Genomic DNA, 115343 nt, shown 5'->3' on the forward strand with positions numbered 1-115343 from the left:
TAATGTTATAAATTTTATATGTTTCCTGAATTTTGCTTAATTGTGACTGCGCTTTATTTACTTCCGATTTTGCCTGTAGAACGTCGCTTTCAGAATTCAATTTTCCATCAAATAATTCTTGTGCTACTTTCAAGTTATTTTTAGCGACAAGCAAGTCGCTTTTAGCATCAATGGATTGTTTTTCAAAATCGGCTACATCGGTACTTTTTATAGTTGCCAAAACTTGTCCTTTTTTTACATAATCACCAAGTTCAACATTTACTTTCATTACGTTTCCACCAACTAATGGATAAACATCAATCATTTTATTATTGTCAGCAGTAATTTTACCGTAAAAACTAAGTTCGTTTTTTAATGGCTGAGTTTTAGCTTCAGCAGTTGTAGTACTTTTAAGCATAGCATCACTCAAAACAAAAGAGCTATTTGTCTCAGGATTTTCAACTTCTTTTTTGCAGCTCGTAAGAGATAAACCTGCTAGTGCGATTCCGATGAATAATATATGTTTCATTTCTGTAGTTTTTTAAAATAAATCTTTGTTGATGGTACTATTTAATTCTTCGCCTGCAATCACTACTTTTTTCTTTAATTCATTTAATTGAATTATTGCCTGATTGTAGCTTTCCATAAAATCGGTAAATTCTAAAAGACTTACGTTTCGTTTTTGAAAATTGGTTAGCATTCCGTTGTAAACCGCTTCAAAATCTGAATTTACGGTTGGTTTGATCACGCTGTAGTTTTGTCTAGACTCGTCCCATTTGGTCCATGCTGACGTGATTTCTGTTTTGAGCTGTAACTCGAAGTTTTGTTTTTCAATTTTAGATTGTTCCAAAATTGTTTTTGCATACTTAATATTTCCTTTGTTTTGATTCCAAAGTGGTAAAGGAATTCCAACAGTTAAATTGGCTTCATTATTAAAAGCACCGCTTCGCTGATCATAATTTGCTCCAAGCGTAATATCTGGAACTGAAAGTGATTTTTGTAATTTTACATTCAGTTCATTAGCATCTATTTCTTTCTGTTTTGCTAAATAATCGGGTCTATTTGCTATGGCTTGTTCCTCAAAATTTTTAAGATCAAAAGCTATAACTTTTAGATATTTATCAGAATCATCTTTGCTAACAACCGGAACTACATTTTCAGTTTCATTCAAAAGCAATTTTAAATTAGCCTGTTCTTCAATGTTGTTATTTATAACCTCTAATCTTTCGTTTTTGAAATTAAGATAGAGTGATTGTAGACGAACAACGTCTTTTAAAGGAATATTTCCTTTTTGAGCTTGCACGGAATAAGAATTAATCAAATTTTCGATATGAGCTAATTGCTTATCGGTATTGTCAAGATTTTTAGTGTTGTAATATACAGTGAAAAAACTTTTACGCAATTGCAGTTTTAAAGTCCTAAGCAAATCGTTAAACTGAAGTTCTGCCAGTTTTTCATTAGTTTGCGCTAATTTAACCTCATTGCGTTTTTTACCGCCAAGATAGATTAGTTGCTCTATTGCAAAAACTTTCTGACCATCTTTGCCAATATCAAAAAATTTGTCTCGTTCAGGATTGTAGGCATTCAACTCTGCTGAGAGCGTGGGATTGTCCCAAATGCGAGCCTGAATGGTGAGTGCTTTTGAGGCATCAAGATTATATTGAGATGCCAGTAAAAATAGATTCTTTTTTAAAAATTGACTTTCACAGTTTTGGAGAGTAAGTGATTTTTGTGCTATTGCAGCTTGATTTAAAAGTGCAAATAACAGCAATGCGAATAACTTTTTCATTGTATCATCTTTAAGTTGTACAAATATGCTATCAACAGGCTTTAAGAGAGCTTAAAATCTACCTTAAAAATAGCTTAAAATTGTTTACAAATTAAAAAATAACTGAAATAAATTCGTGTTAATATTTGAGACAGAGTAAGTTATGTTTGCTTTGTGCAAAATTAGGATGCGTTGCACAATTCTTAAGCCAAGTCCAAAACCAGAAGTTCCTTTCGAATTTCGGCCACGCATAAAAGGCTGAAAAAGATTTTTTTGTTCTTCTTCATTTAAGGTTTCTCCTGTATTGGATACAGAAATGATAAGATGATGGTGATCAGTGCTTATTTTTACTTTTGCCTGCTTATTGTCTGAATAAACACAGGCATTTTTTAAAATATTGGTTAAGGCTATCTCTAAAAGATTTCTATTTCCTTTTACCTCTAAAGCAGTATCAAGATCGTCACTTTCTTCCATTTCGAAAAGAATAACAAAATCAGGGAAAGCTTTGTTTATTTTTTCGATAGAAGAAAATAAAATTTCATCTATTCTTTGTACTTCATGATGATCTGCTTTTCTGTTGTCAATTTTAGAAAGGATAAGTAGAGAATTGATTAATTCGCTTAAATGATTGACATCATCTAAAATCGAATTCAAAAATGACTTGTCTTTCGGCTGAAGTTCTGGTTCTGCCATAGTATTTTCTATCTGAGAAGTCATTCTCGAAAGCGGTGTTCTTAATTCATGCGATGCGTGAGCGGTAAATTCCTTTTGCTTTTGATACGAAAGTTCAATGCGATCCATCATGAAATTAAATTCATCAGCAATTAAATCAATTTCATCTTTAGTGCTTTTAGATTCAATCCTAGTATCTAGATTGTTCTCATTTATATTTTTGATTTTCTGGTGGAAAGCATGAAGAGGATTCATTGCTTTTTTGACCATAAAAGAAGTCAAAATCCAACAAACGCAAGTAAAAAAGATGTATGAAATAATTAAAGTGTACCTCAAGAAAAGTAGTTTCTTCTTGCCGTAATTGTCAGTAGCAGAAATTAAAGCATAAAAATCTTTATCGTTGGTATCGTAGAAAACACCGTATACTTCATAATCTCCTTGCTGTTTAAAAAAGGTCTTATTTTTTTTAAGATATTTTAAATCATCAACAGACCAATTGATTTTGGCATCGTCAATACTGCTATAAATCAGTTTGTAATTTGAATCAAAAACCAAAGTCTTTTCATCATATAATTTATTGATGGAATTCTGATCTATTATTTTTAAAAGCTGATTATCAACCTGTTTTACATTTACTAAGAGCTTAATATTAGATAAAGCTTTGATTTCTAATCGATCTCGAAATTCTTCTTTTCGATAATTGGAATACAAAATGAATATCACCGTAGAAGCCAATCCGAAAAGGATGGTAAACAGCAAGCTTACTAAAAGTGATATTCGATTTTTTAATGTCATTCCTGATCGCTTAAATAATACCCATAGCCGACTTTGGTTCGGAGAAGTTTTATATCGTGATCTTTATCAATTTTTTTCCTTAAAAAGTTAACATAAACCTCGATAGTATTCTGATTGGTTTCAATATGATAATCCCAAAGTTTTTCGGCTATAAATTGTTTAGAAAGCACTTTTCCTTTGGCATGCGCCAAAATTAGAATTAATTTGAATTCTTTCGGAGTAAGTTTAATTTCTTCACCCGCCCTAAAAACTTTCATATCTTCTTCAAAGATTTCTAAATCTTTAATGACGATTTTATTTTCTATTTGCTGGGGAACTTCTTTCCTTCTTAAAAGTGATTGTACGCGCGCATATAATTCTTCAAAATGAAAAGGTTTTACAAGATAATCATCGGCACCATTATCAAAAGAAGACAATTTATCTTCAATTTCACTAAAGGCCGTAAGCATTATAATAGGTGTTTTTTTATCTGTTTCCCGAATGCCTTTGCAAACATCAATTCCATTTATTCCCGGAACGTTTATGTCTAGAACAATTAAATCATATTCGTACGGGAAGTATTTTTTCAAAAGCAAAGAACCATCATAATAAGGAACACACTCGAATTCTTTTGAAGTAAAGAATGCGGAGATTTCTTTTGATAAAGTAAAATCGTCTTCGAGCAGTAATATTTTCATGCTTGGTTTATAATTTGTAAATCCGATTCAATAACTCAAATCGGATTTACATTAAATATATTATTTAAAATAAGAAAAAGTCTCGTTGTTCTCAATTTTCAATAAAGCTTCATAAATAAGTTGAATTACATTTTCAACATCGTCTTTATGAACCATTTCTACAGTCGTGTGCATGTATCGTAACGGAAGAGAAATCAAAGCAGATGGCACACCGCCATTGCTATATGCAAAAGCATCAGTATCTGTACCCGTTGCGCGAGAAGTAGCATGTCTTTGAAATGGGATTTTATTTTCTTCAGCAGTTGCTACAATCAAATCACGTAATTTATTTTGAATAGCAGGAGAGTAGCCAATAACAGGGCCTTTTCCCATTTTTAGATCACCTTCTACCTTCTTATCAATCATTGGAGTAGTGGTGTCGTGACAAACATCAGTTACAATAGCAACATTTGGTTTTATACGGTGTGCAATCATTTCAGCACCTCTAAGACCAATTTCTTCCTGAACAGAATTTACTATATATAAACCAAAAGGAAGTTTCTTTTTATTTTCATGTAATAAACGGGCAACTTCTGCAATCATAAAACCGCCCATTCTATTATCAATAGCACGACAAACAAACTTATTTTCGTTCAAAACCATAAATTCATCAGGATATGTAATCACACATCCCACGTGAACACCTAGCGCTTCGACTTGTTCTTTGTTTTCACAGCCTAAATCAATAAATATGTTACTCAGTTTCGGAATCTCTTCTTTGTCACGCAAACGAGTATGAATAGCAGGCCATCCAAAAACACCTTTTACAATTCCGTTTTTGGTATGAATATTAACTCTCTTTGAAGGGGCAATCTGATGGTCTGAACCTCCATTTCGTATTACATATATTAAGCCATCTTCTGTAATATAGTTTACATACCATGAAATTTCATCTGCATGCCCTTCAATTACCACCTTATAAGGAGCATCGGGATTAATTACACCAACAGCTGTTCCATAAGTATCTGTAATAAATGAATCTACATAAGGTTTTAAATAATTCATCCAAAGTTTTTGCCCTTCACTTTCGTAACCTGTTGGGGAAGCGTTATTTAAGTAGCTTTCAAGAAAAGCTATTGAAGTATCATTTAAGATAGATTTCGTGCTCATAAAAATATTTTTTCGCTAAAATATAAATTTGGTATCAGAGTTGTGTATAAATATATAATTTTACATTTAAATTATGATTCAATGAGACTAACCACCTTTTTATTTTTATTGTTCATTTGTTTTTCTTCTAAAGCACAAGTTACTCCAAAAGAGAACGAACAAATGGGGTATATATTAACCGAGAAAGATTCCATTTTAGGGGATACCATCCAGCTTCCCGAAATAATTATTACAAAAGGACAAAAGATGAGTGCTGAAGAAATGAAACAATTTCAAATTCTTCAAAACAGAGTGTATAAGGTTTATCCTTATGCAAAGTTAGCTTCAGAAAGATTAACCGCTTTAAATAATGGAATGGCTCGTTTAAAAACTAGCCGTGAAAAAAAGAAGTATTTCAAAATTGTAGAAGACTACCTAAATAATGAATTTGAGGAAAGGCTAAAAAAGCTATCCAGAAAACAAGGACAGATTTTAGTGAAATTGATTCATCGTCAAACTGGAATTACAACTTATGAATTGATTAAAACCCTAAAAAGTGGATTTAAGGCGTTTGTTTCTAATACAACCGCGAATTTATTTGATATAAGTTTAAAAGAAGAATACAAACCTTACGACGTAAACGAAGATTATTTAATAGAAACAATTTTAGTGAGAGCTTTTGAATCTGGCCGATTGGTAAATCAAAGACCAGCTAATCCTGTAAATTATGATGATTTATCAGAGAAGTGGCAGCAAAGAGCGAAAGAACTAAACAAGAAATAATTTTATACATTATATAGTATAGTAACCCGACAGGTTTTAAAACCCGTCGGGTTTGTTTTTTGTATGCATATATGTAGAAAACCATGAGATATATTTACGAGTAAGATTTTGTCATGCTTAGCGGATTGAAGCGCATCCAGTTTTGGAATTTGGAATTTGAAAGATTGGGATTTTGTTTTTTTTAGGAGCTGTTTCCCGCTATCCGCTGCAATCTTTTTATGGCGAACCCCGCCATAAAAAGGATTTGCGCTCCTATCGGGGCTATGGATGCGGTTTCAGGAGCGGCATTTCGGGAAATGGAAGATTTTGGAAAGATGAAAAAATGCCTGAAAAAGGCGCCGAAGGCTGAAGATCCACTAAAAGCGGATATCGGAAAACCCGATAAAATGAGAAAATGCCAGCCGAATCAGGAAAAACCTTACGTGCGGTGAAAAATATCCAAAATGTAAAGCGTCTGTTATGAGACAGTTAAGAAATAACTTGAAAAAAGATTGAAAAAAGTCTGGGAAAAGTGTTGGAAAAGCGGAAAAAGGTTCTACTTTTGCACCCGCAACGGCGAAAAACGCTCTTAGACATTCCGGCAGCTTTAAGATATTTGAGAAAAGAGATTTTCGAAAAAAAAAGATTGGAAAAAGCTTGCGGGAAAAGAAAAAGCTTTTTACATTTGCACCCCGCAAAACACGGAAGCTCATTGAAAGATTGGAAGAAAAAGTTGAGAAACTGAAGCGATTAAGAAAGCTTCAAAATTTTTTCAAGTTTTTCTTGCGAGAAACAAAAAGAAGTTTTAGTTTTGCACCCGCTTTGAGAAACAAGCGAAAACAGAAGAATACACGTTCGTAGACATATTGAATTGACAGCCGTTTTGGAAGAGATTTCAAAACAAGAAAGAATAAGAGTAATGGAATCGAGAGATTCGAAGAGAACCGATAGGAAGAGCATCGGCTATATAATATTAAAATATACGATGAAGAGTTTGATCCTGGCTCAGGATGAACGCTAGCGGCAGGCTTAACACATGCAAGTCGAGGGGTAGAGGCTTTTGGGCCTTGAGACCGGCGCACGGGTGCGTAACGCGTATGCAATCTGCCTTCCACAGAGGGATAGCCCAGAGAAATTTGGATTAATACCTCATAGCATCATGACCCGGCATCGGGATATGATTAAAGTCACAACGGTGGAAGATGAGCATGCGTCCCATTAGCTAGTTGGTAAGGTAACGGCTTACCAAGGCTACGATGGGTAGGGGTCCTGAGAGGGAGATCCCCCACACTGGTACTGAGACACGGACCAGACTCCTACGGGAGGCAGCAGTGAGGAATATTGGTCAATGGGCGCAAGCCTGAACCAGCCATGCCGCGTGCAGGATGACGGTCCTATGGATTGTAAACTGCTTTTGTACGGGAAGAAACCCTCCTACGTGTAGGAGCTTGACGGTACCGTAAGAATAAGGATCGGCTAACTCCGTGCCAGCAGCCGCGGTAATACGGAGGATCCAAGCGTTATCCGGAATCATTGGGTTTAAAGGGTCTGTAGGCGGTCTTGTAAGTCAGTGGTGAAAGCCCATCGCTCAACGGTGGAACGGCCATTGATACTGCTGGACTTGAATTATTGGGAAGCAACTAGAATATGTAGTGTAGCGGTGAAATGCTTAGAGATTACATGGAATACCAATTGCGAAGGCAGGTTGCTACCAATGGATTGACGCTGATGGACGAAAGCGTGGGTAGCGAACAGGATTAGATACCCTGGTAGTCCACGCCGTAAACGATGGATACTAGCTGTTGGGCGCAAGTTCAGTGGCTAAGCGAAAGTGATAAGTATCCCACCTGGGGAGTACGAACGCAAGTTTGAAACTCAAAGGAATTGACGGGGGCCCGCACAAGCGGTGGAGCATGTGGTTTAATTCGATGATACGCGAGGAACCTTACCAAGGCTTAAATGCAGACTGACCGGTTTGGAAACAGACCTTTCGCAAGACGGTCTACAAGGTGCTGCATGGTTGTCGTCAGCTCGTGCCGTGAGGTGTCAGGTTAAGTCCTATAACGAGCGCAACCCCTGTTGTTAGTTGCCAGCGAGTCATGTCGGGAACTCTAGCAAGACTGCCAGTGCAAACTGTGAGGAAGGTGGGGATGACGTCAAATCATCACGGCCCTTACGCCTTGGGCTACACACGTGCTACAATGGCCGGTACAGAGAGCAGCCACCCCGCGAGGGGGAGCGAATCTATAAAGCCGGTCACAGTTCGGATCGGAGTCTGCAACTCGACTCCGTGAAGCTGGAATCGCTAGTAATCGGATATCAGCCATGATCCGGTGAATACGTTCCCGGGCCTTGTACACACCGCCCGTCAAGCCATGGAAGCTGGGGGTGCCTGAAGTCGGTGACCGCAAGGAGCTGCCTAGGGTAAAACTGGTAACTAGGGCTAAGTCGTAACAAGGTAGCCGTACCGGAAGGTGCGGCTGGAACACCTCCTTTCTAGAGCCCCATGTGTTAGCCGGAAGGCACGCTGGGGAAATGAGATGCCTGGCTATAGGTTTTGGGTCTTGAAATTGCATTACTCTTGCTGTTAATTTAAAGAAATAAACTTTTAAGTAAAAAAACAGAGTCTCGTAGCTCAGCTGGTTAGAGTACTACACTGATAATGTAGGGGTCGGCAGTTCGAGTCTGCCCGGGACTACTTTTTAAAGCTTGAAGAGAAGGAAATTCTAGAGTTGAAGCGTTATGAATATTAATTCATAATTCATAATTCACAATTCATCATTAGATTTGGGGGATTAGCTCAGCTGGCTAGAGCGCCTGCCTTGCACGCAGGAGGTCAACGGTTCGACTCCGTTATTCTCCACGAAACTATCGTAAAAACGGTAGATAAAAGTTCATTGACATATTGGGATAAGAAAATAATAAGAAAGTAGAAAGCGTTTTTATCAGCAATGATGAAAACAAAACAAAACGGTCTTGTTCTAACGGACAAGATTGGTGCAATAAGCAAAATAAGGGCGCATGGGGGATGCCTAGGCTCTCAGAGGCGATGAAGGACGTGATAAGCTGCGAAAAGCTGCGGGGACGGGCACACACCGGTTGATCCGCAGATATCCGAATGGGGCAACCCGCTATATTGAAGATATAGCACACCGATAGGTGGGCAAACCCGCTGAACTGAAACATCTAAGTAGGCGGAGGAGAAGAAAACAAAAGTGATTCCGTAAGTAGTGGCGAGCGAACGCGGATTAGCCCAAACCAATTATGTTACGGCATAGTTGGGGTTGTAGGACCGCGAGATTCCATGCATGAGGAACCGGAAGCTTCTGGAAAGGAGCGCCATAGAGGGTGACAGCCCCGTACGGGCAACAAATGTAATGGATAGCGGTATCCTGAGTAGGGCGGGGCACGTGAAACCCTGTCTGAATTCGGCGGGACCATCCGCTAAGGCTAAATACTCCTGAGAGACCGATAGTGAACCAGTACCGTGAGGGAAAGGTGAAAAGAACCGTGAATAACGGAGTGAAATAGATCCTGAAACCATGCGCCTACAAGCGGTCGGAGCCCTTTCGTGGGGTGACGGCGTGCCTTTTGCATAATGAGCCTACGAGTTAACGCTGCTGGCAAGGATAAGTGGTTAAGCCATGGATCCGCAGCGAAAGCGAGTCTGAATAGGGCGCTTTAGTCAGTAGTGTTAGACGCGAAACCGTGTGATCTACCCATGGGCAGGTTGAAGCTGTGGTAACACACAGTGGAGGACCGAACCGGTTGACGTTGAAAAGTCTTCGGATGACCTGTGGGTAGGGGTGAAAGGCCAATCAAACTCGGAAATAGCTCGTACTCCCCGAAATGCATTTAGGTGCAGCGCTGGATATAGTTATATAGAGGTAGAGCTACTGATTGGATGCGGGGGCTTCACCGCCTACCAATTCCTGACAAACTCCGAATGCTATATAATGTTTACCAGCAGTGAGGGCTTGGGTGCTAAGGTCCAAGTCCGAGAGGGAAAGAACCCAGACCATCAGCTAAGGTCCCCAAATATATGCTAAGTTGAAAGAACGAGGTTTGTCTGCCCAGACAGCTAGGATGTTGGCTTGGAAGCAGCCATTCATTTAAAGAGTGCGTAACAGCTCACTAGTCGAGCGGACGAGCATGGATAATAATCGGGCATAAGCATATTACCGAAGCTATGGATTTGCATGTATGTGCAAGTGGTAGGGGAGCATTCTGACAGGGCTGAAGGTGTATCGTAAGGTATGCTGGACCGGTCAGAAAAGAAAATGTAGGCATAAGTAACGATAATGCGGGCGAGAAACCCGCACACCGAAAAACTAAGGTTTCCACAGCTATGCTAATCAGCTGTGGGTTAGTCTGGACCTAAGGCGAACCCGAAAGGGGCAGTCGATGGCCAACGGGTTAATATTCCCGTACTTCTTATTGCTGTGATGGGGTGACGGAGTGATGAAAGCGCCGCGGACTGACGGAATAGTCCGTTAAAGCACCTAGCTATATCTTCTATAGGCAAATCCGTAGAAGATGGCGAAATGCGATAGTACTCGGAGTCTTCGGACAAAGAGATAGCGCGCCTAAGGGCTTCCAAGAAAAACCTCTAAACTTCAGGCAGTAAGAACCAGTACCGTAAACCGACACAGGTAGTTGAGGAGAGAATCCTAAGGTGCTCGAGAGATTCATGGCTAAGGAATTAGGCAAAATAGACCTGTAACTTCGGGAGAAAGGTCGCCCCGAGCAATCGGGGCCGCAGTGAAGAGGTCCAGGCGACTGTTTATCAAAAACACAGGGCTCTGCAAAATCGCAAGATGAAGTATAGGGCCTGACACCTGCCCGGTGCTGGAAGGTTAAGAGGAGATGTTATCTTCGGAGAAGCATTGAATTGAAGCCCCAGTAAACGGCGGCCGTAACTATAACGGTCCTAAGGTAGCGAAATTCCTTGTCGGGTAAGTTCCGACCTGCACGAATGGTGTAACGATCTGGACACTGTCTCAGCCATGAGCTCGGTGAAATTGTAGTAACGGTGAAGATGCCGTTTACCCGCAGTGGGACGAAAAGACCCTGTGCACCTTTACTATAGCTTAGTATTGACCTTGGATAAATGATGTGTAGGATAGGTTGGAGACTGTGAAGGGGCGTCGCCAGGCGCTTTGGAGTCATTGTTGAAATACAACCCTTTGTTTATCTGAGGCCTAACCCCGTATTGCGGGGGACAGTGCTTGGTGGGTAGTTTGACTGGGGTGGTCGCCTCCAAAAGAGTAACGGAGGCTTCTAAAGGTTCCCTCAGCACGCTTGGTAACCGTGCGCAGAGTGCAATGGCATAAGGGAGCTTGACTGAGAGACATACAGGTCGATCAGGTACGAAAGTAGAGCATAGTGATCCGGTGGTTCCGCATGGAAGGGCCATCGCTCAAAGGATAAAAGGTACGCCGGGGATAACAGGCTGATCTCCCCCAAGAGCTCATATCGACGGGGGGGTTTGGCACCTCGATGTCGGCTCGTCACATCCTGGGGCTGGAGAAGGTCCCAAGGGTTGGGCTGTTCGCCCATTAAAGTGGCACGCGAGCTGGGTTCAGAACGTCGTGAGACAGTTCGGTCTCTATCTACTGCGGGCGTTAGAAATTTGAGTGGATCTGATTCTAGTACGAGAGGACCGAATTGGACAAACCTCTAGTGTATCTGTTGTCCCGCCAGGGGCACCGCAGAGTAGCTACGTTTGGAAGGGATAAGCGCTGAAAGCATATAAGCGCGAAACCCACCACAAGATGAGATTTCTTTTAAGGATCGTGGAAGATGACCACGTTGATAGGCTGCAGATGTAAAGGCAGTAATGTCACAGTCGAGCAGTACTAATAATCCGTAAGCTTATGCACACCCTTTTCCCCCGATGCAGATCGGGGGAGAGAACTTTCTAAAAAAAACTCTTTGTTTCTTTATCCCAGTATGTTAAGATATTGTCTGATTGATAATTTAGAATTGATAATTAACAGTCGGAAGCTGCTTGCAGCGAATAGCCTTAAGGTGGTTATTGCGGCGGGGCTCACCTCTTCCCATCCCGAACAGAGAAGTTAAGCCCGCCAGCGCAGATGGTACTGCAGTCATGTGGGAGAGTATGTCGTCGCCTTTCTTTTGAAAAACCCTGTTTTACAACGGGGTTTTTTATTCTAATCTTCATTTATAGGAATATAAGTGAAAATGGTACCTTAGCTCAGATGGTAGAGCAATGGACTGAAAATCCATGTGTCCCTGGTTCGATCCCTGGAGGTACCACATATTATTGCTCGGATGGTGAAATTGGTAGACACGCTGGACTTAAAATCCAGTGAACAGCAATGTTCGTGCGGGTTCAAGTCCCGCTCTGAGTACTAAAACTTCAATTAGCTTTGCTAGTTGGAGTTTTTTTTGCATTAAATTGAGTTAACAGGTTAATTTTTATATTTTTACTTTACCAAATTAAATTTGTAAGCTATGCAAAATGTTTTTCTTAAGGATGATTGTGATCAATTTATAAGTAGAGTTAATCTGCTTACGCCTCATACACAGCCACTTTGGGGTAAGATGTCTGTTGATCAAATGTTAGCTCACTGTAATGTTACGTATGAAATGGTTTATGATGATATTCATCCTAGGCCAAATGTTTTTATGAAACTTTTACTAAAACTGTTGGCTAAAAGTAAAGTAGTGAGTGAATCTCCTTATCCAAAAAACCTTAGTACAGCTCCGCAATTTATAATTAAAGGTGATCGTGATTTTGAATTGGAAAAAAGCAGGTTGGTTTCTTATATCCAAAAAACACAAGAATTAGGAGAAAAAGAATTTGAAGGTAAAGAATCTCTTTCTTTTGGAAAATTGTCTTCTAAAGAATGGAACAATATGTTTGCAAAACATTTAGATCATCATTTCTCTCAATTTGGCGTTTAAACTATATTATCGCGATGAAAAGTTACACTATTATCTTTTTTCTTCTTTTAGGGCTATCATGTACTGCTCAGAAACAAGAAGTTCAAAAATGCATTGAATCTTTTTTTGAAGGGTTTCATCAGAGGGATTCATCAAAAATTAAATTAGTTTGTGCTGATAAAATGATATTGCAATCCATCAGCGAAAGCACCACTAAAGGGAATAAACTGTCTAATGAAAGCACAAAAGAATTTTATAAATCTATTGCGGCGATTCCTTTAAACATGAAATTTCATGAAAAAATATTAAGTTACAATATTCAGATTGATGGATCAATGGCTCACGTCTGGGCTCCTTATAAATTTTATTTAAATGAAAAGTTCAGCCATTCTGGAGTAAATACTTTTGCTTTATTTAAAGAAAAAGACGAATGGAAAATTATCTACTTGATTGATACAAGAAGAAGATAATTAGTTTTTGATTACCAGAGTATTATAGTACAAGCAAATATCGGTTAAGACACATTCAGGGCATTTAGGTTTTGGTCTGCAAATTTCTCGGCCATGAAACGAAATTGCCATTCCGATTTCTGACCAAATATTCTTTGGAAGGACTTGCATTAAGTCTTTTTCTACTTTATTTCCGTCTTTGCTTTCCTTTATAATTCCGATTCTGGGAGCAACGCGTATAACATGTAAGTCGGCAATAATGCCTTCCGCAGGTTTATTGGCTTCTCTTAAAATGACATTCGCAGATTTTCTCCCAATTCCTTTTAAAGCAGTAAGATCGGACATATTTAAAGGAATATCGGTATCATTTTTAATGATTTTAGCAATTTCTAAAATCCATTTTGCTTTTGTAGAATGATTACGGACTTTAGTTACATAAGATGTAAAAGTTTCTAGGTCGGTTTGAGATATACTTTTTAATGTTGGATATTTTTCGAATAATTTTGGCGCTATAGTATTTATATTGGCATCAGAATCTTGCGCAGAGAGAATAACCATGACAAGCAATTGATAAATGCTATGATATTCCAGAGGATGTTTCTTTCCTTTATATTTTTTTAAAATGGGCTTTAATTTAATTTCCCAATCTGCATTTTCTCCAAATAAATCCATTTTTGATTCTCTTTAATGTTGAAATTGATATAGTTAATTATAAAGTTAACTGATTTTAATGAATTCAAGAATTTTTTTAATAACATTTTGATTGCCGAGTATTTTTCGATGACCAAGGCCTTCAGTTAAAAATAAAGAACCATTTTCAAGGTTTTCATTGATATGTATTCCAGCTTTCACAGAAACTTCAGGATCATCTTTATCATGTATGACTAGAACAGGAGTCTTTATTTTTTTGGCAGCTTTATATGCTGAAAAATCATCCATTTTAACCTGATACATATTTTCAAAATAATCTCTTAAATGAATGCTGATTTCTTTCTTCAATCCTAATTTAAAGGTAAATTCATCTAAAATATCCTGAACAATATCACCGCTTCCTATAATTATTGCTTTTTCAACTTTAAGCCCATCTTTAATAGAATTAAGAACTGACATACCCCCTAAAGAATGTCCGATTGCAATTTCAAAAGGGCCAAATTGTTTTTCTATTTCTAATATAGAAGCTATAAATTCAGACATTATTGTGGTCTTGCCTTTTGATTTTCCATGTGCTGGTGCGTCAAAACTAACTGTAGAATAGCCATTTGCTAAAAGTTCATCAGCAATCTTAAATAGTTGAGTTCCTCTTCCAGACCAGCCGTGAACCAATAATACTTTGCGCGGACTTTGCCCATAGGTGTACGTAACTACGCTTTTATTGATTTCAGGAATGTAAATTAATTTTTGAATGCTTTTAGCATCCATTTCTAATTCCCGTTTGGGAACTTTATGTTTTATAGGTGTTATAAAGATTTTTGCTGCAAATTTTGTAACTAAATTTGTCGAAATAAATGCGCAAATTTTCGCAGAAATTATAATAATCTTAGGAATTTTTAATGATTTAGTAGGATTAGTTGCCTTTTTTGCCATTTCAATAAAACTTATTTAAACTAAGGGTTTTTGCTTGTTTTTTGCTAAATTTAGAAAACATAAAAGTAGTATTTAAATGATTGCTTCTTATCTATAATCATAAATTAATTTCTTAAATGGAAATATTTCATATTAGTGCAGAATGCTATCCTGTGGCAAAAGTTGGAGGCTTGGGAGATGTAGTTGGTGCATTGCCAAAATATCAGCAGTCTGCTGGACATGAAGTTAGAGTTGTAATTCCTTGTTACGACACAAAGTTTAGGCACGAAAATAATTTTGAATGTGTCCATTGGGGTACAGTTAAATTAGGAGATTTTAATTTTCCGTTCAGCGTTTTAAAGGAAACAACAGATAAATTAGGTTATGAACTGTATTTGATAGAAATTAATGAATTATTCAATCGTTCGAATGTTTATGGTTATGAAGATGATATAGAAAGATTTTTGTCTTTTCAGATTGCTACACTCGATTGGATTATAGCACGAAATAAAATTCCAGATATTATTAATTGTCATGATCATCATACTGGAGTTATTCCGTTTTTGCTGCAATTTGCTTATAAATATGAGAATTTGAAGAATGTAAAAACTGCCATAACAATTCATAATGGTTTGTATCAAGGATGGTTTGGTTTTGATAAGTTATATTATTTGCCAGAATTTGATTTAAAACATGTTGGATTTTTAGAATGGAGTAATTCAATTAACTCTCTAGCTGTAGGAATTAAATGCGCAAATGCTGTGACTACAGTTTCTCCAAGTTATTTAGATGAAATTAATATTTCGGCAAATGGTTTAGAATCATTGTTTAATTCTGTTAGAAACAAATCCAAAGGAATTCTAAACGGAATCGATATTGAAGTTTGGAATCCGATAAAAGATAAAATGATTGCAGAAAATTATTCGATTGAAGATTTTGAAATAGGAAAACAGAAAAATAAAGAAAAACTGTGTGAAGAATTTGATTTAGATCCTTCAAAGCCACTGTTTAGCTTTATTGGAAGATTGTTTGAAGAAAAAGGAGGCGATTTGCTTCCGCATGCTTCCGCTTTGGCTTTGTCAGAACATTTCGAAGAAATTAATATTTTGATTTTGGGGTCAGGAAATGCTTCAATTGAATCCCAGCTGACTCAGTTGCGAAATGATTATAAAGGAAATTATAATGTTTTTATAGGTTATAATGAAGAATTGGCACATTTGATTTATGCAGGTTCAGATTATATTTTAATGCCTTCTAGAGTTGAACCATGCGGGTTAAATCAGATGTATGCGATGCGTTACGGAACAATTCCGATTGTTAGAAGAACTGGAGGATTGAGAGATACGGTTATTGATTTTGGTGATGAAGGAAATGGAGTTTGTCATGATCAAGCTTCTGTGGCTGATATATGCTATTCAATAAATCGTGCTGTTAGGTTGTATGAGGATAAAATAAATTTCAATAAGGTTTTAAAAAGAGGAATGTTAGCAGATCATTCCTGGGAAAGAGTTTGCCAAGAATATATCGAAATATACAACTTAATAATTCAGCAAGATGAAATTTAAAAAGAAAAATGTAGTCGCCATTATTTTAGGAGGTGGACAAGGTTCACGTTTATTTCCATTGACAGAAACAAGATCAAAACCGGCAGTTCCGATTGGAGGAAAATATCGTTTGGTTGATATTCCCATTTCTAATTGTATCAATTCTGATATTTTTAAAATATTCGTTTTAACACAATTCAACTCTGCGTCTTTAAATGCTCACATTAAAAACACTTTTAATTTTAGCATTTTTAGCCAGTCTTTTGTTGATATATTGGCTGCTGAACAAACTCCAGACAATCCAACTTGGTTTCAGGGAACGGCTGATGCTGTTAGACAATGTATGTCGCATTTTTTGAAACACGATTTTGATCACGCTTTAATTCTTTCTGGCGATCAATTATATCAAATGGATTTTAACGAAATGCTCGAAGCTCATATTGCAGCTGATGCTGAAATTTCAATTGCCACTTTACCCGTAAACGCTAAAGATGCTCCTGAATTTGGAATTCTTAAAACCGATCACGAAAACAATATTCATGCGTTTATAGAAAAACCTCATGCTTCTTTATTGCCAGAATGGGAATCTGAAGTGAGCGAGCAAATGCAGGAGAAAGGCAAAAAGTATCTGGCTTCGATGGGGATTTATATTTTCAATAAGTCATTGCTTGTAGAATTAATGGCTGACCAAGAAACAAAAGATTTTGGTAAAGAAATTATTCCGCAGTCGGTTGGTAAACACAAAATCTTAAGTTATCAATATGAAGGATATTGGACTGATATTGGAAATATTGAATCGTTTTTTGAAGCGAATATTGGTCTAACAGCAGATATTCCAGAGTTTAATTTGTTCGATAATGAGAATAAAATCTTTACGAGACCAAGATTACTGCCACCATCTAAATTTAGAAATTCAATTATCAATCAATCTTTAATTTCGGAAGGTTGTATTATTAATGCTAAAGAAATCAAAAGCTCTGTAATTGGAATTCGTTCCAGAATTGGAGAGGGGACCGTTTTGGAGAACTGTTACGTCATGGGAAATGATTTCTATCAAGATCTTGACGAAATGAATCATGAAAGCAGTATTAATAAAATTCACGTTGGAATTGGCGAAAACTGCTTTATTAAAAATGCTTTGATCGACAAAAATGTGCGTATTGGAAACAATGTCCACATTAGCGGAGGAAAACATTTAGACAATTTTACTAATGAATTGTATAGTATAAAAGATGGTATTGTCGTTGTCAAAAAAGGTGTAACGATTTCAGATAACTTTAGAATTGAGTAAAACCTGAATACAATATAAAAATTCCAAATTCCAAATTCAATCGCCATAAAAACCAAACATGACTAAAGTAATAGCACACTCTCTTTTTACCGATTTTGATATAGATTTATTCAAAGCTGGAAAACACTTCAGATTATATGAAAAATTAGGAGCTCATTTAACTGAGGTGAACGGAGTTAAAGGTGTTTACTTTGCAGTTTGGGCCCCAACTGCGCAGTCGGTTTCTGTTGTTGGCGATTTTAATTATTGGATTCAAGGCGAACATAATCTAAATGTGCGTTGGGATTCTTCTGGAATATGGGAAGGATTTATTCCTGATATTTCAAAAGGAACGCTTTATAAATATAAAATCCAATCTAATATAAATGGTGTAATTACCGAAAAAGCAGATCCCTTTGCGCTTTACTGCGAAAAACCGCCTCATACTGCTTCTGTTGTCTGGGATTTGGATTATAAGTGGAAGGATGAAGATTGGATGCAGAAACGTCAGGATTATAATGCATTGGATAAACCCTATTCGGTTTATGAAATGCATTTGGGGTCGTGGAGAAGAGCAGAACATAATCGGTTTTTGACTTATCTCGAACTTGCAGATGATTTAGTAAAATATGTAAAAGAAACAGGCTTTACGCATGTTGAGTTTATGCCAATTATGGAATATCCTTATGACCCTTCTTGGGGCTATCAACTTACAGGATATTTTGCACCGACTTCGCGTTTTGGTAAACCGCAGGATTTTATGGTTTTGGTCGATAGATTGCATCAGGAAGGAATTGGAGTCATTTTAGACTGGGTTCCATCGCACTTTCCTGATGATGCTCATGGTTTAGGCTTTTTTGATGGTTCGCATTTATATGAACATCCAGATCGCAGAAAAGGGTATCATCCAGATTGGAAAAGTTTGGTTTTCAATTATGGAAGAAATGAGGTTCGGGCCTTTCTAATTAGTAACGCTGTTTTTTGGCTTCAAAATTATCACATCGACGGACTTAGAGTTGATGCTGTAGCGTCTATGCTTTATTTGGATTATTCTAGAAAAGATGGAGAATGGGAAGCCAATATTTTTGGAGGAAGAGAAAATCTTGATTCCATTAGCTTTCTTAAAGAATTTAATGAAGTAATCTATTCTAATTTTGATGGAATTCAAACTATTGCAGAAGAAAGCACTTCTTTTCCGATGGTTTCAAGACCCACTTCTATAGGAGGTTTAGGTTTTGGAATGAAATGGATGATGGGCTGGATGCACGATACTTTAAAATATTTTCAAAAAGAAACCATCTACAGAAAATATCATCAGAATGAATTGACTTTTTCGATGACGTATGCTTTTACTGAAAATTTTATACTTCCATTTTCGCATGACGAAGTGGTATACGGTAAAAATTCCCTTATTTATAAAATGCCTGGCGACGAATGGCAACGTTTTGCAAATTTGAGATTGCTATATGGTTATATGTTTACGCACCCTGGCACAAAACTTCTGTTTATGGGAGCTGAATTTGGTCAAACTTCTGAATGGAATTTCGAACAAAGTTTAGACTGGCATTTGCTGCAATATGGTTTTCATTCTGGAATAAAAAAATTGATTACAGATTTGAATCAATTGTATAAATCGCAGCCTGCGTTGTACGAAAAGCAATTTAGTGGCGATGGTTTTGAATGGATTAATTATTCAGATCACCAAAATGCGATTTTATCTTACATCCGAAAAGGGAATAATCCTAATGAGAATTTGATTGTGGTGTGCAATTTTACTGAAGTTGTTCGAGAAAATTATAGAATTGGTATTCCTAAAAAAGGCAAATTGAAAGAGATTTTTAATAGCGATGCCACAATTTACGGTGGAAGCGGTGTTGAAAATTCTAACGCATTAAAAATAGAAACAGTTGCTTATGATGGGAGAGATTTTTCTGTTGCATTAATTTTACCTCCTTTAAGTGTTACTGTATATTCTTTGATTGAATAAAAAATATGGAACTAAGATTTTGTCATTATATCGTTTCAAAATTATCAAATTGCTGTTTTTTTGTTTTGTAATTTGAAACTCATTCAGAAAAAACGTTTTCGTGAATAAACCTTTTATTCATAGGGCATTACGAACTTTTTTTGTATGTTTGAATAGAAGGAAAATGTTAAATTAATTCATTTGAGATATGATTACAAACACATCATTAGAATACAAAGGCGATTTATACCCATCAAAAATTGTCTCTTATGAACATGAAGGAGATTCTATTTTCTTTAATACCGACAACAAAGTAATTTTAAAAGTTACAATTCTTCGCGATAGTTTAATCCGATTTCGTTTTACTACAAAAGGTTATTTCAGTAATGACTTTTCTTATGCTATCGATAAAAGCCAGCTTCACGGCTATAATTTTTTAGAACTTACGGAAGAAGAAACCTATTTCCAGATTAGGACTAGCAAAGTAAAATGTAAAATTCAAAAAGCAGATCTTCGTCTTTCCATTTATGATTTAAACGATTTTCTAATTCTGGAAGATGAACTTGGTTTTCATTGGGAGGAAAGCTATGAATATGGCGGAAACATTGTCAAAATGAGTAAATATTCTAAAGATGGTGAATGTTATTACGGTCTTGGGGATAAAGCGACTCAAATGAATCTTAAAGGCAAAAGAGTAGAAAATTTTGCTACAGATCAATATGCTTACCAAAAAGATCAGGAACCATTATACAAAGTTGTTCCGTTTTACATTGGCTTGCACAACAAACAGTCATACGGAATATTTTTTGATAATACCTTTAGAACTTTCTTCGATTTCTGTCAAGAAAGAAGAAATATTACCAGCTTTTGGGCAGAAGGTGGCGAAATGAACTATTATTTCATTTATGGCCCTCAAATGCAGGACGTTGTAACCACTTACACCGATTTAACGGGTAAACCAGAATTGCCGCCACTTTGGGTGTTAGGCTACCATCAATGTAAGTGGAGTTATTATCCAGAAAGTAAAGTAAAAGAAATCACATCAAAATTTAGGGAACTTCAAATTCCGTGTGATGCCATTTATTTGGACATTGATTATATGGATGGTTTTAGATGTTTTACTTGGAACAAAAACTATTTTCCAGATCCAAAGAAAATGGTCGCTGAATTAGCCGAAGATGGTTTTAAAACTGTTGTAATTATAGATCCCGGAATTAAAATTGACAAAGATTATTGGGTTTATAAAGAAGCTTTAGAAAAGGATTATTTCTGCAAAAGAGCCGACGGTCCTTATATGAAGGGAAAAGTCTGGCCAGGCGAATGTAATTTTCCTGATTATACAAATCCCGCAGTTAGAGAATGGTGGGCAGGTTTATTTAAAGAATTAGTTTCGGAAATAGGCGTAAAGGGAGTTTGGAACGACATGAATGAACCTGCAGTAATGGAAGTTCCAAATAAAACATTTCCGATGGATGTGCGTCATTTTTATGATGGAAATCCGTGCAGTCATAGAAAAGCACATAATATTTATGGAACACAAATGGCAAGAGCAACTTATCATGGAGTTAAACGTTTTGCTTATCCGAAACGTCCATTTGTAATTACAAGATCGGCTTATTCTGGAGCACAGCGATATACTTCTTCTTGGACAGGAGATAATGTAGCTACTTGGGAACATTTATGGATTGCAAATATACAAGTGCAGAGAATGTCCATTTCTGGAATGGGATTCACTGGTTCTGACATTGGAGGATTTGCAGAACAGCCTTCAGGCGAGTTGTATGCCCGTTGGATTCAATTAGGCGTTTTTCATCCGTTTTGTAGAACGCACTCTTCTGGAGATCACGGAAACCAGGAACCGTGGTCATTTGACGAAGAAGTGATTAATATCACTAGAAAATTTGTTAGCCTTCGCTATCAATTGCTTCCTTATTTATACACTATGTTTTGGCAGTATATTGAAGAAGGAGTTCCGATGTTAAAACCGCTAGTTTACTTTGATCAGGACGATACGCAGACGCATTATCGCAATGACGAATTTATCTTTGGAAATCAAATTTTGGTGTGTCCAATACTTGAACCTAACGCTGTAGGTAGACGTATGTATATTCCTAGAGGAGAATGGTATAACTACTGGACAAATGAGCTTTTTATTGGAGGAAGAGAAATCTGGATTGATAGTAAATTTGATGAAATTCCTGTTTTTGTAAAAGCAGGTGCCATTATTCCTAAATATCCAGTTCAGCAATATGTAGGCGAGTTAGAATTTGATGAATTGATACTTGACGTTTATTATAAAAATGGTAAAGAGCAGTCGGCAGTTTATGAAGATGCTCAAGATGGTTATGATTATAAAAAAGGACGTTATAGCTATTTGTCATTTAGAAATATAGGGAAAGAAAAGGAACTTATTATTCAGGTTCACAAAGAAGGGAAATACGAAACACCATACTCGAAATATAAAATCAATTTAATTGGACTTCCATTTAAAGTTACGGAAATTGAAATTGACAATGAAAAAATTGAGTTTGACGAAATTAGTTTCGAGCAGAATAATTTCTTATTGGTTGATAAAGAGTTTAATGAGCTTCACATTATTGGTGAATAGTCAAATTTTGATAATTTTTTGATTTATCGTATAAAACATTTTATCTTTTTTAATCGTATTTTTGCTATAAAAATAGCTCGAATTATGAAAAAATATGTGTTTTTAGGGGTTTTTGGAGCACTTATTATGGGTTGCGCAACAAATCCAATTACGGGAAAACAAAATTTGAATTTTGTTTCGAATAGCGAATTATTTCCATCTTCTTTTCAGCAATACAGCCAGTTTTTAAATGAAAACAAAGTTATTACTGGAACTGCAGATGCAAAACTTGTTGAAACTGTAGGGTTTAAAATAAAGGCAGCTGCGGAGAGATACTTAAATTATTTAGGTCAGACACAATACTTAAAAGATTATCGCTGGGAATATAAATTGGTTGATAATAAAGAAGTAAATGCATGGTGCCTTCCAGGAGGCAAAATTGTGGTTTATTCTGGAATTCTGCCAATTACACAAAACGAATCAGGTTTGGCAACGGTAATGGGGCATGAAGTTTCTCACGCATTAGCAAATCACGGTGCGCAAAGAATGTCTGCGGCACAACTACAGCAAATAGGAGGTGCAGCTTTAGGAGCAGCAACTAGCGGAAAATCTGAAGCGACCCAGCAGATATTTGCACAAGCATACGGAATTGGTTCTGAGGTAGGAGTTATGCTTCCATTTAGCAGAAGCAACGAAAGTGAAGCTGATAAAATTGGTTTGACTTTGATGGCAATTGCAGGCTACAATCCAGATGATGCTGTAGCTTTTTGGAGCAGAATGGCGGCGAAATCAGGTGGTTCAGGAACTCCAGAATTCATGAGCACTCACCCTTCTGATGCTACACGGATTGCAAATATTAAAGCTTTAATTCCCGAAGCAAAAGCAATTGCATTAAAAGTAGGAACTATTAAATAAAATATATTTTTAGGATATTCAGAAAAGCTATTCATTACGAATGGCTTTTTTGTTTATAATTTATTAATGAACGAATTAGATAATTTGTATTTGATTATCATAAAAAATGGATAAATTCGTAGCCTATTTAACAAACCATTTCTATGAAAAACCTACCAAAAGGAGATAAGAAGCTTTTAAATGCTTGGGCATTTTATGATTGGGCAAATTCAGTTTACACACTTACAATCGCTTCGGCAGTGTTTCCAATTTTTTATGAAGCGTTATTCAGCGATCGTGATCATTACATTGATGTTTTCGGTCTTCACCTAAAAAATTCAGCATTAATTAGTTTTATCACAGCGGCAGCCTTTTTGGTTGTATCTTTTATTTCTCCATTATTATCGGGTATTGCAGATTATGTTGGAAATAAAAAATCCTTCATGAAGTTTTTCTGTTATGTGGGAGCTTTGTCATGCATGGGATTGTATTGGTTTGATCTGGATAATATTTATGTCGGATTAGCATTTTATTTCCTTGGATTATTAGGATACTGGGGAAGTTTGGTTTTTTATAATTCATATTTGCCAGATATCGCTTTTGAAGAACAGCAAGATAGAATTAGTGCAAAAGGATATTCTTTAGGTTACATTGGAAGTGTTATTTTGCTAATCATCAATTTAGCCATGATTATGAAGCCAAAGCTTTTTGGAATATCAGGTACTGAAGGAGAAGCTGCAATGAAAGCAATGCGTTATTCTTTTGTAATGGTTGGGGTTTGGTGGATTTTATTTAGCCAATATACATATTATTATTTGCCAAAAGGCAGTAAAGAAACAGGGCAAAAGCTGACAAAATCTGTAATATTTAACGGCTTTAAAGAGCTAAAGAAGGTTTGGAGCTTATTACAAGATAATATTCCGCTAAGACGTTATTTAGGAGGTTTTTTCGTTTCTAGTATGGCCGTTCAGACTGTAATGCTTGTGGCCACTTATTTTGGAGCACAGGAAATTCAGTGGGAAACCAAAGAACAAAGCACAATTGGTTTGATTATTTGTATTTTAATTATCCAATTAGTAGCTGTTTTGGGTGCAGTTTTAACTTCAAGAGCATCTGAAAAATTTGGTAACGTTCCGACTTTAATATTTATAAATGGAATTTGGGCTGTATTTTGTGCATTAGCTTATTTTATCACACTGCCAATACATTTTTATGTAATGGCAACCATTGTTGGATTTGTAATGGGTGGAATTCAAGCTTTATCACGTTCGACATATTCTAAATTATTGCCTGAAACAGAAGATACAGCATCATTCTTTAGTTTTTATGACGTGGCTGAAAAGGTCGGAATTGTAATTGGAATGTGTGTTTACGGAATTATTGATCAGATTACAGGAAGTCCGCGCGCGGCTATTGTGATTTTGGCAATATTCTTTGTAACATCAATTTTCCTTTTAAGAAGAGTACATAAAAAAGACGTTTCAAATTAATTGAAACGTCTTTTGCAACAACCAATATCACGAATTGCAAGAATAGTTTGACTGATGATTTCTTTTGTATTCGTGATATTTATAATAATCAACCTTTTGTAATAGTTCCAGATCCAGAAACTTTTACATCTCTTTTTTCAGGATTTCCAATATATTTTATATTTCCAGAACCAGCAACTCTAGCTGTTATGCTTTCATCACAAGTTACTTTGCTGTTTCCTGAACCAGAAACGTTAGCTTCTACAATTTTAGATTTTAAGCTCGAAGCGTCAATATCACCAGAACCAGAAAGTTTGGTTGTAAGCTTGGTTGCAGTCCCTTTTAAATGAATATTTCCGGAGCCGCTTACATGCAATTCTAAGTTATTAGTATCAACTGGAAGAGTTAAATTTCCTGAACCTGCTAATTTTAGTGCTAGATTATCATTTTTAATGACATCTTTCGACTGAATATCTCCTGAGCCAGCTAAACTCAATTCTGAAATTTTCTCAAATGGAACGGTAACTTGAATTTTATTGCCTGAGCTTGTACGTATTTGAGTTCCTTTTTCAACATAAATTTTTAACGACTTATCTTCAACTTCTACTTTGATTGCAGATAATAAATTTTCTTCTCCTTTTATGGTGATTTTCCCTTCTTTGCCAGACACCAAGTCCACATCAAAGAAACCTGCTATTTTAACTCCATCATAATCTCCTGTGTTTCTAGTTTCAGAAACTACTTTTCCGTTTCCTTGAAGTTTGATTTTGTCTTGCGCATTGACATTGCTAATTGTGCAAAGTATAAATGCTAATAATAAAATTGATTTTTTCATTGTTTTGATTTTTAGATGATTATTTTTTTGTTAGCGAAACATTCCCGTAGTTGGAAGTAATTTTGATTTTGTTCTGGCCTTTTTTCTTGTAGAAGCCTGCAATTCTCTTGCTGTTGCTTTTAATTTCAGTAACAGAAAGTTCTAAAGAATTATCATGTTTGATGTTTGTGTATTTTCCTGATATGTCAAAGTCAAAAGCGTAGTTTGGAACATAGCCAATTGTAACGTCAGTATATCCGGAGTTTATCGTAATATTTCCAGCTTTTTCGGTCACAGTTCCTATGCTGATTTTACTGTAATTGGTATCATAACTAAAATTGCTTGAGATTTCCCCAATAATAAAAGTCAAATAATTTCCAGAACCATTTAAAGAATTGATTTTTTGAAATTTAAGTGTTCCGTAGTTGCAATCTGCTTTAATGTTTTGGCCGTCATTTAAATTGACATCAGTATAGCTTGCATTTAGATTCAGGTTTCCAGAATCATTAATTTTAAGATTTGAGTATCTCGCATCGATATTTCCTGCTTTTATATAGTCTATACTCGAATTTTGGCAGTACTGAATCGATATTTGATTATTAGATCCGCTTAATTTTCCTAAAGTAACTTTCCCGTATTTACAGTCTATATCTGTAGAAGATTCTGCATTCGGAATAGAAATATTACCGTATTTATTTGCTAGTTTAATCGTTCCGTTTTTTGGAATTTTAATAACATAGTTAATTTCAAAACTGTTATTACTTCCTTTGCTTTTAATATTTGAACTTCCAAGCGTAGTTACTGCGGTTACCATACTTTTAAGAGCTGTGATATCCACATCTATGCTGTTTAAGCGCTCGTTTACCCAATTTTCGTTTGGGCCATTTACTTTTATGGTAATATCAAGATCAATTTTATCTTCATCCCAAGTAGTTACAGTAATATTACCATATTTATTGTCTACATCAATTCCTGCATTTGAGTTTACGATATACGTTTTTTTAATTGTTTTTTGTTTGGTGACAAAAGCGTCATCATTTGAAAATCCTAAAAGAGGAATCAAAAGAAATAAGATGAGTAAGTTATAATGTTTTTTCATTAGAGGTGTTTTTTAGTTTTTCGTTGTCTTCAATTCTTTTCAGAACGGTTTGCAAAAAAGAAATACGCGTTTGAAGATTACTAATCATCGCATAAATAATTTGTTTGTTCTCGCCATTTTTTTGTAATTCATTTATGATTTTTTGATAATCAGCGTCAAAAGTTTTCATCTGCTTCATAGCGTCATTAATAATCTGCTGATTTTCTGGCGAATTTTTCTCTTTCAGTTTAACCAGTTCGTTGTCAATCAGAATGTTGAAAATAGAATCGGTGCGTTTAGTCTCTTTAGAAGCAAATTTGAATTCTTTTGGTTTTTCATTTTTATAAAAAATAGATATTCCAAGCATTAATACAATCGAAGCGGCAATAGCAGTCACGAACCAATATCTTTTCTTAGGCTCTTTTTTGTTTAATTTTTGAAGAAAATCCATTTGGTGATCCGGATTTAATTCCTGAATATCCCATTGGTTTTCAAATCTGTTGAATAATTCGTCTAAGTTGTCTTTTTCATTTTTCATAATTCCAATTCATTTTATATCTCTTCCAATTTTTTTCTCAAACTATCTTTTGCTCTGCTCAAGGTTGTTCTGCAATTTGCGTATGTGATGTTTAAAATTTCGCAGATTTCTTCTTGATCATAACCTTCTATATAAAAAAGCGTCAGCACCATTCTGTAATTATCTTTCAGCTGCAGAATTGTATCTAAGACTTGTTTTACTTTCAGAGAGTTTAAGTCAATATTATCAGAAATAATTCCGTCGTTTTCTTCAATTTTATAAAGCTGTTTACTTAAATCTTCTACTTGAAAAGAGTTGTTTTTCTTATAAAAATCGATGCTATAATTGATGATTATTTTTTTTAACCATGCTCCAAAAGCCACTTCTTGTTTATAGTCATTAATTTTTGTAAAAGCTTTTAAGAAACCTTCTTGCATGACGTCTTGTGCAAAATGTTCGTCTTTTACAATACGAAAAGCCACATTATACATCGCCTTACAATAGCGATTGTATATTTCAAACTGCGCTTTTTGGTTATTGTTTTTACAAAGCGCAATTAGTTCTTCGATATTTTGGTTGTTTATATTCAAGTGTGGCTTTTGGTTTTTAATATAGACTTGGCTTTTTTTTGTTTGTTACAGTTTTGATAAAAAAATAAAAAATATTTTTTGATTTTACGTAATGCCGTAAGGTATAATACATTCGTTGCTATAATTTCACATAAAATTTTAATACCAAAAACAAATTCAATTATGAGAAAACTAAACAAATGCTTTGCAATCCTGTTTGTTATGACAGGACTTATGTTCAATTCATGTAGCAGTGATTCTGAAGAAACTGCCGGAGAATCAACAGGAGATTATTGGCCTTCAAAAGTGGGAAATCAATGGGTCTTTGACCAAGATGGATCAGAAAGCACGGTAAAAATTGAAAGTTCATCTAATAAAGACGGCAATACGTATTATAAATTTAATCAGCTATTCGGGGCTACTGAAGAAGTTTCTGGAACCGCTGGTGCTTCACTAAAAAAAGTAAGGGGAGATTACTATGTAAGTATAGATGAAGTTACTTACAATGCAGAGGGAATAACTGGTAAAATGACAGGTTACGAATTTATCATTTTTAAAGATTATTTAGAAGTGAATCAAACTTGGGAAGGTAGCTATTCACAAGAAACAACTTTTAATATACCTAATTTCCCATCTATTAAAATGAATGTAAAATATACAGGAACTATCTTAGAAAAAGGAAGCATAAAAGTGAAAGAGGTAACTTATAATAATGTTGTTAAATTCAAATTTCATTTAGAAGCTTCAACGCAAGGGCAAACTTCTTCATATGATACTTACTATTGGATTGCTAAAGATGTCGGAATTGTAAAATTAGAGTCATCAGGAACTACTTCAGAACTCGTTTCGTACTCTTTGAAATAATAGCAGAAATAATATGTTATAAAACCCGAAAAAAGATTTTCGGGTTTTTTATTTTCTAAACTGTACAATCGATTGTATTTTGAAATTGCGTAATTGGAATTATTTGTACTTTAAGTTTGTTTTGGCATAATGATTGTCTATTTTTATGCCCTATCTTGTAATTGAAAAACGAAACCTGTTTTCAGTAAAAACTTCAATAAGCTATACTCTTTTTACAGATAGTATTAAAAATTTAATGACAAAACGACTTATATTTTATTATGTCAAACCATAAAATACTTACTATTGACAATCTGTCACTTCAAGAATTTGACTCAGAGGCAGAATTAATTCCATTGTTGACGCCAGAAGACGAGGAGGAAATGAATAATGAAGAACTTCCTATTTCGCTTCCAATTTTACCTTTACGAAATACGGTATTGTTTCCTGGGGTTGTTATCCCGATTTCTGCCGGAAGAGATAAGTCTATCAAACTAATTAATGATGCTAACGCAGGCGGAAAAATTATTGGTGTTGTATCTCAAATTAATGAGGAAGATGAAGATCCATCAAAAGATGATATTCATAAAGTAGGAACTGTAGCGCGTATTTTACGTGTACTTAAAATGCCTGACGGGAACGTTACGGTTATTCTTCAAGGGAAAAAACGCTTCGAAATTGACGAAATTGTTTTAGAAGAGCCGTACATGACAGCAACAATCAAAGAAGTTGCAGAAGAACGTCCAGACGAAAATGATACTGAATTTACAGCGATTTTAGACTCTGTAAAAGAATTGGCAATCCAGATTATTAAGGAAAGTCCAAATATTCCTTCTGAAGCTACTTTTGCAATTAAAAATATTGAAAGCCAATCGTTTTTGATAAACTTTGTTTCTTCAAACATGAATTTGTCTGTAAAAGAAAAACAAGGGCTTTTATCAATAAACGGATTAAAAGAACGCGCTTTAGAAACTTTACGTTATATGAATGTTGAGCTTCAAAAGTTAGAATTGAAGAATGATATTCAGTCAAAAGTTCGTTTTGATTTAGACCAGCAGCAAAGAGAATATTTCCTTCACCAGCAAATGAAAACCATTCAAGAAGAATTGGGAGGTGTTTCGCAGGAAGAAGAAATGGACGAAATGGGGCAGAAGGCGAAAACCAAAAAATGGGACGAAAAAACGCAGAAACATTTCGAAAAAGAATTGTCTAAAATGCGCCGTATGAATCCGCAGTCCCCAGATTTCGGAATTCAGCGTAATTATTTAGAGCTGTTTTTAGAATTGCCTTGGGGCGAATATTCTAAAGATAAATTTGATTTAAAACATGCACAGAAAGTTTTAGATAAAGATCATTTTGGTCTTGATGAAGTAAAGAAAAGAATGATTGAGCATTTGGCAGTTTTGAAATTGCGAAATGACATGAAATCGCCAATTATATGTTTAACAGGGCCTCCAGGAGTTGGTAAAACTTCTATCGGGCGTTCTGTGGCAGAAGCTTTGGGAAGAGAATATGTGCGTATTTCTTTAGGCGGTTTACGTGACGAAGCGGAAATTCGCGGTCATAGAAAAACGTATATAGGAGCGATGCCAGGACGTATCATTCAGAGCTTGAAAAAGGCAGGTACATCAAACCCTGTATTTATTTTGGACGAGATTGACAAACTATCAAGCGGCAATAGCGGCGATCCATCTTCAGCTTTATTGGAGGTTTTGGATCCTGAGCAAAACAATGCATTCTATGACAATTTCCTTGAAATGGGATATGATTTGTCTAAAGTCATGTTTATTGCTACTTCAAATAATATGTCTGCTATTCAGCCTGCTTTGCGTGACAGAATGGAAGTAATCAAAATGTCAGGCTACACCATAGAGGAAAAGGTTGAAATTGCTAAGAGACATTTGTTTCCAAAACAATTAGAAGCTCACGGTTTAACTGCAAAAGATTTAACTATTGGCAAAAAACAATTAGAAAAAATCATTGAGGGCTATACTAGAGAATCTGGCGTTCGTAACTTAGAAACTAAAATTGCTCAAGTTATCAGAAATGCGGCAAAATCGGTTGCAATGGAAGAGGAGTACAACAAAAAAGTTACAGATGAAGATATTGTAGCAATTTTGGGAGTGCCAAGATTGGAACGTGATAAATACGAAAATAATGATGTAGCAGGTGTAGTAACAGGTTTAGCTTGGACAAGTGTTGGAGGAGATATTTTGTTTATCGAATCTTTAATTTCTGAGGGGAAAGGTTCATTGAGTATTACAGGAAACCTTGGAACTGTAATGAAAGAATCTGCTACAATTGCATTAGAATACATTAAAGCAAATGCCAAGAAATTAGGTATTAGTACAGAGCTTTTCCAGAAATACAATATTCACTTGCACGTTCCAGAAGGAGCAACTCCAAAAGACGGACCAAGTGCTGGTATTGCAATGCTTACTTCATTAGTTTCTCTTTTAACTCAGAAAAAAGTAAAGAAAAGCTTGGCCATGACAGGTGAAATCACTCTTCGTGGAAAAGTGCTTCCAGTTGGTGGAATTAAAGAGAAAATCTTGGCTGCCAAAAGAGCTGGAATTAAAGAAATCATTCTTTGCCACGAAAACAAAAGCGATATCGATGAAATAAAAGCTGAATACTTAGAGGGATTGACTTTTCATTATGTTAAAGAAATGAGCGAAGTTTTAGCAGTTGCTTTGACTGATCAAAAAGTTAAAAATGCTAAAGAATTAAAGTAAATTTTAAAAACTTTAAATTGTCAAATTCCAAATTCCAATTTTCTTATTGGGATTTGGAATTTTTTTATTTGACTTTATTTTAAGTGTTATATAATTTTATATTTGCAGTTGCGTTATGCCATATAGGTGCGCCAAAAACAAATGCTTAAAAAAGTTGTTTTATTTTTTGTATTCTTAATTTGTTCGCATTCTTTCGGACAAGTTGGAGGCCGTTACACCTATCAATTTTTAAATCTAACCACTTCGCCAAGACAAGCTGCATTAGGAGGAGATGTTATTACGATATATGATGAAGATGTTAATCAAGCCATGTCAAATCCTGCACTTATAAATGCAGACATGGACAATCATTTAGCATTGAATTACGGAAGTTACTACGGCGAAGCTTCATACGGAACAGCATCGTACGCATATACATATGACAGACATGTTCAGACTTTTTATGCTGGCGTTACCTATGTAAACTACGGTACATTTGAAGGTTATGACGAAAATGGCCAGGCTACTTCAAATTTTACAGGAAGTGAAGGTGCTTTATCGCTTGGATATGCATACAATGTCCCTTTTACAGACTTTTATATAGGAGCAAGTGCTAAACTGATAACTTCATCTCTTGAAAGCTATAATTCGATTGGTGGCGCTGTTGATTTGGGGTTTCTCTATGTAAATCAAATGAATGACCTGAATTTTGCTCTTGTGTTTAGAAATATGGGAACACAGTTTACTACTTACTCCGGAATTAAAGAAAATCTTCCATTTGAAATCGTAGCAGGAGTTTCGCAGGAATTAGAACATGTACCAATTCGTTGGCATCTTTCTTTAGAAAATTTGCAGCAATGGAATATCTCTTTTTCGAATCCTAATCGAGGAGAAACCAATATCGACGGATCTACAAGTGCTGAGAAAGTTTCTTTTGTGAATAATGCTTTGAGACACGTAGCTTTTGGTGTGGAACTTTTTCCTAAAAAAGCATTTAATTTTCGTGTAGGATATAATTTTAGAAGAGGAGAAGAGTTGCGAGTTGAAGAACAACGTAATTTTTCGGGTGTCTCATTAGGTTTTGGTTTAAGAATGAATAAGTTGAAATTTAACTATTCATATTCCAGATATACATTGGCGGCTAATACAAGTCTTTTTGGTTTGACCTTAAATTTTCAATAATTGCCCGAACTGTATTATCTAGTCTTTTTTACTGTTGTACAATAAAGTTTTTTATTTTATAATTGGTTTGATAAACAAATAATTTAGATGCTTTATATGAAAATAAAGATGGCTACATTTGCATTAGTTTTGGCTGTTTGTGACTTGAAGCAGTCTATAATAGAATAAAAATTTAAAAATATAAAATTGAAAAAAATTACCATTGCCATCGACGGATTTTCATCTACAGGCAAAAGTACTCTTGCCAAACAATTAGCAAAAGAGCTGGAATATGTCTATGTAGATACAGGAGCGATGTATCGTGCTGTTGCTTATTTTGCCATGCAGCATAATCTGATTGGAGCTGATTTTTTTAAGAAAGAAGCTTTGATTGAAGCATTAGCCGATATTAAACTTGAATTTAGATTTAATGCTGATTTTGGTTTTGCTGAAATGTATTTAAATGGTGAAAATGTAGAAAAGCAGATTAGAACTATTGAAGTTTCTAACTTTGTTAGTAAAGTAGCTGCCGTTTCGGAGGTTCGCGCCAAGTTAGTAGAACAGCAGCAGGAGATGGGGACAAATAAAGCTATTGTTATGGATGGTCGTGATATTGGAACTGTTGTTTTTCCTAATGCTGAACTTAAAATATTTATGACTGCAAGCGCTGAAACTCGTGCTCAGAGACGTTTTGATGAGTTGCAGCAAAAAGGTGACAATGTCTCTTACGAAGAAGTTTTAAAAAATGTTGTAGAAAGAGATTATATGGATACGCATCGCGAAGATTCTCCTTTGGTAATTGCTGATGATGCGATAGAAATTGATAATTCTTACTTAAATAAAGAAGAGCAATTTGCAGCTGTTTTGGAATTAGTGAATGATGTTGTTAAAACGATTTAATTTTTTGTAGATATTATTTTTAATGGTAGTTTTACCGCTTCATTTTTTACTTTAAAGACAATTTCACTATATGGGAATTAAAAACAGGTTAATCTTTATGAGCTTTCTTCAATTTTTTGTTTGGGGAGCCTGGCTTATCACAATTGGAAATTATTGGTTTGGAACCAAAAATTGGGAAGGAACACAATTTGGTTTAGTATTTGGAACCATGGGAATTGCTTCTTTATTCATGCCTACTTTAACCGGAATTATTGCCGACAGATGGGTAAACGCTGAAAAGCTATATGGAATTCTCCATATTTTATACGCAGCTGTTTTATTTGGAATTGCACAAGTTACAACACCAGATACTTTTATTGTAGTAATGCTTTTGGCAATGTGCTGCTATATGCCTACGATTGCTTTGAGCAACTCTATTTCGTACACTTCACTTAAATTAAACAATAAAAACATCGTTAAAGATTTTCCGCCAATACGTGTTTGGGGAACAATTGGTTTTATTGTAGCGATGTGGATTACCAATTTAAGCGGAAGTAAAGCGACTGAATATCAGTTTTATATTGCTGGTGTAGGCGCTTTAATTTTAGGATTGTACGCTTTTACTCTGCCAAAATGTGAACCGCAGCGTTTAATTAAAGAAAATGCAACTTGGATTGAAACTTTTGGTTTAGAATCATTTAAACTTTTTGCTAACTACAAAATGGCATTGTTTTTCGTTTTTTCTATGTTTTTAGGAGGAGCGCTTCAATTAACAAATGCTTATGGAGATGTGTTTTTGGATGAATTCAAACATTTTCCAAAATATGCAGATTCTTTTGTAATTCAATATTCGACTATTATTATGTCAATTTCTCAAGTTTCTGAAACCTTATTTATTTTGGCAATTCCGTTTTTCTTAAGACGTTTCGGAATCAAACAAGTTATGCTGATCAGTATGTTGGCTTGGGTTTTACGTTTCGGATTATTTGCTTTTGGGGATCCTGTAAATGGCTTATGGATGATTATCCTTTCTTGTATCGTTTACGGAATGGCTTTTGATTTCTTTAATATTTCAGGCTCTTTGTTTGTTGAAAGCAATACTGATTCTAAAATCCGTTCTTCTGCGCAAGGATTGTTTATGATGATGACCAATGGAGTAGGAGCGGTTTTAGGAAGTTTGACTTCTGGTTGGGCAATTGATCGTTTCTTTACAAAATCATTTGCTAATACTACAGAGCTAGCAGGATTTTTACAAACAGATGCTTCTAATGAAAAGATGGTAGAATTTGTAAAAAGCCAAGGAAATTCAATTTCTGCAGATGGTATTTTTTCAAATCCAGTTTTAATGAAAGACTGGCATACTATCTGGCTTTCGTTTGCACTTTATGCTTTGGTAATTGCAATTGCTTTTGCTGTTTTATTTAAACACAAACATGATCCAAGAGAAATTGAGAATTTGAGTCATTAATGATTCTTGCTTTAAAATATTTGAATCCTATTTTCGATTTTGAAAATAGGATTTTTTTTAACAAGATTTATATATGTAGGATTTGTTTTATGCAAAATGATTTTAGTTGTACATTTGCTCTTTTCCTAAAAAGATATGAACACTCAAAAAACACTTCCGAAATTTGAATCGATAACATCAGTTGCATCCAAAAGCCTTAATAATGGTTATGGTATATTTGTATATTTCACTTTAGGGTTTCTTATTGTTGCTTTCTTGTATTTTTTATTTTCTGTTCCTATAGATGAAGATTCGATAGTAATTTATATTCTTCTTCTTATCTGTATAGCTATGATCGTGCTTTATTTAAAAAAGTCATCAAAGAATGCTGCTACAATTATTGATGATAAGGGAATTCATTATGTAAATAAATTTGGCGAAGAAGTTGAAAATACAATTTTTTGGAATGGCTTTGAAAAGATTGAGAAATTTAAAGGGAAATTGAGTGAAGTATCATCTTCTAATAAAGCAGATCTTTTAAATTATGATGTTTTTGCTGCTTTTACAGGTAGTGGCAGAACTACACGACTGACTGTTTTTTGTTTTATTTTAATTGATGGAGAGGTGAAAGTATGTAAAGACATATTTTCTGAAAATGGTATTTCTAGTATGTTTTATACTAATCGATTAGAATTGTTTAGGGGATTATTGTTGGGGTTAGCACATTTCAGACCTGATATAAAGATTCATCCAGAAGTTTTCGATTCTTATTTTATTAATTCTGATACTTATGCAATTAATTATGTAGCTAATAATCAGGAAAAATATTTGGCGTTTTTTGTAGTTGCTTTTGTAGTAATACTTTTATTTTTTGCGCTATTATTTCTTTTCTTCTAAAAGCAAACCCAAAAGGTTTTTGTTTTTAAGGTTCTTATGAAAACGAGACTTTCTAATCTAGCCCCGATAGAAGTGGAAATCCTTTTGTGTTTTGTTTCTTTAACGAGACACAAAAGATTGCAACGGATAGCGGGACTAAACGTCATAAAAACATCAAATCTTGTGCTTCTTAAATAAATGGCTGATAATCATATCGGTTTTGTTTTGTTAATTCAGAAAAATGTATTAATTTTGCAGACCTTTTGGCAGAGAAGAGTTTCCATTAGGTATCAACCATTTATGTAAAACAACTTCTGTATTTTCTATCGCATGGAGAAACTCGAGAAAAACAGAATACAAATTTTTTTATCAGCATGTCTGAACAAACAAAATCACAAGAAGAGTTTTTAGCAAATTTTAACTGGCACAACTTCCAAGAAGGAATCGATGCAGTAGATGAGAAAAACTTGCAAGAGTTTGAAGAACTAGTATCAAAAACTTTCATCGCTACAGATCAAGAAGAAGTAGTTGAAGGAGTTGTAGTTAGAATTACAGATAGAGACGTTATCGTTGATATCAATGCTAAGTCTGAAGGTGTTATTTCTTTAAACGAATTTCGTTACAACCCAAACTTAAAAGTAGGTGACAAAGTAGAAGTATTAATCGACATCCGTGAGGATAAAACAGGTCAATTAGTATTATCTCACAGAAAAGCACGTACTATCAAATCTTGGGATAGAGTTATTGCAGCTAATGAAACTGGAGAAATCGTTAACGGTTTTGTTAAATGCAGAACTAAAGGAGGTATGATTGTTGACGTATTCGGAATCGAAGCGTTCTTACCTGGATCTCAAATTGACGTTAAGCCAATTAGAGACTACGATGTATATGTAAACAAAATGATGGAATTCAAAGTGGTAAAAATCAACCACGAATTCAAAAACGTAGTTGTATCTCATAAAGCTCTTATCGAGGCTGATATTGAAGTACAGAAAAAAGAGATCATCGGTCAATTACAAAAAGGACAAGTATTAGAAGGTGTTGTTAAAAACATTACTTCTTATGGTGTGTTCATTGACTTAGGTGGTGTTGACGGATTAATTCACATTACTGACCTTTCTTGGAGCAGAATCAACCACCCAAGTGAAGTTCTTGAATTAGACCAAAAATTAAACGTTGTAATCCTTGATTTCGATGATGAGAAAACAAGAATTCAATTAGGATTGAAACAATTAAACGCTCACCCATGGGATGCTTTAGATGCTAACTTAACTGTTGGTGACAAAGTGAAAGGTAAAGTAGTTGTAATCGCTGATTACGGTGCATTTATCGAAGTTGCTGAAGGTGTTGAAGGTTTAATCCACGTTTCTGAAATGTCATGGTCAACTCACTTACGTTCTGCTCAGGACTTCGTGAAAGTTGGAGATGTTGTTGAAGCAGTTATCTTAACTCTTGACAGAGAAGATCGTAAGATGTCATTAGGTATCAAACAATTGACTCAAGATCCATGGACTGACATTACTTCTAAATACCCAGTAGGTTCTAAACATACAGGTATCGTTAGAAACTTTACAAACTTTGGTATTTTCGTAGAATTAGAAGAAGGAATTGATGGATTAATCTACATCTCTGACTTATCTTGGACTAAGAAAATTAAACACCCATCTGAGTTTGTAAACGTTGGAGAAAAACTTGATGTTGTAGTATTAGAATTAGATGTTGAAGGACGTAAATTATCTTTAGGTCACAAACAAACTACTGCTAATCCTTGGGATCAATACGAAGATTCTTTCGCTGTAGGAACTATCCACACAGGTGAGATTTCTGAAATCGTTGACAAAGGAGCTACTGTAGAATTCGGAGATGATATCGTTGCTTTCATTCCTACTCGTCACCTTGAAAAAGAAGACGGAAAGAAATTGAAAAAAGGTGATACAGCTGATTTCAAAGTAATTGAATTCAACAAAGAATTCAAAAGAGTTGTTGCTTCTCACACTGCTATCTTCAGAGAAGAAGAAGAGAAAAACGTGAAAGCTGCTGCTGAAACTACTGCATCTGCATCTACAAACGCACCAGCTGCGACTTTAGGTGACAACAATGATGTATTAGCTGCTTTAAAAGCTAAAATGGAAAAAACTGAGAAAAAATAATTCTTAGTTTCATCTAAAATAAAAAGTCCCGCAGAAATGCGGGACTTTTTTTTGTTTCAGTTGTTTGTCTATTGTCAGTTCGAGCGGAGTCGAGAACTTTTTTGAAAATAATACTTATTATTAATTTGAAGCTAATAATTTTTCTTCTTCTGCACTAAATTCATCAACTATTGAATAGGTTTTAATATTGGCAACTTTCATTAGATCGAGTATGTTTACTAAATTACCGTAGTTTGATTTTTTACTCGGCTTTATTATTACAATTACGCCATTCATTGGTTTTACTACTGAAATCATATAATCATGAACTTCTTTCTTTTTACGGAATACTTCTTGGTTGATTTCATTTTTCCCAGATTTAAATTTCTTTGGCGTTTCCATGGGAAATTCTAATATTCCAGAATAAGTTATTATCTTATCGTTTTTGTCTAATAATATGGTATAGACCCGATTAGCTTTGATACATGCATGACCCCATCTGCATACATCTTTTTCAGGTAAAGCGAGATCCATTGTTTTTGATTTCGATAATTCCCCAACAACCATAAAAAATATAATCAGCAAAAAAAGAAACACTAACCATTGCGGTTAAATCCACTCTTGAATTTAATTTTCTACTTCTAACTTTTTGAGGCAAATTTTTCATAGACTTTATGTTTGTTTAATTAGAGGCTAGTAATTTTGATTCTTCTGGTGTAAACTGAGGGACAATTGCATAAGAAGTTATATTAGCCATTTTTATCTCATCTAATATATCAACAAGATTTCCATAATTAGATTTTTCTGTTGGTTTTATAATTACTGTAACTCCTCTTCCTGGCTTGCCAAGTCTTGCTGAATATTCTAAAACCATTTTATTTTTCTCCATTAGCTCTTTTCGTATTCCATTTTTCTGATAATTAACTTCTTTAGGGGCTTGTATAGGAAATGCTAGTAAGCCATGGTAAGTTATTATTTTGTCGTTTTTATCAAGTAATAAAGTTAAAACAATATTTTCATCAGGTTTATTACATTCAGGCTCAGGACCGCAACCTCCTCTTCCAGAATACAGTTGCATAAGTTTTGGTTTCGATAATTCTCCAACAACCATAAAAAATATAATTAGTAGAAAAGAAACGCTAACCATTGCAGTTAAATCTACTCTTGAATTTAACTTTCTACTTCTGATTTTTTGAGGTAAATTTTTCATAGACTTTATGTTTGTTTAATTAGAGGCTAGTAATTTCGATTCTTCTGCAGTAAAATCATCAACTATTGAATAGGTTTCAATTTTAGCAATTTTCATTTCATCTACTATATTTACTAAACTGCCATAGTTCGAGTGCTTACTCGGTTTTATAATAACGACAACACCGCTCATTGGTCTTCCTTCAGAGGTCATATAATCTTGTATTTCTTTCTTTTTGCGGAACACCTCTTGTCTTATCTCATTTTTTTGAAATCTAAACTCTTTTGGTTTTTCCAGTGGAAATTCTAACAAACCTGAGTAAGTAATCATTTTTCCGTTTTTATCTAGCAGTATTGTAAATAGTTGATCAGCTTTTACGCATCCAATATTTTCTAGACATGCATATTTCTCTGGTAAATAAAAATTCATTTTTGAAGGCTTTGATAATTCGTTAACAACCATAAAAAATGAAATAAGTAAAAAAGAAATGCTGACCATTGCTGTTAAATCAACTCCTGAATTTAATTTTCTATCTCTGAATTTTTGAGCCAAATTTTTCATAATTGATGATTTTTGTTTTTAAATTTAACAATAAAAGAAATGCAAAAATCAAATATTTTTAATTTTTTTAAGGAAATATTAAATTAAGCTAATGCCCTATTTTACTGGTAATTTAAAAGAGAAGCTACACTTTTTTGCATAAGATTAGTTTCATGTGAAAACCAAAATAAGTTTATAACCGTAAATGAGCTTATAACTTAAAATCATTTCAATATGAAAACTAGAAAATTTTTAGCCCTTGCAGTTTTAGCTTTAGGATTTGCATTTACATCAAATGCACAAAAATCAGTGATGGTTGGTGGTGCAGCTATGTATCCAAACAAAAATATTATTGAAAATGCTGTAAATTCAAAAGATCATACAACATTGGTTGCAGCTGTTAAAGCCGCCGATTTAGTTGAGACTTTAAAAGGAAAAGGCCCTTTTACTGTTTTTGCTCCAACAAACGAAGCCTTTGATAAATTGCCAAAAGGAACCGTAGAAACATTATTAAAACCAGAGAATAAAAAGCAACTTCAAAACATTTTGACTTATCATGTTGCTGCTGGAAAATGGAATGCTTCTGATATTGCAAAAGCAATAAAAGAAGGTAAAGGAAAAGCAACTATAAAAGCGGTAAATGGTGGAACGCTGACAGCTTGGATGAAAGGGAAAGACTTATACATTACGGATGAAAATGGTAATAAAGCAAAAGTTACTATCGCAGATGTAAATCAATCAAATGGAGTAATTCACGTTGTTGATGCAGTACTGCTTCCTAAAAAATAATAGGTTCAAATTCCAACTTAAAAATTCCAAATCTCAAGTATATTGGGATTTGGAATTTTTACTTTAAGATTTTTTAAAATTATTTTTTAGCAGTCAAAGTACTTCCTGCTGAGGCGATTACAACACAAATTACAGCTAAAATTTCATAAAGATTCAAACTTTCATTAAGAAAAATAAAAGCACAGATAGAAGCGGCAGCTGGTTCTAAACTCATCAAAATGCTAAAAGTGCGTGGAGGAAGTTTTCCTAAAGCTTTCATTTCTAAGGTAAACGGAATTGCGCTTGATAATAGGGCGAGAGCAACACCCATTCCGAATAATTTTGTTGTTAGATTGCTTAATCCGCTGTCTAAAAGTCCAAAGGGTAAAACTAAAAGCGCCGCAAACAGCATTCCTGTCGTTACTGCATAACCGTCGTTCATTATTCTTGAAATTCTGCCTCCTAAAACAATATATCCGCTCCAAAAAGCTCCTGCCAAGAGAGCACATATAATTCCGATTGGATCTAAACGATCATTTGTCCAAGGCGCAATTAATAAGATGCCAATTGTCGCAAGTAAAACCCAACAATAATCTACTAGACGTTTTGAACCTGCTATTGCAAGTAATAATGGTCCAACAAATTCTAAAGTTACCGCTAGACCAATTGGAATTCTTTCTATTGCAATGTAAAAAATTAAATTCATAGCGCCTAGAGACAAGCCATATGGAATTACAATTTTCCACTGTTGTGAGGTTATTGCTTTTAGATTGGGTCTGTATGCCAATAATAAAATTAATGCCGAAACGCCAATACGTATAGATGCCGTACCAGCTGCGCCAATTGTCGGGAAAAGTGTTTTTGCAATTGCTGCGCCACATTGCACACTGATAATCGCTAATAATACTGCTGGAACAGGAGGAAGGCTGATTTCTCTGTTTTTCATAAAAAGTGTGACAGAAATTAAAAAAGCTATTTCTGTCTTATAAATAAAACGTATTCTAAATTAATTGCCTAATGCTCTTTTGGTAACATAGGCGCGATAACCAATAATTGCCATTTGCCATTTCTTTGCTTTCGAAATATCTAGACCTTGTTTGGTAAAGCTTGGCAAAAGTAGTTTATTTAGTTTGGCTAATAATTTATACATAGTAGATTTGTTTCGCCAAAGATATAAAAAAAAGACTTTGTGTTTGAAGCAAAGTCTTTTGGCAGTAAAATGAAATGAGTATTTAAAATCTGAGAATCAGGTCATCTCTATGAGTTCTGAAGTTTTTATTGGAATTTTAATAAAGAAAAACCAATGCTTTGAAACACTGGTTTTTTCTTATTTTAAAATGAGCGACTAGGCTTTTTTGTTTTGTTTTTCCATTTCTTTCATGTTCTTTTCATGCTGTTTCATCTCTTTTTCATGTTGCTTCATGTTTTTAGCATGCTGCTTCATATTTTCTTTATGCTGTTTCATATCAAGCTCATACTGTTTCATGTCTTGTTCATATTGCTTCATACTATTTTCGTAGTCTTTAGAATCGTCTCCAAAGCTAAATTTAAAATCATAGTTGAATTTTTCCATTTGAGCATTGAACTTTTCCATTGCAATCTCATATTTAGCCATTTCTTTCTCATAAATTGCTTCGCGTTTAGACATGATTTCGCTGACAGCATCTCCGTAAGCAGACATAGCATCAATGTTTGGTTGGAAATTCTCCATTTTCTTTTCAAATTCTTCCATTTCTTTTTCAAACTTCTGCATCGCTACTTTGTCTTTTGGATTTCTAGGAGCAACCGGAGGTTTTGGCATTTTTGACATGTCAACTGCAGGCGCAGGAGGCAGTGGTCCAGAAGGAAATGCTGGAGGTACTGGAGCAGCGATATCTGACTCTCCGTGATTTCTAACAATAATTCTTTCATTTCTTATTGTTATTGGCATTCTAAGGTTTCTATCTGTATTAATATTGATTGATTTTGCTCCATTTTCATCTGTTCCAATTGCTAATTCGCAATCTTTTATAGCTTCATCTCCGTCAATTTTGATGGTTTGTTTTTTACCAGAATCTGATTTTACTTTTATTTGAATCGCAGTTAGTTCTTCTTTGGTATTTCTTTTTACATCTGAAATTTCAACGTCAAGATTATGATTTGCTTTTAACTTTCCAGGAAGCTCGTTTAATTCCTTGTCAGTTGTATTTTTTGTTATTTTGATAGTTTCATCAGAATCTTTAACAGTATCTCTTTTCACAACTGCAACTTCATCTTGTTTCTTTTCTTGGGCAATAGTTCTTATCTGAAATAAAAGAACAAATGCTCCAAGGGCGGGAATTACTGCTGAATATTTCCAATAATTCCTTTTTTTTGATTGATTTTTGTTTAACATGACAATTCGTTTTTTGATTAATGATTGATAAAAATGATTGGTGATTGCAACACAAGTATCGTGTGTTGTTATTTTTAAAAGCGTGTACTGATAAGCTTTTTTGTCTGCAATTTTTTTAGAAGCTTCGCTGTCTGCAATAAATTCAAGATTTTGTAAAATTGCTTTTTTATAAAGCCAAACAATTGGATTAAACCAAAATAGCATACAGAAAATTCTAGAGATCAAAACATCAACAGTATGTTTTTGATCGCTGTGCACTTTTTCATGTTCTAGAATATTCTCTAATTCTGCAGCTGTATATAGTGATGAGTTATATACAATGTAGTCAAAATAGGAGAAGGGAGCAATATTTTCATCCACATCAATGAATTTAAAATCATTTTGCTGTTCTATTTTTCTTCCTTTCAAAACAGAGTGTAAACTATAAAAATCAAGAGCAAATTTGATTAGAAATGCCAAGAAGCCAATCCCGTAAACTACAGCTAAGATTAAACTCCAGTTGATTTCAAAATCTTCCTCCTCAACAACTGTAACGGTTGTCGGTTTGTATTGAGGCGTGTAAACAATAGCATATTGACTTGAAGTTGGAATATTTTTTACAGCATTTTCAGTAGTTGTAATAATTGTAGTGGGAGCAATCGCAGGCGGTGCTTCAACCCAAATCACTTTAGTATAAACTACAAAAGGCAGTACAACAGAGGTAATCAAACCAGCAATTAAAAACCAGCGGCTACTGTTGAAAAAAGTCTCTTTGCGAAGTAAAAAAATATAAGCAAAATAAAACATTGCTAATAAACCGCTTGACTTAAGGATAAAAATGAAAAGTGCTTCCATACTATTTTGATTATTTACCTTCTTTTGAATTTTCGATCATATCTAAGATTTCACGCAGTTCATCTGCCGAAATTTTTTCTTCTTTGGCAAAAAATGAAACCATGCTTTTATAAGAACTATTAAAATAATTGTCAATAGCTGTGCTCATAAAACCTTTTCGATAATCTTCTATACTTACAGCTGGATAATACTGATGCGTATTTCCAAAAGCATTGTGTGCGACATACCCTTTTTCTTCCAAATTACGGACAATGGTAGATAAAGTGTTGTAATGCGGCTGATCTTCTAAAATCTCTGCTTGAATTTCTTTTACAAAAGCCTTTTTCAGCTTCCATAAAATATGCATGATTTCTTCTTCTTTATTGGTTAATTTTTGCATTTCTTTTCTATTTAAAATTAGAAAACGTTTTATTTTTTAGTTTCGATTTGGATTACTCCATTTGAACCTTTATCACCATATTCGACAACTGCTTCTGTTCCTTTAAAAACATGTACCGACAAAATATCATTAGATTTAATGCTATTATAATCAAAGTCTGAAGGCATTTCTTCTCCGTCAACAATTATAAGCGGACTAGATGTTTTAGCATTCTTTTTTGTACCGTTTGAAACTGCAACTGCCGTACCTGTGTTAGTCGTAATAACTTTAGTGCCGTTGTCTTTGTTTATTATTACAGTAGTGCTAATATTTGTATTAGTATCACTGTTAGTTTTTGTACTAGTAATAGAATTAGTGTTAACATGGGTTTCTGTATTAGTAGTTATAGTTTTAATTTCCGGATTTTTACTGGCTTTGCCATTCATAGAAACTTTTTTGCTGACAGTAATTTTTTCATCAGTAGTCTGAATGCCTGCTTTTTTCTTTCCATTTTTGTCTGTTATGACAATTATCCCGAAATCTTTGATAGTTTTATCTCCTCCAGTTTGTATAGATTGAGATTTCTCACTTCCATTAATTATGTCAACTTTAATTGAGGTTAATTCTTTTTCTGAGTTTCTTTTGATTTGAGAAACTTCAAAATTAATGTTGTGTAATTTTTTTAATTTTTCTTTTATCTCTGTTAGTTGTGCATCTGTTGAGTTTTTTAAGATTTTGTACACATCTACAGACTCAATTTCTGTTGAAGCTACTTTTGCGTTCGGTTGCCTTTCTTTTGCAACTACCTCAATCTGAAATAATAATACAAATGCAATAAGAGCAGGAATTACAGTGTAATACTTCCAATAATTCCTTCTTTTTGATTGATTTTTGTTTAACATGACGATTCGTTTTTTGATTAATGATTGATAAAAATGATTGGTGATTGCAACACAATTTTCGTGTGTTGTTATTTTTAAAAGTGTGTACTGATATGCTTTTTTATCTTGAAGTTTTTTTGCCGCTTCGCTGTCGGCGATAAACTCCAAATTTTGCAGTATTGCTTTTTTATAAAGCCAGACAATCGGATTGAACCAGAAAATAATGCTGAATATTCTTGAAATTAGCACATCTAACGTGTGATTTTGATCGCTGTGCACTTTTTCGTGTTCAAGAATACTCTCTAATTCTGAAGGTGTGTACAGTGATGAGTTGTACACGATATATTCAAAATAGGAGAAAGGAGCAATGTTTTCGTTTATATCTATGAATTTGAAATCGGCTTGCTGTTGGATTTTTTTTCCTTTAATAATGGAATTCAAACTATAAAAATCAATTGCCAGTTTTATTAAGAATATTAAAAGGCCAACGGCGTAAAGACCTAGAATAACATAATTCCAATTAAATTCTGAAGATTCATCTTGAGATGCGTTTGATACAAAATTCTGAAAATCGGTATTAAACTGGGGAGCAGCATTTATCCATATTACCTTCGTATAAGTCAATAATGGTAGAATTGCCGATACAATTAAACCTGACAAAAGAAACCATCTGTTGCTGTTAAAGAACGTTTCTTTGCGCAATAAAAAAAAGTAAGCGCAATAAAACAAAAGCATTAAACCACTTGATTTGATAATGTAGATGAAAAGTGCTTCCATAATCTGAATTATTTATCTTCTTTTTTATTTTCGATCATCGATAAAATTTCACGCAATTCATCAGCTGAAATTTTCTCTTCTTTAGCAAAAAAGGATACCATGCTTTTATAAGAACTATTAAAGTAATTATCGATTGCGGTTTTCATAAATCCTTTTCTGTAATCTTCAATCGGCACTATTGGAAAGTACTGATGTGTATTTCCAAAAGCATTGTGGCCAACATATCCTTTTTCTTCCAGATTACGCACAATAGTAGATAATGTGTTGTAATGAGGCTGATCTTCTGTGATTTCAGCTTGAATTTCTTTTACAAAAGCTTTTTTCAGCTTCCATAAAATCATCATAATCTCTTCTTCTTTGTTTGTTAGCTTCTGCATCTTCTCTAATTTTAATTCAAACGTACAACTATTTTTTTAGTTACACAACTATAAAAATAGTTATTTAACTAAAAATTAAGTTTGATTTCGATTTGGGCGCAGAAAAGCTATTCAAATTTAATGGTAATAAATTGAATTCCAAGGTTTTAAAAAGTTAAAAATGTTTACGAAGCTTTTTCGTTGATCAGAGCATTTTTAATCCAAATGCAGCAGCCAGTTGCAACAACTCCAATGCAGGCCATAAAAAGCCAGTTGATTTGGTAGCCAAATCGGGTAATAATCTCAAAGCCAAGTTTAGAACTTACAATATGAGCAAGACTAAAACTCATGGTATAAAGCGCCATATAGCGTCCTTCTTGTCCGCGTGGCGCACGGCTTAACGCGAATGCATTGGAAAACGGAAAAGTAAGCACTTCACCAATAGAAATGCAAATCATGCTGACAACCAATATTCCTGCCCAGAAATTAATAAGAAGCAAAAAGAAACTGGATGCCATTACAAAAGATCCCACTATTATAATTCGGATTTTAGGAAAAGCTTTTCGTTCTAAAAATCCAACAGTTGGCATTTCAAGAGAGAAGATTAAAAGTCCATTTAAAGTCATTAAAAGACCTGTTTGGAATTCGCTTAAGCCAAATTTTTCATTATGATATAAAGGAAGAGTTGTAAAAAGCTGGAAGAAAATCATAGCCGTGATAAAACTTACGAATAAGAAAACCCAGAAAATTTTATCATGAAAAACCGATTTTACATCAGAAGCAGTTTCTGTTTTATCGTCATGAGTGGCTTTTTTCTTTTCTTTTACCAATAAAGCAAAAATCGAGATCGAAATAATACACGAAGCCCCATCAACCCAGAAAAGGCCAGAATATCCCATTCCCATAATAATTAAACCTCCAAGTGCTGGACCAGCGGCAAAACCTAAATTTACGGCAAGACGAACCAATGTAAGCGCGCGAGTTCTGTTTTCTGGTTTAGCGTAGGCTCCTAAAGACACAAACATGGCAGGACGAAACATATCTGCAATGGTCATAAGAACAAACATCGCAATGCAAAGCGCCCAGAAAGTAGTAATATATTGTACAAAGAAAAGAGAAACCCCACTGGTAAATAAACTAAAAATCATGATTTTATAGAATCCTATTTTATCTGATAGTTTACCTCCCAACCAAGAGCCGAGCATTGACCCAAAACCAAATGCGACCATAATCCATCCGACTTGATTGTATGTAAAATGAAGATCTTCTTTTAAATATTTTGACAAAAAAGGAAGAACCATTGTCCCCGCGCGATTGATAAAAGTAATGATGGCAAGAATCCAAACTTCTCTGGTAAAACCTCGAAAGTTGTTGATGTAGTGGGTTAGGGCGTTTTTAAGCATTTTTGTGTGATAGATTATCGTCACAAAGTTAGGAAACTTTGTCTCGTTAAGTGGTTGTTGTTTTGTTACTTTTGAACTATTTTTGCAGAAAATTTCTAAGATGAAAACTATAAATGCCCTAGCTTTATTGTTGGTTTTTAATTTTGGCTTTGCACAAAAAAAGTTTAGTAAAGCTGATGTTGAAAAGTTTCAAAAGAAAATCAACTCCGAATATGCTGATCCTAAGACAAGTCCGTTGATGGCTGAAGATCTAAAAACTTTTAAAAGCTTAGATTTTTTTCCTATTTCTGAAACTTATTTTGTGAATGCAACTTTGGTAAAAGCCAAAGGAGGGAAAGTTTTTGAAATGAAAACTTCTGGAACTCGTACTCCTAAATATATAAAATATGGAACTTTAAACTTTAAAATCAATGGGAAACCGTTTCAGCTTGCTGTTTATCAAAGTTTAGATCTTATTGTACAGGAAAAATATAAAAATCATTTGTTTTTGCCTTTTTCAGATTTAACAACGGGCAAAGAAAGTTACATCGGCGGACGTTATATTGATTTAGAAATTCCGAAAGGAAATACTATAGCGGTCGATTTCAATCAAGCTTATAATCCATATTGCGCTTATAACTACAAGTATTCTTGTCCGCTTGTGCCACAGGAGAATGATTTAAAAATTGCAATCAAAGCGGGGGTAAAGACTTTTCATTAATGAAATATTTTAATCTTCATACGCATCAATTTACCAATCAATCCGATGTTTTCGAATTGGTTAATCAATATCCAAAAGATTTTGATGCATCAATTCCGTTTTACTCAATAGGAATTCATCCGTGGTATATTGAAGAAAGTCGGCTTGATGAAGATTTGAAGATTATTGAAGAAAAACTGCAAACTCAAAATTGTCTGGCAATTGGAGAATGTGGTTTAGATAAAAGAATTGCAGTACCGTTTGATTTGCAGGTTTCTGTTTTTGAAAAGCAATTGGAATTAGCAGAAAAATTTAAAAAACCTGTAGTAATTCATTGCGTGGCCGCTTTTCAGGAAGTAATGGAAATCAAGAAGAAAATGAAGATAAATGTTCCAATGATTATTCATGGTTTTTCAAAAAATAATCAATTGGCAAAACAATTAATCAGCGCTGGATTTTATCTTTCATTTGGAAAATATTTATTGAAAAATCCAGATTTGAAATCGGTTTTTCAAAATGTTCCAAATGATCGTTTTTTCTTAGAAACAGATACTCTTGAAGAATCAATTAAGCAAGTTTACGAATTAGCTTCTAAATATAAAGGATTAAAATTAAAAGAATTAGAAAGTGTTATTTCAAGTAACTATAGAAGTGTGTTTGAACAATAAAAAGTAAAAAGGTATTCATGTTCAAAGTTTGTCACCCTGAGCGAAGTCTAAGGGCGCTCCAATTGGAAAGAGGTTTCGACTTCGCTCAGCGTGACAGCCGATGAAACTCGAAACTTGAAACATTAAACTTGAAACAAAAAGAATAAAAACAACAAAAAAGAATATATGGCAGAATGGACAGAAAGAGCTGAGCTTTTGTTTACTAAAGAAGGATTAGAAAATTTACAAAAATCTAATGTTTTAGTCGTAGGACTAGGAGGAGTTGGATCTTTTGCAGCAGAATTTTTAGCAAGAGCAGGTGTAGGAAACATGACAATTGTAGACGGAGACGTTGTGGATATAACCAATATTAACCGTCAATTACCAGCATTACATTCAACAGTTGGTCAGCCAAAAATCAAAATTGTAGGAGATCGTTTAATGGATATTAATCCAGAATTAAATCTGACACGTGTTCAAGAATTTCTTTCTCCAGAACGTGCTTTTGAAATTGTTTCTCCAGAATTTGATTATGTTTTAGACTGCATTGACAGTATTACTCCAAAATTAAATCTGATTATCGCCGCGAAACGCAAAAGAGTAAAAATCATTAGCAGTATGGGAGCTGGCGGAAAAATGTTAGCTTCAAAAGTTAAAGTGAGTGATATTTCAAAAACGATTAATTGCTACTTTTCAAAAACAATTCGTAAGCGTTTGAAAGAAGCAAAAATCAATAAATTGAAAGTAGTTTTCTCTTCTGAAATTCAAGACGAAAAAAGTTTAAAATTAACAGACGGTAAAAACTTCAAAAAATCGTTTTACGGAACAAATAGCTATATGCCAGGATTATTTGGCTTACATGCTGCAGAAACGGTGATTAGACATTTGCTTAAAAAATAAGGTTCTAAGATGCTGAGATTCTAAGTTGCTAAGTTTTTCTACTGAAACGCTGAATCTTAATTCTTTGAACTTATGAATAAAACGTAAAGTGACTTTGTCAAAGTTTTAAACTTTGACAAAGTTAAACACACAACGAGAGAAACCTTAGAATCTTAGCGTCTCAGAATCTCAGAAACTTAAAAAAAGAATGATTAAAACAGTAATTTTTGATATGGACGGCGTAATCGTTGACACAGAACCCGTTCATCGTTATGCCTATTATTTACAATTTTCAGAACTTAATATCGAAGTTCCTGAAGAAATGTATACCACATTTACAGGATTTTCAACTCGAAACACATTTCAGACTCTAAAAAGTTATTTCCCGACAGTAGAACAAGAAGTCGAAGATTTGATTCAGAGAAAAAGAACTATTTTTAATGATGCTTTTGATACTAAGGAAGATTTGCATCTTTTGGATGGTGTTGAAGATTTGATTAAAGATTTGTACAACAACGGAATACAGTTAATTTTAGCTTCTTCGGCTTCGAAAGTTACTATCGATCGCGTTTTTACTAGATTTAATCTTCATCAATATTTTACACATATTGTAAGCGGTGAAGATTTTCCGCAATCAAAACCAAACCCAGCTATATTTATCCATGCAGCTTCATTGTCGATTGCTCCAAAAGAAGAATGCATTATTATTGAAGATAGTACAAACGGAGTAAAAGCAGCAAAAGGCGCAGGGATTTATTGTGTAGGCTACAAAAGCGAACATTCACATCTTCAGGATTTATCTGAAGCAGATTTGGTTATAGATCATTTTAACGAATTAAATGCTGAAAAAATATCACAGCTTAAAGCTTGAATTATATAAAATTTAACATTTCTTAGCTGATTGAATTTGTAAATTTGAATAAAATAAAAACTTAAAATAATGAAGAAACTACTTATTGCTTTAGCCCTGATTATCGCTCCATTAGTATCAGAAGCACAAGTAAAAACTCCGCAGGCAAGTCCAAAAGGATATATTAAACAAACTGTTGGTTTAACCGATGTTGAAGTTACGTATTCAAGACCGGGAGCAAGAGGGAGAGCCGTGTTCGGGAATTTAGTTCCGTTTGGGAAACTGTGGAGAACAGGAGCAAACGAAAATACAATCATAAACTTTAGCGATGATGTTGTAATTGACGGAAAAACGCTAAAGAAAGGAAAATATGCAATTTATACAGTTCCTAGAATCGAAAGCTGGGATATCATTTTTTATCTTTCAACAGATAACTGGGGATTGCCAGAAAATTGGAGTGATGCTTATGTAGCTTTGAAAACTACAGTAAAAGAAGAGGCGTTGCCAACTCCTGTTGAAACATTTACAATCGGAATTAACGGTTTAGATCCAAATTTTGGTTATTTAGATATTTCTTGGGAAAACTCTCATGTGGCTTTAAAATTTGAAGTTCCAACTGCAAAAATCGCTACAGCAAGTATAGACAAAGCTTTGGCTGGTCCAACTTGGAATGATTACTTTGCCGCTTCTCAATATTTATTCCAATCAAACGGAAATATCGAAACAGCCAGAACTTATGTAGACAAAGCGCTTGATATGAGTTCCGATAAACCATATTATGTGTCAAGATTAAAATCATTGATCCAAGCAAAACAAGGTGATAAAAAAGGCGCAATCGAAACCGCAAAGGCTTCTTTGGCATCTGCTGAAGCTGCAAACAATGCAGATTACGTTAAATTGAACAAAGATAGTATCGCTGAGTGGAGCAGATAATAATTCAAAAGAATTATTAAATTCCAATTATAAAAATTACAAATTCCAAGACTTTAGGGTTTTGGAATTTTTTTTGAAATAAATATAGACAGACTTGTCTGTATATATAAATTTTTATTACATTTGCAACTGTTTAGCTCTAGTTTAGAGCGATATATGAAAGTAATACATTTTAAGATGCAACCTAAAGAACGAATTTTAGAAAAAACATTTACTTTATTTCATAAGCAAGGCTATAATGCTACAGGAATAAATCAAATTATTGAAGAAGCAAAAGTGGCTAAAGCCAGTTTTTATCAGCACTTTAAATCTAAAGAAGATTTATGCGTAGCTTTTCTAGAGCAACGCCATTCTTTTTGGTTTAACGAATTGTTGAAATTTACTTCAAATGTTGAAGATTCTAACTTGAAGGTTATTGCATCATTTGATTTTTTGATCTACATGAATAAAAAGGAAAATTTTAGAGGATGCAGTTTTCTAAATATACTATCAGAGATTCCTTCTGATAATATTAAGATACTCAACGTTATTCAAAGCCATAAGAGTGATTTGCGAGTTTATTTTAAAGATATTTTAAAAGATGATTTGTTAGCAGATCACATCTATTTATTATTTGAAAGCTGTATAATCGAAAGTCAGTTGTTTAAATCAAATCAGTTAATCGAACAATCAAAAAAGATAATTCAAACTTTAATTTTAAAATAATGGAACAGAAATTACCATTGCCTCCTTTCTCTTTAGAAACGGCAATAGAAAAAATTCAATTAGCAGAAGATGCATGGAACAGCCAAGATCCTGAAAGAGTTTCAAAAGCGTACACGGTAGACAGCGAATGGAGAAACAGGGATAAATTTGTAAATGGTCGTGATGAAATCATTCTTTTTTTGACTGAAAAATGGAAAAAAGAAAGAAACTACAAATTGAAAAAGGAATATTGGGCTCATACCGAAAACAGAATTGCAGTGCGATTTGAGTACGAATACCAAGATATTGATGGAAATTGGTTTAGAGCTTACGGAAATGAAAACTGGGAGTTTGATGCAAACGGTTTAATGCAGAAAAGATTTGCGAGCATAAACGACCTTCAGATTTCTGAACAAGACAGAAAGTTTAAATAATACGAAACTAAATTAATTCATACTAGGCGGTTCAGGAATTTTAATTTTCTGCTTGATTTTCTTTACAATCAAAAGATAAAAAGTAATGCCGCCTAAAATGATCAATAAAGCAATTTGAAGTTGGCCTAAACTATTATTTCTGCTGTACATCGCATTCGCAACTGCAAGTTTAGCTTTTCCTTCTTCGATCTGAATTTGAGAAAGGGATTCAAGCGTTTTTAGAGCTTCTGCGCTTGAAATGGCAATTTTATTCCAGTTTTTGCTTTCAACTTGTTTATTTATTTCTTTGCAGGAAAGCAAAAAGGCATCAAAATATTGTTTTTCTTTATTCGTTAAAACGGTTTTAGCATACAAATCGTCAATATCATGAATAATATCAAGTGTGTGAATAATTTCATCTTTCTTGATATTGTCACTCAAATTCAATTTTTCGGCTTCAGCTTTTATAAAATGAAGTTCTTTTGAATATTGAAAAATATAATGCGCTACAACCAAACGATCTTTGTAAATCGCATTGATATTGTCGTTTACATTTTTGGAGTTTCGCAACGTATTAAAGTTACCAAGCAGAATGATAAGCATTACGACTAGTAAAATAAAAGCTGCTTTAGTTTTATTGCTGTATCTTCTGTGATCTTTCATAGCTTTTGGGAAACTAAAATTTTAATCAATCATTTTGTTTTCTACGAGTGCAATGTTTTTTATGGATGACAAAGGAGTAATTTTTATTTTTTTGTCTCCTTTAATGAGATAGAAATAATACAAGCTATTATTTCCAATTATAAAAACATTCTTAGATTCACCTTCATTAAAATCCAACTGATAGCTGTAATCCAGTCTATTTTCTTTTAGTTTTTTCTTAGTGAAATAGCCGCCAGCTAATCCGTAACCTAAAAAAAAGGACAATAAAAAAATGACAAGCGATTTTATGGCAATACCATTATAGTAGCTTTTAGTTTCTTGTGGTGATAATCCGTCAGTTGATTTCAGTTCAAAAGATTTTTTTACAAACGGTAAATCTTTATTCTTGGCTAAGAAGGAAGGAAGATAAAAATGAAGCAAAAAAAGTAAAATAATTGCTCCTAAAATCACTGGGTTTGAAGTAAATTCAGCAATCGGACTAATTAATATATCCATTATTGTAGAATACCGCAATATGTTAATTCCAAATTGGTAGTAAAATATACTATCCTTTAATATTCCCATTAAAATTAGAAATAGATATCCAAAAGGCAATAGCTTTTCTAAATCGTCTGAAATCTTCATTTCTCTAGCTTAAGATTAGTTTAGTTTTGGTCAGTTTTACAACTTACTAAAATAGTCTTTTTTACTTACAAATTATATTTAAAGAAAAATAGTTGTTTAAATTTTAAGGAATAGTGCTAGGTATGAATTTATTTAGAAGATTCGTTTTTGATTAATGAAAGTGTCTGTTGATTTACAATGTCAGCAGCCCTTTTTAAGAAAAATGGACTAGTACATTCCGCATAACTTATATAAACAATATGATTATCATCTTCTAAATTTTCATTTTTCTTTTTTTCTGTAGAGCCGCTTTCTAGGCCGCTAATTAAATAAACAGGATTTCCTTCTTTAAATAATTGAGTTGTAATTCCTATTAGTCTTTGTTCTGCAGTCATTTGTATATCGGTTTCTTTGTAAGATAAAAGAAAAGAACAGCTAAGAAGAGAACAAAACATTGAAGAATCTAATGTTGGATATTTTTTGAATATCTCATTTCCCTGGTTTAAATTTTGAAAGCATTTTGTGTACAATTGAGTAGAAACTGAATTGTCTACAACTGTATTAGAATCTTTTTGACTTTCAGCCAAAAAGAATGAAAAAAATGATAATAATAAGAAAATCTTTCTAATCATATTTTATTCAAGAATTAACTCATTATCATTAGATTTTCCTTTGAAAAACAAAAACTGCAATAAAAGCGCTAATACAATTGTCAAAATTGCTCCAATAAAATTCAACCATAAATAGCCTAATTTTTCCTGACGGTAAATCATGAAATAATAAATGACAAAAATGGTAAGCTGACTAATAATGGCGCTAATAAACATAGGCTTTGCCTGAACCTTTTTGGTGTAAAAGCCAACAAGAAAGATACCTAAAACAGTTCCGTAGAAAATTGAACCAATAATATTTACAAGCTGGATCAAGTTTTCAAACAGCGTTCCAACGCAGGCAAAAAGTATCGCTACAATTCCCCAGAAAAGAGTGAAAAACTTCGTAACATGCAAATAATGCTTCTCTGATTTTTCTTCTGTCTGATTCCTTTTGTAAATATCAATTGCTGTTGTAGAAGCCAAAGCGGTTAACCCAGAAGCGGTAGAAGACATAGCAGCCGAAAGAATTACAGCCAATAACAATCCGATTAAACCTTTTGGCAAATAATGCAGAATGAAATGGAAGAATACGTAATCCTTGTCATTTGTCTCCGAATTACTGTCAGCTCTCGAAATGATTTCTTTGGCTTTATCACGAAGATCTTTTTCTTTATTGGATAATGCTATCAATTCTTTACGCAAAATTGGATTATCATAATCTTGGTTGAGCTGATCGATATACAATAAATTAATCACTTTTTTGTCTTCTGAAAGTTTTACCAGTTTTTCTTCTAAAACATGATATTCTTGCTTAAAAGCTGATTTTTCGATAGCAATTTTATTATTCGGATTAAAATTTAACGGCACAGGATTGAACTGAAAAAAGACAAAAACCATAACTCCCGTAAGAAGTATAAAGAATTGCATTGGCACTTTCAGTAATCCGTTCATGATTAATCCCATCTGACTCTCGCGAACCGATTTCCCAGATAAATAACGTCCAACCTGCGATTGGTCTGTACCAAAGTAGGCTAGAGCCAGAAAGAAACCTCCTGTAATACCACTCCAAAAAGTATATTTTTCTTCGGGATCAAAAGAAAAATCAACAATATTCATTTTGTCATTTGCGCCTGCAATATGTAGTGCGCTGTTAAAAGTCATATCGTTTGGAAGATAGTGCAGAATTAAAAAAAATGTAATAAACATTCCAGACATTATGACAAACATCTGCTGTTTTTGGGTTACGTTTACTGCTTTTGTACCTCCAGAAAAAGTATAGATTATTACCATAACTCCAATAATGATGTTCATTACAGTTAAATTCCATCCTAAAAGAGCTGATAAAATAATGGCTGGCGCATAGATGGTTAAACCGGTTCCTAAACCTCTTTGAACCAAAAACAAAATAGCAGCAAGTGAACGTGTTTTAACATCAAATCGGCGTTCTAAAAACTCATATGCGGTAAAAACTTTACTTTTATGATAGAGTGGAATAAAAGTCAAACAAATAACAATCATGGCAATTGGCAATCCAAAATAGAACTGAACGAATCCCATTCCGTCGTGATACGCTTGTCCTGGTGTGGATAAGAAGGTAATTGCGCTGGCTTGTGTAGCCATAACCGAAAGTCCGACAGTATACCAAGGCGTTTCGTTATTTCCTAAAATGAAATCCTCTACGTTTTTACTGCCTCGAGTTTTCCAAGAGCCGTATCCAACAATAAATAATAATGTGACAATAAGTACGATCCAGTCAAATAGCTGCATAGGTTATGAGTATAATTGCATGATTAAAAGAAAAATAGCTATGTAGATCGCATTAACTACCAATACATAAGTGTAGCTTTTTTTCCATTTTTTTGTTTTTTTGGCTTCCATATTTTATTGCTTTAAATCTTGTTTTGGAGCTTCAATGGGCTGTTTTAGAGAAATGATATTCGATAATAATCGATATGCTCCAGAAACACCTTCTGGCAATTCTCTAAAGAAACTCAAACCAGTGTAAATATAGTATCCTTTTCCGTACGGTGCTACAAGTAAAGCCCCATCTTTTGCAGATTCTCCTTTGTCATGTGATGAAATAATAGGAGTGAAGGCAGGATCGTATTCGTTTGGATAATATAAACCTTGCTCTTGTGTCCAGCCTTGAAAATCTTTTTCAGAGATTTTATTTGGCGTATTTAAAACAGGATGATTTGGCGCTAAGAATGTAATTTTAGCATTTTCTTCTGTCACGCGATCGTTTGATAATTTTAACCGATATGGCGCTATTTTATCTGTAACCAATTTACCATTTGTATTGTACTGTACAATCATGTTTTTACCGCTTTTTACAAAATTGAATAGTATATTTTGTTTGTTTGCCAAAGCATTTACGGTATTGTAAGCACGAATTCCTGTAATCACAGTATTAAAAGAATCTAGCTTTTGAGGCGTAATTTCTTCTGGTTTTAAAATAGAAACTTTGTATCCCATTTGGGTTAAACTTTCTGGAACTTCGTCGCCAGCGCCCATAATATAAGCAATCGCATCTCCAGAAATTTTCAAATCAATTCTGATGCATTTTGATTCTGCTGGTTTCAGAACCATTTGTTTGGTAATATGAGGGAAATCAATAATGGTTTGGTCTTTATCAAAACGTTTATTGTCAACAATAGCAACACTTTTTGCTACAACTTCTTCTGGATTTACTGGAGGGGTTACTTCAAAGTAAAAGATTTGTTCTGTGCCTTTTTTGTCTAAAGCGAACGGAATTTCTTTTGGAGAAACATTCCAACTTTTTGGCAATTCTAACTGCAGATTTCCTTTTACATCATCTTTTCCAGCACGAACTTTTACTGGAACCATTTTGCTTTTGGTGCTTCCAAAAATCAAAACTCTTTCTAATATCGAAGTAGTAACTTCTGGCACAATATCAAGGAAATTATACATTTCGCCTTTTACGCCATCATTGTATTTATAGACAACAGTACGTTCAAATGGAATTTCAACATCGTTGATTTTTACATTAAAAACTACTTTTGTGTCTCGTATAATATCAGGAATACCAATGTTTTCTTGATTCGAAACGGTATACATTCCAACTGTAGCTTTTTCTTTTAGCCAATAAGGCTGAGTGTACTCAATATTGCTTGGAAGCTGTAACTGCAAATTGATTTTCTGATCGTTATTGTTTTTTAAAACGATATTTTGGGCTGTTGTCTGATTATCTGGAAGAGTTGTCACGCTAACTAACTGCATTCCGACAGAACATCTGTTAATCGCTTCAAGAGTTAGTTTAATAGTGCTTCCTGGAGTGGCTTCTTGTTCATTAGCAACAGCTTCAAGATACAATCCAGAACAAGATGCTATAATATTTTTTATGGCTACCGATTTAATTTCTTTCCAATGTGTATCGTCTAAAGCTTGAATCATGGCATAAGCTTTAACTAAATCTGGAATACTTGCAGAAGGATTGCTGAAATCGTATTTTGAAATGATTGAAGAAATTAAGTCGCCAATTGGTTTTCCGTTTTTAACACGGTTCCAACTTGTGTCAATTCCATCAAATAAATTATCGCGCTCTTTTGGAGTTTCGCCATTTATAAGTTCTAAATATTCGGTTTCTTCACCGCGAACTCCTGTGCTACCAAAACCTTGCGATTGATGGCGACTTCGGCTTAAAGCAGCAATTTCTTGATTCGATTTTCCAATTCCTGTGTAATAAACACCAGTTTCAAGCTTTGTGAATTTAGATTTGTTAGCAGCATCAAATTTTTCTTGGCTTCCGTAAAACCACCAAGACGGATTAAAGAATTGGCGTTTTACCTGCCAAGGCGTAACGTATTTTAATTGTTCAGGATAAACTTTTGGGTCGTTTGTTAATTTGAAACTTTCAACGCTCAACATTGCAGAAGAAGTATGATGTCCGTGCGTTGTGCCGGGCGAACGGTGGTCAAAACGATTGATGATAATATCTGGCTGGAATTTTCTGATTGTCCACACTACATCGGCAAGGACCTTATTTTTGTCCCAAATATCTAAAGTTTCGTCAGGATTTTTAGAAAAACCGAAATCATTTGCTCTTGAGAAAAACTGTTCTCCACCGTCGATTTTTCTAGCTTCAATTAATTCCTGAGTTCTAATAACGCCAAGCAATTCACGTAATTGAGGTCCGATTAAGTTTTGCCCTCCATCACCGCGTGTTAATGATAAATAACCTGTTCTGGCATTCATTTCATTGGCCAAATACGAAATCATTCTGGTATTTTCGTCATCAGGATGCGCGGCAACGTACAATACAGAACCTAAAAAGTTTAGTTTTTTGATTTGATTGTAAATTTCAACTGAATTTGGTTTTTGTGGCTGCTGTGCAAATGAAACCTGAAAACCGATAAAAAATAAAAGAAAGATCTGAACCTGTATTTTTCGCATGGTGAGTGTTAGATGTTTTTTTGAAATTATTTCAAAAATAGTAATTATTTTATGTAAGATTATTTAAATGAATTGTTAACGCTCAATAATTATACCTTTCTTTAATTTGATAAAATAAAAAAAGCTGTTAGAAACTAATCTAACAGCTTTGATATAAGTGTTTTGAAATTTATTTCAATTTGTTGTTACTATTCTTATAAGGCCTATTAATGTTCGTATTGATTTCTTTGGCATCTTTTTTTTATAGCATCCAGACTAAAATGCTATAAAAAAAGAGAGTATCAAAAAATGATACTCTCTTGTATTAATTACTAATAATTTAGCAGTTATCTTCTTCCGTGTCCGTGGCCATGGTCGTGATCATCATCGTGATCGTGACGGTCATGTTTTCCATGGTGTTTATCGTAGTGTTTGTCATAACGTTTGTAATCTCTTCTGTCATCATAGCCATATACAGGTCTTGGTTTGTATGGTCTTTGTGGTGCTCCATGGTAACCTCTATAGTATTTTACTTTATGACGGTCAAAGTATACATAAGGAGTTCTGCCGTGATAATCTGTTAAAACAACTTTATAACCTCCATACAAGTCGTAGTTTCTATATTGTCTTGGCAAGTAGGTTGTTCTTACCCATCTTCCTCCTCCGAAATAGATAAATTGAGCAGCACGAACATCGTAGTAAGCTTCAATATCTGGAAGATAATAATATTCCATTTCTGAATATCCTACAGGTCCCCAAGCTGGTGGAGTACCTATATTTACATTTACTGATACTTGGGCTTGTGTGGCGTTTGCAACCATAAGAAATAATCCGGCGATTGCTAATTTTATCGTTTTCATCTTTTTTGTTTTTTTTAAATGTTAATCTTGAATAGGGATATTCATATACTGTGCCAAAAAAAATAAACAGATGTATTTTATCGGATAAAAATGTATTTCGTCGAATGAGCTATAATTAAAAATAGCTTTAATATATTGATTTATAAGAGTTTTGTCGTATTTGAAAAATTCAAAAAAAAATTTAAAAAATTATCTATAATCGACGACTCTAGGCTTTGCAAGTTCAAAACTTTGAAGTCCAAAATCGGTTGTTTCAAAAGTATTTGTTTTGAAAACATTGTCTCCTTGTTGCGGAATACTTGGATAATAAGAGAGTGAAAGCTGGAATGAACTGAAAACTAAGTAGTCATTACTAATTAATAACCCCACAGTAAGTTTAGAATAAGGTTTGCTTTTAGTCATTGCCATTTCTGGACTTCCCAATACAGCAATTGAATAATTAAAAAATGGGTTTAAACGAAATCCTAATAAAGCATGAGGAGAATAGGTCTGAGTTTGAAGCGATAAAACGGCTTTGCTCGTTCCATACAAATAACTGTTAAATCCGGCAAGTCCATTTTGTTCATTTATATTTAGTTGATCTCCAATAATATCATCTCGATTTATACCAATTACCACTTTTGGATTTACGAATTGTCTAATTTTCCAATTTCCAATGCTATATAATTTTGTAAAATAATTGGACTCAAACAAAAATGAGGTCTGATAGGTTTTGGACTGATGAAAAAAGGTTCCTGCTTCAAAATTCATACTCAAAAAACCTAAGCGGTAATAATTTCCAAAAGAAAATTGAGCGCCAACATAAGGTCGCCAGAAAGTATTCTTATACTGATAGCCAAAAGTTACACCATATATTCGTCCAATCGGAACGTCTTCTGTTTGTCCATTTCTGAAAATATAACTGTCTTTGATAAATTTTCTTGTGTTCAGCCCAATTCCGCTGAGGATTAGTTTTTCGGAAGAATAAAAATGATTTGGATCATAAAGATCTGAAGGCGATTCGCTGTAGTTGACATTTAAAAAACGAGCAGTGGTCACAAGATTTGTTATCGCTTTATTATTGTCCTCAAACATTTTAAAAGCATGCCCAACCCAAACATCTTGCGAAGTATATTTTTTTGGCTGATAAGCAAATGTAGAATCTGGAGCTTGAAGCGTATCTTTTCTAAAACTTTCGTCCATATAAAAACCGCCAGCCCATTTCGTCAGAGGGGAGTAAAAGTCTCGCTCGATATCGATGCTTTTAATATAGTTATTGTCTAAATCCATATTGTAATGGAGAACCGTTCCGATATAAGTGTTTTTAATATTTGGAACCGTGTACGTCACTTCATTACCATTTTGACCATCATCAAAACGGTTGGTGAAACGGTATTCTAACTGTTGTCCTGTTCCAAAAAAATCTTTTTCTTTAAATCCAATCGAAACTTGATTGCTGGAAATAGAAAACCTTGGAATTGTGCTCCAAGAATCTAAAACTCGAATTGTAACATCAACAGAATCTGATGCTTTTCCAACGCTTTGGTTAGAAATTCTAACTGCTGTTACGTAACGTTGAGCACGAATTAAACGCTCAGTCTCTAGAATTTTATAGGTATTGTAAGGTGTATTCCTCTTAAAAAGCAATAAATTTTGGATGGCAATTTTTTTGGTTTTTAAATGAAGTCGGTTACCCATTCTTTCTCCCCAGTTTTTAGGCACTTGATTGGTATCGGCAACTGAGTACCCGAAAGGATCTAAAGTAATAATATTGATTTTTCGAATAATTTTGCCCTCATAGTTCGTAGAATCAATAGGAACAAGCAGTTCTTCTTTTTTCTTTGATTTCTTAGATCTAAAAAACAATTTATGCATCGTTTGCGTAAACTTATTTTTCTTAGAGTAATTTCTAATCTTTGTATAGATTTCCGTGGTGTCTTTGTCCTTTTTTGACTCTTTTTTATTCTTATCTACCTGAGCATATCCACTTTGTAAACAAAAGCAAAGCAAAATAAAAAACAGTATTTTGTTATTTAAAAACATTCGGTAGTTCTCTTCTAATAAGTTTAAGCTTTATGAATATAAGGAATAAATAAATGCTATGCTAGCATAACGCTTTTTTTAATTTTCTGTTGTAACTTTTCTTTTTCTCCAGACAAATTTTCTGGGAACATGATTTCCCATTAGATATCCCCAAGCGGAGAGTGATTCAATTCGGTCAAAAATAATTTTAAGAATAGCTAGAAGCGGAATGGCTAAAAACATTCCTGCAATTCCGGCAGCGGCGCCTCCAACAATAATTCCCATTATTGAGACAAAAGCGTTTATTTCTACTTTCGAATTGATAATTAAAGGAACAAGAAGATTATTATCAATAAACTGAACAATAATATTTACAATCAAAATTCCAAGAATTACAGATGTTTCTCCAGATCCTGTCAATGATGCCAAAACTGTAATAATTCCTGCAATTGTGATTCCGATGTACGGAATCAAATTTAAAATTCCTGTAATTAATCCGAGAAGGACGAAATATTTAATGCCAATAATCCACAAACCTAAACTGGTTAGAACAGAAACAACTATCATCTCGATAATTAGACTTACAATGTAATTGTTGATTGAAACTTTTATTTGAGATAAAATATCTTGCAAAACAGCGTGATTTTCCTGTTTGATTAATTTGGCAAAAAACAGTTTGAAATGTTCTTTGTAAATCAAAAATAGAAAGGTGTACACAACCATAATTGTGCTGTCTAAAAGGACATCGCTAATAGAAACAATAAAAGAACCTAGTTTTGCTTGACCATTTTTAACAGAATCTTTCGTAACCGAATCCAAATATTTTTTCTGGTCTCCTATGCTTACCTGGAAATTTTCTCTTATAAATTTATGAATTTCAAGAATAAAAGAATTTGCATTTTTTTTTATGGTATGAAAATCATTTGCCATATAAGTTACTTGGTAAGAGATAAAAACCAAAATTCCGACAATGACAGAAATAAAAATAATTAAACAAACTATCGCCGCCAAATGTCTTGGAAACTTAAATTTTGTGTTTAAGAAAGTAAAAATCGGAAGCAATAAAACGGCAAATAGAAACGCCATTAAAATAGGAGTGAGAATATCTTTTCCGATGCAAAAAATAAATGCAAAACAAATTAAAGTAACAAGAATAAAGGAAAGTTTTGCATAAAAGGGTAATGTAATGGGCCGAGTCATTTTTATTTTTATTTAGCTGATTGTATAAAACAAATATTACACTTTATTTGTCTTTTTCTGTTCCAGCTTTTTGAATGCCCGTTATAAAATTCCCATTATCTTTTAGTCAAAAAACTCACGCTCCTCGTACTTTGCAGGTATAATCGAAATCCCTTTTTGAAGTAATAAATTATTAGGAAAAACAATTTTTTCACCTTCTTTTGTTTTTAAGCTTACATGAAAGGTATTAATGTCTTCAATTTCAGCTTCAATAGGAAAATCTTTATCATGTATTTTAATAGTGTCTCCGATTCTAAAAGGAAAAGAAAAGAATAAAACCATTCCAGAAGTAATATTGCTCAAAATAGACCACTGAGCAAACATAGCCACGCCAATAACGGTTGCAATAGAAGAAATCGTAATAAAAATATCTTCTGTTTGAACTCCCCAAATTACAATTAAAGTGGTTACAACCAATATATTCATTAAAATATTAATATACTTAATAACTAAATTGGTGCGGTGTTCAAATAATTGGCTTGTAGCGGCAAAACGTCTTATTAGTTTAGCGATTACCATTCGCAATACAATCAAAACCCCAATAAGAATAATTGTTGCTATTATTTCTCGGCTATACTCTTTAAAAGAAAACATAATTACATTTTTACACTAATTTAGTCAAAAATTCATAAACTTTGGCTGTTGGAAGTCCCATTACATTGGTATAAGAGCCTTCTACTTTTGCAACTGCCATAAAACCAAACCATTCCTGTATGCCATATGCACCAGCTTTATCGTAAGGTTTATAGTTTTCGATATAATACAAAATAGCTTCATCTGATAAGTCATTGAAAGTTACTTTAGTAATATCATGTAAAAGAGTAGAGGAGTCTACGGTTTTAAAGCAAACTGAAGTAATCACTTCATGCGTTGTGTTTGACATCGATTTGATCATAGCAAAAGCTTCTTCGGCATTTTTTGGTTTTCCTAAAGCTTTGTTCTGATGCCATACAATCGTATCGCTTGTAACTAGAATTTCATTTGCTGCCAATTCGCCTTCAAATGCATTAGCTTTTAATTTAGCCAGATAATCTGTGATTTCGACTGCTTTTAATTCTGGCGGATAGATTTCCTCAACGTCTTTTAAACGAATTTCAAAATCTAGATCTAAATCCTTAAAAAACTGCTGTCTGCGAGGTGAACCAGAAGCAAGAATAATTTTGTATTTTTTTAATTTTTCTTTAAGCATTGTATTTGATATTAAAAGCAATAACTAGAATTGACAAGATTCCGAAGAACAAAATGAGTTTTAAAATACTGCTTAAATGATGAAAATCCTTTTGAGATTTTGCACTAAATATTTTCACAATAAAATAAAGCAAAGGTGCTAAAACTGTCGCAAATGCATAAAATACAGCAATGTAAAGCTTATTTTGCATGAAATAGGTATTGCAGTAAAGCCCTGATAGAATGAACGCAATAATAGCAAAACCTAAAGCTATTTTTGCCGCTCGGCTTACACCAATTGCAACTGGGAGCGTATTCATTCCCATATTGTAATCGCCATTTACATCTTCAATATCTTTTACAATTTCACGAATAAAATTAATCATGAAAGCAAATAAAGCATAATCAATTAATATTGAAAATAAACTCGCCATTTGTGCCTGATTTTCTGCTGTAGTCGCTGGAAAAAGATCAAAAACACCAATAATTAAAACGCTTACCGCTAAAAGCAATGCCACAACAAAGTTTCCTAAAATCATGATTTGCTTAAGTGTAGTTGCATAAAAATACAGAAGTGATGCGATCAGAATAAAAAGCGAAGCGAAAGTCGGTCTCATAATAATATTCGACAAAATAAAACCAATTGCAACACCAGAAATATTCAAGCCTATATAAATATTATAGGCAGCTGTCTCTGTAATTCCTTTTCCAACCACAACATTATTTGGTTTGTTGATGCTATCAGTTCCTACATCATAAATGTTATTGATAACATAACCCGCTGCAGCCAATAATACTGTGCTTAAAATAAGTAATCCGTATTGCCAGTCAGATAATGCGAGCGGAACTTCCTGCTGTTTTAAAAAGGCATAACGAAAAAGCAGCTGCATAAAAGCAAGCATTAATAGGTTTTTATAACGAATGAGTTTGAGGAATTTCATTTTTTTTAAGGTTCTGAGATACTAAGGGGCTAAGTTTTTTTTACTGTAACTGCAAACTGTGACTGAGACTGAAAACTTTAATCGTGTTTTCCATTAAAGTACTCCATCCATTTTCCTTGCACTTTCATTACTTGTTCGATAACATCTCTGGCAGCACCGCGTCCGCCTTTTACGTGAGAAATATATCGGCAGATTTTTTTTATTTCTGGACTTGCATCTTGAGGACATGTCGGTAATCCAACCAATTTCATGACATGAAAATCAGGAATATCGTCTCCCATATACAATACATTTTCAGGTTTTATATTATGAGTTTCAGTATAGGCTGTAAAAGTTTTTACTTTATCTGGAGTTCCTAAATGAATGTCTGTAACGCCTAAATTGCGAAGACGAATTCGTACGCCTTCATTGCTTCCTCCAGAAATAATGCAAACATGATAACCGCTTTCGATTGCCGCTTTCATTGCAAATCCATCGCGAATATTCATTGTTCTTAGCATTTCACCTTCATTGGTTACAAAAACAGAACTGTCTGTAAGTACGCCGTCTACATCAAAAACAAACGTTGTGATGTCATTCATTAATTCTTTATAACTTTTTGCCATTATGCTGTATAGATTGTGTTAGGATTTTATAGATGTTTTTTTTGTTTTCGTCTTGTAAAAAAGCCAGATGCGCTTCGATTGTGTTAGAATCATGGCGTATTGCTGGTCCTGTTTGGGCATCAATTGGATCAAGAGTGTTGATTTTATCAGCAGTTTCTTGAATTAATGGTCTTAAAACAGCAAAAGGAACTTGATTTTCTTCACAGATTTCCTGTCCCATCTGGTACAAATGATTCGTAAAATTGCTCACAAATACAGCTGCTACGTGAAGCGCTTTTCGCTGTTCTGAACTGATTGAATAAACTGCTGTTGAAACGCTTTTGGCAACGGTTTCTAATAGTTTAAAATCGGCTGTGTTTTCTGCCTCTAAACAAAAAGGAATGATTGAATAATCAATTTGTTTGTTCTTAGAAAAGGTCTGTAGCGGATAAAAAACACCGCGTCGGTTTTTAGGATTTAATAGTTCAATTGAAGATGTTCCAGAGGTATGCACCACAAGTTGATTGTTAAATGGAAGCTGTTCTGATACTTCTGCAATAACGTTGTCTGAAACTGAAATAATGTGTAAATCAGCAGGTTCTAACGCTTGAAAATCGGTTACAATCTTTTCAGAATCAATTAAATGAAGTAAGGCTTCCTTCTTTCTGGAAAAAACTTGTTTAATTTCAACAATTTTGCTGGCAGAAAAAGCCTTTATCAAATGCTGCGCAACGTTGCCGGAACCTATTATTGTTATCTGAATCATGAAAGCAAAATTAGTATTATTTTTTTAATGCAGGGGTGTATTGAATATTGATATTGCTTTTTTGAAATTTTTATTGCCCTCTGTTTTTTGCTGTAATTCCAATACTTTTTGACTAAAAATAAATTATCAAAAAATGCATATCGATTTTGTAAGTTTAAACTTTCTATATTACCAATTCGTTTAAAAAATAGCTTTTATTTTTGGTTTTTATTAACAAAAGGCAAAGCCTGCTAATCAACATTTTTAAGTACTTTTGTCGCACTTTTATACAATGTAATCCCTAAAAAATGGATAAAAAAATATTCTCTTTTTTGTTTTCTACACGATTAATGGCCGTTCTTTTTTTAACATTTGCAATTGCAATGGGTGTTGGAACTTTTATCGAAAGTAAATACAATACCGATACGGCTAGAATACTAATTTACAATACTTGGTGGTTTGAAGCGATTATGGCCATCTTTATGATCAATTTCTTCGGAAACATCAAAAAATACCAATTGCATAAAAAAGAAAAATGGGCAACGCTATTATTGCACCTTGCTTTTGTTTTTATCATTTTAGGGGCTTTTATTACTCGTTATATAAGTTATGAAGGAATGATGCCAATTCGCGAAGGCGCGGCAGAAAACCAAGTTTATTCAGACAAGACCTTTTTAACCATTTTTGCAGATGGTGAATATAAAGGCGAAATGAAAAGAAGAGTTTTTGAAAAAAGCCTTTTACTTTCTCCTGTAACCAATAATGATTTTAGCATTTCAGGTAAATTCGATGAAACTCCTTTTGAAGTTACCTATTCTAACTATATTATGGGAGCCAAAGAAGTGGTAAAGCCAGACGCCAACGGAACTTTATACCTTAAATTGGTTGAAGCTGGAGCGGGCGGAAGAGAAGAACATTACCTTAAAGAAGGAGAAGTTCAGAATATTCACAATGTTCTATTTGCTTTAAATAAGCAGACAGACGGTGCAATTAATATTAATACCACTGGAAAAGAATATACTATTCAAACTCCTTTTGAGGGTGAATTTATGCGAATGGCAGATCAGTTTAAAGGAAAAGTTACAAAAGATAATGTACAGCCTTTAATGATGCGTTCTCTATATAGTATTGGAGACATCAGAATTGTATTTCCAGAGCCTCCATTGAAAGGAAAAGTAGATTATGAATCTAACAATGACTTTAAAGCAAAATCTCATAGAGATGCTTTAGTTGTAAAAGTAAAAGCAGAAGGACAAGAAAAAGAAGTAATGCTTTTCGGTAATAAAGGACAAGTTGGAGAAGCTAAAACGGTTAAAATTGGTAATATTGAATATTCTTTATTTTTTGGAAGTAAAGCTTATGTTTTGCCATTTAAGATTCGTTTAAATGATTTTATCGCAGAGAAATACCCTGGAACAGAAAAAAGTTATTCTTCGTACAAAAGTAAAGTGACTGTTCAGGATTCTACAGAAACTTTTGATGCCGATATTTTTATGAACCACGTTTTAGATCATAAAGGATATCGTTTCTTTCAGTCTTCATTTGATCCAGATGAAAAAGGAACTGTATTATCGGTAAATCATGATTTCTGGGGAACTAACATTACTTATTTAGGTTATTTTCTATTATACATTGGTTTGATGGCTATTATGTTTACTAAACATTCTCGTTTTGGCGATTTGAAACGCAAACTTGATGCTATTCAGAAGAAAAAAGAAAAACTAATTACCATTTTGGTTTTATTGATTGGTTTGAATGGTTTTGCACAGCAAACGCCTCATGTTCATTCACACGATCACACCCATAACCACGCACATTCAGCAGATCCAAATGATCATGCCAATCATGTTACGGCTCCGCCAAGTCAAAAACAATTAGATTCGTTATTGACTATATATAAAGCGCCAGAAGCTCACGCGGCAAAATTCGGTCGTTTGATTATTCAGGATGCTGGAGGTAGAATGAAGCCAATTAATACGTTTTCATCTGAATTGCTTAGAAAGGTAAGTCATAAAGATACCTACAACGGAATGAATTCTGATCAAGTATTCTTGTCTATGACGCAATATGCGCAGGTTTGGATCCAGATTCCATTAATTTATATCAAATCAGGAAACGATAGTATTCGTAAAATTATCGGAATTGATTCAAAAGATCAGTATGCGCCATTTGTAAAATTCTTTGATGAGCAAGGAAATTATAAATTATCTCCATATTTAGACGAAGCTTATAAAGCGGCAAATCCGAACAATTTTGAGAAAGATTTTGTTGAGACAGACAAAAAAGTCAACTTAATGGAGTCTGCTTTGAGTGGGCGTATTTTAAAAATATTTCCTGTCCCAAATGATCCAGGAAACAAATGGGTTTCTTATTTAGAACGTGACAATGCAGGTTTTAAAGGAATGGATTCAACTTATGTGCAACAAATTTTGCCATTATATTTTAGTGCTTTAAATAATGGTTCTATTCAGAAAAACTTTGATACAGCCGATAATTTAGTAGAAAGCATTAATGGTTTCCAAAAGAAATTTGGCTCTAAAGTTAGGCCAAGCGAAGATAAAATCGATGCTGAAATCGCTTACAACAAGTATGATGTTTTCAAAGTATTGCCTTATTGGTACATTACAGCGTCTATTCTTATGCTAATGTTTACTATCCTTAGTATTTTCTTTGAGAAAAAATGGCTTAGAATTACTGTAAATGGCTTCCATGCTATTGTCGGATTATTATTTGTAATTCATACGTTAGGATTAATTGCACGCTGGTATATTTCGGGTCACGCACCGTGGAGTAATGCTTACGAATCGATTGTTTATGTGGCTTGGTCAACAATGTTCTTCGGATTGGCTTTTGACAGAAAATCAAAACTTACTGTGGCTTCGTCTGCGTTTGTTACAGCAATGATTTTGATGGCCGCATACATGAACTGGATTGATCCAGAAATTGCAAACCTTCAGCCAGTTCTTAACTCATATTGGTTAATGATTCACGTTGCAGTTATCGTTGCAAGTTACGGTCCGACTGCTTTAGGAATGATCCTAGGTTTTGTGGCTCTTTTATTAATTTTCTTTACGAATGATAAAAATAAAGCCAAAATGGATTTACACATTAAGGAAGTAAGTTACATTAACGAAATGGCTTTGACAATTGGTCTTATCATGCTGACTATTGGAAACTTCTTAGGCGGACAATGGGCCAATGAAAGCTGGGGACGCTACTGGGGATGGGATCCAAAAGAAACTTGGGCTTTAATCTCGATTATGGTTTATGCGTTTGTAATTCACGCTCGTTTTGTTCCAGCTTTAAGAGGAAAATGGTTCTTTAATTTAATGAGTATGTATGCTTTTGTTTCTATCTTGTTTACGTATTATGGAGTAAACTTCCACTTAGTAGGTTTACACTCTTACGCAAGCGGTGAAGCACATTCGTTAAACTGGATTTATTACTGCTTAATTACGATTTCTATAATTGGTGCTGTTACTTATCCAAAGTATAGAAAATACTATAAAACCAAAAAAGTAAAAAAATAATAATTTGTAATAATTATTAATTCAGATAAAAAAGGTTCAACGCGATGTTGAACCTTTTTTTTATTACTTATACAGGTAATTTTCCTAAAACAGCCATCACGATTGCTGCAATGATGAAGAAACAGATTAAAAAGACAATGTGGCTTAAAATGGTTAAAAAGAAAGCCTTTATTCTTGATATTTTATTAAAAAACTGAATGTTTGTCCAGAAAATCAATATAAGACCAATGATATAAACCGCCGATGAAAATTTTTGAATATGAGGTGTGCCATTAAAATAAAATAGTACTGGGAAAGTTAAAATCTGAACAAAAAGGCGTTGAGAAGCCTTAAATGTATTTAATACAAAAAACTCAAAGTAATTGTAACCTTGTTTTCTAAAGACAACATAAGTTCCGATTGTGTAAATCGGAATTGTCGCAATGGTAATCCAAGAATAGTGGGTTGCGACCCATTCGTTAAACTTATTGAAATTTACAGATCCCTCATCTGTATTAGAAAACATATTAATATGGAAAAAATGATATAAAACGCCATACAGCGCAGCTAAAACCACAACCAAAGATAATGGTTTGAAATGCCGAACTCTTTTGCCTTCAATAAACTCACGAATAGAATGTCCAGGTCTTGTAAATAATTGTTTTAAAGAATATAAAATTCCTTTATCAAAATGCAATAAACCATGCTGAATATCGTGCCACAAAAAATGAGCATTTATTTTATGCGTTTCTGCAGGTTGTCCGCAATTGTTGCAATAATGACCTTTGAAAATCTGATGACAATTTTTACACATTATCTCCATATAATTCTCTGATTAATTGTTTTGGAATTTGTTAAATTAAAAATAACAAAAAACGCATATTAAATCTAATATGCGTTTTAGCTTTTTATGAAAGATTAAATTTTAAACTTTCCCTAAAGTATAAAGCTGTTCCATTGTTGGAGTCAAACTTCCACCGGCTGGTTCCAAAGTAATTCCGAAAGCTTCTGCTGAGTCGGTTTGGCTGACAGCAAAGATTTTCTGAGAATTTCCTTCAAAATTATCCAGCAAACCAATACTTGTTGGTGTAAGAACAGGACTTAATTTTAAAGACCAAACCTGATAAACCATTCCCTTTGGCGGAGTAGGTAATCCTGCCGCATCGATATACGTGGTTTTGGTTTCCTTATTCCAATATACTTTTGCATAAGATTTTGGCGATACTGCCTGACCGCCGAGTGTTACTCCAGTGTTTTTAATATCTCTTACAATGCTTAAGTTTTTCTCGGTCTGTTTATTCTGCTGATTTAAAAAAGCATATTCACGCTCAATTTTATTCTTTTCATTTCCAACAGTAGAGATAGCTTCTTTTGTTTTAGTCAATTCTAAAGTCTGATATCCTAAACCTAGCAATAATAATACAGCTGCAGCCCAGCCCACATATTGAGACCAGTTTGAAGCAGGTTTCATTTCGACTACTTTTCCGTGTTTAAGTTCAAGACGAGCTTTAATTTTTTCAAAATTTTCCACAGAATGAAATGGAGAAAAACTCGAAGAAAGTGCTATTACAGCTTTTTCTATAGAAATAATTTCCTGATCTACTTCAGGATTCTTTTTAGCCAGTTCAGCAATTTCAAGATTCTCTTTTTCACTTAACAAGCCATAAACATACAGCTCTAAAATTCCTGATTCTATATATTCTTGTGCTTCCATTATATCTTCAAATAATTACGTAAATCGTTAATACAGTTTCTGTTTTGCGTTTTTATAGTTCCCAGTGGCATTGCCAATTCTTCTGAAGCTTCTTGCTGGGTATATCCTTTAAAAAACAATAAATTGATTATTTCGATACATTTTGGTTTTAGTTTTTTTACAAATTCTTGAATTCCAATTGCATCTAGTTTATGACTCAATTTATTGCTCTCATCTAAAAGATTTACGAAATTATCTGATGAAAGGTTTTTTTGGCTGTTATTAAAATCTTTAGAACGAAGTTTATCGATCGAGGTATTTCGAGCGATATTAAGAATCCAGGTATAAAATCGTCCTTTACTTTCATTATAAGAATCTATGTTTTTCCAAATTTTGACAAAAACATCCTGAAGTACATCTTCTGCCTCTTCGCGATTCTTGATCAGCACATGAATGACTGAAAACAAGCTTTTTGAATACATATCATACAAATGTGTAAAAGCTTTTTCGTCTTTTTGGTAAATTAAAACTAACAGTTCTTCTTGACTCATAGATTTGGAATTTAAAGTTTAAACATTAAAAGTTAAAGTTTATTCGCTAACTGTTATAAAGGTAAATTATTTTTTTTTGATTTTTTTGATTTTTTTTTGTAGTCCAAAACCTAGGAAAATAAAGGGTTTAGAAAAAAAATGAATTTTTTCTCACTTTTTTTAAAACCAAAATAAATCCAATTACGTAAATGATTTTAATAACATGAGAAAGACCTTATTACAGTCATAAAATTTGAAATAAACTGTTGTTACAACATTACTAAGGACTTATGGATAGCAAAATAATAGTTAAAATATTAATAGTGGGCTTAACAACAGTTTTATCACTGACCATATTTACTGAAAAAGACTTTGTAAAAGATGCCTTGCGTATTCGCGTAAATGTATGTGATTCCAAAATTTATGGCTGAGCCAAATTTGAGTATGAAAAATAACAAAATATAAATACTGTATAGTTGATGTGCTCGGACTTCCAACCGAAGATTTTTTAATATGTCTCGGCTATTTAGGATTTAATTTTACATCGATACAAGCCATTTTAAGATTTTTAAGAGACGTTTGACATATGGGGGATAAACGATTTTCGACATAACCGAGTCATCAACTATAATTTATAAAAGATTGCATAATAATTAATTCATGGTTTGATTTGTTTGTATGGGGGGAAGCCTAACGTCTGATTAACGTTAGGCTTCATTTTATTATTTAACTTTTGATTAGCAAAAATTAAAGGCCTAAAATAGTTTTTGTGAAATGGATTTTAGCTAATTTTATAAAAAATTAAAAGATGAAAAAAATACTTTTTATGCTATTTGGAGCAGCAGTTTTATCTGCAACAGGATTAAATGCTCAAACCAGTAATAACAAATTATCTAAAAAGGATAAAACCATGGCAAAAGAAACAATCTACCAATTTAAAGTAGAAGATTTATCAGGAGACACTTTTGACTTTGCGTCTTTAAAAGGCAAAAAAATCATGATTGTCAACACGGCTTCAAAATGCGGTTTAACGCCTCAGTATAAAGATTTAGAAGCAGTTTATAAACAATATAAAGATAAAGGATTTGTGATTGTTGGTTTCCCTGCAAATAACTTCGCATCTCAGGAGCCAGGAACAAATAAAGAAATCGAAACATTCTGCCAGCAAAATTATGGAGTTTCTTTCCCAATGATGAGCAAAGTTTCAGTAAAAGGAAGCGATATGTGTGATGTCTATAAATTCTTAACTGAAAAATCAAGAAACGGTCTACAGGATTCTGAAGTGGAATGGAATTTTCAGAAATACTTAATCAACGAGAAAGGAGAATTGGTAAAAGTAATTAAACCAAAAACTCTAGTAACAGAGCCAGAAGTTATCAATTGGATTAAAAGCTAAATTAAAAAAAAACACAAATTTGAATTTTCAAATTTGTGTTTTTTTTTGAGCTTCAAAGTTGCAAAGATACAAAGAGACAGAGTTTTTAAAATAATCATTGCGAACTTTGCGCAATTCTTTGTGCCCTTTACGGTTAAGTGTTAAGGTTAAACTAAAATAAGCTGCATAAAAACCAAATCCAACCAATGGTCAAATTTATAGCCAACTTCGCGAATTGTTCCTGTAGCTACAAATCCGAATTTTTCATGAAAAGCAATACTTCCTGCATTATCGGCATCAATAGCGCCAATCATAACATGATACCCTTGTTCCTTAGCCAAACGGATTAATTCTGTCAAAAGTTTAGAACCGATTCCTTTTCCTATTATATTATCGACCACATAAACAGAATGTTCGACAGTATATTGATAGCCTATCTTTTCTCTAAACGGTCCATAACTTCCAAAACCAACCACTTCACCATCTAAATCGGCTACAATTACAGGAAGATTTTTGGCCATTTTATCTTCAAACCATTTTGTTTGAACTTCCAAAGTCTGGATTTCATAACTATAATTGGCAGTAGTGTGTAAAATGGAATGATTTACAATTTCTAGAATTTTTTGCAAATCGTTTGTGGTTGCAGGTCTTAATATAATGCTCATTATATAAAAAGTTATTTGGTATTCAATTCAGCTAATAAAGTGTCTACTTCTTTAGAATTCCAGTCCATTTCTTTGGCTATGGCTTTGGCATTTTTGGCGTATTCTAAAGCTTTCTTTTTGTCTTTTATCTTATTGTAAAGCTTGGCTTCAAGTAAATTTCCGTCATACGAATTATTTAATTCTAAAGAGCGATCTACCCAGAAAATGGCTTTTTTCAAACTTTCTTTATCATTAATATGTTTAAAATAAGTGTTTCCGATATCTTTTAAAAAGCTTGCATCATTCCAAACCAATTTTTGGGTATCTTCGAGCGTAACTTTTTTGTAAAAGTCCCATTTTTCAGTTCTTTCTGCCAACGTCAAATCATATTTAAAAACTAGAGAATCTGTTTTTTGCAATCGAATTGATTTGGCAACTTCTCTTTGTTTGTAATAGTTTACAGTATCTAAATTGTCAACTAAAGGACGAAGCAACTCATTTACAATACTTTCAATTTTACGGTCAACTCGATTTTGAGATGCAACAGCTGCAAACTCTTTCTGATGATTTAAAACATACTGAAATTCTCTAGATTTAATATCGGTTACACCATTTGCAATGACACGCCAGTTTACTTCGCTAACCAATTGCTTGTCTGTTTGAGTATTCAAATAAATATGAGTTGGTTTTGACAATTCCGTTCTGTCTTTTCCTTTTCTTAAAGTATTTAAATAATAAAAGAACTTATCTGAATTGCTTGGATCTGTAAGAAATTGTTTTTCTAAATATGGCAACTGCATTTTCGGATTCAAAGCATTGTTGAGTTCATTTAAGAATTCAGGCTTTTTCATTTCGCCTTTCAATTCATAAATTAAAATCTCATTACTATCAAGAAATAAGAAAGTTGGAAGCGATTTGGTATTGAATTTATTTTTTAATGCAGTTCCTTCTTCTTTTTCAATGTTTTTATAAGTGCAAACAAAATTTTTGTTCAAAAAATCCATTACAGCAGGATCGCTCAAAACTTCCGCTTTCATTAAATTACAATGCGGACACCAATCTGCATAAAGCATAACAAAAAGTGGCTTTCCTTCTTTTTTTGCATTTTCTAAAGCCGTTTTATACGGAACATCAACAGGAACAAATTGATTCTGAGAAGTTATGGTTTGAAAAGTAACAGATAAAAAAAGTATAAATAAGAAACGCATATTAGGTCAGGCTTTTATTAATTATTCGATTTTACAAATATATTTCCTTTTTCGGGAAAGAGCCTTAATATATTCCTAATTATAATACAAATCAAGTGCGAAGTTTGTAACTTTGTAAGCAAGATGAAGAAAAATCAAAATAGAAGATTTTCTTTAAAAAAGTAATACACGACCGGAATGATTTACCCCAAAATAGCGCTTGCACAAAGCATTATCGAAATTTTATCTGCCAAAGGCATTGTCAATATTATAATTTCTCCTGGATCTAGAAATGCACCGTTAACAATCGGATTTGCTCAAAATCCAAACTTCAACTGTTACAGTATTGCAGACGAGCGTTGTGCCGCTTTTTTTGCTTTAGGAATTGCACAGCAAACCAAACAGCCAACAGCTATAGTTTGCACTTCAGGATCAGCTTTATTAAATTATTATCCTGCTTTGGCAGAAGCGTTTTACAGTCAGATTCCATTGATTGTAATTTCTGCTGACCGTCCGCAGAGCAAAATTGATATTGGCGACGGACAAACCATTCGTCAGGAAAATGTTTTTGCTAACCATTCTGTTTTTAATGCTAATTTAACTGAAGAAGCATCAGAAGAGAACGATTTAAAAATCAATCTGGCAATTGAGACGGCAATTCTTAAAAAAGGTCCAGTGCATATTAATGCGCCTTTTGAAGAACCGCTTTACGAAACAACAGAAGAGCTTTCTGTACAGCCAAAAATTACAAATCCAAAGCCAGAAGCTTTTCCATTAATAATAGAAAATAATGAAGAAGTAATTTCTGTTTGGAATACTGCAAAACGAAAATTAATCTTAGTTGGAGTTAACGAAGCGAATACAATTGATAAAGAAATTATTGAAAATTTAGCTTCAGATCCATCTGTTGTCGTGCTTACAGAAACGACTTCAAATCTTCATCACGAAAGTTTTATCAATTCAATAGATACTTTAATTACGCCTTTTGATGATTTTGATTTTAAGAAATTTAATCCTGAAGTATTGGTTACTTTTGGTGGAATGGTGGTTTCAAAAAGAATAAAAGGATTTCTGCGAAAATACAAACCAAAACATCATTGGCACATAGATACTTTGCGGGCTTATGATACATTTGGTGCATTGACCAAGCATTTTGAGATGCAGCCAAATGATTTCTTTAAAGACTTGCTTTCAAAAACATCTTTTGTAAAAAGTAATTATTTTAATAATGTAAATACGGTTTACCAGACAAGATTAGAGAGAAGAAAAGACTATTTAAATAAAATCGAATTTTCAGATTTTAAAGTTTTTGAAAAAGTAATCGAATCATTGCCTAAAAACAGCATGCTGCAGATTAGCAACAGTTCTGCTATTCGTTATGCACAACTTATTGATATTGATAATTCTATAGAAGTTTTTTGCAATCGAGGAACAAGCGGAATTGATGGAAGCACTTCTACAGCAATCGGCGCGGCGGTTGGAAACGAAAAACAAACCATTTTTGTTACTGGAGATATAAGTTTCTTATACGATAGCAATGCTCTGTGGAACTCTTATATTCCTAAAAACTTCAAAATTATTTTAGTTAATAATGGAGGAGGAGGGATCTTTAGAATTCTACCTGGTCATCAAGAAAAACCGGTTTTCAATACCTATTTTGAAACTTCACATAAATTGACTGCTGAGCATTTGGCAAAAATGTATGGTTTAAATTATTTTACAGCTCATGATGTTCCATCATTAGAAAACGGAATCAATTCTTTATATGATTCTAACAAAACTCCGTGTATTCTAGAAATTTTTACGCCAACAACTGAAAATGACCTTATTTTAAAACAGTATTTTAAATACTTAATTTAAAATTGAAAGAAAATATTTGTTAAAATTATTGTTTTAAATCTTCCTTAATTATACATTTGGTCTATTATTCACCAATTATATAATTATGAGCAAGAGAGAAGAATTAATTAAAAAGTATGCTTCAGATTTGAAGGATAAATGTGGAGTAACTCCAAATATGGATTTATTGACTAAAGTTACCATTGGCTGTGGTCCTTCTATATATAATGATGATGCATCAGTTGTAGCAGGATCTCAAGAATCTGAATTAGAGACGGTAAAAAACAATTTTTTAGTTAAAAAGCTAGGTTTAAAAGATAGTCCAGAATTATTGGGAGCAATTCACGCTGTATTAGAGAAATACGGAAAATCTAACAAACACAAATACAGAGCTGTTGTGTATTATTTATTAATAGTTCACTTTAAAAAAGAAAGTGTTTACAAATAATATGCATTTGGCATAATTTAAAATCCCTTTATAACAACTGTTGTAAAGGGATTTTCTATTTTTTTACTGCAAATCAAGTTTTGTTAAAATTAATTTCTTTGTACCGCGCCAAACTTCGTACCTTTGCGTCTCAGAACTTAGCAGTTCGACTGCTTAGAAACTTATAAAAATGCTAGAAATAGGAAAATACAATACGCTAACTATATTACGTGATACCAAAGTTGGTTTATTTTTAGGAGATCCAGAAAATGATCCAGATGGAGTTCACGACGTTTTGCTTCCAAATAAATATGTGCCAAAAGTATTTGAAATTGGCGAAGAATTAATCGTTTTTGTTTACTTAGATCACGAACAGCGTCCAGTTGCAACCACTTTGGTTCCGTACATTTTATTGAATGAATTTGCTCTTTTACGTGTAAACTACATCAATAATGTCGGCGCATTTATGGACTGGGGAATGGAGAAAGATATTTTGGTTCCGTTCAAAGAACAGGCGCGTCCAATGGAAAAAGGGAAACGCTATTTGGTTTATTTATATATGGACAAACAGACGAATCGTTTGGTGGCTTCGAGTAAAACCAATCAATTTTTGAGTAACGATACGTTGACCGTTGAAAAAGGGGAAGAAGTCGATTTGATAGTTTCTCATATTACCGATATGGGAATCAATGTTATTATAAATGAACGTCATAAAGGTCTTTTATACAAAGATGAAGTGTATGATGATTCGATAAGAACTGGAGACAGAATGCGTGGGTATATCAAAAATATTCGTCCTGACAATAAAATTGATGTAGCACTTCAGGCTCAAGGTTTTGAAAGCATTGAACCTAATGCCGAAAAAATATTAAGCGAACTGAGAGCTAGCAGAGGGTTTCTTAGATTGAATGACAATTCTCATCCTGAAGACATTAAAACCGTTTTGAAAATGAGTAAGAAATCATTTAAGAAAGCAATCGGAGCTTTGTATAAAGAAAAATTGATTGAAATTAAAGAAGACGGGATTTATTTGGTAAAGGAATAGAAATTCCAAATTCCAAGACTGACCAACACAATTCATTTGGAATTTGGAGTTTAAAATTTGGAATTTATTTTGCGCTAGCAAAATTATTATAACACAAAAGGCTGCTCATTACAAGCAGCCTTTCGCTTTTTATTCAGTTTTAAAAAAAATTGTAATTAAAAAAAAACAGAAATAAAATAATTCGAGTCCATCTCAGAACAATAGCTTTACGAATTTTAGAAATTATTCCATTGATGGGTATGTCTTTTAAATAATAAATGTACCTATCTCAAAAGCAAAAAAATAAATTTCACGGCTTATCCATTGGTTTATAAAATAACTTTTAGAAAGTGCGAATTAGTACTTTTTTCCTCTTTTCGTTATCATTTCTATACTAATTATAGATACAATTCTAACATTTAACCTTAGGTGTTACTTTTTTCTTTTTGAAGTTTCGACAAACACATAAATCATTTGCTCTTTTAATTGAGGTTTGTTTGTGAAAACCCTAAAAAAATGAGCGACAAACTTTTTAAATTTTCTCAAAAAAATCATTTTTTAGGTTAATAAATCAGTGAAAGAAAATCAATCTGGAATCATTGAAATATTTTGTATCTCATTGATTTCTAGGCTGTAAAATTAAATATTATTTTTCTAAACTAATGTTAAAAAATGTTATTTTTTGTAAGTAAATACCAATTGTTAACATTGCACATCAATTTAGCAAAGACTTAAGGCAGATTGAGTAGGTAAAGTAGTAAAAATGCTTTATTTTTACCGTATAATTATTAAAACAAAAAATCAAAATGGAATGGATTACAGCCAGAGAATTTGAAGATATAACTTATAAAAAATGCAACGGAGTAGCAAGAATTGCCTTTAACAGACCAAATGTTAGAAATGCATTCCGTCCTAAAACTACTTCAGAATTATACCAAGCTTTTTATGACGCGCAAGAAGATACTTCAATCGGAGTTGTTTTGCTTTCTGCTGAAGGCCCTTCAACAAAAGATGGAGTTTATTCTTTCTGCAGCGGTGGAGATCAAAATGCACGTGGACATCAAGGATATGTTGGAGATGATGGACAGCACCGCTTGAATATTTTAGAAGTACAGCGTTTAATTCGTTTTATGCCGAAAGTGGTTATTGCTGTTGTTCCAGGCTGGGCTGTAGGTGGTGGGCACAGTTTGCATGTAGTTTGCGATATGACGCTTGCCAGTAAAGAACATGCCATTTTTAAACAAACTGATGCAGACGTAACTAGTTTTGATGGCGGTTACGGATCGGCATATTTAGCTAAAATGGTGGGACAGAAAAAAGCACGTGAAATCTTTTTCTTAGGAAGAAATTATTCTGCTCAAGAAGCTTTTGAAATGGGAATGGTAAATGCTGTAATTCCGCATGACGAACTAGAAGCTACGGCTTATGAATGGGCTCAGGAAATTCTTCAAAAATCACCAACCTCTATAAAAATGCTAAAATTTGCAATGAACTTAACAGATGACGGAATGGTCGGACAACAAGTTTTTGCAGGAGAAGCAACTCGTTTGGCTTACATGACCGAAGAAGCTAAAGAAGGAAGAAATGCTTTCTTAGAAAAAAGAAAACCAAACTTCGGTGAAAATAAATGGATACCTTAATAATTTTAGATTTCTGATTTTAAATTTTCAATCTATAATTTTAAATCAGAAAATAATAATCTAAAATCTATATTCTAAAATCTAAAATTAAAACATGAAACATTGGATTGAAGCCGCTAGATTGCGCACATTACCTTTATCAGTTTCCGGAATTATAGTTGGGAGCATTTATGCTTTGTCAAATCCAACCGAAACTATAAATACGCCAACTGAAGTTTTTAGCTGGAAAGTTTTTGGTTTCGCCTTATTGACAACGTTAGGATTACAGGTTTTATCCAATTTTGCAAACGATTATGGCGATGGAGTAAAAGGTACCGACAACGCAGACCGTGTAGGGCCTCAGCGTGCTATTCAGAGTGGTGTTATTACGCCGCAGGCGATGAAAAAAGCCATTATTATTACTTCTTTTTTGACTTTACTATCCGCAATCATATTGATATATTTTGCTTTTGGAAAAGACAATTTCGGATATTCTATCTTTTTTCTATTGTTAGGAATCGCAGCTATCGCGTCGGCAATTAAATATACCGTAGGTAATTCTGCTTATGGTTACAGAGGATTTGGAGATTTATTCGTTTTTATTTTCTTCGGATTAGTGAGCACTTTAGGCGTAAACTTTTTGTATGCAAAAGAAGTCGATTCCCTTTTAATTCTTCCAGCTGTAGCCATAGGACTATTGAGCGTTGGAGTTTTGAACTTAAACAATATGCGCGATCAGGAATCAGATAAAAAGTCTGGGAAAAATACTATTGTAGTGCAAATCGGAGCTCAAAAAGCTAAAAATTATCACTTTTTCTTAATCATTACAGCAATGGTTTTGGTGGTTGTATTTGCTATTTTAAGCGATTATAACTTTGACCAATATTTATTTGTATTGGCATATATTCCGTTGACAAAACATTTAATTACGGTTTACAAAAATCAAGATCCAAAACTATTAGATCCAGAATTGAAAAAACTGGCATTGAGCACATTTTTGCTTTCAATATTACTTACAGTTTGTATGATTTCGCTGATTTCAGATATTATTGTAAACCTCTTTTTAGGAGGAAGATAAAAACTATGTTTAATTTAAAAAGGTAACAGAATGAAAATTACATACTACGGACACGCTTCATTAGGAATTGAAGTAGGAGGAAAATACATTATTGTGGATCCATTTATTACCGGAAACCCGCAAGCAGCATCAATCAACCTTAGCACAATAAAAGCCGATTATATTTTACTGACTCATGCACACCCTGATCACGTTTTAGATGTTGAGGCCATTGCTAAAAACACGAATGCAGTTATTGTCTCTAACGCTGAAATTGCAAGCTACTATGCCAAAAAAGGATTCAACTCACACCCAATGAATCATGGCGGAAGCTGGAAATTTGATTTCGGAAAAGTAAAATATGTAAATGCCATTCACTCAAGCAGCTTTCCTGACGGTTCTTACGGAGGAAATCCTGGAGGTTTTGTTATTGAAGGCGAACATAAAAATATCTACATTGCCGGAGATACAGCATTGACGTATGATATGAAATTGATTCCGCTTCGCACAAAACTGGATTTAGCGATTCTTCCAATCGGAGACAATTTTACAATGGATATTGAAGATGCTATTATTGCATCAGATTTTGTAGAATGCGACAAAGTTTTAGGATATCACTATGATACTTTTGGTTATATCGAAATCAATCATGAAGAAGCAATTCGCAAATTTTTCGATAAGGGAAAAGATTTAATGCTTTTACCAATTGGAGATTCGATTGAATTATAATTGTCATCCTGAGCGGAGTTGAAAGAAGGAGCTAATCCCGCTTTCGGCTAAATACCCGATTAACAAAAACTACGGCTAAAAAAGTCTTGTTTTTCTAAATCGGGAGATACCGCCTCTATCGGGGCTAGGGCACTCAATTCCATAAGAAAGTGATTTGGCATAATCTATGTTAATTGAATTAAAGTTTTTTAAAGTAAAAATCATTTTAATCTGTGAAATCTGTGGCAATTAAAGCATCATCACAAAATACAACTTTCAAAAAAATCATTTTATTGCTATTTATTGCAATCTCCTGTAGCGCGCTTGCACAAAAAGACGGTTATTGGGATAAAGAGCGTGCTACAACAAAAGAAATTATGGTTCCGGCACGCGATAGGATTTCTATACCAACAGAAGATTTACCTGTTGGAACTACAGAAATTGTCTATAGAATTACCCTTTTAGATAAAAATCAAGAAATGGCCAATAGCTTGGTCTCTTTATTGAAAGTAATACCAGATCCAACAGGCGTTAGTCAAGGTTCTGCGGGTGCAGTGTTCTTGATGTCGAAAATTTCAGGCGATGACGAATGCACGTATTCGATTTTTACCTCTAATGAAAATGCTAAAAAATATGTGGCAGACGGTAAAATCGATAAAGCCTGTTATTCTCAGGCAGAACCTGTAAGTAAAGACGCCAAGCGTTTATCTATTGGCAAATCTTCTTGCTTAAAAGAAAATATCAGTACAATCTGGTTTGGTTTTGAAAGCAAGAATTGGCTATTAAGCCAAAAAGTAGTTCTGGAAGTAGTGCCATGGGTAGACACAAAACTAAACCGTGGCTGGAATCAGGACAATAAAAATGAAATTATCAGTTTGTGCAAAACATCTACAATGGCACAAAAAATGGCCAATTCAGATGATTTTTGCGTTTGTATTCTCAATAAAATCATGAAACAATATCGTTACGATGAGTTTCAAAAATTATTAGCTGTCGAAAAAACAAAAGTCTACAAAGATTTTGGAAACAGCTGTTACAAAGATGCTGATATATCTAAAAATGTATTCAACGATTTAAGAACACAAGTCGCGTCTTTAATTAAAGTGCAAAAATATAATGAAGCAATTCCGAAATTAAATACAATTGTAAACGAAGGCAAAGCAACTGCATTAGATTACAGTTCGCTCGGTTATTGCTACATTTTGACTAAGCAATATGCAAAAGCATTAAAAGTGCTTCAAGAAGGAGAAAAGCTGGATGATACAGAATTATTGGTCAAATTAAATTTAGCACATACTTATTTGGTAAGCGATGATTATAGCGCTGCCAAAGCGATTTACAAAAAATATCAGTCTCAAAACGTAACGGACAGTTTGAGCTGGGTTGCAAAAACAAAACTCGATTTTCAAGCTTTTGAGAAAGCAGGTCTGCCTTCAAAAGATTTCGAAAAAATCTTAAAATTATATAACTAAGTTGCTGAGATACTAAGATGCTAAGATTCTAAGTAGCTTAGATGTGAGATGCTTTTTAAAGCATCTATTTTCAACTCAGTATTTCAGAACTTAGTGTCTCAGTATCTTAGAATCTTAGCACCTTAGCATCTTAAAAAAATGAACGCATCTTATCATAAATACTTACTAGAATTTAAACGCCCGTCTGGAACTTCCCGAGGAATTATGACCGAGAAAGAAACTTGGTTTATAATACTAGAAGAAAATGGAAAAAAAGGAATAGGAGAGTGTGGTATTCTGCGTGGCTTAAGCGCAGATGACCGTCCAGATTACGAAGAGAAACTAAAGTGGGCTTGCGATAATATTCATTTAGGAGAAACAGCACTTTGGAATGCCTTATTAGAATTTCCTTCCATACAATTTGGAATAGAAATGGCTTTTTTATCGCTTAAAAGTGAAAATCCATATCTTTTATTTCCCTCTAATTTTACTGATGGTGCAAATTCAATTGCCATAAACGGATTAGTTTGGATGGGTGAATCTGCATTTATGAAACAGCAGATTGAAGAAAAATTGGCCGATGGTTTTAGCTGTATAAAACTTAAAATTGGAGCTATTGATTTTGATAAGGAATTAGAATTGCTGCAATTTATCAGAAGCCATTTTTCTGCTGAAGAAATAGAAATCAGAGTAGATGCAAATGGTGCTTTTTCTTCAAAAGAAGCTTTAGATAAACTAAATCAATTAAAACAATTTCAGCTTCATAGCATAGAACAGCCTATCAAAAAAGGCCAAATCGTAGAAATGGCTCAATTGTGTAAACAAACGCCATTCCCAATTGCTTTAGACGAAGAATTAATCGGCGTATTTGCGTTTGAGGAAAAAGAAAAATTGCTTCAAGAAATTAAGCCTCAATACATCATTTTAAAACCAAGTTTCATTGGTGGTTTTCGTGGTACGCAAGAATGGATCACTTTAGCAGAAAAATACAATATCGGCTGGTGGATTACATCTGCATTAGAAAGCAATATCGGACTGAATGCGATTGCACAATGGACATTTACATTAAACTCAGACATGCCACAAGGTTTAGGAACTGGAGCATTATATACTAATAATATAGATTGTCCACTAAAAGTAAAAAATGGCCAGCTTTGGTATAATCCTTCTAAGAATTGGGAAAAGTTATTAAGTCTCTAAAGTGCTAAGATTTTTTTTACGCTCTAAAAGTTGACTAAATCTCAACTATTGTTTTCTTGAGACTTAGAATCTTAACACCTTAGAAACTTAGTGTCTTTTACTCTTTTCCTCCCAACAAACTATCCTGCCAATCTTTCAATTCCTTCCATTTTCCTTGATAAGCCATTAATGCTTGTTTAGCCCAAGTACTAGGATTATGCATCGCATAGTTTTCTCCGCCGGCATCCAAAATAGCTTGTAACTTCTCTGTGGAAGCTTGCGAAAGGTTTTGCCACGTTTTTATTCCTGCCTCGATAAATAAAGATTCTATTTTTGGACCAATTCCTTCCACTATTTTCAAGTCATTTTCCTTTATTTTTTTTCCTAAAGCATTTGAGGCTAATGCAGGTTCAAACGGAATTATTTCAGGAATTACTGTTTTATTTTTCGCAGCAAGTTCTGCTTCTAATTTTAAGATTCTTGAGTTTAAATTTTTTGTATGCGCTTTGCAAACATCTAAATCAGCTTGAAGAGATGCTGAAAGAGCATTATCATTCTTAAAAGTAATTTTTCCTAGTATGTAACCTAAAATCCCGCAGATTACACCTAGTGCTATTGGTATTACAACATAAGGCACATTCATGATCGTTTTATTTTAGAGTTTAAACTATAGTAAGTTTTTAGTTATGTAAAAGATTATTTTAGACTGATAACTAGTTGTTTGACGAGGAATGAATTCTATCAAAATTACTTAAAATAATAATTGCAAGATGTTAACAATCAGTTATTTTGATGCTTATTTCAATATGACAAAAAGCATCAATTAACATATTTTTCATTTTTTATAAGTTCAAGGGCTTGATTAAAATGAGTAACTTGCATAAAAATAATCTAGAATTAAAATGGTTGAAATAGAAAGAAAGTTTCTTGTAAAATCTGACGCATACAAGAATAAAGCTTTTACTCAGAATAAAATTGCTCAAGGCTATTTGAGTTCTGCTCCCGAGCGAACGGTTAGGGTTAGAATTAAAGGACACAAAGGCTTTATAACCATAAAGGGAATAAGCCATAGCGGCGGTATGTCTCGTTTTGAATGGGAAAATGAAATTCCGCTTGATGAAGCTCAGGAATTATTAAAATTATGCGAAAAAGGCAAAATTGAAAAAACACGCTACGAAATACAATCTGGAGAACATGTAATTGAAGTCGATGAATTTTATGGAGAAAATGAAGGCTTAGTAATGGCTGAAATTGAACTAAATTCTGAGGATGAAGTTTTTGAAAAACCAGAATGGCTTGGAGAAGAAGTTACAAACGACGAAAGATATTACAACGCTTATTTAAGCAAAAATCCTTATAAAGACTGGCAAAAGTAAAATGACAGAATCAATATATGACCTTGTTATTGTAGGAGGCGGACCGATTGGGCTTGCCTGTGCAATAGAAGCAGAAAAGAAAAATTTAAAATATGTAATTATAGAAAAGGGCGCGATCGTTAATAGTATTTTTAACTATCCGCTTTACATGACCTTTTTCTCTACCGCAGAAAGATTAGAAATTGGCGGCATTCCGTTCAATTGTCTGGCACCAAAACCAGGACGACAAGAAGCTTTGGAATATTATAGAAATATTCACCGCTATTTCAAATTCAATATTAATTTATTTGAAAAAGTAACTGATATATTGAAAAGTCAAGGCATTTTCAATATAACGACCGATAAACGTAATTACGAATCTAAGAATGTTATAATAGCAACTGGCTTTTATGATATTCCGATTGAAATGAATGTTTCAGGAGAAAATCTTCCAAAAGTCCGCCATTATTATAAAGAAGCACACGAATATGCGTTTAGAAAAGTTTTGGTTGTCGGAGCCAATAATTCTTCGGTAGATGCTGCTTTGGAATGTTGGAGAAAAGGAGCAGAAGTGACAATGGTTATTCGTAAAAACGAAATTAATAACCGCGTAAAGTATTGGGTAAAACCTGATATCGAAAATCGAATTGCCGAAGGAAGCATTAAAGCTTATTTTGAATCTAATATTACCGAAATCCGTGAAAATGAAGTAGAAATTCAAACACCAAACGGAAAAGTTACAATTGAAAATGATTTTGTTTTGGCGCTAACGGGCTACAAACCGGATTTGAATTTTCTTGAAAAAATCGGAATTCAGCTTTCTAATGACGAACTGAAAATCCCTGTTTATAATCCAGAAACGATGGAAACTAATGTAGAAGGTTTATTTCTTGCCGGAGTAGTTTGTGGCGGAATGCAGACTCATAAATGGTTTATAGAAAACTCGAGAGTTCATGATAATATGATTGTAGATTTTATAAGCTCAAAGTAAAAAGTTTGCCACGAATTGCACGAATTTGCACAAATTTTATAAGTTTAGTTTTTACTTTATAAAAAGAAATTAGCGTAAATTCGTGTAATTCGTGGCAAAAAAAACTTTTATGAACTACAAGACAACATAGAACAGCCAACCTTAGTTCTAGCCCAATCTGGACGTTTTGCAAACCATTTTTCAGATTCAGGTTGTTCGTCATACGGATTTTTCAAAAGCTGAAACAATTCATCAACCAAAGAATAATCTTCTTTATCTGCAGCATCAATTGCTAATTGTGCCATATAATTTCGCAGTACATATTTTGGATTAATCTGGTTCATTTTTTCTGAACGTTCATCATCCGAAAGTTCTTCTGCATTTAATCTTTTAAGATAAACTGTAAACCATTTTTGCCAAGCATCTAGAATATTTTCTTTTATTTCTTCTGGAATATAAAAAGCATATTCTATTTTTTCGAATGCTTGTTCGATAGAATCATCTTTTTTAATCTTACTTAGATTTCTAAAAAAGATAGTCATGTCCGTTTCTGATAACTGTAAAATTTCTTCTAAACCTTTAATAATTTTATCGTCAGCTTCGCTTGAAGTAAATATTCCTAGTTTACTCAAAAACATTGTTTTGTAATCCTTTTCAAAGTCAGTTATAAATGTGTCTAGGATTTTTTCTAAAGGCTCAGCTTCATTAATTAATGGATAAATAGCATTTGCCAATTGAAACAGATTCCATTGAGCAACATGAGGCTGATTTCCGAAACGATATCTTCTGTTTTGACTGTCTGTTGTGTTTGGAGTCCAGTCAGGGTCATAATTTTCCAACCAACCATATGGGCCATAATCGATCGTAATTCCATGAATCGACATATTATCAGTATTCATTACACCATGAACAAATCCAACACGTTGCCAATGCAAGATCATTTCACGCGTTGTATCAGCCACTTTTTGGAAGAATTTCAAATATTGCTCTTTTGGTTCTCCTGTGATTTCAGGGAAATAATGTTTGATTGTAAATTCTACAAATTGCTTTAAGTTTTTCAACTCATTTCTGGCTGTTAACATTTCGTAACTTCCAAAACGAATAAAAGAAGGAGCTACTCGGCAAACTACTGCACCTTTTTCATAAGCTGGGTTTCCGTTATACAAAATATCCCTTAAAACCTGATCTCCAGATAGAACAAGTGAAAGCGATCGAGTAGTGGGAACTCTCAAATAATGCATCGCTTCAGCACATAAATACTCTCTTATCGAAGAACGTAAAACAGCCAAACCATCTGCAGTTCTTGAATAAGGGGTTTTTCCAGCGCCTTTTAATTGCAGAGTATAAAACCTATTGTTATTTTCAACTTCTGTTAAATTGATAGCACGGCCATCGCCCAATTGTCCTGCCCAATTTCCAAATTGATGCCCTGCATAACACATTGCGTACGGCTTAGTTTCTGGAAGAATCTCTTTTCCGGAAAAAACATTTAAAAACTCTTCTGCTTGAATTTCATCTTTAGAAATACCAACCAATTCAGCAACTTCTTCAGAAGCGTGAATCAATTTTGGATTTGAAGGCTGTGTCGGATTTACGTACGAAAACAGCGTATTTTTTACCTGACGAATTTCATTTGTCAAGTCAGGATCTGCTGGTAATTCGGCAGTAAATCGATTATTTATTTTTAGATTTTTCATTTTGTTTTCTTTCTATATGCCACAGATTACAAACATTAAAAAGATTTTCTGTGTTATCTATTTGCCACGAATTGCACAAATTTTCACGAATGTTTTTTCAACTAAATCCAAAAATTAGTGGAATTTTGTGCAATTCGTGGCAAACAAAAAAAATTTAATCTGTGACAAACTTAAAATTAGCCAATTAGCATATCAGCGTACATTTTTTTAAGTTTTTGAATTTTTGGATCAATTACCACTTGGCAATATCCAGCTTCTTGATTTTCATTATAATAGTTTTGATGATAATCTTCGGCTTCGTAAAAAACTTCAAAAGGTTTTAATTGCGTTACAATTGGATCTGCATAAGCAGGTTGCACTTCTTCAAAAACTTTTTCTGCAATTTCTTGTTGCGTATCATCGTGATATAAAATTATGGAACGATATTGTGTTCCGCTATCGCCTCCTTGGCGATTTAAAGTTGTTGGATCATGACTTGTCATGAAAATGAAAATTAAGTCATGATATGAAATTATGTCAGGGTTGAAAGTCACTTGAATCACTTCGGCGTGTCCAGTTCTTCCTGTACATACTTCACGATAAGCAGGATTCTTTATAAATCCGTCTGAATAACCCGATTTTATTGATTCTACACCTTTTAATCGCTGGATTACAGCTTCTATACACCAAAAACATCCGCCACCAAAGGTAGCTACTGATAAATTTCCCATAAATAATACTTTCTTTAAAGTTTAATGCCTATTAATTCGATAGGATATTATGATAATTTATTAAAAAAAAGTTGTTTTAACTAAAAATACTAAACGGTAATATAGTGTTTGAAGTTTACTATTGATAAATTCGCAATTTTATAAAAAACTATATATATTTGCAGTCAAACACAAGGCACAACTAATGAATAGCAAAAATAGTACCATGACACTGGAAACTTATTTTCAGGAATTTAGAAAGAATATTGTCGGTATAAATCAAGAATTTACTTCGCCTTATGGCAGAAAATCAATAATTTACACAGATTGGACTGCCAGCGGAAGACTATATCGTCCGATTGAAGAAAAACTATTAAATCAGTTTGGTCCTTTTGTCGCTAATACACATACTGAAACTACTGTATCTGGTACTGCTATGACAAAAGCATATCATCATGCCAGACATATCATAAAGCGTCATGCCAATGCAAATAACGATGATGTTCTAATTACAGATGGAACTGGAATGACTGGAGTTATCAATAAATTTCAGCGTATTTTAGGTCTGAAAGTTCCTGAGAATTTAAAGAGTTTTACCAATGTTCCTGCAGAAAAAAAACCTATTGTTTTTATTTCTCATATGGAACACCATTCTAACCAAACTTCATGGTTGGAAACTATTGCAGATGTTGAGATTATTCCGTCTTGCGAAAAAGGTCTTTTTAATTTAGAGAATCTTGAAGCTTTACTAGAAAAATATAAAGATAGAACTATCAAAATTGCTTCTATTACTGCCTGTTCGAATGTTACGGGTTTAAGAACTCCTTTTCACGAAGCGGCAAAGTTAATGCATCAATATAATGGTGTCTGTTTTGTTGATTTCGCTTGTTCTGGTCCTTATGTGGAAATTGATATGCATCCAGCGGATCCAGAAGCTTATTTGGACGCCATTTTTATGTCACCTCATAAATTCCTTGGCGGTCCTGGAACTTCAGGCGTTTTAATTTTCAATAAAAAATTATACAATAACATGATTCCTGACTGTCCAGGCGGAGGAACAGTAAGCTGGACAAATCCGTGGGGAGAGCATAAATATATTGATAATATTGAAGATCGTGAAGATGGCGGAACACCTGGTTTTCTTCAAGTTATCAAAACTGCGTTGGCAATTGAGCTAAAAGAGGAAATGGGAATTGAAAACATTATGGAGCGTGAACATGAAATTGTCGATTATGTTTTCTCTGAATTGGAACCAGTTTCGAATATCAAAATTTTAGCTGGACAACACAAAGAACGTCTTGGGGTAATTTCATTTTTTATTGATGATCTTCATTTTAATTTAGGGGTTAAAATCTTAAACGACCGTTTTGGAATTCAAACTAGAGGAGGATGTAGCTGTGCTGGGACTTATGGCCATTATTTATTGCATGTTGATCAGGAAACTTCAAATAAATTGGTCAACGAAATTACTATTGGTGATTTGATCAAAAAACCAGGATGGATTAGAATGTCAATTCACCCAACTACAACAGATGAAGAGATTGCTTTTGTTTGTAAAAGCATTAAAGAATTAGCAGCCAATCATAAAACTTGGGCTTTGGATTATTCTTATGATAAAAATCGCAATGAGTTTATTCATAAAGACGCTACTTCGTTTGAAGACGAATTGGTTGAAAGCTGGTTTAAATCTTAGATTTTACTAAAAAAGTCAATAAAGATTTTTTAGCCACAGATTATACTGATTAGCGCAGATTTTTTTTAATCCTTTTAATCCTTTTAATCTTTATAATCTGTGGCTAGTTTTTTAACGCAAAGAGCGCAAAGATTTTTTTTAAGCTTTCTTGATTATCTGTGTGGTTATTGAGGTCGCAAAGTTATAAACTCGACAGGTTTAAAAACCTGTCGAGTTTGTTTTTTTAATTTTTAAAAAGGAAATTAAATCTTTTGAAATTGTTTCAGCGCAGAAAGAGCTTGCGATTGCACTTTTTTCTGAAAGAAACCAGTCCAGCCTAATAAATAACCGGTAAGTCCAAAGGCTTGTTTAGACCATTTCCAGACATCAAAATTATCGGTATGTTTGATAATTAAGCCGTCTTGAAAGATAAATTCGGCTGAAATTTTATTAATGACTTTTCTGTTTGTTTTGCTAAAATTGTAAGTGGCAATCCAATTTGCAGAACCTGTTGTGTCGTCTGCCTTAACATTTGAAAATTCAATTTTTAAGTTGCCTTTACTTTTTAACAACAGCATTTCCCACATTTTAGAAACCTGTTCTTCTTTTAACAAACCAAAAGCTGGATCTATAAAATGAACTTTCGGATGATAGCATTCGCTCATGGTTTTAGCGTCGGCATTCGCGAAAGCGGTATAAAATTTTGTAATCAAGGCTTCATTTGAGTTCATAAAAAAATATTTATGTTAAATATAAGATTTATTATATTAAAAAATCACTATAAAACACTAATTTCTTTAGCTGTATCAAATGTTTTTTTAGATTTATCAAACGCTGTAGAGAAATATTTTACTTTGCTATAAGCTGTAAAATGTCCAGTTAGATTTCCTGAAATATCAGGCCCGCCCGCAATGATGAATCTTATCGCATAAATATCTGTCTTTTTAAGCTTCAGCCATTCTGCTGGTGTAAAATAATAGTAAGCAGTTGTTTTGCCGTCTGCCGATTCTTTTACATTTTTATCTGTGCAAGCAATGACATCGGCATTTGTCAAATCAACGTAAACGCCTCCAGCAATTTTTGCTTTGTCGCTCGCTGTAGAAATGGTTAGTTTTAAAATACCGCCTTTTGCTGTTTTAGCTATCTGTACATTTATCTCACCAGAATACGCATATTTTTCGCAGATAAATGTATATTCTTGTGTTGCGGGATATGGCGCAGAGCCTTTTACGCTCATAGTTTGCTGTGCAGAAGCAAATGTTGAAATAAATAATAAAAGAAGAAGCGGTAGTTTAAAATTCATAAGTATTATAATTTATTGATCGGCTAACTTGGCATCAAATTTTTCATCCCAATCCATAGATTTTATGGCAGAAATGAGATTGTCTTCATTTACAAAGATGCGCAATTCTTTATTGGCAACTTTTTTGGTGTACAAAGCATGATAGCGGTAAATGACTTCATGTTTGGTTTTGTAAACTCCATCTAATTTTAAATCTATAAAACTTCCGTAGTATTGTCTAAATCTTTGGCAGGTTTTGGTTAAACGCTCTTCTGTTGTGTTTTCCATAACCGATTTAGTTACTTCCGTTTCATTAAAAGGTTTAAATTTTGAAGTATTACAAGTTTCTAAAACTCTCTTCCCTAAATCATAGGCTTTTCGCTGCTGATTTGCATTTACTTCTGCTGTAGAAACTTTTTTAATTTTTAAATCTTCAGTATCTCTGCTAACGGTTTTAGATTTACATCCAATTAATAACAACAAACATATAATCAATCCTGCTTTCTTCATAACTATTTAAGTAATTTTTAATAATAAGTTAGGATCGGGACAGTTTTCGATATAGAAGTTTAGGTCTTTTGTGTTGCAGACTCCAGGATAATCTCCCCAATAATCTCCAATGTTGTGGATAATCTGAAAATGGACATGAGGTGCATAATCGCCATTTACAGAGGCTTTTCCTAAGGTTGCAATTTTTTCGCCTTTCTTAAAATTGTCTCCGACATTTAAATTCTCTATACTTTCTAACGACAAATGTCCGTATAAAGTATAAAATTTTTCATTTTCTACTTCATGTTCCAATATAATAGTAGGGCCATAGTCGCCCAAACCAATATTATTTTTAAAACTATGCACTGTACCGTCAAGGGCGGCAAGTACAGCAGTTCCAGCTTCTGCCCACAAATCTAATCCGATGTGAATATTGCGTTCGGGTTTTGAGGCATCTAAAAAAATGGGACTTCTTTGGTATAAAAATCTTCCTTCTATATAACCTCCAAATGCAACTTTGGCGTTGTTTTCTTTTAAAAAACTTGAAATATATTTTTCAAAATCTTCCGAAGTATCTAATTTCTGATTTACCAGTTCTTGATTCGAAACCGATAAATTTAAAGGTACATATTCAGAAAGATTGATTGAGATATCAATAACTTTAGTAGGTGGTAAGGCGTTTAAGATTGAGGCAAGGGGTTTCATAAAATTAAGCTACTTTATTTATAATTATTAATTCGTTATGTACTTCAATGCGAGGCAGCATTTTTGCTTTAATCATTTTCGGATTTACTTCAGCAACATATTTTCTATTTCTAACATTGTGAGCTTCGTCCAATATCATGGTATTGAACAAAACAAAACCATTATCTTTTAAAATGGTACAAACTCTATCAACAAAAAACTTTTCGAACAAAAAATTAGGCATATGCGTATCTTCAAAAATGTCTATAATAATGAGATCGTATTTGTCTTTTGTTTTGAGCACAAATTCAAATGCGTCATCAATAACAACTTCTAACTGCTTAATTTGATTCAGATTAAAATACTCATTGGCAATCTGAATCATATCAGGATCGATTTCAACTCCTGTAATTTTTTCTTTGTATGCAATCTCGTCTACTAAAGTTTTAACCACACTTCCACCGGCAACTCCCAATAGCAGAATATGTTCCATTTCTAAGATTTTATCGTAACCAATATTTCGAAGTCCATACCTTAATATACGTTGTAGACTTCCGTATGAATAATTTGTGTTTTCAGTGTCTAATACTAATTCGCCATTTGCCCATGTAACTTCGATCATTTTGCTTCTGGCTGATTTTTTCTTAAATATTTTTATTGGAATTATATAACTGAAAAATTTTCGAATCATTTTTTATGCTTTTACTCAAATTTAACATTAAATCTTTTATTTTGCACCAAATATTAAATCTTTCATGAAAAAACTATTATACAAATTCATCTTTTACAAGCTAATGGGCTGGAAGATAGTGGGAATGGAAAATGCTGAAGTAAAAAAATGTGTATTAGTAGTAATGCCTCATACCAGTAATCATGACTTTTATATAGGTCTATTAACTCGTGGCATATCTGGATTGCAGATGAATTTTGTAGCAAAGAAGGAGTTATTTAAATTCCCCTTTGGTTTTTATTTTAGAAATGTCGGCGGAGAGCCGCTAGATCGTACTGGAGGATTGAATAAAGTGGATGCGATTGCTTCTATTTTTGATAGAAAAGAAATCTTCCGTTTGGCTGTTGCTCCAGAAGGAACCAGAAAAAAAGTTAACGAAATAAAAACAGGATTTTATTTTATCGCCCTTAAAGCGAATGTACCAATTGTTCCCGTTGCTTTTGATTGGGTTAAAAAAGAAGTGAATATTGGCAAGCCATTTTATCCGACTGAAAATTACGAAGCCGATTATGAAATTTTGAAAAAGCATTATGAAGGAGTTGAAGGTAAAATTCCTGAAAATGGCATCAAACTGTAATTTCTGAGAATTTTTCCAAACGCGTGAGAATCGCGTATTTGAAAATTTTCTGGACAAAGATTCAAATACGCGCTAATTTTTGCGTTATGGAGAATAGGCCTTAAATGTGCCGTTTTTATAGAACAAGACAATTTTTTCAATTTCACTATCTTCCAAATTGAAATTTTCGTTTTTTAGAACAGGAGATTTTTTGGTTTCTCTTTTTTCTTCTTCTTCCGAATTTATTTCCACAACCGAAAATAGATCATTTTCCACATTCTGATTCGATAGAATAGGAGAAGATAATTTTTGAGTTTCAATAGCTTCTTCATTATTGCTTTTGGGAAAAGTTCCTCTCCCTATCAAAATCCAATATAAATCTACATCTGGAAAAACTTCTAGAATTTTCATTACAAAATCTAAACTTGGCTTATTTCTTCCTGACAAAAGATGCGACATACTAGAACGTTGCACGCCAATTTTATCAGCAAAGGCAGATGCGTTTAAACCATAATATTCCAATACAGATTCAAGTCTTTTTACAAAATCATCTATGTTTACCATTGTAAATTCGTGCTTTAAATTCTTTCATTTACAAATGTAAACAAAAAGAAAGAGTATTTGAATATTATTGTTGTAATTTTAATTAGAGTTCATTTTTATGTTAAATTTAAAATCTAAATAGATAATTACAACTAACTGAAATTGATTTATTTAAGTGTTTATTTATAATGTAAAAATCTCAATTGAAACAAGTTATAAAGATTAATGTTAAAACTCTTCAAAAACTGTTTACAATTCTAAATTATTATTTTTTTAATCAGTTTACAATTGTAACGCTAAAGATGTTTACTTTTGTAAACTAATCGAAATACAATGAATTTAGAACAGCTTTTTACACAATACAAGGAACAGTCCATATCTGGCAGATATCTAACTTTAGATCATATTAAACCACTTTTAGATAAGTTAAATACAAATGGTCAAGTACAGATTATTGGCACATCTGTTTTAGGAGAACCTATATATAGCTATCAAATTGGAACGGGAAAAACGCGAGCATACCTATGGTCGCAAATGCACGGAAACGAAAGCACAACAACAAAAGCTTTATTTGATTTCATCAATTTGCTGAATGACGATACCGATTTTGCTAAACAAATGCTGAATACCTTCACATTTTACTGCATTCCGATACTTAATCCTGATGGAGCAAGGCTTTATACTAGAGCAAACGCAAATGAAATTGACTTAAATCGTGATTCACAAGATTTGACTCAACCTGAGAGTAAAGTGTTACGCCAGATTTTTGAAGAATTTAAACCTGACTTCTGCTTTAATCTTCATGATCAGCGTACTATATTTGGAGCAGGAACAACTGGAAAACCTGCAACTGTTTCTTTTTTAGCTCCTTCTTATAATGAAGAAAGAGATGTAAACAATAATAGATTAAAAGCCATTAATATCATAGCTGGAATCAATGAAGAACTCCAAAAGTATATTCCTGGACAAGTTGGACGCTTCGATGACTCCTTCAATATTAATTGTATAGGAGACACTTTCCAGTTTTTAGGCGTGCCAACCATATTATTTGAGGCAGGACATTTTCCAGAGGATTATGAGCGAGAAATTACGAGGAAGTTCATATTTTTCTCGTTAATTTTAAGCTTCAAACTGATATCCGAAAACGATTTAGTTGACAATAGATTTTTCGAATATTTGAATATTTCACAAAATAATGTGGTTTTTTATGATTTTATGTATAAAAATGTCAAAATAAATTATGATGGTATCGAAATTATTACGAATTTTGTCGCACAATACAAAGAAGAATTAATCGAAAATAAGATTCATTTTAACGCTTACATAGTTGAAGTAGGCGAATTGGAAAATTATTTTGGTCATTATGAATACGACGCAAAAGGAGCAGAATATTCGGACGATTTCCAAAACTTTCCAAAAACGGGTCAGAAAGCAAATTTTTATTTAAATAAAAATGTTAAATTTGTTAACGGATTAATAAAAAGTTAATTTTTATGTGAATTTGTTGTTTTTTATATATAATTTTATACTTTGTAATAGCAATTAGTAATATTAATTAAACAATTATGAGTAAATTTCGTTTAGATGAAGTAGATCACCAGATTTTAGATATGTTAATAGACAATACGAGAGTTCCGTTTACTGACATTGCAAAAAAACTTTTGATATCTGCTGGTACAGTACACGTTAGAGTTAAAAAGATGGAAGATGCCGGTATCATCATGGGATCTTCATTAGCCTTAGATTACGATAAATTAGGTTATTCATTTATTGCTTATGTAGGGGTTTTTCTTAATAATACATCTCAAACTAAATTTGTATTAGAAAGAATCAATCAAATTCCATTCGTAACTGTAGCTTCTGTAACTACAGGAAAATTCAACATCTTTTGCAAAATTAGAGCAAAAGACACTAAGCACGCGAAAGAAGTTATCTTTATGATTGACGATATTGATGGTGTTTACAGAACAGAAACAATGATTTCATTAGAGGAAAGTATAAACGATAAGAAGCGTTTGATGCATACTATTTTCAAAAATATGTAAGAACTTTTCTTGAATGCTATATTAAAATATACCTCAAGTTTATTCTTGGGGTTTTTTTATGACTAATTAACCAACCAACTATAACACGATTATGTATACGTTGCCAAAAATTGAGCGTTTTAATCAAGACGTTCTCTCAAAATACCACATTTATAATAGTGTTTTTATAACATTACCCTTTGATTCTATAGATAATACTGGAGTTTTACTTCCTTTATTTACAGAAACTTGCGAAACGGGCTTTAAAAAACAAGAAACACCAAAAGAAATTGTTGATTTCTTCTCAAATAAATATTTGAATAACGCTTCTGAAGAGGAAAAAATCGATCTTATGTTTCGATTTATTCAATATATTGAACGCCAGATTGTATTGTTTGATGCTATTGAAGACGCAGCTTTTCCAGAAGTTAACAACATGGAGGGACGCGGGTCTCTTCGCGACATCAAAGAAAAATCGGACGCTAAAGAAAAGGATGAAGAATTAAGCGAATTTCTAGAAAGTTTTAATGTTCGTACCGTTCTAACAGCGCATCCAACTCAGTTTTATCCTGGTCCAGTTTTAGGAATTATAAATGATTTGACAGAAGCAATTCGTCAAAATGATTTGCTGAAAATTAAACAATTACTGGCTCAGCTTGGAAAAACGCCTTTCATTCAAAAAGAAAAACCAAATCCTTACGATGAGGCGGTAAGTTTAATTTGGTACCTTGAAAATGTATTTTATGCAACTGCAGGAGAAATTGTGCATTACCTGCAAAAAAATATTTTAGAAGGAAACCCAATTCACAACCAATTAATCAAACTTGGTTTCTGGCCAGGAGGTGACCGTGATGGAAATCCTTTCGTTACTACAGATATTACACTTAAAGTGGCAGATCGTTTACGTACCTCAATTTTAAAGTGTTATTATGTAGAAATGAGAAATCTAAAGCGCAAGCTAACTTTCTCAGGAGTAGATGATTTAGTAGCAGAACTTGAACATAAACTTTACCGTTCTGTATTTTATTCTAAAGGAGATATTTTTATCACTTTAGACGAATTACTAACACAGCTGAATAAAATTAGAGCTATAATTATTGAGAAACATCAATCTTTATATTTAGACGAGTTAGATGCGCTTTTGGTAAAAATAAATTTGTTCGGATTCCATTTTGCGACTTTAGATATTCGTCAAAACAGTAAAATTCATAATGCAGTTTTCAAAGATGTTGTCAATTATTATTTGAATTCTGGCTCAGATATTTTTCCTAAAAATTATTTCGAATTGACGGAAGATCAAAAAATCAATGTTTTATCGAAAGTTAAAGGAAAACTTAATCCAGCGGATTTTGAAAATGAAATTACTAGATATACTTTAGAATCTGTTCAGGCTATTAAAACAATTCAGCAAAATAATGGAGAAGAAGGAGCAAACCGTTATATCATTAGTAATAACGAAAGTGCCCTGAATGTTATGGAGACTTTTGCCATGATTCGTTTGAATGATTGGGAAAAACCAACTGTAGATATTATTCCGCTTTTTGAGTCTGTAGACGATTTGCAAAATGCGCATACTATTATGGAGCAATTGTACACCAATCCAGAATATGCAAAACATTTGAAATCGAGAGGAAACAAACAGACTATCATGCTTGGATTCTCGGACGGAACTAAAGATGGCGGGTACTTAATGGCAAACTGGAGTATTTACCAAGCCAAAATTTCGTTGACTAAAATTTCTAGAGAATACGGAATTAAAGCGATTTTCTTTGATGGACGTGGCGGACCTCCAGCGCGTGGCGGTGGAAAAACACATAAATTTTACGCTTCTCTTGGTCCAAAAATTGAAAACAACGAAATTCAAATTACAGTTCAAGGTCAAACGATCAGCTCTAATTTTGGAACTTTAGATTCTTGCCGTTATAATATTGAAAACTTATTGAGTGCTGGTGTTACAAACCAAGTATTTAGTAAAGAGAAAAATGAATTGACAGCAGAAGAAACTCAAATCTTAACTGATTTGGCTAATTTGGGTTATGATAAATATTTAAGCTTCAAAAATCATCCGAAGTTTATTCCGTACTTGGAAAAAATGAGTACTCTGAAATATTACTCAAAAACTAATATTGGAAGCCGTCCTTCAAAAAGAAGCAAATCTGAGTCATTGGATTTTGCTGATTTAAGAGCAATTCCATTTGTGGGTTCATGGAGCCAGTTAAAGCAAAACGTTCCAGGATTCTTTGGAGTGGGTTCTGCTTTAAAACATTTTGAGGAAACTGGACAATGGAATAAAGTAAGTGATTTGTATCATAATTCTTTATTTTTCAAAACATTGCTTGAAAATAGTATGATGTCATTAGCAAAATCATTTTTACCATTGACAGCTTATATGAAAAATGATCCTGAGTTTGGTGAATTCTGGCAGATTATCTATGATGAATTCTCAGAAACAAAACGCCTTTTATTGAAAATTGCTGGGCATAAAACATTGATGGAAAATTATCCTGATGGTATTGCTTCAATTCAGATTAGAGAGCGCATTGTTTTACCGTTATTAACTATTCAGCAATATGCTTTATTGAGAATCAACGAATTAAACAAAGCAGAAACTCCAAATGAAGAATTGGTGAAAGTTTATGAGAAAATCGTAACAAGATCATTATTTGGTAATACGAACGCAAGTAGAAACTCAGCTTAAAATATAAAAATGAAAGTAACAGAATTATTAGACAATGAATATTCAGGTCATTTTGGTACTTATATCAAAGCGGCTGGAGATGGAATTTTGATTGAAGATTTAGAAGTTTCACTTCATGAGTTTATTCGATTTGTGCAAAATATTCCAATGGATAAATTTGATTATCGTTATGCAGAAGGAAAATGGACGATAAAAGATATTATTCAGCATGTTATTGATACAGAACGAATTTTTGCTTATCGCGCTTTACGTTTTTCAAGAAATGACAAAACGCCTTTGCCAAGTTTTGAAGAAAATGATTATGCAGACAATACAGATTCAAATAGCAGAAGCATTCAAGATTTGCTTACTGAATTTTCAGCTGTAAGACATTCAACTTTATTGTTTTACAAAAGTTTATCTGAAGAACAGCTAAAGCGAATTGGAACTGCTTCAGGAAATCAGATTTCCGTTCGTGCTTTAGGTTTTGTCATGATTGGACATCAGAAACACCATCAGAAAGTTTTTGTAGAGAGGTATTTGTAATACATAATTATCAGAATAAAAAAATCCTGTGATATATCACAGGATTTTTTATTTACCTCAATCTTGTCATTTCGACGAAGCAGAAATCTTCGCGAGAAGCTCGACAAAGATTATATTTTCGTATGGAGCCACTTACGAAGATTTCTGCTTCGTCGAAATGATAAACAAACGAATGTGTTTGTTATATCTTTTGATTCCTTCTCTCCAAAAAAGCCAAACCAAATCTAATTTTATCATAAGACATTTTTTCTTCAAAATAATCGAAGTAAGGTCTTAATGCATTTGGATTTTCCAATTCTGTTTGAGCATTTTCTATTTGGAGAATTTCATCTTCAGAGACAAACTGACTTAGATCTAAATCATGGCCATCAACGTATAATTTTGCTAAATGCGAAATAATTGTTGTTGGATTCAAATCTCGCTGTTCTGCTATTTCTTCTACTGAAACTCCATTTTGAAATAATTCCAGCGTTTTTTTATAAGTATTGTCTTTTTTCTCTTTTTTGACAACAGACTTATTTCTTTCAAATTCAATAATGGCTTTGATGAAATCTGCACCATATTTTTCTAGTTTTGCTTTCCCAACACCTTCAACAGCAAGAAACTCTTCGTCGCTCATTGGTCGCAAGATTTCCATTTGGCGTAGGGACGCATCACTAAAAATCACATAAGCAGGAACTTCTTCTTCCTGCGCAATTTCATAACGTAATTTTCGAAGTGTCTCAAACAGAGAATTTTTAGACGCTTTTGGTTTTGCCTCTTTAGCTTCGCTTTTATCAATTGTTTTCTTAACAACTGTTGTCAGTTTTACTTTTTCGCCTTCAAATAAAACTTTCTTTGCAAAAGGAGTAAGTAGAATTTTATTATGCTGATGAAAGGCAATTTCGCAATAGCCTAAATTAATCAGTTGAATAAGATATTGATTCCAATCGTACCAAGAAACATCAGCGCCAATTCCGTACGTTTTTAGCTCTTGATAATTTTTTTCGTAGATATACGCGTTTCTCGAGCCTCTCAAAAAATCCACTATTACAGCCAAAGGCTCAGATTCTTTCAAACGTACAATAGCAGACAAAGCTTTTTGCGCGAGAATCGTCCCATCGAAAAAAGTTGGCGGATTTTTACAAATATCGCAGTTTCCGCAATTCTCAGTAACCAATTCGCCAAAATAAGACAGTAGAATTTTTCTACGACAGCTTACAGCATCTGCGTATTGTTTCATACGGTCTAATTTTGCAAGCTGAATATCAAAGTTCAATCCTTCTGATGCAAATTTTTGCAATTGAATCACATCTGCATAACTCTCAAACAAAACCGTTTCGGCAGGAAGACCGTCACGTCCGGCACGCCCAATTTCCTGATAATATCCTTCTATATTTTTTGGAAGATTGTAATGAATTACCCAGCGAACATTTGATTTATCAATTCCCATTCCAAAAGCAATCGTTGCGCAAACCACCTGACAATCATCATTTATAAATTGATCCTGAGTTTTTGCTCGCGTTTCATTATCTAAACCAGCATGATATGCTTTCGCTTCAATTCCATTTTTTCGTAATTTTTCAGCAAGCTCTTCTGTTGCTTTACGGCTCAAACAATAAATAATTCCCGATTCGTTAGGCTTGTTTTCAATAAAATCAATTATTTGTTTCACCCGATCCAAAGCTGGACGAACTTCAAGACTTAGATTTTTACGATCAAAAGAAGCTATGAATGTTTTCGGATTCTTAAGATTCAATTGTTTGGATATATCTGTTCGAGTCGCTTTATCAGCTGTAGCTGTCAATGCCAAAATTGGAGTAGAAGGGAACCGACTTTTTAGGTATCCTAAATTAGTATAAGCCGGTCTGAAATCATGTCCCCAAGACGAGATACAATGCGCTTCATCAATTGCTATTAGACTAATATTCAATTCGCTAAAAGCCATATCTAAATAAGAAAGACTTTCTGGTGCGACATAAACTAACTTAAAGTTATTTGATTTTAAGTTGTCGATATAATATTGCTGTTCTTGCGATGATTGTGTACTATTAATATAACAAGCAGAAATTCCGTTTGTTTTTAAACTATCAACCTGATCCTTCATTAAAGCAATTAGTGGCGATATCACAATAGTGATTCCTGGTAAAATTAAAGCAGGAAGCTGAAAACAAATTGATTTTCCTCCGCCTGTTGGCATAATTGCCAATGCATCTTGTCCAGATAAGACGGTACTAATTATAGTTTCTTGATTGGGTCTGAATTTTTCGAAACCAAAGTTTTCTTTTAATGTAGCGTGTAGAATTTCTGAAGTCATAGGCATGTACTTTTTTTGTTTAAGATTTAAATGTGAAAATAATCCTATAAAAACAAAAATATAAGTTTAGTAATTTGCAATTCTCTTGTTATAAAAAAAGGAACTCCAAACAGAGTTCCTTTTTTTTTATTAGAAAGAAAATGAATTAATCTTCATCATCTTCGTCTTCTTCATCATAGTCAGTATCAGCTTTGTCGTCATCATCATCGTCATCATCGTCGCCACCATCAGTATCTGGTTTGTCAAGATTATCATCGTCATCATCATCGTCACTAATATCATCATCCAGATCTATACCTTTAACTGGCGCAATTGCATCTACATCAACATCTAAATCGTCATCTTCATCGTAGTTTTCAATTCTGTCAGCAAGTTTAGTACTTATTTTTACTAAGTAAATTGTATCTTCAGTACGAACTTCAACAGCTTCAACCAATTCGTTTTTAGCATTTCTAAAACGGATTACATCCGAATCATCATAACCATCAGGAAACTTTTCAACCAAAAGATTTAAAATTTCGTTGGTAAGTTTGGCGTAGTCTACTATAACTCTTTTCATAAATTATCTTATAAATCTAATAAGTATGCAAAAATTAACGGAGCAACAATTGTAGCATCCGATTCAATAATAAATTTTGGGGTTTTGATGTCTAATTTACCCCAAGTGATTTTTTCATTTGGAACTGCTCCAGAGTAAGAACCATAACTAGTTGTTGAATCTGAGATTTGGCAGAAATAGCTCCAAAATGGCACATCATGCATTTCCATATCTTGATATAGCATTGGCACTACACAGATAGGGAAATCACCCGCGATACCACCACCGATTTGGAAGAATCCAATTCCGTTTGAACTGTTTTTTGAATACCAATCCGCAAGGAAAGTCATGTATTCAATACCAGATTTCATAGTAGACGCTTTTAAATCTCCTTTAATTACGTATGAAGCAAAGATATTACCCATTGTACTATCTTCCCATCCTGGAACGATAATTGGTAAATTTTTCTCTGCAGCTGCATACATCCAGCTATCTTTTAGATCAATTTCGTAATATTCTTCTAAAACGCCAGACAACAACATTTTATACATAAATTCATGTGGGAAGTAGCGCTCACCTTTATCGTCAGCCTCTTTCCAAATTTTGTAAATGTGTTTTTGTAAACGACGGAAAGCTTCATGCTCAGGAATACAAGTGTCTGTAACACGGTTTAATCCTCTTTCTAATAAAGCCCATTCGTCTTCTGGTGTCAAATCACGATAATTAGGAACTCTCTCGTAGTGAGAATGAGCTACTAAATTCATGATATCTTCTTCTAAGTTTGCTCCAGTACATGAAATAATATGCACTTTGTCTTGTCTGATTACTTCGGCAAAAATTTTACCAATTTCTGCTGTACTCATTGCGCCAGCCATACTTACCAGCATCTTTGCACCATCAGCTAATTGCTGTTCGTATGCTTTTGCAGCATCTACTAACGAAGCAGAGTTAAAATGCAAATAATGTTTTTCAATAAACTGACTGATTGGTCCTTTCATTTTTTTGTTTTTTTTTTTTTGAATTAAAAAGTTTAACCTTTTTGGATGTTAATGCAAATTAAGAATTTTTTAAAAAAAATTATAACTTAATCTGCCGTTTTTTTTACACCTTTTTTTTGTAGCCTAAAATCTTTAAAACATCGTCTGAAGTCTGTTGTTCTGAGAACACTTCGGTTGCTAGAATTCCATTTTCATCACGATCAATTAAAATATGTTTTGGCTGCGGAATCAAACAGTGGTGTAGACCGCCGTATCCTCCAATTGTTTCTTGATAAGCGCCAGTATTAAAGAAACCAATATATAAAGGCTTTTCTTTGTTGTATTTAGGCAAATAAATGGCGTTCATGTTTTGTTCAGAATTGTAATAGTCGTCACTATCACAAGTAAGACCTCCTAGCAGAACCCGCTCGTAAGTATCATTCCAACGGTTAATAGCCAGCATGATAAAACGTTTATTTATAGCCCAAGTATCTGGTAAAGTGGTAATGAAAGATGAGTCGATCATATTCCATTTTTCTCTATCATTTTGTTGTTTTTGATACAAAATCTGATAGATTGCACCACCGCTTTCACCTACAGTAAACGATCCAAATTCCGTAAAAATATTTGGAACATCAACTTCGGCTTCATCACAAGCAATTTTAATCTGATTGATAATTTCATCAATCATATATTGATAATCATACTCAAAAGCAAGTGAGTTTTTAATAGGGAAACCACCGCCAATGTTTAGTCCGTCTAGTGTCGGACATTCTTTTTTAAGAGCAATGTAAACTTTGATACATTTTACAAGCTCATTCCAATAATATGATGTATCGTTAATTCCGGTATTGATAAAGAAGTGAAGCATTTTCAGCTCTAATTTATCATTCTCTTGAATTTGTTTTTTATAGAACGAAACTATGTTTTTGTAACCAATACCTAATCTTGAAGTATAAAACTCAAATTTAGGCTCTTCCTCAGCAGCAATACGAATTCCGATTTTGAATTTCCCTTTAATTTCTGCCTGAAGCAAATCTAACTCTTCATAATTATCAATAATAGGAATAGTATTTTTATGTCCGTTATTGATTAATCTTGCAATGTTAGTAATATATTCGTCTCTTTTAAAACCGTTACAAATAACATACGTGCTTTTGTTGATTTTACCGTTTTCTAATAAATTCTCCACAATATTAACATCAAAAGCAGATGAAGTTTCGATGTGAATGTTATTCTTAAAAGCTTCATTCATAATATATTCAAAATGAGAGCTTTTTGTACAATAACAATAGTAGTATTTTGCGTCGTATTTATTCTTTTCCATCGATTTTCTGAACCACGCTTTCGCTTTATTGATGTTTTCAGAAATCTGAGGAAGGTAAGTAAACTTTAATGGCGTTCCATATTGCTCAACCAATTTCATCAAATCGATATTATGAAACAATAGGTTGTCTTTGTTTAGTTTAAATTCCTCTTGTGGAAAGTAGTATGTTTGGTTTATTAGATCAGAATATTTTGTATTCATTTATTTGTCAATGTTTAGAGATTGTAATTATAATTTAATTTTAGGTTTTTGGGGACTTAATCTTAAATTCAAACTCTAATATTGGCAAATATAATAGGCAGTTTTTCATGCTCCGCTTTTGTACATTGGAATACATCAAAACAGAAAGGACTTTTACTATTATAGAAACGATCCAACATCCTTAATAAAGAACTGTTGAGTCTGTTTCTGTAAGAGCTGAAGTGCCTCTGCTGGTTGTTTGTTTTCATGGCGCAAATGTAAAAAATAATATATACCAAATGCAATGCTTTTGATTAAAAAAAGTTTAAGATTTATAATCCTCAAACGCTTCTAGAATCAATTTATTTTCAACGGATTGGTTAATTTTTATTTTTCCGATTCCTTCAATTAATGCAAATTGAATTAAACCGTATTCATTTTTTTTGTCGTGAATTAACAATTCTAAGATAGGATCAATGTCATTTTCCTCAAAAATTACATCATCATAAATATCTTTTATTACAGTTTTAATTTCACGGTATTCTTCTGCAGAAATTAATCCTTTTTGAAGCGAAATGTAGCTTTCTAAGATCATTCCAACCGCAATTGCCTCTCCGTGCAATAAAGTTGTTTTATCTTCACTTTCCAAGAAATACCCTTCGATTGCATGTCCTAAAGTATGCCCAAAATTCAAGGCCTTGCGAATATTTTTCTCCGTTGGGTCCTGAATAACAATTTCATTCTTAATTTCGACAGAACGATAAATCAGTTGATCTAATTCATCAAAAACAATTGATTTCAAATCTGAAAACTGTCTCCAGTACGGAGCATCATATATTAAACCGTGTTTTAGCATTTCTGCCAAACCAGAACGCATTTCGCTTTGCGGTAAAGTTTCTAAATATTGTGTATCAATCAAAACCATCTGTGGTACATTGATAACTCCAATTTGATTCTTGAGATTTCCTAAATCAACTCCTGTTTTTCCTCCAACAGAAGCATCAACCATAGATAATAGTGTAGTTGGGATATTGATAAAATCTACGCCTCTTTTGAACGTAGAAGCAACAAAACCTCCTAAATCGGTTACAACTCCGCCACCTAAATTAATAATAAGTGATTTTCTGTCTGCTCCAAGCTCTGTCAAAATATTCCAGATCTCAATACAAGTTTCTATATTTTTATTTGCCTCTCCAGCTTCAAACTCAATTATTTCAATCGCTAAATCGGTTTCTAAAAGCGGAATAAATTTAGATAAACAATACTCATTGGTCTGATCATCAACAATTATAAATATGTTAGAATATTTACTTTCTCTTAAGTGTTTATTTAAAGCTACGTAAGCATTCTCATTAAAATGTACGAAATAATTATTGGCTTGAATAGATTGCATAATTCTTTAGTTAATTGAAAGCGCAAAATAAGGCATTTTAAACGTAATAATATTCAAACTTTCTGGCTATTTTGTTTAAAATACGGGTTTGCATCTTTAAAATTAAGATAAAATTTTACAACAAATAAATATTTACTTCATAAATTAATATTTGCGGTGTCCTCGTTAACAATATTAAAAAATATGGTATCGTTTAGTGAAAAATATTCAAAACACTCTCTATATTTGCATAAAAAATAAATTTTAATGGAAAAGATATTCGATAATACACAGGTTGCATTTTCACTAAAGAGTGACACTGAACTTGATAGAGCTTATTTTCTTTTCAAAATGATTGACAGCGAACCTTTAGTAAGAATAGGTACTGCTGTAACTAATTTTGCAATTAAAGCTCATTTACCAGTAGAAGGATTAATTAGAGCAACTGTTTTTGACCATTTTTGTGGTGGCGTAAACGAAAATGACTGTCTTACTGTAGTAGACAAAATGTTTACAAAAGGAGTTTCTTCTGTTTTGGATTATTCGGTTGAAGGAAAAGAAGAAGAGGAGCAGTTTGATGCCGCATTGGAAATGACTTTAAGAACAGTAGATTTTGCTAAAGAACGTTTAGCAATTCCATTTGCTGTTTTCAAACCAACAGGTTTAGGACGTTTTGAATTGTATGAAAAATTGGGCGAGAAAAAAACTTTAACTCCAGCAGAGCAGGCTGAATGGGATAGAGTAGTAGCTCGTTTTGACAAAATATGCAGTGAAGCGCACAAAAAAGATGTTGCATTATTGATTGATGGTGAAGAAAGCTGGATGCAGGACGCTGCCGATGATTTGGTAACTGATATGATGCGTAAATACAATAAAGAAAAAGCAATTGTATTTAACACTCTGCAGATGTACCGCTGGGATCGTTTAGATTATTTGAAAAAACTTCATGAAATTGCCAAAGCTGAAGGTTTCTATATTGGAATGAAATTGGTTCGTGGCGCTTATATGGAAAAAGAGAACAAAAGAGCGGAAGAAAAAGGTTATGTTTCTCCAATCTGCGTATCTAAAGAAGCTACAGACGTAAACTACGATAGTGCTGTACAATATATGTTAGAGCATATTGATAAAATGGCCATTTTTGCAGGAACTCATAACGAATTAAGCTCATACAAATTAATGGAAATGATGGCTCAGAAAGGAATCGCTAAAAATGATCCTAGAATCTGGTTCGGACAATTATACGGTATGAGTGACAATATCAGCTACAACTTGGCTGAAAACGGTTATAATGTTGCTAAATATTTGCCATTCGGACCTGTAAAAGATGTTATGCCATACTTAATTCGTCGTGCTGAAGAAAATACTTCTGTAGCAGGTCAAACAAGCCGCGAATTATCTATGATTAAAGCTGAACGTAAACGCAGAAAAGGGAAATAATTTTTAGTTTTCCGTTTTCTGTCTCAGTTTACAGATATAAAAAACTCCAATCTAAAAAGATTGGAGTTTTTTTTGTTGCTGAAAATCAAACCCGACAGATTTTTAAAACCAGTCGGGTTTGAACTATCGTTTAATTAGAATTTGGAATTTTAAAAATTGAAATTTTCTTTTAAGAGTTACTAAACTGCAAGTTGCTTAAATTCTTATAAATTCCGTTTTCTAAGTTTATTAATTCTTGGTGTGTTCCTTCTTCAGAGATTTTTCCGTTATCTAAAACTAAGATTTTATCAGCATTTCTGATTGTTGAAAGCCTGTGAGCAATAATAATGCTTGTTCTTCCTTCCATCAATACTTCTAAAGCTTCCTGAACCAGTTTTTCACTTTCGCTGTCTAAAGATGATGTAGCTTCGTCTAAAATCAAAATGCTCGGATTTTTAAGTAATGCTCTTGCAATCGCAATACGCTGACGCTGTCCTCCAGAAAGTTTAACACCGCGTTCTCCAACCAAAGTTTCGAATTTCTCAGGAAAACTATCCACAAAATTGAAAGCATTGGCTTGTTTTGCCGCTTGAATAATTTCTTCATCAGTCGCATCAGGTTTTCCGTACGCAATGTTTTCTCTAATTGTTCCTCCAAACAAAATTACGTCCTGAGGCACAATACTCATATTGCCGCGAAGATTTTCTAAGTCATAATCGTAGATGTTTTTTCCATCGACACTAATTTCCCCAGAAGTAATATCGTAGAAGCGAAGCAAAAGAGAAGAAATAGTCGATTTTCCGGCGCCACTAGGCCCAACAATTGCTATTTTCTGACCAAATTCTGCCGAAAAATTTACATCTTTCAGAACTTGGATTTCCTGACGTGTAGGATAGCTAAATGCCACATTTTTGAATGTAACATTTCCTTTAATTTTCTCCTGATTTTTATTTAAATCTGAATTGATTTTCTCAGGACTTTCGTCTAATAACTCAAAAACGCGTTCTGTTGCACCAATTGCTTTTTGAATCTGCGCATATAATTCGGCAATTCCACCAAAAGAAGCACCAACAAAAGTTGAATATAATACGAATGAAATCAATTGTCCAACGCTCATTTCTCCGGCAATGCTCAAACGAACTCCGTACCAAACTACAGCTACGATTGCGCCAAATAGACAGAAAATGATAAAAGAAGCAAAATAACCACGGTATTTGCCACCTTTAATAGCCAATTTTACTACTTCGCTAATTTTTCCTTTGTAACGTGCAATTTCATACCACTCGTTGGCAAAAGCTTTCACAATACTAATTCCTTGCATCGTTTCTTCAACAATTACCTGGCTTTCGGCAACCTGATCCTGAACTTTTTTTGAATACTTTCTAATAAATCTCCCAAAAACAACCGCTGCAATAGCCACTAATGGAACTACCGAAAGCATTAATAAAGTTAATTTGAAACTTTCTGTTGCTAAAAGAATAATTCCGCCTATGATTAGAATAAATTGACGTAAGAATTCCGCAATAGTTGTAGTTAAGGTATCTTGAATTTGTGTAATGTCGGCACTAATACGGCTGTTTAACTCTCCAACTCTTTTTTGCGAAAAGAAAGTCATGGGCAGCTTTACCAAATTAGTGTATAAAGCTAAACGCAAGTTGGCCAATGTATTTTCGGTAAAGTTTACAAACAATGAAAGTCTGAAAAATGAAAAGAAAGATTGTAAAAACAGAATAACGATTAAACCTAATGCAATTTGATTGGCTTCGTCGCCGTTTTTGTTTTTAACGCAATCTACCAGCATTCCCATTAGTTTAGGAAAGGCAAGGGCAGTGGCACCAGTTAGTAAAAGAAAAATCAAACCAATGAAGAATTTCCATTTGTGATGTCCTGCATATGTAAAAATTGTTTTTGCTTTATTAAGTGAAGTAGCCGTTATTTTTGATTTAGGCAAATCATTTTCTTTAAATCGTGCCATTAGAATTTACTATTTTTAGGTATACAAATGTATGACTAAGTCGAATCACTACAAAGCAATATTAAGAATTAGAGTTCTCAATTTAACTTTTTAACGAAATTATAAGAAAAGAGTAAAAAAACTTTACTTTTTTAAAGGTTTGAAAAATAGCTTTCTAAATAAAAACACGAAAAAATATTTCATTTTTTTCTAAAAAGGCTTGCAAATACAAAATCTAGATGTAGATTTCCACTCGCAATCACAAACGATAGCAACCTAGTAGAATAGAGCGATTAGCTCAGCTGGTTCAGAGCATTCCGGTTTTAATCGGAAGCGGTCGAAGGTTCTAACTTCCCGATTGCACTTACAGAAGTTTGATAAACAATGAAGTAAAAAATATTTTGCTTTTTTTTCTAAAAAAGGCTTGTAAAAACAAAATCTAGCTTTATATTTGCACTCGCAAACAGAAACGATAGCAACCTAGTAAAATAGGGCGATTAGCTCAGCTGGTTCAGAGCACCTCGTTTACACCGAGGGGGTCGGGGGTTCGAACCCCTCATCGCCCACAAAATTCCAAAAACTCCAAAGTCATTTGATTTTGGAGTTTTTTGGTTTATATCTTTTTATGGATTTTACTGTTTATATATTATTTAGCGAAAGCAAGAATAGATACTATATTGGATTCACTTCCAATTTAGAAGAAAGACTGATCCGTCATAATCAGAAGAGTAAAGGTTTTACAGGAAATGCAAATGATTGGAAAGTTGTTTATACAGAAAATTATGAAACGAAGGAAGACGCTCATAAAAGAGAACTTCAAATTAAATCTTGGAAAAGCAGAATTAAAATCGAAGCATTAATTAAACAAAAGGATTAACTCAGCTGGTTCAGAGCATTCCGATTTTTAATCGGAAGTGGTCGGGGGTTCGAACCCCTCATCGCCCACAAAATTCCAAAAACTCCAAAGTCATTTGATTTTGGAGTTTTTTGGTTTATATCTTTTTATGGATTTTACTGTTTATATATTATTTAGCGAAAGCAAGAATAGATACTATATTGGATTCACTTCCAATTTAGAAGAAAGACTGATCCGTCATAATCAGAAGAGTAAAGGTTTTACAGGAAACGCAAATGATTGGAAAGTTGTTTATACAGAAAATTATGAAACGAAGGAAGACGCTCATAAAAGAGAGCTTCAAATTAAATCTTGGAAAAGCAGAATTAAAATAGAAGCATTAATTAAACAAAAGGATTAGCTCAGCTGGTTCAGAGCATTCCGATTTTTAATCGGAAGCGGTCGGGGGTTCGAACCCCTCATCGCCCACAAAATTCCAAAAACTCCAAAGTCATTTGATTTTGGAGTTTTTTGGTTTATATGTTTTTATGGATTTTACTGTTTATATATTATTTAGCGAAAGCAAGAATAGATACTATATTGGATTCACTTCCAATTTGGAAGAAAGACTGATTCGTCATAATCAGAAGAGTAAAGGTTTTACAGGAAATACAAATGATTGGAAAGTTGTTTATACTGAAAATTATAAAACGAAAGAAGATGCTCATAAAAGAGAGCTTCAAATTAAATCTTGGAAAAGCAGAATTAAAATCGAAGCATTAATTAAACAAAAGGATTAACTCAGCTGGTTCAGAGCATTCCGATTTTTAATTGGAAGCGGTCGGGGTATATTGCATTTGTAGAAGTTTGATAAACAATGTTGTAAAAAATATTTCACTTTTTTTTCAGAAAAACGCTTGCAAATATAAAATCTAGCAGCTTTTATATAAATCAATCATAAATAATAGCAACCTAATAAAATAGTCGACTGGCGCAGCTGGTTCAGAGCATTCCGATTTTTAATCGGAAGCGGTCGGGGTATATTGTATTTGTAGAAGTTTGATAAACAATGTTGTAAAAAATATTTCACTTTTTTTCAGAAAAAGGCTTGCAAATATAAAATCTAGCTGTATATTTGCATTCGCAATCACAAAATGATAGCAACCTAGTAAAATAGGGCGATTAGCTCAGCTGGTTCAGAGCACCTCGTTTACACCGAGGGGGTCGGGGGTTCGAACCCCTCATCGCCCACAAAAGACTCCTTAAGTAATTAAGGATTTTTTTTTGAATTTCTTGAATGTAATAATTTACAATCATTTTGGGGAGATACTCAAGCGGCCAACGAGGGCAGACTGTAAATCTGCTGTGAAAACTTCGCAGGTTCGAATCCTGCTCTCCCCACGAAAAAAAAAAGCCTATAAATCGAAAGATTCATAGGCTTTTTGTTTGTAAGAATGTTTTTTAGTCTTTTGTTACAACTTAAGTCGAATGGCACAAAAATACCAAAAACTCCAAGAGCAGATAGCCTCTCGGAGTTTTTATAAATTTTCCTTTGTCAATCTATCCAATTCTTTCAACAAAGTCGGCATTCTAAATTCTCCATGCATACCTTCGACTTTTTTATAAGCTTCATCCAAATCAATTCCGATAGAAGTAATGTATAACGGTTTCTTGCTATCCCCTCTAAAAAGAGCTTTTTTATTCTTTTCAATGGAAGCAAAATTGGTTTTGGCGACGCCGATAATCGGAATTTCTTTATTTAGTTTTTCATATAAGTAACCGCCCAAACCATATTTTAGTTCATCATTCAAGTAAACAAAACCGTCAACAACGATTGCTTCAACTTTAGACAAATCTATTTGGTTTAATAAACTCAAAATGCATGGCAATTCTCTTTTGTAAAATTCTCCAGGAATATATTCCGCTACATTGTCGATTGTTTCAAAATGAATTTTGAAATTTTTGTCCTCATTCCATTCTGAAAATTCAAGACAAACTGTTTTTGCTTTTTGGTCAAAGTAATACGTGTCAAAAGCTAGAATCATATATTATTTTTTCTAAAGTATTAGAGTCTAAAAATATAAAAACGATTGTGAAAGACGGCTTATTTACGGAAACAATTTCTTCTTTTTAACAAGATTATTAAACTTTAAAATTCAAGCTTTTGAAAAACTCATAAATAAATGTAGTTTAGCTAAAATTTTAAGAATGTTTCTTTAAACAATATTTCAAAATGAAATGGATCACTAGAGAAAGACCTAAAATAGATCGAATCGCCTGTCCGTGGCTGATTCGAAGATTTGTTGATTCTGAATCTGAATTTATTTATGTTCCATTTGCTGACGTTTTAAGAAAGGCAGAAGAGCTTAATGCTATGCCATTTGATATTCCGAATGTTGAGTTTACGCATTATAATGAAGAATGCACTTTTGATTATATTGTAAAGAAATACGGAATTAAAGATCCAGCGATTAAAATTATTGCAGGAATTGTACGCGGAGCTGACACTGACAGGCATGAAATTGCTAAAGAGTCAGCTGGGTTGTGGGCTATTTCGGCTGGATTAGCTCATAATATCAAAGACGACTACGAACTATTAGAAAGCGGAATGGTTTTATATGATGCTTTATACAGCTGGGCCACGCATTTGTACCAGCAAAATCATTTGCAGAACAGTCCGTTCGAAAAACTGTTGCATGAGGTTTATGATAAGTTTCTTAAAGACAAAAAATCGGCCGGAAAAACGCCTTCGTGGGTAAAAGATTTAAAAAATATTATTCAAGATCAAATTGATGCTCAATTTACTTTTGATTTAAAGAAAATTTCGAGCGAATTAGATTTAAATCCATCGTATTTATCTCGAGAATTTTCGAAACATTTCGAAGATTTGAATTTTGGCGAATATGTTAGAAAACTTCGTATTGAAAAAGCGATTCATCTGATTGAGAATTCTTCTCATAACTTGACAGAAATTGCATATATGACAGGTTTTTCAGATCAAAGCCATTTTACTAGAATTTTCAAACTTCATACAGGAAAAAATCCTTCGGCTTATAGAAAAAAGTCTAGAAAATAAATCCTGTTCAAATAATTAAAAACTCTAGCAGAAGTCACTATTTTATCGCGTCTCTATCTGTTTATTTTGACAAGATCATCAAACTTTTTAATCATTTTAAATTAAAACTCTCTAGAAATTTAATTGATTATCATTACCTTGGTTACAATCAATTAAACTAAAGTTTATGAAAACTAAAATGATATGGGCCAATTTGGTTTCAAACGATTTACAGCAGACAATTCAGTTTTATACCGATTTAGGATTCAAACAAAACGGACAAAATACAGAAGAAATTGTAAGTTTTTCGATTGCGGAGAATAATTTTATTATCAACTTTTTTACCACCGATAGATTCAAAACCGCTTTAAAAGGCAACTTGGCAAATTCTAGAAATGAGAATGAAATCATCTTCTCGCTTTCTGCAGAGAGCAGAGAAGAAGTAGATCTTTGGTATGAAAAAGTCAAAAAAGCTGGTGCAACCATTTTTTCTGAACCCGAAAATTACCAATTAGGCTACACTTTTGGTTTTGCTGATCCAGATGGACATAAGTTTAATTTTCTTTATTGGCCGGGAATGTAAAACAAAAAGGCCTCAAGCCTTTTCCCAATCTTGAAGTTTATATGGAACTTAAAATCCTAAATGTTATAAGAATATTGAGAAAGTTTAGTTCTTTTTTGCCATATGGCAAATTTTCAATAAAAACTTATGTCTAACTTTCGTGCATGAAAGAATTAGTAAATTATATATTGCAGTTTGGCAATTTAAATCAGCATCAGATTGATTTAATTTTAACTAAAGCCAAGGAAAAAGAAATCAAAAAGGAAGACTATTTTTCTGAAGCCGGAAAAATCGCTTCTGAAGTTGGTTTTATCATAGATGGAATAATGCGTGTCTGTTACTACAACAACAAAGGCGAAGAAATTACCAAATACTTTATAGACGAAAATAATCTTGTAGTAGATTTGGAAAGTTTTGATAATAATATTTGTTCGTCTGCTTATGTGCAAGCAGTTACAGATTGCAAAATAATTGTATTCTCAAAGAAAGATTGGCAAGAATTATTAAATACCATTATTGGCTGGGACACGATTGTACATAAAATTATTTCAAAAGCATTAATGCAGAAAGTCGCTAGAAGAAGTCCGCTTGTTTCAGAAGACGCAACAACTCGTTATCTATCTTTCATGGAAATGTTTCCAAACGTAATTAATCGAATACCGCTTTCGTATTTGGCTTCATATCTCGGAATCACACAATCTTCTTTGAGCAGAATTAGAAAAAATATCCGCTAAAATCGCTTTTTGCCATATGACAAATGTTTTTGTTTTTCATTGACGGAACTTTGCTTCAGATAATTTAAAAAGACAAAAAATGAAAACAGTATTAATTACAGGAGCAAATAGAAGTATTGGTTTAGAAAC

The 115343-nt window shown here is 33.5% G+C and carries 106 protein-coding genes, 9 tRNA genes and 3 rRNA genes (2 of these 118 running past the window's edge); 63 read left to right on the top strand and 55 right to left on the bottom strand.

Annotated elements, in window-relative coordinates:
• The 5 genes from BB050_RS17880 to BB050_RS17900 all read right to left on the bottom strand — a co-directional run.
• On the bottom strand, positions 1-508 hold the 5' end (the start) of the coding sequence (locus BB050_RS17880) for an efflux RND transporter periplasmic adaptor subunit (protein ID WP_066034548.1). Its footprint begins 578 nt before the window's first position; 508 of the gene's 1086 nt are visible here — the first part of the coding sequence; the start codon lies at positions 506-508; the stop codon falls past the left edge of the window.
• Positions 509-520: 12 nt separating this feature from the next.
• Positions 521-1768, bottom strand: coding sequence for a TolC family protein (locus BB050_RS17885; protein ID WP_066034549.1), 1248 nt, complete (start codon positions 1766-1768; stop codon positions 521-523).
• Between the two features lie 84 nt (positions 1769-1852).
• On the bottom strand, positions 1853-3214 hold the full coding sequence (locus BB050_RS17890; RefSeq protein ID WP_066034550.1) for a sensor histidine kinase: 1362 nt from the start codon (positions 3212-3214) through the stop codon (positions 1853-1855).
• Positions 3211-3891, bottom strand: coding sequence for a response regulator transcription factor (locus tag BB050_RS17895; protein ID WP_066034551.1), 681 nt, complete (start codon positions 3889-3891; stop codon positions 3211-3213). The genes BB050_RS17890 and BB050_RS17895 overlap by 4 nt, the downstream gene beginning before the upstream one ends.
• A gap of 60 nt (positions 3892-3951) precedes the next feature.
• Entirely contained in the window at positions 3952-5040 is a 1089-nt protein-coding gene (locus tag BB050_RS17900) for a M42 family metallopeptidase (RefSeq protein WP_008469015.1), read from the bottom strand.
• Between the two features lie 81 nt (positions 5041-5121).
• Between BB050_RS17900 and BB050_RS17905 the strand changes: the two genes are divergently transcribed.
• From BB050_RS17905 to BB050_RS17955, 11 genes are all read left to right on the top strand, one after another.
• Positions 5122-5802 carry a DUF4294 domain-containing protein gene (locus BB050_RS17905; protein WP_066034552.1) on the top strand — a complete coding sequence of 227 codons (681 nt, stop codon included), beginning with the start codon at positions 5122-5124 and terminating at the stop codon, positions 5800-5802.
• Between the two features lie 218 nt (positions 5803-6020).
• A complete protein-coding gene (locus BB050_RS17910; protein ID WP_066034553.1) occupies positions 6021-6233 on the top strand; it encodes a hypothetical protein in 213 nt (70 codons plus the stop codon).
• A 530-nt stretch (positions 6234-6763) separates the two neighbouring features.
• Positions 6764-8277, top strand: a 16S ribosomal RNA gene (locus tag BB050_RS17915).
• 128 nt (positions 8278-8405) lie between these two features.
• Positions 8406-8479, top strand: a tRNA-Ile gene (locus tag BB050_RS17920).
• A gap of 91 nt (positions 8480-8570) precedes the next feature.
• Positions 8571-8644 (top strand) — tRNA-Ala (locus tag BB050_RS17925).
• Between the two features lie 136 nt (positions 8645-8780).
• Positions 8781-11663: ribosomal RNA gene (locus BB050_RS17930) — 23S ribosomal RNA — on the top strand.
• 144 nt (positions 11664-11807) lie between these two features.
• Positions 11808-11917: ribosomal RNA gene (gene rrf, locus BB050_RS17935) — 5S ribosomal RNA — on the top strand.
• The 16S, 23S and 5S rRNA genes sit together here with 4 tRNA genes alongside, the layout of an rRNA operon.
• Positions 11918-11987: 70 nt before the next feature.
• Positions 11988-12060 (top strand) — tRNA-Phe (locus tag BB050_RS17940).
• A 9-nt stretch (positions 12061-12069) separates the two neighbouring features.
• Positions 12070-12155 (top strand) — tRNA-Leu (locus BB050_RS17945).
• Between the two features lie 103 nt (positions 12156-12258).
• Positions 12259-12711, top strand: coding sequence for a DUF1569 domain-containing protein (locus BB050_RS17950; RefSeq protein WP_066034554.1), 453 nt, complete (start codon positions 12259-12261; stop codon positions 12709-12711).
• A 14-nt stretch (positions 12712-12725) separates the two neighbouring features.
• Positions 12726-13160: a nuclear transport factor 2 family protein gene (locus tag BB050_RS17955; RefSeq protein ID WP_066034555.1), complete on the top strand. Its 435-nt coding sequence runs from the start codon at positions 12726-12728 to the stop codon at positions 13158-13160.
• Here the strand turns inward: BB050_RS17955 and BB050_RS17960 are convergent, their stop codons facing one another.
• Positions 13161-13811 (bottom strand): endonuclease III domain-containing protein, encoded by a 651-nt coding sequence (locus BB050_RS17960; protein ID WP_066034556.1) that lies wholly within the window; start codon positions 13809-13811, stop codon positions 13161-13163. It abuts the gene before it with no gap.
• A gap of 45 nt (positions 13812-13856) precedes the next feature.
• Complete coding sequence (locus BB050_RS17965; RefSeq protein WP_066034557.1) at positions 13857-14723, bottom strand: alpha/beta hydrolase; 867 nt, start codon at positions 14721-14723, stop codon at positions 13857-13859.
• A gap of 116 nt (positions 14724-14839) precedes the next feature.
• Between BB050_RS17965 and BB050_RS17970 the strand changes: the two genes are divergently transcribed.
• The 6 genes from BB050_RS17970 (at position 14840) to BB050_RS17995 (ending at position 24453) form a co-directional block, all read left to right on the top strand.
• Positions 14840-16267, top strand: a complete 1428-nt coding sequence (locus BB050_RS17970; RefSeq protein ID WP_066034558.1) for a glycogen synthase — start codon at positions 14840-14842, stop codon at positions 16265-16267.
• Complete coding sequence (locus BB050_RS17975; RefSeq protein ID WP_066034559.1) at positions 16257-17537, top strand: glucose-1-phosphate adenylyltransferase; 1281 nt, start codon at positions 16257-16259, stop codon at positions 17535-17537. Before BB050_RS17970 ends, BB050_RS17975 begins: the two co-directional genes overlap by 11 nt.
• Positions 17538-17595: 58 nt before the next feature.
• Positions 17596-19503 carry a 1,4-alpha-glucan branching protein GlgB gene (glgB, locus tag BB050_RS17980; protein WP_066034560.1) on the top strand — a complete coding sequence of 636 codons (1908 nt, stop codon included), beginning with the start codon at positions 17596-17598 and terminating at the stop codon, positions 19501-19503.
• Between the two features lie 187 nt (positions 19504-19690).
• Complete coding sequence (locus BB050_RS17985) at positions 19691-22090, top strand: glycoside hydrolase family 31 protein (RefSeq protein WP_066034561.1); 2400 nt, start codon at positions 19691-19693, stop codon at positions 22088-22090.
• An 84-nt stretch (positions 22091-22174) separates the two neighbouring features.
• Positions 22175-22984, top strand: a complete 810-nt coding sequence (locus BB050_RS17990; RefSeq protein WP_008468888.1) for a M48 family metallopeptidase — start codon at positions 22175-22177, stop codon at positions 22982-22984.
• 143 nt (positions 22985-23127) lie between these two features.
• On the top strand, positions 23128-24453 hold the full coding sequence (locus BB050_RS17995; RefSeq protein ID WP_066034562.1) for an MFS transporter: 1326 nt from the start codon (positions 23128-23130) through the stop codon (positions 24451-24453).
• Between the two features lie 88 nt (positions 24454-24541).
• On the opposite strand, the gene BB050_RS18000 is transcribed toward BB050_RS17995, so the two are convergent.
• The 4 genes from BB050_RS18000 to BB050_RS18015 are packed head-to-tail and all read right to left on the bottom strand — an operon-like array spanning position 24542 to position 27431.
• Positions 24542-25267, bottom strand: a complete 726-nt coding sequence (locus BB050_RS18000; protein ID WP_066034563.1) for a head GIN domain-containing protein — start codon at positions 25265-25267, stop codon at positions 24542-24544.
• A gap of 19 nt (positions 25268-25286) precedes the next feature.
• Positions 25287-26345 (bottom strand): hypothetical protein, encoded by a 1059-nt coding sequence (locus BB050_RS18005; RefSeq protein ID WP_066034564.1) that lies wholly within the window; start codon positions 26343-26345, stop codon positions 25287-25289.
• Entirely contained in the window at positions 26329-26862 is a 534-nt protein-coding gene (locus BB050_RS18010; protein WP_008468892.1) for an anti ECF-type sigma factor, read from the bottom strand. Before BB050_RS18010 ends, BB050_RS18005 begins: the two co-directional genes overlap by 17 nt.
• A 14-nt stretch (positions 26863-26876) precedes the next feature.
• Entirely contained in the window at positions 26877-27431 is a 555-nt protein-coding gene (locus tag BB050_RS18015; RefSeq protein ID WP_035692164.1) for an RNA polymerase sigma factor, read from the bottom strand.
• 162 nt (positions 27432-27593) lie between these two features.
• On the opposite strand from BB050_RS18015, the gene BB050_RS18020 reads away from it, so the two are divergent.
• The 7 genes from BB050_RS18020 to rpsA all read left to right on the top strand — a co-directional run bounded on the left by BB050_RS18020 (position 27594) and on the right by rpsA (position 37480).
• On the top strand, positions 27594-28274 hold the full coding sequence (locus tag BB050_RS18020; RefSeq protein ID WP_066034565.1) for a TapB family protein: 681 nt from the start codon (positions 27594-27596) through the stop codon (positions 28272-28274).
• A gap of 260 nt (positions 28275-28534) precedes the next feature.
• Positions 28535-30988, top strand: a complete 2454-nt coding sequence (gene lon, locus BB050_RS18025) for an endopeptidase La (protein WP_008468895.1) — start codon at positions 28535-28537, stop codon at positions 30986-30988.
• Between the two features lie 141 nt (positions 30989-31129).
• The gene (gene porQ / locus BB050_RS18030; RefSeq protein ID WP_066034566.1) at positions 31130-32149 is read left to right on the top strand and encodes a type IX secretion system protein PorQ; all 1020 of its coding nucleotides are present in this window, start codon (positions 31130-31132) and stop codon (positions 32147-32149) included.
• A 186-nt stretch (positions 32150-32335) separates the two neighbouring features.
• Positions 32336-33028, top strand: coding sequence for a (d)CMP kinase (cmk, locus tag BB050_RS18035; RefSeq protein ID WP_066034567.1), 693 nt, complete (start codon positions 32336-32338; stop codon positions 33026-33028).
• A 70-nt stretch (positions 33029-33098) separates the two neighbouring features.
• Entirely contained in the window at positions 33099-34475 is a 1377-nt protein-coding gene (locus BB050_RS18040) for a nucleoside permease (RefSeq protein WP_066034568.1), read from the top strand.
• Positions 34476-34610: 135 nt separating this feature from the next.
• Positions 34611-35351 carry a hypothetical protein gene (locus BB050_RS18045; RefSeq protein WP_066034569.1) on the top strand — a complete coding sequence of 247 codons (741 nt, stop codon included), beginning with the start codon at positions 34611-34613 and terminating at the stop codon, positions 35349-35351.
• Positions 35352-35704: 353 nt separating this feature from the next.
• Positions 35705-37480 (top strand): 30S ribosomal protein S1, encoded by a 1776-nt coding sequence (gene rpsA, locus BB050_RS18050; RefSeq protein WP_008468903.1) that lies wholly within the window; start codon positions 35705-35707, stop codon positions 37478-37480.
• Positions 37481-37600: 120 nt separating this feature from the next.
• On the opposite strand, the gene BB050_RS18055 is transcribed toward rpsA, so the two are convergent.
• The 3 genes from BB050_RS18055 to BB050_RS18065 all read right to left on the bottom strand — a co-directional run bounded on the left by BB050_RS18055 (position 37601) and on the right by BB050_RS18065 (position 39209).
• Complete coding sequence (locus BB050_RS18055) at positions 37601-38026, bottom strand: biopolymer transporter ExbD (RefSeq protein ID WP_335583302.1); 426 nt, start codon at positions 38024-38026, stop codon at positions 37601-37603.
• A gap of 115 nt (positions 38027-38141) precedes the next feature.
• Positions 38142-38669, bottom strand: a complete 528-nt coding sequence (locus tag BB050_RS18060) for an ExbD/TolR family protein (protein WP_066034570.1) — start codon at positions 38667-38669, stop codon at positions 38142-38144.
• A 15-nt stretch (positions 38670-38684) separates the two neighbouring features.
• A complete protein-coding gene (locus tag BB050_RS18065) occupies positions 38685-39209 on the bottom strand; it encodes an ExbD/TolR family protein (RefSeq protein WP_008468906.1) in 525 nt (174 codons plus the stop codon).
• A 213-nt stretch (positions 39210-39422) separates the two neighbouring features.
• Between BB050_RS18065 and BB050_RS18070 the strand changes: the two genes are divergently transcribed.
• Positions 39423-39977 carry a fasciclin domain-containing protein gene (locus BB050_RS18070; RefSeq protein WP_066034571.1) on the top strand — a complete coding sequence of 185 codons (555 nt, stop codon included), beginning with the start codon at positions 39423-39425 and terminating at the stop codon, positions 39975-39977.
• Between the two features lie 79 nt (positions 39978-40056).
• On the opposite strand, the gene BB050_RS18075 is transcribed toward BB050_RS18070, so the two are convergent.
• The 7 genes from BB050_RS18075 to BB050_RS18105 form a co-directional block, all read right to left on the bottom strand.
• Complete coding sequence (locus BB050_RS18075; RefSeq protein ID WP_066034572.1) at positions 40057-40902, bottom strand: EamA family transporter; 846 nt, start codon at positions 40900-40902, stop codon at positions 40057-40059.
• Positions 40903-40962: 60 nt separating this feature from the next.
• Positions 40963-41106 (bottom strand): hypothetical protein, encoded by a 144-nt coding sequence (locus BB050_RS18080; RefSeq protein WP_008468909.1) that lies wholly within the window; start codon positions 41104-41106, stop codon positions 40963-40965.
• A 195-nt stretch (positions 41107-41301) separates the two neighbouring features.
• Entirely contained in the window at positions 41302-43164 is a 1863-nt protein-coding gene (locus tag BB050_RS18085) for a M56 family metallopeptidase (protein WP_066034573.1), read from the bottom strand.
• Between the two features lie 10 nt (positions 43165-43174).
• The gene (locus tag BB050_RS18090; RefSeq protein ID WP_066034574.1) at positions 43175-43543 is read right to left on the bottom strand and encodes a BlaI/MecI/CopY family transcriptional regulator; all 369 of its coding nucleotides are present in this window, start codon (positions 43541-43543) and stop codon (positions 43175-43177) included.
• Between the two features lie 29 nt (positions 43544-43572).
• Positions 43573-45180 (bottom strand): M56 family metallopeptidase, encoded by a 1608-nt coding sequence (locus BB050_RS18095; protein WP_066034575.1) that lies wholly within the window; start codon positions 45178-45180, stop codon positions 43573-43575.
• 8 nt (positions 45181-45188) lie between these two features.
• Positions 45189-45557, bottom strand: a complete 369-nt coding sequence (locus tag BB050_RS18100; protein WP_066034576.1) for a BlaI/MecI/CopY family transcriptional regulator — start codon at positions 45555-45557, stop codon at positions 45189-45191.
• 164 nt (positions 45558-45721) lie between these two features.
• Entirely contained in the window at positions 45722-46939 is a 1218-nt protein-coding gene (locus BB050_RS18105) for an MDR family MFS transporter (RefSeq protein WP_066034577.1), read from the bottom strand.
• A gap of 100 nt (positions 46940-47039) precedes the next feature.
• On the opposite strand from BB050_RS18105, the gene BB050_RS18110 reads away from it, so the two are divergent.
• The 7 genes from BB050_RS18110 (at position 47040) to BB050_RS18140 (ending at position 52045) form a co-directional block, all read left to right on the top strand.
• Complete coding sequence (locus BB050_RS18110; RefSeq protein WP_066034578.1) at positions 47040-47639, top strand: DUF1684 domain-containing protein; 600 nt, start codon at positions 47040-47042, stop codon at positions 47637-47639.
• Positions 47639-48286: a TatD family hydrolase gene (locus BB050_RS18115; RefSeq protein WP_066034579.1), complete on the top strand. Its 648-nt coding sequence runs from the start codon at positions 47639-47641 to the stop codon at positions 48284-48286. Before BB050_RS18110 ends, BB050_RS18115 begins: the two co-directional genes overlap by 1 nt.
• A 165-nt stretch (positions 48287-48451) precedes the next feature.
• Positions 48452-49165 (top strand): tRNA threonylcarbamoyladenosine dehydratase, encoded by a 714-nt coding sequence (locus tag BB050_RS18120; RefSeq protein ID WP_008468918.1) that lies wholly within the window; start codon positions 48452-48454, stop codon positions 49163-49165.
• 187 nt (positions 49166-49352) lie between these two features.
• Positions 49353-50015 carry an HAD family hydrolase gene (locus BB050_RS18125; RefSeq protein WP_066034580.1) on the top strand — a complete coding sequence of 221 codons (663 nt, stop codon included), beginning with the start codon at positions 49353-49355 and terminating at the stop codon, positions 50013-50015.
• 69 nt (positions 50016-50084) lie between these two features.
• The gene (locus BB050_RS18130; RefSeq protein WP_066034581.1) at positions 50085-50927 is read left to right on the top strand and encodes a DUF2911 domain-containing protein; all 843 of its coding nucleotides are present in this window, start codon (positions 50085-50087) and stop codon (positions 50925-50927) included.
• A gap of 177 nt (positions 50928-51104) precedes the next feature.
• Positions 51105-51632, top strand: coding sequence for a TetR/AcrR family transcriptional regulator (locus BB050_RS18135; protein ID WP_008468921.1), 528 nt, complete (start codon positions 51105-51107; stop codon positions 51630-51632).
• A complete protein-coding gene (locus BB050_RS18140) occupies positions 51632-52045 on the top strand; it encodes a nuclear transport factor 2 family protein (RefSeq protein ID WP_066034582.1) in 414 nt (137 codons plus the stop codon). The genes BB050_RS18135 and BB050_RS18140 overlap by 1 nt, the downstream gene beginning before the upstream one ends.
• 12 nt (positions 52046-52057) lie before the next feature.
• Here BB050_RS18140 and BB050_RS18145 read toward each other — a convergent pair whose 3' ends face one another.
• From BB050_RS18145 to BB050_RS18205, 13 genes are all read right to left on the bottom strand, one after another.
• On the bottom strand, positions 52058-52687 hold the full coding sequence (locus BB050_RS18145) for an MCP four helix bundle domain-containing protein (protein ID WP_066034583.1): 630 nt from the start codon (positions 52685-52687) through the stop codon (positions 52058-52060).
• Between the two features lie 21 nt (positions 52688-52708).
• On the bottom strand, positions 52709-53182 hold the full coding sequence (locus BB050_RS18150; RefSeq protein WP_083219871.1) for a hypothetical protein: 474 nt from the start codon (positions 53180-53182) through the stop codon (positions 52709-52711).
• A 257-nt stretch (positions 53183-53439) separates the two neighbouring features.
• Positions 53440-53922 (bottom strand): hypothetical protein, encoded by a 483-nt coding sequence (locus tag BB050_RS18155; RefSeq protein ID WP_066034585.1) that lies wholly within the window; start codon positions 53920-53922, stop codon positions 53440-53442.
• Positions 53923-53925: 3 nt separating this feature from the next.
• Positions 53926-55650: a sodium:solute symporter family protein gene (locus tag BB050_RS18160; RefSeq protein ID WP_066034586.1), complete on the bottom strand. Its 1725-nt coding sequence runs from the start codon at positions 55648-55650 to the stop codon at positions 53926-53928.
• A 114-nt stretch (positions 55651-55764) separates the two neighbouring features.
• Positions 55765-58296 (bottom strand): PIG-L family deacetylase, encoded by a 2532-nt coding sequence (locus BB050_RS18165; RefSeq protein WP_066034587.1) that lies wholly within the window; start codon positions 58294-58296, stop codon positions 55765-55767.
• Positions 58297-58622: 326 nt separating this feature from the next.
• Positions 58623-59135, bottom strand: a complete 513-nt coding sequence (locus BB050_RS18170) for a hypothetical protein (RefSeq protein WP_008468934.1) — start codon at positions 59133-59135, stop codon at positions 58623-58625.
• A gap of 189 nt (positions 59136-59324) precedes the next feature.
• Positions 59325-60989, bottom strand: coding sequence for a hypothetical protein (locus tag BB050_RS18175; RefSeq protein WP_317040777.1), 1665 nt, complete (start codon positions 60987-60989; stop codon positions 59325-59327).
• Between the two features lie 246 nt (positions 60990-61235).
• Complete coding sequence (locus BB050_RS18180) at positions 61236-62336, bottom strand: AI-2E family transporter (RefSeq protein ID WP_035692153.1); 1101 nt, start codon at positions 62334-62336, stop codon at positions 61236-61238.
• A 102-nt stretch (positions 62337-62438) separates the two neighbouring features.
• On the bottom strand, positions 62439-62969 hold the full coding sequence (locus BB050_RS18185) for a mechanosensitive ion channel domain-containing protein (RefSeq protein WP_008468941.1): 531 nt from the start codon (positions 62967-62969) through the stop codon (positions 62439-62441).
• Positions 62970-62979: 10 nt separating this feature from the next.
• Positions 62980-63564 carry a Maf-like protein gene (locus BB050_RS18190; protein ID WP_066034589.1) on the bottom strand — a complete coding sequence of 195 codons (585 nt, stop codon included), beginning with the start codon at positions 63562-63564 and terminating at the stop codon, positions 62980-62982.
• Positions 63557-64483, bottom strand: a complete 927-nt coding sequence (locus tag BB050_RS18195) for a geranylgeranylglycerol-phosphate geranylgeranyltransferase (protein ID WP_083219872.1) — start codon at positions 64481-64483, stop codon at positions 63557-63559. Before BB050_RS18195 ends, BB050_RS18190 begins: the two co-directional genes overlap by 8 nt.
• A gap of 77 nt (positions 64484-64560) precedes the next feature.
• Positions 64561-65088: a KdsC family phosphatase gene (locus BB050_RS18200; RefSeq protein WP_008468944.1), complete on the bottom strand. Its 528-nt coding sequence runs from the start codon at positions 65086-65088 to the stop codon at positions 64561-64563.
• On the bottom strand, positions 65072-65833 hold the full coding sequence (locus BB050_RS18205) for a Rossmann-like and DUF2520 domain-containing protein (protein ID WP_066034591.1): 762 nt from the start codon (positions 65831-65833) through the stop codon (positions 65072-65074). The genes BB050_RS18200 and BB050_RS18205 overlap by 17 nt, the downstream gene beginning before the upstream one ends.
• A gap of 287 nt (positions 65834-66120) precedes the next feature.
• Here BB050_RS18205 and BB050_RS18210 point away from each other — a divergent pair, with 287 nt between their 5' ends.
• Positions 66121-69342, top strand: a complete 3222-nt coding sequence (locus BB050_RS18210) for a cytochrome c biogenesis protein CcsA (RefSeq protein ID WP_066034592.1) — start codon at positions 66121-66123, stop codon at positions 69340-69342.
• Positions 69343-69409: 67 nt separating this feature from the next.
• Here the strand turns inward: BB050_RS18210 and BB050_RS18215 are convergent, their stop codons facing one another.
• The 3 genes from BB050_RS18215 to BB050_RS18225 all read right to left on the bottom strand — a co-directional run bounded on the left by BB050_RS18215 (position 69410) and on the right by BB050_RS18225 (position 71565).
• Complete coding sequence (locus BB050_RS18215) at positions 69410-70144, bottom strand: DUF3667 domain-containing protein (protein WP_066034593.1); 735 nt, start codon at positions 70142-70144, stop codon at positions 69410-69412.
• A 102-nt stretch (positions 70145-70246) separates the two neighbouring features.
• A complete protein-coding gene (locus tag BB050_RS18220) occupies positions 70247-71035 on the bottom strand; it encodes an anti-sigma factor (protein WP_066034594.1) in 789 nt (262 codons plus the stop codon).
• Positions 71035-71565 carry an RNA polymerase sigma factor gene (locus tag BB050_RS18225; protein ID WP_008468949.1) on the bottom strand — a complete coding sequence of 177 codons (531 nt, stop codon included), beginning with the start codon at positions 71563-71565 and terminating at the stop codon, positions 71035-71037. Before BB050_RS18225 ends, BB050_RS18220 begins: the two co-directional genes overlap by 1 nt.
• 787 nt (positions 71566-72352) lie before the next feature.
• On the opposite strand from BB050_RS18225, the gene BB050_RS18230 reads away from it, so the two are divergent.
• Positions 72353-72940 carry a glutathione peroxidase gene (locus BB050_RS18230; RefSeq protein ID WP_066034595.1) on the top strand — a complete coding sequence of 196 codons (588 nt, stop codon included), beginning with the start codon at positions 72353-72355 and terminating at the stop codon, positions 72938-72940.
• 146 nt (positions 72941-73086) lie between these two features.
• Here the strand turns inward: BB050_RS18230 and BB050_RS18235 are convergent, their stop codons facing one another.
• Both BB050_RS18235 and BB050_RS18240 read right to left on the bottom strand, forming a co-directional pair.
• Complete coding sequence (locus tag BB050_RS18235; RefSeq protein ID WP_066034596.1) at positions 73087-73584, bottom strand: GNAT family N-acetyltransferase; 498 nt, start codon at positions 73582-73584, stop codon at positions 73087-73089.
• Positions 73585-73595: 11 nt separating this feature from the next.
• Positions 73596-74771 carry a thioredoxin family protein gene (locus tag BB050_RS18240; RefSeq protein ID WP_066034597.1) on the bottom strand — a complete coding sequence of 392 codons (1176 nt, stop codon included), beginning with the start codon at positions 74769-74771 and terminating at the stop codon, positions 73596-73598.
• 177 nt (positions 74772-74948) lie between these two features.
• Here BB050_RS18240 and menD point away from each other — a divergent pair, with 177 nt between their 5' ends.
• From menD to BB050_RS18280, 8 genes are all read left to right on the top strand, one after another.
• Positions 74949-76610: a 2-succinyl-5-enolpyruvyl-6-hydroxy-3-cyclohexene-1-carboxylic-acid synthase gene (menD, locus tag BB050_RS18245; protein WP_066034598.1), complete on the top strand. Its 1662-nt coding sequence runs from the start codon at positions 74949-74951 to the stop codon at positions 76608-76610.
• 85 nt (positions 76611-76695) lie between these two features.
• Positions 76696-77037 carry a DUF2853 family protein gene (locus BB050_RS18250; RefSeq protein WP_066034599.1) on the top strand — a complete coding sequence of 114 codons (342 nt, stop codon included), beginning with the start codon at positions 76696-76698 and terminating at the stop codon, positions 77035-77037.
• A 169-nt stretch (positions 77038-77206) separates the two neighbouring features.
• Positions 77207-78061: a CvfB family protein gene (locus BB050_RS18255; RefSeq protein ID WP_008468957.1), complete on the top strand. Its 855-nt coding sequence runs from the start codon at positions 77207-77209 to the stop codon at positions 78059-78061.
• Positions 78062-78846: 785 nt separating this feature from the next.
• Positions 78847-79680, top strand: a complete 834-nt coding sequence (locus tag BB050_RS18260; RefSeq protein WP_008468959.1) for a 1,4-dihydroxy-2-naphthoyl-CoA synthase — start codon at positions 78847-78849, stop codon at positions 79678-79680.
• A gap of 94 nt (positions 79681-79774) precedes the next feature.
• Positions 79775-80737 carry a 1,4-dihydroxy-2-naphthoate octaprenyltransferase gene (gene menA, locus BB050_RS18265; RefSeq protein WP_066034600.1) on the top strand — a complete coding sequence of 321 codons (963 nt, stop codon included), beginning with the start codon at positions 79775-79777 and terminating at the stop codon, positions 80735-80737.
• Between the two features lie 30 nt (positions 80738-80767).
• The gene (locus BB050_RS18270) at positions 80768-81445 is read left to right on the top strand and encodes a metal-dependent hydrolase (RefSeq protein WP_066034601.1); all 678 of its coding nucleotides are present in this window, start codon (positions 80768-80770) and stop codon (positions 81443-81445) included.
• Positions 81446-81657: 212 nt separating this feature from the next.
• A complete protein-coding gene (locus tag BB050_RS18275) occupies positions 81658-82896 on the top strand; it encodes a tetratricopeptide repeat protein (RefSeq protein WP_066034602.1) in 1239 nt (412 codons plus the stop codon).
• 138 nt (positions 82897-83034) lie between these two features.
• Positions 83035-84075 carry an o-succinylbenzoate synthase gene (locus tag BB050_RS18280; protein ID WP_066034603.1) on the top strand — a complete coding sequence of 347 codons (1041 nt, stop codon included), beginning with the start codon at positions 83035-83037 and terminating at the stop codon, positions 84073-84075.
• Positions 84076-84172: 97 nt separating this feature from the next.
• On the opposite strand, the gene BB050_RS18285 is transcribed toward BB050_RS18280, so the two are convergent.
• Entirely contained in the window at positions 84173-84697 is a 525-nt protein-coding gene (locus tag BB050_RS18285) for a hypothetical protein (RefSeq protein WP_008468968.1), read from the bottom strand.
• A gap of 259 nt (positions 84698-84956) precedes the next feature.
• Between BB050_RS18285 and BB050_RS18290 the strand changes: the two genes are divergently transcribed.
• Both BB050_RS18290 and BB050_RS18295 read left to right on the top strand, forming a co-directional pair.
• Positions 84957-85430 (top strand): CYTH domain-containing protein, encoded by a 474-nt coding sequence (locus BB050_RS18290; protein WP_008468969.1) that lies wholly within the window; start codon positions 84957-84959, stop codon positions 85428-85430.
• A 1-nt stretch (position 85431) separates the two neighbouring features.
• Complete coding sequence (locus BB050_RS18295) at positions 85432-86400, top strand: YpdA family putative bacillithiol disulfide reductase (protein ID WP_066034604.1); 969 nt, start codon at positions 85432-85434, stop codon at positions 86398-86400.
• Positions 86401-86507: 107 nt separating this feature from the next.
• On the opposite strand, the gene BB050_RS18300 is transcribed toward BB050_RS18295, so the two are convergent.
• Both BB050_RS18300 and msrA read right to left on the bottom strand, forming a co-directional pair.
• Positions 86508-88076, bottom strand: coding sequence for a protein adenylyltransferase SelO (locus BB050_RS18300; protein WP_066034605.1), 1569 nt, complete (start codon positions 88074-88076; stop codon positions 86508-86510).
• A 176-nt stretch (positions 88077-88252) separates the two neighbouring features.
• Positions 88253-88786, bottom strand: coding sequence for a peptide-methionine (S)-S-oxide reductase MsrA (msrA, locus tag BB050_RS18305; protein WP_066034606.1), 534 nt, complete (start codon positions 88784-88786; stop codon positions 88253-88255).
• 184 nt (positions 88787-88970) lie between these two features.
• Here msrA and BB050_RS18310 point away from each other — a divergent pair, with 184 nt between their 5' ends.
• Complete coding sequence (locus BB050_RS18310; protein ID WP_035692158.1) at positions 88971-90458, top strand: aminotransferase class V-fold PLP-dependent enzyme; 1488 nt, start codon at positions 88971-88973, stop codon at positions 90456-90458.
• Between the two features lie 242 nt (positions 90459-90700).
• Here BB050_RS18310 and BB050_RS18315 read toward each other — a convergent pair whose 3' ends face one another.
• Genes BB050_RS18315 through BB050_RS18335 form a run of 5 tightly spaced genes read right to left on the bottom strand, consistent with a single transcriptional unit; the run spans position 90701 to position 93583 of the window.
• Positions 90701-91168, bottom strand: a complete 468-nt coding sequence (locus BB050_RS18315) for a nuclear transport factor 2 family protein (protein ID WP_008468974.1) — start codon at positions 91166-91168, stop codon at positions 90701-90703.
• Between the two features lie 47 nt (positions 91169-91215).
• Positions 91216-91740, bottom strand: a complete 525-nt coding sequence (locus tag BB050_RS18320) for a hypothetical protein (protein ID WP_066034607.1) — start codon at positions 91738-91740, stop codon at positions 91216-91218.
• Between the two features lie 12 nt (positions 91741-91752).
• Complete coding sequence (locus BB050_RS18325) at positions 91753-92229, bottom strand: hypothetical protein (protein ID WP_008468977.1); 477 nt, start codon at positions 92227-92229, stop codon at positions 91753-91755.
• 6 nt (positions 92230-92235) lie between these two features.
• Complete coding sequence (locus BB050_RS18330; protein ID WP_066034608.1) at positions 92236-92913, bottom strand: peptidoglycan DD-metalloendopeptidase family protein; 678 nt, start codon at positions 92911-92913, stop codon at positions 92236-92238.
• 4 nt (positions 92914-92917) lie between these two features.
• A complete protein-coding gene (locus BB050_RS18335; protein ID WP_066034609.1) occupies positions 92918-93583 on the bottom strand; it encodes a spermidine synthase in 666 nt (221 codons plus the stop codon).
• 64 nt (positions 93584-93647) lie between these two features.
• On the opposite strand from BB050_RS18335, the gene BB050_RS18340 reads away from it, so the two are divergent.
• Positions 93648-94199, top strand: a complete 552-nt coding sequence (locus BB050_RS18340; RefSeq protein WP_066034610.1) for a 1-acyl-sn-glycerol-3-phosphate acyltransferase — start codon at positions 93648-93650, stop codon at positions 94197-94199.
• Positions 94200-94283: 84 nt separating this feature from the next.
• Here the strand turns inward: BB050_RS18340 and BB050_RS18345 are convergent, their stop codons facing one another.
• Positions 94284-94742, bottom strand: a complete 459-nt coding sequence (locus tag BB050_RS18345; protein WP_066034611.1) for a helix-turn-helix domain-containing protein — start codon at positions 94740-94742, stop codon at positions 94284-94286.
• A 312-nt stretch (positions 94743-95054) separates the two neighbouring features.
• Here BB050_RS18345 and BB050_RS18350 point away from each other — a divergent pair, with 312 nt between their 5' ends.
• From BB050_RS18350 to BB050_RS18365, 4 genes are all read left to right on the top strand, one after another.
• Entirely contained in the window at positions 95055-96209 is a 1155-nt protein-coding gene (locus tag BB050_RS18350; RefSeq protein WP_066034612.1) for a M14 family metallopeptidase, read from the top strand.
• A gap of 77 nt (positions 96210-96286) precedes the next feature.
• Entirely contained in the window at positions 96287-96766 is a 480-nt protein-coding gene (locus BB050_RS18355) for an Lrp/AsnC family transcriptional regulator (RefSeq protein WP_008468989.1), read from the top strand.
• A 91-nt stretch (positions 96767-96857) separates the two neighbouring features.
• Complete coding sequence (locus BB050_RS18360; RefSeq protein WP_008468990.1) at positions 96858-99443, top strand: phosphoenolpyruvate carboxylase; 2586 nt, start codon at positions 96858-96860, stop codon at positions 99441-99443.
• Between the two features lie 9 nt (positions 99444-99452).
• On the top strand, positions 99453-99968 hold the full coding sequence (locus tag BB050_RS18365; RefSeq protein WP_066034613.1) for a DinB family protein: 516 nt from the start codon (positions 99453-99455) through the stop codon (positions 99966-99968).
• A 181-nt stretch (positions 99969-100149) separates the two neighbouring features.
• Here the strand turns inward: BB050_RS18365 and recQ are convergent, their stop codons facing one another.
• The 5 genes from recQ to aroB all read right to left on the bottom strand — a co-directional run bounded on the left by recQ (position 100150) and on the right by aroB (position 106679).
• The gene (recQ, locus tag BB050_RS18370) at positions 100150-102264 is read right to left on the bottom strand and encodes a DNA helicase RecQ (RefSeq protein ID WP_066034614.1); all 2115 of its coding nucleotides are present in this window, start codon (positions 102262-102264) and stop codon (positions 100150-100152) included.
• A 145-nt stretch (positions 102265-102409) separates the two neighbouring features.
• The gene (locus BB050_RS21920) at positions 102410-102823 is read right to left on the bottom strand and encodes a hypothetical protein (protein ID WP_008468993.1); all 414 of its coding nucleotides are present in this window, start codon (positions 102821-102823) and stop codon (positions 102410-102412) included.
• Positions 102824-102831: 8 nt separating this feature from the next.
• Positions 102832-103800: a deoxyhypusine synthase family protein gene (locus BB050_RS18380; RefSeq protein WP_008468994.1), complete on the bottom strand. Its 969-nt coding sequence runs from the start codon at positions 103798-103800 to the stop codon at positions 102832-102834.
• A gap of 103 nt (positions 103801-103903) precedes the next feature.
• Positions 103904-105307, bottom strand: coding sequence for a type III PLP-dependent enzyme domain-containing protein (locus BB050_RS18385; protein ID WP_008468995.1), 1404 nt, complete (start codon positions 105305-105307; stop codon positions 103904-103906).
• A gap of 304 nt (positions 105308-105611) precedes the next feature.
• Entirely contained in the window at positions 105612-106679 is a 1068-nt protein-coding gene (gene aroB / locus BB050_RS18390) for a 3-dehydroquinate synthase (RefSeq protein ID WP_066034615.1), read from the bottom strand.
• A 246-nt stretch (positions 106680-106925) separates the two neighbouring features.
• On the opposite strand from aroB, the gene BB050_RS18395 reads away from it, so the two are divergent.
• Positions 106926-108095, top strand: coding sequence for a proline dehydrogenase family protein (locus BB050_RS18395; protein WP_066034616.1), 1170 nt, complete (start codon positions 106926-106928; stop codon positions 108093-108095).
• 169 nt (positions 108096-108264) lie between these two features.
• Here BB050_RS18395 and BB050_RS18400 read toward each other — a convergent pair whose 3' ends face one another.
• Positions 108265-110049 (bottom strand): ABC transporter ATP-binding protein, encoded by a 1785-nt coding sequence (locus BB050_RS18400; protein ID WP_066034617.1) that lies wholly within the window; start codon positions 110047-110049, stop codon positions 108265-108267.
• A gap of 470 nt (positions 110050-110519) precedes the next feature.
• Between BB050_RS18400 and BB050_RS18405 the strand changes: the two genes are divergently transcribed.
• The 8 genes from BB050_RS18405 (at position 110520) to BB050_RS18440 (ending at position 112264) form a co-directional block, all read left to right on the top strand.
• A tRNA-Val gene (locus BB050_RS18405) sits at positions 110520-110594 on the top strand.
• Between the two features lie 59 nt (positions 110595-110653).
• Positions 110654-110905 (top strand): GIY-YIG nuclease family protein, encoded by a 252-nt coding sequence (locus BB050_RS18410; RefSeq protein WP_066034618.1) that lies wholly within the window; start codon positions 110654-110656, stop codon positions 110903-110905.
• A tRNA-Lys gene (locus tag BB050_RS18415) sits at positions 110900-110973 on the top strand. Before BB050_RS18410 ends, BB050_RS18415 begins: the two co-directional genes overlap by 6 nt.
• 59 nt (positions 110974-111032) lie before the next feature.
• Positions 111033-111284 (top strand): GIY-YIG nuclease family protein, encoded by a 252-nt coding sequence (locus BB050_RS18420; protein ID WP_066034618.1) that lies wholly within the window; start codon positions 111033-111035, stop codon positions 111282-111284.
• Positions 111279-111352, top strand: a tRNA-Lys gene (locus tag BB050_RS18425). Before BB050_RS18420 ends, BB050_RS18425 begins: the two co-directional genes overlap by 6 nt.
• 59 nt (positions 111353-111411) lie before the next feature.
• A complete protein-coding gene (locus BB050_RS18430) occupies positions 111412-111663 on the top strand; it encodes a GIY-YIG nuclease family protein (protein WP_066034619.1) in 252 nt (83 codons plus the stop codon).
• A gap of 376 nt (positions 111664-112039) precedes the next feature.
• A tRNA-Val gene (locus tag BB050_RS18435) sits at positions 112040-112114 on the top strand.
• 69 nt (positions 112115-112183) lie between these two features.
• Positions 112184-112264: transfer RNA gene (locus tag BB050_RS18440), tRNA-Tyr, on the top strand.
• A gap of 137 nt (positions 112265-112401) precedes the next feature.
• Here the strand turns inward: BB050_RS18440 and BB050_RS18445 are convergent.
• Positions 112402-112908 (bottom strand): endonuclease V, encoded by a 507-nt coding sequence (locus tag BB050_RS18445; protein ID WP_066034620.1) that lies wholly within the window; start codon positions 112906-112908, stop codon positions 112402-112404.
• Positions 112909-113096: 188 nt separating this feature from the next.
• Here BB050_RS18445 and BB050_RS18450 point away from each other — a divergent pair, with 188 nt between their 5' ends.
• The 4 genes from BB050_RS18450 to BB050_RS18465 all read left to right on the top strand — a co-directional run.
• Positions 113097-113939, top strand: coding sequence for a chromate resistance protein ChrB domain-containing protein (locus tag BB050_RS18450; protein ID WP_066034621.1), 843 nt, complete (start codon positions 113097-113099; stop codon positions 113937-113939).
• Between the two features lie 166 nt (positions 113940-114105).
• Positions 114106-114501 (top strand): VOC family protein, encoded by a 396-nt coding sequence (locus tag BB050_RS18455; protein WP_066034622.1) that lies wholly within the window; start codon positions 114106-114108, stop codon positions 114499-114501.
• Positions 114502-114644: 143 nt separating this feature from the next.
• Positions 114645-115214 carry a Crp/Fnr family transcriptional regulator gene (locus BB050_RS18460; RefSeq protein ID WP_008464164.1) on the top strand — a complete coding sequence of 190 codons (570 nt, stop codon included), beginning with the start codon at positions 114645-114647 and terminating at the stop codon, positions 115212-115214.
• A 79-nt stretch (positions 115215-115293) separates the two neighbouring features.
• Positions 115294-115343, top strand: partial view of an SDR family NAD(P)-dependent oxidoreductase gene (locus BB050_RS18465; RefSeq protein ID WP_066034623.1) — the 5' portion only. The gene runs 688 nt beyond the window's last position; 50 of the gene's 738 nt are visible here — the first part of the coding sequence; it begins with the start codon at positions 115294-115296; the stop codon falls past the right edge of the window.

Origin of the sequence: Flavobacterium anhuiense, assembly GCF_001705175.1 — a bacterium.
Taxonomy (GTDB): Bacteria; Bacteroidota; Bacteroidia; order Flavobacteriales; family Flavobacteriaceae; genus Flavobacterium; species Flavobacterium anhuiense.

Bases quoted from the DNA above. Each gene is read 5' to 3' on its own strand.
- BB050_RS17885 (WP_066034549.1), bottom strand. From the start codon at position 1,768: ATGAAAAAGTTATTCGCATTGCTGTTATTTGCACTTTTAAATCAAGCT.
- BB050_RS17890 (WP_066034550.1), bottom strand. From the start codon at position 3,214: ATGACATTAAAAAATCGAATATCACTTTTAGTAAGCTTGCTGTTTACC.
- BB050_RS17895 (WP_066034551.1), bottom strand. From the start codon at position 3,891: ATGAAAATATTACTGCTCGAAGACGATTTTACTTTATCAAAAGAAATC.
- BB050_RS17900 (WP_008469015.1), bottom strand. From the start codon at position 5,040: ATGAGCACGAAATCTATCTTAAATGATACTTCAATAGCTTTTCTTGAA.
- BB050_RS17905 (WP_066034552.1), top strand. From the start codon at position 5,122: ATGAGACTAACCACCTTTTTATTTTTATTGTTCATTTGTTTTTCTTCT.
- BB050_RS17910 (WP_066034553.1), top strand. From the start codon at position 6,021: ATGGCGAACCCCGCCATAAAAAGGATTTGCGCTCCTATCGGGGCTATG.
- BB050_RS17950 (WP_066034554.1), top strand. From the start codon at position 12,259: ATGCAAAATGTTTTTCTTAAGGATGATTGTGATCAATTTATAAGTAGA.
- BB050_RS17955 (WP_066034555.1), top strand. From the start codon at position 12,726: ATGAAAAGTTACACTATTATCTTTTTTCTTCTTTTAGGGCTATCATGT.
- BB050_RS17960 (WP_066034556.1), bottom strand. From the start codon at position 13,811: ATGGATTTATTTGGAGAAAATGCAGATTGGGAAATTAAATTAAAGCCC.
- BB050_RS17965 (WP_066034557.1), bottom strand. From the start codon at position 14,723: ATGGCAAAAAAGGCAACTAATCCTACTAAATCATTAAAAATTCCTAAG.
- BB050_RS17970 (WP_066034558.1), top strand. From the start codon at position 14,840: ATGGAAATATTTCATATTAGTGCAGAATGCTATCCTGTGGCAAAAGTT.
- BB050_RS17975 (WP_066034559.1), top strand. From the start codon at position 16,257: ATGAAATTTAAAAAGAAAAATGTAGTCGCCATTATTTTAGGAGGTGGA.
- glgB (WP_066034560.1), top strand. From the start codon at position 17,596: ATGACTAAAGTAATAGCACACTCTCTTTTTACCGATTTTGATATAGAT.
- BB050_RS17985 (WP_066034561.1), top strand. From the start codon at position 19,691: ATGATTACAAACACATCATTAGAATACAAAGGCGATTTATACCCATCA.
- BB050_RS17990 (WP_008468888.1), top strand. From the start codon at position 22,175: ATGAAAAAATATGTGTTTTTAGGGGTTTTTGGAGCACTTATTATGGGT.
- BB050_RS17995 (WP_066034562.1), top strand. From the start codon at position 23,128: ATGAAAAACCTACCAAAAGGAGATAAGAAGCTTTTAAATGCTTGGGCA.
- BB050_RS18000 (WP_066034563.1), bottom strand. From the start codon at position 25,267: ATGAAAAAATCAATTTTATTATTAGCATTTATACTTTGCACAATTAGC.
- BB050_RS18005 (WP_066034564.1), bottom strand. From the start codon at position 26,345: ATGAAAAAACATTATAACTTACTCATCTTATTTCTTTTGATTCCTCTT.
- BB050_RS18010 (WP_008468892.1), bottom strand. From the start codon at position 26,862: ATGAAAAATGAAAAAGACAACTTAGACGAATTATTCAACAGATTTGAA.
- BB050_RS18020 (WP_066034565.1), top strand. From the start codon at position 27,594: ATGAGAAAACTAAACAAATGCTTTGCAATCCTGTTTGTTATGACAGGA.
- lon (WP_008468895.1), top strand. From the start codon at position 28,535: ATGTCAAACCATAAAATACTTACTATTGACAATCTGTCACTTCAAGAA.
- porQ (WP_066034566.1), top strand. From the start codon at position 31,130: ATGCTTAAAAAAGTTGTTTTATTTTTTGTATTCTTAATTTGTTCGCAT.
- BB050_RS18040 (WP_066034568.1), top strand. From the start codon at position 33,099: ATGGGAATTAAAAACAGGTTAATCTTTATGAGCTTTCTTCAATTTTTT.
- BB050_RS18045 (WP_066034569.1), top strand. From the start codon at position 34,611: ATGAACACTCAAAAAACACTTCCGAAATTTGAATCGATAACATCAGTT.
- rpsA (WP_008468903.1), top strand. From the start codon at position 35,705: ATGTCTGAACAAACAAAATCACAAGAAGAGTTTTTAGCAAATTTTAAC.
- BB050_RS18055 (WP_335583302.1), bottom strand. From the start codon at position 38,026: ATGGTTGTTGGGGAATTATCGAAATCAAAAACAATGGATCTCGCTTTA.
- BB050_RS18060 (WP_066034570.1), bottom strand. From the start codon at position 38,669: ATGAAAAATTTACCTCAAAAAATCAGAAGTAGAAAGTTAAATTCAAGA.
- BB050_RS18065 (WP_008468906.1), bottom strand. From the start codon at position 39,209: ATGAAAAATTTGGCTCAAAAATTCAGAGATAGAAAATTAAATTCAGGA.
- BB050_RS18070 (WP_066034571.1), top strand. From the start codon at position 39,423: ATGAAAACTAGAAAATTTTTAGCCCTTGCAGTTTTAGCTTTAGGATTT.
- BB050_RS18075 (WP_066034572.1), bottom strand. From the start codon at position 40,902: ATGAAAAACAGAGAAATCAGCCTTCCTCCTGTTCCAGCAGTATTATTA.
- BB050_RS18080 (WP_008468909.1), bottom strand. From the start codon at position 41,106: ATGTATAAATTATTAGCCAAACTAAATAAACTACTTTTGCCAAGCTTT.
- BB050_RS18085 (WP_066034573.1), bottom strand. From the start codon at position 43,164: ATGGAAGCACTTTTCATTTTTATCCTTAAGTCAAGCGGTTTATTAGCA.
- BB050_RS18090 (WP_066034574.1), bottom strand. From the start codon at position 43,543: ATGCAAAAATTAACCAATAAAGAAGAAGAAATCATGCATATTTTATGG.
- BB050_RS18095 (WP_066034575.1), bottom strand. From the start codon at position 45,180: ATGGAAGCACTTTTCATCTACATTATCAAATCAAGTGGTTTAATGCTT.
- BB050_RS18100 (WP_066034576.1), bottom strand. From the start codon at position 45,557: ATGCAGAAGCTAACAAACAAAGAAGAAGAGATTATGATGATTTTATGG.
- BB050_RS18105 (WP_066034577.1), bottom strand. From the start codon at position 46,939: ATGCTTAAAAACGCCCTAACCCACTACATCAACAACTTTCGAGGTTTT.
- BB050_RS18110 (WP_066034578.1), top strand. From the start codon at position 47,040: ATGAAAACTATAAATGCCCTAGCTTTATTGTTGGTTTTTAATTTTGGC.
- BB050_RS18115 (WP_066034579.1), top strand. From the start codon at position 47,639: ATGAAATATTTTAATCTTCATACGCATCAATTTACCAATCAATCCGAT.
- BB050_RS18120 (WP_008468918.1), top strand. From the start codon at position 48,452: ATGGCAGAATGGACAGAAAGAGCTGAGCTTTTGTTTACTAAAGAAGGA.
- BB050_RS18125 (WP_066034580.1), top strand. From the start codon at position 49,353: ATGATTAAAACAGTAATTTTTGATATGGACGGCGTAATCGTTGACACA.
- BB050_RS18130 (WP_066034581.1), top strand. From the start codon at position 50,085: ATGAAGAAACTACTTATTGCTTTAGCCCTGATTATCGCTCCATTAGTA.
- BB050_RS18135 (WP_008468921.1), top strand. From the start codon at position 51,105: ATGCAACCTAAAGAACGAATTTTAGAAAAAACATTTACTTTATTTCAT.
- BB050_RS18140 (WP_066034582.1), top strand. From the start codon at position 51,632: ATGGAACAGAAATTACCATTGCCTCCTTTCTCTTTAGAAACGGCAATA.
- BB050_RS18145 (WP_066034583.1), bottom strand. From the start codon at position 52,687: ATGAAAGATCACAGAAGATACAGCAATAAAACTAAAGCAGCTTTTATT.
- BB050_RS18150 (WP_083219871.1), bottom strand. From the start codon at position 53,182: ATGGATATATTAATTAGTCCGATTGCTGAATTTACTTCAAACCCAGTG.
- BB050_RS18155 (WP_066034585.1), bottom strand. From the start codon at position 53,922: ATGATTAGAAAGATTTTCTTATTATTATCATTTTTTTCATTCTTTTTG.
- BB050_RS18160 (WP_066034586.1), bottom strand. From the start codon at position 55,650: ATGCAGCTATTTGACTGGATCGTACTTATTGTCACATTATTATTTATT.
- BB050_RS18165 (WP_066034587.1), bottom strand. From the start codon at position 58,296: ATGCGAAAAATACAGGTTCAGATCTTTCTTTTATTTTTTATCGGTTTT.
- BB050_RS18170 (WP_008468934.1), bottom strand. From the start codon at position 59,135: ATGAAAACGATAAAATTAGCAATCGCCGGATTATTTCTTATGGTTGCA.
- BB050_RS18175 (WP_317040777.1), bottom strand. From the start codon at position 60,989: ATGCATAAATTGTTTTTTAGATCTAAGAAATCAAAGAAAAAAGAAGAA.
- BB050_RS18180 (WP_035692153.1), bottom strand. From the start codon at position 62,336: ATGACTCGGCCCATTACATTACCCTTTTATGCAAAACTTTCCTTTATT.
- BB050_RS18185 (WP_008468941.1), bottom strand. From the start codon at position 62,969: ATGTTTTCTTTTAAAGAGTATAGCCGAGAAATAATAGCAACAATTATT.
- BB050_RS18190 (WP_066034589.1), bottom strand. From the start codon at position 63,564: ATGCTTAAAGAAAAATTAAAAAAATACAAAATTATTCTTGCTTCTGGT.
- BB050_RS18195 (WP_083219872.1), bottom strand. From the start codon at position 64,483: ATGAAATTCCTCAAACTCATTCGTTATAAAAACCTATTAATGCTTGCT.
- BB050_RS18200 (WP_008468944.1), bottom strand. From the start codon at position 65,088: ATGGCAAAAAGTTATAAAGAATTAATGAATGACATCACAACGTTTGTT.
- BB050_RS18205 (WP_066034591.1), bottom strand. From the start codon at position 65,833: ATGATTCAGATAACAATAATAGGTTCCGGCAACGTTGCGCAGCATTTG.
- BB050_RS18210 (WP_066034592.1), top strand. From the start codon at position 66,121: ATGGATAAAAAAATATTCTCTTTTTTGTTTTCTACACGATTAATGGCC.
- BB050_RS18215 (WP_066034593.1), bottom strand. From the start codon at position 70,144: ATGGAGATAATGTGTAAAAATTGTCATCAGATTTTCAAAGGTCATTAT.
- BB050_RS18220 (WP_066034594.1), bottom strand. From the start codon at position 71,035: ATGGAAGCACAAGAATATATAGAATCAGGAATTTTAGAGCTGTATGTT.
- BB050_RS18225 (WP_008468949.1), bottom strand. From the start codon at position 71,565: ATGAGTCAAGAAGAACTGTTAGTTTTAATTTACCAAAAAGACGAAAAA.
- BB050_RS18230 (WP_066034595.1), top strand. From the start codon at position 72,353: ATGAAAAAAATACTTTTTATGCTATTTGGAGCAGCAGTTTTATCTGCA.
- BB050_RS18235 (WP_066034596.1), bottom strand. From the start codon at position 73,584: ATGAGCATTATATTAAGACCTGCAACCACAAACGATTTGCAAAAAATT.
- BB050_RS18240 (WP_066034597.1), bottom strand. From the start codon at position 74,771: ATGCGTTTCTTATTTATACTTTTTTTATCTGTTACTTTTCAAACCATA.
- menD (WP_066034598.1), top strand. From the start codon at position 74,949: ATGATTTACCCCAAAATAGCGCTTGCACAAAGCATTATCGAAATTTTA.
- BB050_RS18250 (WP_066034599.1), top strand. From the start codon at position 76,696: ATGAGCAAGAGAGAAGAATTAATTAAAAAGTATGCTTCAGATTTGAAG.
- BB050_RS18255 (WP_008468957.1), top strand. From the start codon at position 77,207: ATGCTAGAAATAGGAAAATACAATACGCTAACTATATTACGTGATACC.
- BB050_RS18260 (WP_008468959.1), top strand. From the start codon at position 78,847: ATGGAATGGATTACAGCCAGAGAATTTGAAGATATAACTTATAAAAAA.
- menA (WP_066034600.1), top strand. From the start codon at position 79,775: ATGAAACATTGGATTGAAGCCGCTAGATTGCGCACATTACCTTTATCA.
- BB050_RS18270 (WP_066034601.1), top strand. From the start codon at position 80,768: ATGAAAATTACATACTACGGACACGCTTCATTAGGAATTGAAGTAGGA.
- BB050_RS18280 (WP_066034603.1), top strand. From the start codon at position 83,035: ATGAACGCATCTTATCATAAATACTTACTAGAATTTAAACGCCCGTCT.
- BB050_RS18285 (WP_008468968.1), bottom strand. From the start codon at position 84,697: ATGAATGTGCCTTATGTTGTAATACCAATAGCACTAGGTGTAATCTGC.
- BB050_RS18290 (WP_008468969.1), top strand. From the start codon at position 84,957: ATGGTTGAAATAGAAAGAAAGTTTCTTGTAAAATCTGACGCATACAAG.
- BB050_RS18295 (WP_066034604.1), top strand. From the start codon at position 85,432: ATGACAGAATCAATATATGACCTTGTTATTGTAGGAGGCGGACCGATT.
- BB050_RS18300 (WP_066034605.1), bottom strand. From the start codon at position 88,076: ATGAAAAATCTAAAAATAAATAATCGATTTACTGCCGAATTACCAGCA.
- msrA (WP_066034606.1), bottom strand. From the start codon at position 88,786: ATGGGAAATTTATCAGTAGCTACCTTTGGTGGCGGATGTTTTTGGTGT.
- BB050_RS18310 (WP_035692158.1), top strand. From the start codon at position 88,971: ATGAATAGCAAAAATAGTACCATGACACTGGAAACTTATTTTCAGGAA.
- BB050_RS18315 (WP_008468974.1), bottom strand. From the start codon at position 91,168: ATGAACTCAAATGAAGCCTTGATTACAAAATTTTATACCGCTTTCGCG.
- BB050_RS18320 (WP_066034607.1), bottom strand. From the start codon at position 91,740: ATGAATTTTAAACTACCGCTTCTTCTTTTATTATTTATTTCAACATTT.
- BB050_RS18325 (WP_008468977.1), bottom strand. From the start codon at position 92,229: ATGAAGAAAGCAGGATTGATTATATGTTTGTTGTTATTAATTGGATGT.
- BB050_RS18330 (WP_066034608.1), bottom strand. From the start codon at position 92,913: ATGAAACCCCTTGCCTCAATCTTAAACGCCTTACCACCTACTAAAGTT.
- BB050_RS18335 (WP_066034609.1), bottom strand. From the start codon at position 93,583: ATGATTCGAAAATTTTTCAGTTATATAATTCCAATAAAAATATTTAAG.
- BB050_RS18340 (WP_066034610.1), top strand. From the start codon at position 93,648: ATGAAAAAACTATTATACAAATTCATCTTTTACAAGCTAATGGGCTGG.
- BB050_RS18345 (WP_066034611.1), bottom strand. From the start codon at position 94,742: ATGGTAAACATAGATGATTTTGTAAAAAGACTTGAATCTGTATTGGAA.
- BB050_RS18350 (WP_066034612.1), top strand. From the start codon at position 95,055: ATGAATTTAGAACAGCTTTTTACACAATACAAGGAACAGTCCATATCT.
- BB050_RS18355 (WP_008468989.1), top strand. From the start codon at position 96,287: ATGAGTAAATTTCGTTTAGATGAAGTAGATCACCAGATTTTAGATATG.
- BB050_RS18360 (WP_008468990.1), top strand. From the start codon at position 96,858: ATGTATACGTTGCCAAAAATTGAGCGTTTTAATCAAGACGTTCTCTCA.
- BB050_RS18365 (WP_066034613.1), top strand. From the start codon at position 99,453: ATGAAAGTAACAGAATTATTAGACAATGAATATTCAGGTCATTTTGGT.
- recQ (WP_066034614.1), bottom strand. From the start codon at position 102,264: ATGACTTCAGAAATTCTACACGCTACATTAAAAGAAAACTTTGGTTTC.
- BB050_RS21920 (WP_008468993.1), bottom strand. From the start codon at position 102,823: ATGAAAAGAGTTATAGTAGACTACGCCAAACTTACCAACGAAATTTTA.
- BB050_RS18380 (WP_008468994.1), bottom strand. From the start codon at position 103,800: ATGAAAGGACCAATCAGTCAGTTTATTGAAAAACATTATTTGCATTTT.
- BB050_RS18385 (WP_008468995.1), bottom strand. From the start codon at position 105,307: ATGAATACAAAATATTCTGATCTAATAAACCAAACATACTACTTTCCA.
- aroB (WP_066034615.1), bottom strand. From the start codon at position 106,679: ATGCAATCTATTCAAGCCAATAATTATTTCGTACATTTTAATGAGAAT.
- BB050_RS18395 (WP_066034616.1), top strand. From the start codon at position 106,926: ATGGAAAAGATATTCGATAATACACAGGTTGCATTTTCACTAAAGAGT.
- BB050_RS18400 (WP_066034617.1), bottom strand. From the start codon at position 110,049: ATGGCACGATTTAAAGAAAATGATTTGCCTAAATCAAAAATAACGGCT.
- BB050_RS18410 (WP_066034618.1), top strand. From the start codon at position 110,654: ATGGATTTTACTGTTTATATATTATTTAGCGAAAGCAAGAATAGATAC.
- BB050_RS18420 (WP_066034618.1), top strand. From the start codon at position 111,033: ATGGATTTTACTGTTTATATATTATTTAGCGAAAGCAAGAATAGATAC.
- BB050_RS18430 (WP_066034619.1), top strand. From the start codon at position 111,412: ATGGATTTTACTGTTTATATATTATTTAGCGAAAGCAAGAATAGATAC.
- BB050_RS18445 (WP_066034620.1), bottom strand. From the start codon at position 112,908: ATGATTCTAGCTTTTGACACGTATTACTTTGACCAAAAAGCAAAAACA.
- BB050_RS18450 (WP_066034621.1), top strand. From the start codon at position 113,097: ATGAAATGGATCACTAGAGAAAGACCTAAAATAGATCGAATCGCCTGT.
- BB050_RS18455 (WP_066034622.1), top strand. From the start codon at position 114,106: ATGAAAACTAAAATGATATGGGCCAATTTGGTTTCAAACGATTTACAG.
- BB050_RS18460 (WP_008464164.1), top strand. From the start codon at position 114,645: ATGAAAGAATTAGTAAATTATATATTGCAGTTTGGCAATTTAAATCAG.